This window comes from Shewanella sp. A32, from assembly GCF_029167175.1.
GTDB lineage: Bacteria > Pseudomonadota > Gammaproteobacteria > Enterobacterales > Shewanellaceae > Shewanella > Shewanella yunxiaonensis.
Map to the genome: position 1 here is coordinate 114,359 of NZ_JARFTS010000001.1, position 115,343 is coordinate 229,701.

The window sequence follows — 115,343 nt, forward strand, 5'->3', positions numbered from 1 at the left end:
TGGTTTCGCCCTCCTTGCCGCTCTTCATGGAACCAAGTCGTGAGCCTGCGAGTTGGTGAATAAAAAGGCCGACGCCAGGGAAACCGTTTTTCGGCAGAACTGAAGCAACGGAACAGATAAGGTTATTTTCGGAGAGCTTACCCATGACTGATTTGAAACAGGCGGCCCGTCAGGCGATTCGACTGATGGATCTCACCACGCTAAATGACGATGACACCGATGAGAAAGTGATTGCGTTGTGCCATAAAGCTAAGACCCCGGCAGGCAATACCGCCGCGGTATGTGTTTATCCACGCTTTGTTCCCATTGCGCGTAAAACACTCAATAGCATTGGTGCCAGTGATGTCAAAGTGGCTACTGTAACCAATTTCCCCCATGGCAATGATGATGTGAATATTGCCTTGTTAGAAACCAAAGCTGCAGTGGCTTATGGCGCGGATGAGGTGGATGTGGTGTTTCCATATCGGGCGTTGATGGCCGGCAATGAGTCTATCGGTTATGAGTTGGTGCAAGCCTGTAAGCAGGCTTGTGGTGATAAAGCCTTGCTGAAAGTCATCATTGAAACCGGTGAATTGAAAGATCCTGCATTGATCCGTAAAGCATCAGAAATTGCGATTGACGCAGGGGCTGACTTTATCAAGACCTCAACCGGTAAAGTGCCAGTCAATGCTACCATTGAGGCTGCTGAGATCATGCTGACAGTCATCAGTGAGAAAAATCCCAAGGTAGGTTTTAAGCCCGCTGGCGGTGTGCGGGATGCGGCGCAGGCGGCAGAATTTCTCGGTGTGGCGGAGCGTATTCTGGGGGCTGATTGGATTAGCGCTAGGACTTTCCGTTTCGGCGCTTCCAGCCTGCTGGCTAATCTGCTGCATACGCTGGAGCTGGGTCAGGCCACTGGCGAAATCAAAGGTTACTGAGTTTATTAAGCATTGTGGCGGGGGCGTTGAGTCCGCAGTTGTCATCGCGAAATTGACACACGATGCAGGAGCAACTGATGTATTTGGCACAGGAAATCATCCGCAAAAAACGTAATGGTCAGGTGTTAACTGCGCCTGAGATCTGCTTTTTCGTCAAGGGCATCACAGATAACAGCATCTCCGAAGGACAGATTGCCGCGCTGGGCATGGCAGTGTATTTCAACGGTATGAATATGGATGAACGTGTGGCGCTGACACTGGCTATGCGTGATTCCGGCCGTGTGATGAACTGGGATAGCCTGCATCTCTCGGGGCCGGTGCTGGATAAACACAGCACCGGTGGTGTTGGTGACTGCACCAGCTTGATGCTCGGGCCGATAATTGCTGCCTGTGGCGGCTATGTGCCAATGATTTCTGGTCGTGGCCTCGGGCATACCGGTGGGACGCTGGATAAACTGGATGCGATTCCCGGTTATCAGACAGCGCCTGATAGTCAGCGTTTTCGCAATACGGTTCAGCAGGTTGGGGTCGCCATTATTGGTCAGACCGGCGATCTGGTGCCTGCTGACAAACGTTTTTATGCCATTCGTGATAATACTGCGACAGTAGAGTCTATTGCGTTGATTACGGCATCCATTCTTTCTAAGAAACTCGCATGCAATCTTGATGCACTGGTGATGGATGTCAAAGTGGGAAGTGGTGCCTTCATGCCCTCAATGGCCGAATCGCAAGCCCTGGCAGCATCGATTGTTAGTGTGGCAAACGATGCCGGGACTCGTACCTCAGCGTTGTTAACCGATATGAATCAAGTGTTGGCTTCCTCGGCCGGCAATGCGCTGGAAGTCGCTGAGGCGGTGCGTTTCCTTACCGGTGAACAGCGCAATCCCCGGTTGTTTGCGGTGACTATGGCGTTATGCCGCGAATTATTGCTGCTCGGTGGTTTAGCTGAAAACGAAGTCGATGCCCAAAAACAGCTGCAACAGGTACTGGATAATGGTCTCGCCGCTGAACGCTTTGGCAAAATGGTGGCGGCGCTTGATGGTCCCCACGATTTTATTGAGCGGTATCAAGCGTATTTACCGCAGGCCACAGTGATTAAACCGGTTTATGCCAGCAGAGCGGGTGTGGTGCAGTCGATGGATACCCGACAGTTGGGGATGGCGGTGGTAGCGCTCGGTGGTGGCCGTTGCCAACCGGGTGATGCGCTGGATTACAGCGTTGGCCTCAGTGACATTTGTACTTTGGGGCAACGTCTTGAGCGACAGCAGCCATTGGCGCTGCTGCATGCCCGTAATGAAGCCGAATGGCAACAAGCGGCGGATATCGTCCGTGCGGCGATACAACTGGGTGAGGTTGAAACAGACCGTCAGCAAGAGATTTATGGCTGTATCCGTGCAGCGGATATTGCCGTGGAGAGTAAATGAAACGCTGTATTATTTTAATGCTGGATTCTTTTGGCATCGGGGCGAGTGCCGACGCCGATAAATTCGGCGATGTGGGGGCCGACACCTTTGGGCACATTGCCGAGTTGTGTGCCAACGGCCAGGCGGATATTGCGCGACAAGGACCACTGTCACTGCCCAATTTGGCGGGCTTAGGTCTGGCGCAAGCAGCTAAAGAGAGTACTGGCAAGATGCCAGCCGGGTTCAGCGATACTGTCGTTGTGCGCGGTGCTTATGGGCATGCAGCAGAGCTGAGTTCTGGCAAAGATACTCCTAGTGGTCATTGGGAAATGGCCGGGGTGCCGGTGTTGTTTGATTGGGGCTATTTCAGCGATAAACAGCAATCATTTCCAGCGGTACTCACCGATAAGATCCTCGCCCGCGCGGGTCTCAGTGGCTTCCTGGGGAATTGTCATGCATCCGGTACCGTCATTCTTGATGAGCTCGGTGAGCAGCATCTGCAGACGGGGTTGCCAATTTTTTATACTTCGGCAGATTCGGTGTTTCAGATTGCTTGTCATGAACAGACTTTCGGACTGGATAACTTATACCACTTGTGTGAGATCGCCCGTGAAGAGCTGGAACCGTATAACATCGGACGGGTGATTGCTCGGCCGTTTGTTGGCAATGAAAAAGGCGCGTTCAATCGCACTGGCAATCGCCGCGATTACGCCGTTGAACCACCCGCCGCTACCGTGTTGGATAAGTTGAAAGATGCCGGTGGTAGTGTGATTAGTGTGGGTAAAATTGCCGATATTTATGCCCATTGTGGCATCACTGACAAAGTGAAAGCCTCTGGACTGGAAGCGCTATTCGACGCCACATTGGCACAGGTAAAATGCGCCACTGACAACACCATAGTGTTTACCAATTTTGTCGATTTTGATTCCCAATACGGCCATCGCCGTGACGTCGTGGGCTACGCCCGTGCGCTGGAATATTTTGACCGGCGACTGCCAGAGTTACTGGCGTTGTTGCAACCGGACGATCTGCTGTTGCTGACGGCGGATCATGGTTGCGATCCCACCTGGCGGGGCACTGATCACACCCGTGAACATGTGCCCGTGCTGGCGTTGGGTGCCGGATTGCGTCCTGGATCGCTGGGGCGCCGTAACAGTTTTGCTGATATCGGGCAGAGCATTGCCTGTTATTTTGGGCTGACGCCTATGGCTTATGGTGAATCTTTTCTGCCGTAATGCTGAAACTCCGCTATGTTTGAGCGGGGGATGACAAATTTATTTTTGAACCAAAGGGGTTATTTTTTCATGGCAACACCACACATCAACGCAGTAGACGGTGCTTTTGCGGAAACCGTGCTATTTCCAGGCGATCCGCTGCGTGCCAAATATATTGCCGAGACTTTTCTGGAGAACGTAGAGCAAGTCACTAATGTGCGTAATATGCTAGGTTTTACAGGAACTTACAAAGGTAAGAAAATCTCAGTGATGGGGTCTGGCATGGGCATTCCTTCCTGCTCTATCTATGCGACCGAGCTGATCAAGGATTACGGGGTTAAGAACCTGATCCGCGTGGGAACCTGTGGTGCTATCAGTCGCGATATCAAAGTGCGTGATGTGGTGATTGGCATGGGGGCCTGCACCGATTCGCGGGTAAACCGTATGCGTTTTAAAGACAAAGATTTTGCGGCAATCGCAGATTATGAACTGCTGACCGCCGTCGTAAACGCAGCCAAGGCGCAGAACATCAAAGTCCGGGTAGGGAACGTGTTCTCAGCCGACCTGTTCTATTCTCCTGAGCCGGATATGTTTGACGTGATGGAAAAAATGGGCGTGCTCGGGGTTGAGATGGAAGCTGCTGGTTTGTATGGCGTTGCCAAAGAGTTCGGTGCCCGCGCTTTGTGTGTCGTGACCGTATCTGATCATATTCGTACTGGGGAAGTAACGACCTCTGAAGAGCGTCAAACGACCTTTAACGACATGATCTCCATGACGCTGGAAGCTGCGCTGACCCTATAGCGTTGTCCGCTGGATCGCCAAAGGAGCCGCATGGCTCCTTTTTCGCTATTTGAGGGGGACTGATGTCTCCGGCTCACTCGCCGCATTATCTGCAGCTAACTTTGCCTGTTGCTTTAACGCCTTTCTACGATGTTTGACCCGAGTCCGGCGGCGGTCAAAATCCGCACGCTTAAATGACAGTGCCCGCGATAACAGCATGCCAATGACTCCGGCCACCAACAGCATGATCTGCTGTTGTTTCATATTCTGTTCATGCGCGGCTTTAATTTCGTTGAAGAACAGTTTCGGGTCGAGTCGTACCTCAATAAAACCGAGATTTTTACCATCCTGCACCACACTCTCCACATATGGCGGATAGGGTGCCAGCAGATTCTCTAACTCGTCACTGTCTGGATCGACATCTTCTTCGGTGATGTCCTGCGCAAATGATAGGCGTTGGCCTTCTTCACTGTAAATGGTGGCAGCCATGACTTTCGGATCCTGCACTAACGCCGTTGTCAGCCACTGTAATTGTTCATCATTCTGCAATTGCAAGGCCGGTGCAGCACCATAAGCAGTTTGTTGCACCAATAATCTGGCCATCTTTTCCGTTTGGGACTTCAGCAATAGCTGACCTTGTAGTAGGCTGGTCTGCCACAGTTGCACCAGGCCGACGATCAGCGTTACTGCCAGGGCAATCTGTAACAGCCTGATAAAGGTGTGGGTGGTTTTCAGCCCTTTGAACAATAACACTTTGTACCTTAATACACAGAGGTTTAGCGTTAATCATAATTGATTATCGCCGACCCCGATAGCCGGAGAAATATACAGCATGGTTCCAGAGTTCAGCCAATTGACCCTTAAGTCAGCCAGTGATCGAGACGTTTTTGGCTTCGGGCAACACTTCTGGCCGCTATATTCCGAAGGTGAACATCTGCAACAGTTACGGCTGCGTTTGGTATTTACACCGGAAGCGGAAAGTGCGGTAGTGTCAGTTTTGCCAACCTTACCCATTAGCGCCATATCCCGGTTGCATCGTCAGCAACCCCTGTTAGGGATGGAATTATTGTTAGGTAGCATGCCATCAGCGTCGGTCATTGGAGCGCTGCAGGCACTGCCGGGGCTGGAACAATTGTTGCTCGCTCCATCGACTCAGTTACCGCAGTTAACCACCCCAGGGTTACTGGTAATGGATATGGACTCTACTGCGATCCAGATTGAATGTATTGACGAATTGGCCGCAGCGGCCGGCGTGGGCGCTGAAGTCGCCGCGGTAACTGAACGGGCAATGCTGGGCGAATTGGATTTTGAACAAAGTTTACGGGCGCGTGTTGCGAAACTCAAAGGCGCCGATACGGCTATTATTGGACAATTATGTGAACGGCTGCCATTAAGCCCTGGATTGCCGTCAATGATTGCTGAGTTACAGCAGCATGGTTGGCGCACGGTAGTGGCCTCGGGTGGTTTTACCCCGTTTGTGAATCATCTGAAGCAGTTGCTGTCGCTGGATGCCGCATTTGCCAATGAACTGGTGCTGCAAGATGGCAAATTTGTCGGCGAAGTGACCGGCAAAGTGGTCGATGCAGCATTCAAGGCCGCAGTGGTGACGGATTGTGCGGTGCAGTGGCAGATAGCCAGCGGTCAGCGAGTGGCGATTGGCGACGGTGCCAATGATATCCCAATGGTTACTGCGGCTGATTTTGGCTTGGCTTATCATGCAAAGCCTAAGTTGGCAGCAGCGGCGGATGCGCAAATTCGTCAGTTAGGGCTACAGGTAATCCCGTTTTTCTTGCAGTATCACTCTTGTTAATCTTGTGCTGGCGGCGGCAGTCTCATTCTGACTTCCGCCGTAATATCCACCAATTCGCCAACTCCCACAATGCGCCACAACAGCTGCTCTAGTTGCTGTGCGCGGTGTTTGGCGTGGAGTTTGACGTAATCCAGTTCGCGTTGCAGATAAGATAGATCCGGTTTTCCAACCGCGCCGCGGTAGACCTTTAACGCCATAAATCGGCCAATGCGATCAGCCTGCTGGATAAAGTCAGACAATGCCGTCGGTGTGGGCATCTCTTCCGCCCGCTTACAAGTGATAATCTGGGGCCGTTCGCCAGTACTGACAATCGCAAACAGTTCAAAACTGTCAGCGCTGTGTTCTGGTTTCATCCGGCGTATCGGTTCGATGAAGTCCAGCTTCAGCCGCCCCTCAGCCAGCAATGGTGCCAAATCAAATAGCAGCCGGTTTCCTTGCTCACGGGCAAACAGATCACTGATCGCGTCCCGTTGCATCCCAATGCCTATGCAAGCCATTCGGAACGATTTCGTCGTTTTCTCCAGCATAAACGGTACCGCATGGAGGTGGCGCATTAACTGATTCTTCAGGCCGTCCGCTAATTCTTTTGTCTGCTGATGGTTGTCTGTCAATTGCTGCAGTTTCTCACGATTACGGATGATCAGCTGATTGAGAAACTCCACACCGGTATGCGGTATGTGACCCACTATGGCCGCCAAATGCAAGGTGACACCGTTCTTACGACTATGAACCAGACGATAGGGAAGATCCTGCAACTTAATTTTAGGGGCCAGCTGCTGCAATTTCGAAAAACTCAGCAATAGCTCTTTGCTATTGTCCAGCACAACCGGATTGTCCAGGTGCAGTTGCAGTCCTCTACTGGAGATGTCATGGGTCATCGCTTGTAATTGCTTGCCGTCCTGAGTAATGGAAACCAAGGTTTTAAAGGCAAAGCGGGCTTCACGGCGGCGCTCACTAAAATTAAGGGCAACCAGATGAATTTGACTTTGTGGGCCTTTTTCTATGCCAAACCGTTTCAGGTCATTGATATTCTGAGGAGATTGCCAGCATTGATATTGTTCAGCCGCCGCTTCATCGGTGAGATCCATCAGTTGTACTAAATGCTGATACTGCGCTAGTTGCTGTTCTGTCATGCTGCTGTAACTGGGATCATCGCCAGGCAGTGCCGAAGATTTATAAGGCTGCCGATGATCTATATCGTCCAGGTGCAATCGGCAAACTTTCCAGCTGGCCTTACCTGCGCCATAGTGAAAAAACAGCGGTAATAGGGCAGTTTCTTGCAGCTCGGCTAACGTTGCCGCATAAAAGAACAGGCGCCCTTTGGCGTTATAGGTAAAGCAGTACAGCAGACTATAAGCACTGTCATTCGGGTGCGCCAATAATGCCTGGAGTCGCTGACGGCTCAGAATCGCCGGTAGTTGGTTGACGTCGTTTTCATCAAGAAAATAGTGCAGCAGCTCCTGATTATCGCTGCTCAGTAAAATTGTGCCAATTTGCGGTTGCTGTTGTTGATCGTAGCTGATGAACAATGGCAGATGCGGATAATGTGGCAGATAATGGCGCTCAAAGCCCAGTCCGCTGGCATTGACCATCACATCATTCACATCCACCTTATAGCGTAGTTTGTAGCCACGGATCAGATCTGACAGCATTTGCGATAACTGCTCACTGCCACTGACCCGCTTGAGTCGCAGGCGACAGTCATCATCGACCACATCGGCATCTACGACTTGATAATCCACACCTTGCTGCAGATCGGCAAAGTAGAATTCATCACCCAGTTCCTGCAGTTTTACCGTTAAAGGGCGTTGTAGATTAAAACCGTGTTTGGCAGGCAAGCGGATCCTTGCGCCACTGACAGAAAGATCCAAGGTATTACCGGTGACTTCCCGTTGTCCCGGCTGAGACACCAGTATTTTGATACTGTAGTTCATCCGTTCTTCAGTCCGACGGATGTAATTGCCGAGAATAATCCCCGGAACCAGGCTGGGCGCAGGCTCTATCTTGTTGCTTTCTTTTTGGTGACGGCGTTGTTGATGACTTCGCATCACCTCTTCATATACCCCCATCGTGTATTGTTGACGGTACAAGGCTAATGCGCGCTGAAATATTTCTTTGGCAGGTTCGTCCAGATAATGATGCTGCTCAGCAAAAATCACTTCACTGCAAGGCAGTTCAGACTTATCTCGTAAATCGATGATCCGCAGGCAGGGACTGGCGAGACGATTGATTTCCATTTTTAACAGAAAACGACTGGAGTTAGATTCTCCCTGCGTCATCTTGTCAAACAGGTCATCAAAATTGGGCTCCATCATGATTGGTTTTAATTGTTCAATCAGGAGACTGTGGGCGTCTGCACTCATCTATTCACTCTAAAAAGATGCTAAACTGCGTGATTGGTTAACTTTATGTCGGCTGCTGCGGCGAGAACTGAATGCTTAAATGCCAGTTATCGTCTTGAAAGGGCAGTTATTTTATATTCTGTCAAAAGTGTCCCAACATTCCAATTTTTATGGCAAAAAACAAAACAGCATATGTCTGCACAGAGTGCGGACAAGATTTTCCTCGTTGGCAAGGGCAGTGCAGCGCCTGTAACGAATGGAACACCATCACTGAAGTTCGGCTGGGTGCCGCTACCGCGGGCCGTAGCGGCAGTTTTAGTGGTTACGCTGGTGCGGGCAGTAGCGAGGTGAAAACTCTGGATCAGATTGATCTGAACGAGGTGCCACGCATTCCCAGCGGTTTTGCTGAACTGGATCGAGTGTTGGGCGGCGGTATTGTCGCTGGCAGTGCCATTCTGATTGGTGGGCACCCTGGTGCCGGCAAAAGTACCTTGTTATTGCAGACCTTATGTCAATTGGCAGAAACATTACCGGCGTTATATGTGACAGGTGAAGAGTCGTTACAGCAAGTTGCCATGCGTGCGGTACGTTTAGGACTGCCTACCGGCAAACTAAAAATGCTGTCGGAAACCAATGTCGATACCATCTGTGATGTGGCATTAAAAGAACAACCCAAAATTATTGTTATCGATTCGATTCAGGTGATGCACATCAGTGATGTGCAGTCATCTCCGGGAAGTGTGGCGCAAGTGCGCGAATCGGCAGCATTTCTAACCCGTTTTGCCAAGCAAAATAACATTGCCATCATCATGGTGGGACATGTCACCAAAGATGGCAGTCTCGCCGGACCTAAAGTGCTGGAGCACTGCATCGACTGCTCGGTGATGTTTGAAGGGGACAGTGATAGCCGCTATCGTACATTGCGTTCCCATAAAAACCGCTTTGGCGCTATCAATGAACTCGGTGTGTTTGCTATGACCGAACGTGGCTTACGTGAAGTGGCCAATCCCTCGGCAATTTTTTTGTCGCGTGCCGATGAAGCTGCGTCTGGCTCGCTGGTGATGGTGGTATGGGAAGGGACTCGACCGTTGCTGGTGGAATTACAGGTGTTGGTGGACCATTCAGCGTTATCCAATCCGCGTCGCATTGCAGTAGGGATGGATAGCAACCGTCTAGCCATGTTGCTGGCGGTGATGCATCGTCATGGTGGGTTGCAGATGGCCGATCAGGATGTTTTTGTTAACGTGGTGGGCGGCGTTAAAGTGACTGAAACCAGCGCCGATCTGACGCTGTTGCTGGCCATGTTGTCGAGTTTTCGGGGGGAAGTGTTACCGCGTGATTTGGTGGTGTTCGGCGAGGTTGGGTTGTCTGGTGAAATTCGTCCGGTGCCCAATGGTCAGGAACGCCTGGTGGAGGCAGCCAAACATGGTTTTCGTCGTGCGGTAGTGCCTATCGCCAATGTCCCGAAAAAAGCGCCGCCGGGAATGGAAGTCATTGGCGTGCGTAAACTCAGTGAAGCATTGGCGGCGCTGTAACGGAAAGGGTTATACCGAGTCGTGTTCGGATATGAACTGATCCAGCTCACGATTAAGTTGTGAAGTATCACCGGTATTGAGTTCCAATAAGCGGCGCAGATGGGTAATGCTATCCACATCGATGAACGCGCACTTCAATCCCAGATAGTTACGCTTGTGGTAGACGGGTTCAGCCAGCATGCTCACCTCGATCTCTGATGCTGGCAAGCGGAAACTGAGGATCAGTGATGGCGCCAGTTCAAAATCATCCGGCAATTGTACCATCGCGCCATTAAGACACAGGTCCACTAATCGGGTGTTCCAGGTTCTCGTTTCGGTGCGCAGTTGTGCCGGTGTTTCAAACAGCACGCGCGAGAATTTACGCTTGTCTTCCATCTGATGTCCGCTTCATCCTGTAAATTGCCTAAATTGTAGACAGATTTTTGCCAATTGACACCTGTCTTTTTCGCAAAGTGATTGATTCAAATAATTGCTGGATAATTTTGGCTGTGGCGACAACAGAACCAAAGCATGTTTTTTGAACAGTGCTAGCCACCACACAGTTCTTGAATAGGCTATCGCCCTGACATCAGAATTGTTTTATGATCGCGCGTCCGACGCAGTCTGTCTCTTTCTTGTACTGTGTTTTGTACCCTCTTTTGAGATCAACAAGGTAACGTCCTATGCATTCATCTAACTCCGATAGTGCCGTGAATTCTTCATGGCTGGAGCGATATTTCAAGATTCAGGAACGCGGTAGCAGTGTGCGCCGTGAATTGATCGCTGGTTTGACGACATTTTTGGCGATGGTGTATTCCGTCATCGTGGTGCCATCCATGTTAGGAAAGGCGGGCTTTGATGCTGGCTCAGTGTTTATTGCCACCTGTTTAATCGCGGCTTTTGGGTCACTATTGATGGGGTTATGGGCCAATTTGCCTATGGCTATCGGCTGCGCCATCTCTCTGACAGCCTTTACTGCATTTAGCCTGGTACTTGGGCAGCACATGTCTATCCCAGTAACCCTTGGGGCAATTTTTCTGATGGGGGTAGTGTTCACGCTGGTGACTGTTACCGGTATCCGTCAGTGGGTGCTAACGAATCTGCCTCGGGGCATCGCTCACGGAACAGGCATTGGTATCGGTTTGTTTCTGTTACTGATTGCCGCTAATAATGTCAGCTTGATTGTTGGCAACACTGGCGGCGGTTTGCCGGTAAAATTAGGCGATGTGAGCAGCTTGCCTGTGGTGGCTACTATCATTGGTCTGGCGGCAACCATTGGTCTGGAAAAACGTCGGGTTCCGGGTGGCATTCTGTTAGTTATCATTGTGTTGTCAGTATTCGGTCTGGTGTTTGATCCATCGGTGAAATTTAGCGGGATATTTGCGCTGCCGGATCTGACATCTGAGCACAGCCTGTTTGGTAAACTGGATATCTTGGGGGCACTGAATCCAGTAGTCTTACCAATTGTGTTGGCACTGGTGATGACGGCGATTTTTGATGCCACCGGGACGATTCGCGCCGTGGCAGGTCAGGCCAATTTGCTGGACAAGGAAGACAATATTATCAATGGTGGCAAAGCGCTGACAGCAGACTCGGTCAGCAGTATGTTTGCCGGTCTGGTGGGTGGGGCTCCAGCCGCCGTTTATATTGAATCCGCTGCAGGTACTGCCGCAGGCGGTAAAACCGGTTTGACTGCCACCCTGGTCGGCGTGTTGTTTTTGCTGTTGATCTTCCTGGCACCATTGTCTTACTTGGTACCAGCTTATGCTACCGCTCCGGCACTGATGTACGTCGGACTGTTGATGTTGTCAAATGTCACCAAGCTGGATTTTAATGACAAAGTCGATGCCATGGCTGGCCTGACATGTGCGGTATTCATTGTGCTTTCTTGTAATATCGTTACCGGTATTATGTTGGGGTTTGCGACCTTAGTGATTGGCCGTATTTGCAGCGGCGAGTGGCGTAAGATCAAACCAGGCGTGCTGTTGATCACCATTGGCCTAGTTGTATTCTATGTCGGTGGCTGGGCAATTTAACGTAGCCGCATGTAATAAAAAATCGCGGCAATTGCCGCGATTTTTTATGGTAACGTACAGCGTATTTGGCAATGGTTAGCTATCGGTGTACCTGATCATACCTGAGCTACTCACTTTGACGCCTTTGCAGTCACTGCTGTTGTTACAGTAGGTAAAGGTAGCCTCGCCACTACTCAAACCGTCAGCTTGAAATGTTACATCGGCACCGGTTACCACATCATGGCTGCTAAAACCATCTACAACTTTTAACGTTTTATCACTACTGGTGACAAACACTCGGAGACCATCGCTCCAGTTAGCACCATTTTTTGCAACAGACACGCCCATGCCATAACTGATAGCCTGGTTACGGGCAAAAGCCAGCGTTTGTTCGATACGACTGATTTCTGATTTTACGCGATAACCATCATATAACGACTTCAGCGATGGCACCCCGACCGACAGCAGAATGGCTGCCACGGCAATGGTGACCATTAACTCCACTAGTGTGAAACCGCGATAGTGACCAGACATGTGACACCCTGTTACCAAAACGTGAAATTCAAGTATAGGGGGTTCAGTCGGCGAATGGGAGCAGAAATTGACTAAAATCAGCTAACTGCGGTTTATGTCCCACAATTGATATTATCGTCGCTACGACGGGTTCGCCCCGCCTGATTCACAATAATGGTCTGTGCATTGTCGCTGACTTTTTCCGGACAGTAACTCAGCGTGCCATTACTGCCACTGGCTAATCCGTCCGGATGAAAGCGCACAGCTTTACGATTGTAGAAGATGCTGTCGTTAGCGTGGAACTCACCGGATTGCTGCAATAATTTATCCTCCGTATCCAGGAGCAGATTACCGTTGTGATCGATAAAGACACTGACACCTTGTTGCCAGTCGCTGTCGATGCAGCTATTGCCGTTTAGCCGACAGACGGTAACTCGTGAGCGATAACTGATGGCCTGGTTACGGGCGAAGGACAGCAATTGTTGTAATTGGCGTAAGGCGGAATCAGTACGATATTGACGGTGTAAGTCTGCTAAAGACGGTACTGCGATACCTAACAAAATGGTCAAAATCAGCAAGGTGATAGCCAGCTCCACTAGCGTGAAGCCCCGTTGTGGCATATGTTTCATAAGCAAGTCCTTGGCGTGTTAAGTGCAGCGTCCTGCGCACCGGTTACCGTTCAAAGTGTAGTTGTACAAGAAGTAAGCTGCATAATCGTCCTTTAGACAATTAGCTAATAAACAGCGGTTTTTTTTAGGGGTAATTTTACGATAGGAGGCTTCGCCCAACGGCTTAGCGTGGTAAGCTAAACGGAGAAGCTAGAATTAAGGTGATGAAGGAGTGCCTGATGAAAAAAGTGGAAGCCATTATCAAGCCTTTCAAACTTGACGATGTCCGTGAAGCATTAGCGGAAATTGGCATTACAGGGATGACAGTGCTGGAGGTCAAAGGGTTTGGTCGTCAGAAGGGGCACACAGAGCTTTATCGTGGTGCTGAGTATATGGTGGACTTTCTGCCCAAAGTAAAAATCGAATTGGTGATCCAGGACGATTTGCTGGAGCAAGCACTGGATGTCATCGTAGATATTGCCCGCACTGGTAAGATCGGTGATGGTAAGATTTTTGTTACCGATGTTGAACGGGTCATCCGAATTCGTACCGGTGAAGAAAACGAAGAAGCGGTATAGTCTGCTAGCCAAGCTCAACAACAGAAAGGGTGGTCAGTGACCACCCTTTTTCGAATTCGCTAGCCACTGATGTCGGCTAAGTAACAAAAACAGCGGATTAACGCAGCGTTATTTCCACTTGTCTTCCTTAAATGCGTCCATTTCTGGACCTTCGTCGTAGTAACGACGCTTGGTATCACGGCGGCGTTGTTTTACGCGCTTGCTGTTGCGTTGCTTGTTACGCTGATGCTCTCCCCATGAAGAGTCATCATCATCAAATTCATATGGGTTTGACATGATCCTGTTCCAGAAATGTGCATATACGGCGCACCCTCTCTTTTTACCTAAAGGATCTGTCAAGCTAAAGCGAAAAATTTAACGTCTGTTGGTAAAAAATATTTAACAACAGCAAATCTGCCGATGAGGATGACATTTACTGCTATTGGCGAAGCATACGCACTACAAACATCCCATCGGTATCGGCCTGATAGGGCCACACGGTCAAATATTCTGTCCTTTCACCCGTAAAAGGATGTTCTAACGATTGCAGCGTAAACTGTGGGTTGGCGGCCAAAAATGCGTCGACGACGCCGCGATTTTCAGCGTCAGCCAGAGAGCAGGTGGCGTACACCAGAACCCCGCCGGATTTTACCGCGTTGCTGGCTCGTTGCAGGATATCCAGTTGCAATGGTGGTTTTTCAGTGACGGCGGTTTCGTGGTCTAGCCAACGCATATCCGGATTCCGACGCCAGGTGCCGGTACAACTGCACGGTGCATCAACCAGCACACCGTCAAATGCCTGAGTCGCAACCGGTGCGGTTTCGCTTTGCCAAAGGACGGATTTAATGATGTTGCACTGGCTGCGGGCAGCCCTTTTTTCAAGTTCCAGTAACGCGCTTTGCCGAATATCAGACGCAACGATCTGGCCCTGGTTCTTCATCAATGACGCGAGTTGCAGACTCTTACCTCCCGCACCGCTGCAGGCGTCCCACCATTGTTCTCCCGCTTGGGGGTTGCAGATATGGCCAATGACTTGTGAGGCCAAATCCTGTACTTCTAGCTGACCATCTTTATACAGTGTCAGTTCGTTGAGGTTGATGCTTTGATGACCCAGACTGATGGCATCCTCAAAATAGGCAGATTCAGTTGCGCTGAATCCCGCTGTTGCCAGCGCCTGCTTCGCATTGGTGGTAGATAATTGTTGTACTCTTAACCACAGCGGCGGCCGACTGCAGAAACTCTGTAATAACGTTAGTTTCTGTGTATCGTTCATTGCGGATAGTTGCTGCCAGAACCATTGAGGCACCAGTGCCTCGGCAGGAAAATCGGTACCCGCAAACCACAGTTGCAGCTGTTCTGCCGCTTGTGTCAGCGACTGCCAAGGGGTACCCGAATGCGGTAGCAATCCTCCGCGTAATTGCCACGCTTCCAGTGTCGGTTGCCAGCTATGTTGTTCGAGCAGTCCACAAGCCGCCAGCTGTCGGAACCATAACTGCTCATCATTAGCGGCCGGTAATAACTTCAGCCAGCCATACCAGCGAAACAGGGCAAACAGGGTTTCTCGGATAATACGGCGATCGCGTCCACCATGTTTTTTATTGAGACGAAAATAAGCGGCCAAGACCCGATCCGCACTTTGGCGGGACTGCAAAATCTCGGTAAAAAGTTGGTGAATGGTCTTGGCGTAACTGTCGGCGTATTTTTCAGCAGGAGTCATGGTGCGCTAGCGTTAGATAAAACTGGCACCAAGTTTAACAGAAGCCAAGCGCCAGGTCGTCAGTGTCAGTAATCGAGTTCAAGTGCAAAGCACAAATAGCCCATGAGCTTCTGGCAATGTTGAAACTGCTGCGCACAATATTCGGCGAAATCGGCTTGGGTTACCGTGCTCTGAGAAATCTCTTTAACCGCAATAAAATCCTTCCGTTTGAGTTCATCAATCAATGGATGTTGTTTGTCATAACCTTTGGGGGGGCGTTGCAGACTATCACCATCCATATAAAAGCCGGCGTTGTTTAATGCGGCTAACGCTTTCTGATAGCCATTGGGATTATCATCAATACATTGGCGAATGTTATTCAGCACTGGTGATTCTGGATGCCAGATCCCGGCAGCAATAAAACAGCCATCGTTAGCAAGATGTACATACAGCCCCGGCGCGTGGACATCTTTCCCCTGAAAGTGCCGAAACTGGATCCCTACATTGGATTTATAGGGGGCTTTATCATGACTAAAACGCGTATCACGTTGTGGCCGCATCAGACTGCCGCCGACTTTTTTGGCGACCGCCGTAAGGCGGGGCGACAAGGCCAGAATGTGCGGCTGCATCTGTTCAATAAACTGTAATGCTGGGGTGCGCACCACCGTTTCATATTGATGTTGATTGGCTTTAAACCAGTCACGGTCATTGTTGAGCTGCAGTGCCGCAAGAAAATCAAAACAACTTTGAGTAAACATAGCTTCCCTTCCATACATCCTAGGGGATTAGTTGTGATAACGACTCAGCGTAGTGGCAATGATGCCTCTAACTCGATATCGGTACAGCCTTTGGCACAGCGAATGTAACCAGCGTTTTCACTACCAGCGACGGGCAGTTGCGCCTGCAGTGGCTGACCACAGTGACGGCACGGAACTGTACGACCGGCCAGCAGATTTTTTATCAGATGTTTATGCTCAATGTAGGACTGAGCACTGCGACGATTAATAGTGCTGAAATCGGGATTGTTCATCGTTGTTAACTGGCTGGATGTTGTGTCGCGATTATAGTCTGCTTCGCGGCCGGGCTTCAATCCGAGAAAAAGAACCACAAAAAAGGCCCTGTCGTCAAACAGGGCCTTGAAAGTAAAACGCTAATTTACATCGCGTTTTTGAAGATTTGGCAAATTTCTTCGTGTGATGCCTGTTTCGGATTGGTAATACCGCAGGCGTCTTTGAGCGCATTAGTTGCCAGTACTGGGATGTCTTCCTCTTTAACCCCGATGGATGCGAGGTTCGCTGGAATACCCACGTCTGCTGCTAATTGTTTAATGGTATCAATCGCAGCTTGGGCACCCTGAGCATCGGTCATCGCACTAACATCAACCCCCAGTGCTTTTGCGACGTCTTTCAGGCGTGGTGCAGCAACCTGAGCATTGTATTCCTGTACAAATGGCAACAGTAGCGCGTTACATACCCCGTGTGGCAGGTCATAGAAACCCCCTAGCTGATGCGCCATAGCGTGCACATAACCGAGGCTCGCATTGTTAAAGGCCATACCGGCCAGAAACTCTGCATAAGCCATCTGTTCACGAGCTTCCAGGTTGTCACCGTGAGCCACAGCAGTGCGCAAGTTATCACGGATAAGTTCCATAGCTTTTACGGCACAGGCATCAGTAATAGGTGTTGCGGCAGTAGACACATAAGCTTCAACGGCGTGAGTCAGTGCATCCATGCCGGTAGCTGCAGTCAAGCCTTTTGGCTTTTTCAGCATCAATTCTGGGTCATTTACCGACAGCAATGGTGTGACATGCTTATCGACAATGGCCATTTTGATATGGCGAACTTCATCCGTGATGATACAGAAGCGGGTCATTTCGCTTGCGGTACCGGCTGTGGTGTTGATAGCAATCAGTGGTAACTGAGGTTTAGCTGAACGATCCAAACCTTCATAGTCACCTATTGTGCCACCGTTGGCAGCTACCAGCGCTATCCCCTTAGCGCAGTCGTGTGGTGAACCTCCCCCCAAAGAGATCACACAATCACAGTGATTATCGCGCAGAAGCTTCAGACCTGCTTCTACGTTGGATACGGTAGGATTTGGGTGCACGCCGTCATAAACGGTGACTGACAGACCCACTTGTCCAAGTTTTTCGGCGATAGAGCCAACGATACCAATACTGACTAAGGGTTTGTCTGTCACAATCAGTGCATGTTTGAAACCGAGAGTTTTAATATCGTTGATGGCGTCATCCACGGCGCCTTGCCCTAGTACGTTGACTGACGGGATAAAAAATTTCGCAGCCATGAGTACACCTCCTAGTGTTGTTTGGGCGATTGGATGTATTAGCTGATTTAACACAAGAAAAGTCTAATGTAAATAAAAAATGCTTATCTGTCATATAATTAATTCAAAAAATGCGATAAAAGTAACTTGAATTAAATCCATGTTTTTGATAGGAGAATTTGCGTAAATTGTCTGAAAATTGACCATTATTGTCATTTGCCAGATTTAGGTTGCTGATTAGCCGGGATTTCTCTGTTGCCAGTTGGGCGATTTGTTATCATATCCATATCGTCCAGTGGCAAGGTTCTGCCATTTACCGATTCAGATGGGACCATACATGGAAAAATATGAGCAGTTACTGATTTCGTTGCGTAAGGTCATCCGGGCAATTGATCTGCATTCAAAGCAGTTAAGTAAACATTCAGGACTGACCGGCCCCCAGCTGATCGTGATGCAGAAGATCGCTAACCTAGGTACACCATTAGCCAAGCAAGTTGCCGCCGAGATTAATCTGAGTCCGGCGACGGTGACGACTATTCTGGATCGCCTAGAAGCCAAAGGCTTGGTGATCCGACAACGCAGTTCAGAAGATAAACGCAAAGTGCATCTGTTGCTTAGTGATGCTGGCCAATCGTTATTACTGTCAGCACCCAAACCGCTGCAGGAGCACTTTATCAAGCGGTATCAGATGCTGGAAGAATGGGAACAGAGTCAGCTGCTGTCTTCAGTCGAGCGCATTGCGAATATGATGGATGCGGAAAAGCTCGATGCTGCACCGATGCTGTTGGTCGGACAAATCCTGTCTCACGAAGACGACAATTAGATTGGCTAAATTTAGGTGCTGGGTAATGACTTGCTGAGACAACGGAGGTTGTTACCAACAGACTGAATTGCTGATAAAAATTCCATCCCCATAATTGTGCGTGTGGTCACGACTGATTGCACTTATTTGGTGATCTGCTGCACATTTTTGCGCCAAAATGATGCCTGTCAAACCAGTCATATTGGTCAGATGTTTATCGAACAACTGTCATTAGACTGTAATAGCTATTTGATTTTGAACATGTTAAATCATATTGCAGATGTTGATTAATCGGTTGTGTGCCGTTGATTTGCTTCTGGCATGGTAACTGCTCAATAATTGACTACTAGCCGACCGACAAACAGGGAGTGCGTCGATGGATCTGGAGAAGTTGCTGTACTTGCAGGGAGTAGGTAATGGCTTTGTTGATTGTGACGGCCATCATCACACGACTCCTGCCACTGATCGTGAAGCAATTCTGCGGGCCATGTGCCATGCAGAACTGGCTGATGTTGGTGAACAGGCATTTGCGGCCTGGGTATCGCAACGGATAGCGTCTCTTGATGCCAGACCATGGCAAGATTTTCTACCTCCCTTCCAATGGTGTTACGCAGACGCACTGGTGATTCGTGTGCGAGTTCCTGAAGTCTATTCCGGGCAATTGACGCTGAATATTGATACTGAAGACGGTACTCACCTCAGCACAGTTTGTTCTGTGGCCGATACGCCGGTAACGGGCGATTATTACACTGAAAATCAACTGTATCTCGAAAGAGAGTTGGTTCTTTCTGAGCTTGTCGCTGAGCATGCTTTGTTGTCGATAGGTGAAGGTTATCATCAGCTTACGATAACAGCAGCGAGTGCGATGCCTGCGGGAATGAACACTGCCCTCAGTCGTGGTCTGTGGATGGTGGCGCCTCGTCGCAGTTATGCCGCAGACCTGCCGCAACAGCTGAGCTATAAGCCGTGGGGCGTCAGTGTCCAACTATTTTCGCTGTGGTCATCGGTCGCGAGTGAGCCTCGCCATTCGGGCATTCCAACCCAGATCGGTGATTTTCGCGCATTGGCCGAGTTTATCCGTATCATGGCGGCTCAAGGCGCTGACTTTATTCAGCTTAATCCGTTACATGCATTACCCTTGCAGGATGCCGAAGCTGCCAGTCCTTACAGCCCCTATGACCGGCGACGCATACACCCGTTGTATATCAGTACGTCCCTGTGCCCAGAGGCATGTCAAGCCGACTGGCAGAAGACACTACCTAAAAGAATGCCCGTCAATAATAACGGCACTCTGTGGATCGATTACCCTGCAGCATTCAAGATTAAAGTAACTAAGTTAAAAGCACTTTTTAAAGTGTTTAGTGGTTATCCCAGCGAACATCCCCGCCGTAAAGCGTTGGCAGCATTCGTGCGTGATGCTGGCGAAGACTTACAGTTTTATGCCAAGACGCAAGCTCAAGAGGTGACCGCCCCCTGGCTGAAAAATCCAGAGTTTTATCTTTATCTGCAATTTGTCGCGGAGGAGCAGTTAGCTTTCTGTCAGGAACTGGCCAAAGATAGCGGTATGCATATTGGTCTGGTTCGGGACCTGGCGGTGGGCGCTATCGGGACGGGTGCTGAAGTGCGTCAGCATCCCCGGCAATTTTGTACCCAGGCGAGTATCGGCGCGCCACCGGATCCGTTTGCGCCTCAAGGGCAGAACTGGGGGCTGACGCCACTCGATCCCATCGGTCTACGCCAAGCCAATTTCGGGCACTTTATTACATTATTGCGCCGCAATATGCATCACTGCGGCGCACTGCGAATCGACCACATGATGGGCTTGTTTCGTCTATGGTGGTGGCCGGTAACCGCCGATGCTGATCAGCATGGCGGCACTTATGTCTATTACCCTTTTGATTGCATGATGGCCATTTTGTTGCTGGAGAGTCAGCGAGCTGGCTGCATGTTGATTGGCGAGGATCTCGGCTTAGTGCCGACAGAGATTATTGAGCCGATGCGCCGCGCGGGTATTTTCTCCAACGAATTATTTTATTTTTGTGTCGATGAATCCCGCTTACCACAATATGCCGGTTTTAAACCGCCTTCAGAATATAAACCTCATGCGCTGATGATGCTGGCTAACCATGATGTGCCAACTATGGCGGCCTGGTGGCAAGGTAAGGATTTACTGGCGCGCCATCGTTTAGGGTTGTACTCCGATAACGAGTTACAGCAAGCACAACTGCGTCGCAGCCACAAACGTAAAGGGTTGTTGCAATGGTTGCGGGATATGACCGGACAAGATTTTGCAGTAGATGTGGAATTTTGTACGTTACTTCCGCACTGGGCGGGCGCGGTCGCCGCGGGAGCCAGCGAACTCTATAGTGTGGCTTTGGCCGATCTGCTGGCCGAAGCGGATGCAGTCAATATTCCCGGAACCAGCACTGAATATCCTAACTGGCGTCGTCGATATTCCATACCATTGGAACATTTATCAAAAAATTCTATTTTTACTCATACGCTTACAGCAGTACGTAATGCAAGACACCATACTTCCGATTAACTGACAGGAGGAACCGCAGATGCAACAGCAATCATCCGCGCAGTCTGAAACACGTCCCATCGCTGATATCGAGCCGGAGACGGACACTGTCGCTTGTTGCGGAGATATTGCCGTCTGTCAGGCGCTGGCGGAAGGTCGTCATGGCGATGTTTTCAATTGGTTGGGAATGCATCAGCTCACCCTGGATGGCAAAAAGTCACTGGTGGTGCGTGCAGTATTACCAGGAGCCCTTGAGGTCACGGTGCTTGACACTAAGACTGGTAAAAAAGTGGCGTCGCTGTCGCCCGTTGCCGATGCTGAGCCCTTGTTTGCGGGAACACTTGGGCGCCGCACTAAGCCTTTTGCCTACCAGCTCCAAGTGCGTTATCCCGACGCCGAACTATTGCTGGATGATCCCTACCGCTACCCGTCCTTGTTGGATGAAAAAGATACCTACTTGTTCTGTGAGGGGCGACAGCAGCAGGCATGGCGTTTTCTCGGTGCTAACTGGCAAGAATGTAACGGTAGTAAAGGCGTGTTATTTGCTGTGTGGGCACCCAATGCTCAAACAGTGTCTGTAATTGGTGATTTTAACTGCTGGGACCATCGTCGCCACAGCATGCGGTTTCATCAGGGTTCGGGGATTTGGGAGATATTTATTCCAGGTCTTGTGGGGGGGGAACATTATAAATATGCGATTCAAACTCACAATGGATACTGGCAACAGAAGGCAGATCCGTTTGCCAGAAGCATGGAACCTTCACCGCATAATGCGTCGCGGGTGCCGTTCGACGAATGTTGGGACTGGTGTGATGCTAGTTGGATGACTGGTCGCAGCCAGATTGCCTGGCATAAAGCGCCCATCAGTATTTACGAGGTGCATCTTGGATCCTGGCGTCGCAAAGGCCACGATGGTCGCGACTATCTCGACTATGAAGAGTTAATTGCGCAATTGGTGCCTTATGTGGTGGCAATGGGTTTCACCCATGTGGAATTTATGCCACTGAGTGAGTATCCGTTCGACGGGTCTTGGGGCTACCAGCCCGTAGGCATGTATGCTCCGACCTATCGGTTTGGTAGTGCTGCCGCGTTAAAAGCCTTAGTTGATGCCTTTCATCAGGTTGGCATCGGTGTACTGCTGGACTGGGTGCCGGCTCATTTCCCGAAAGATCCGCATGGACTGGCGCGCTTTGATGGTACCTGTCTGTATGAACATGAAGATCCACGGCGTGGCAGCCATCCTGATTGGGACACGCTGATTTATAACTATGGCCGCAAAGAAGTACAGAGTTTCCTGTTAAGTAATGCCTGCTACTGGTTGCAGGAATTCCATATCGATGGCTTGCGGTTGGATGCCGTATCTTCAATGTTGTATCTGGATTACAGCCGTAAGCCTGGCGAGTGGGCACCTAATCAATACGGTGGCCGTGAAAATCTCGATGCCATTGCGTTGCTGCAAGATCTCAATACCCGTCTGTATACCAGTTATCCGGGCATTATGATGATCGCCGAAGAATCCACTGCCTGGGGCGGCGTCAGCCGCGATGTGGGCGGCGGCGGCTTAGGCTTTGGCTTCAAATGGAACATGGGCTGGATGCACGATACGTTAAGCTATATCAGCCGCGATCCGATACACCGCAGCTATCACCATCACGAGATGACCTTTTCGCTGGTTTATGCTTACACCGAACAATTTATTTTGTCGCTCAGTCACGACGAAGTTGTGCATGGCAAACGCTCCTTAATTGAGAAAATTCCCGGTGATGACTGGCAGAAATTTGCCACGTTGCGTGCGTACTATGGCTTTATGTGGGCCCATCCCGGTAAGCAATTGCTGTTCATGGGCAACGAGTTCGGACAACGACATGAATGGCAACACGATTACAGTCTGGACTGGCATCTGTTGCAATTTGAACCGCATCAACAGTTACAACGTTGGGTGACCGATCTTAACCGCTGTTATCGTCAGTTACCGGCATTGTGGCAGCGCGATGGCGATGGTGCTGGTTTTGCCTGGCTCGATTGTACCGATGCTGCTGACAGTGTATTGGCATTCTGCCGTTTTGATGATCACGGCAATGCGCTGGTGGCTGTATGTAACTTTACCCCTACCGTACGCCTTGGCTATCGTATCGGCTTACCCAAAGCTGGCCATTATGCAGAACTACTCAACAGTGACAGTCATTTTTACGGTGGCAGTGATGTTGGTAATGGTGGCGGCGTCACCACTGAACATCAACCCTGGCAGGGGATGCAATACAGCGCACTGATCAGCCTGCCGCCATTAGCGACCGTGTATTTTCAATGGCAGGAGCAAGACTGATGCAGATGCTTCCTGGACAGCCTTATCCCTTAGGTAGCCGGGTCGTCAGAGGTGCCGATGGCCGGGTGCTCGGGGTTAATTTTGCGCTGTTTTCAGCTCATGCGAGCGCAGTGGAACTGTGCCTATACAGCGCGGAAACTGGGGGACATTGGCGACAGATAGGGCGCTTTAGCTTACCGCAACAGCGGCAGCAAATCTGGTGTGGATTGTTGCTGGGGGCCGAACCGGGGATGTGTTACGGCTATCGGGTTGATGGGGCTTATCAACCACATCTGGGACATCGATTTAATCCCAATAAACTACTGCTAGATCCCTACAGTCGTTGGATGGCTGGCACTTTGCAGCCCGGCCCCTGGCATTTGGGATATGCCCGTGTCGATAGCGCCGGGCGACCATTAGATGACGAATGCCAGCTTGAGTTACCAGAAATGGAACGCGAGGGTGCCAAGCGAGTCAGTGCTGATGGTGGTATCGGTGACGATAGCCGGCCCAATAGCTGCGATAACGCCTGGGCCTTGCCGCGGTCTGTAGTCGTGGAAGATCAGCCGTTTAATGGTCAACGCTTGCCATCGCGGCCCCTGAGTTATGAAGTGATTTACGAGATGCATCTCAAAGGATTTAGCGCGCACTTGCCGGAACTGGATGAATCGCTGCGTGGCACATTCGCCGGTCTGGGGAGTGAAGTTGCCATCCATTACCTCAAATCCTTAGGTGTCACCTGTGTAGAACTGCTACCCGTGCAAAGTTTCTTTTCGGAACCGTTCTTAACCGACAAAGGCATGAGCAACTACTGGGGCTATAACAGCATAGGCTTCTTTGCGCCACACCCGGCCTATTGCGCCACTGCCGATGGTATAGCGGAATTTAAGCAGATGGTCGAGGCACTGCATCGGCATGATATTCGGGTCATTCTCGACGTCGTTTATAACCACACCGCTGAGGGCAGTCGGCTGGGGCCGCAGTACAGTTTTCGCGGTATTGATAATGCCAGTTACTACCGCCTGCATCCCAACGATAAACGCTTTTATATCAATGACACTGGCTGTGGCAATTGCCTGAATATGAGCCATCCACGAGTGGTGCAGTTGGTCATGGATTCCTTACGCTACTGGGTCGCGGTGATGGGGGTTGATGGCTTCCGGTTCGATCTGGCGACCTGTCTTGGGCGAGAGCCTCAGGGTTTTGATCGCGGTAGCGGTTTCTTTGATGCATTAATGCAGGATCCGGTATTGAGCGGCGTGATTTTAATAGCTGAGCCTTGGGACATTGGCCCTGGCGGTTATCAGTTGGGCCAATTTCCACTGGTGTTCTCTGAATGGAACGACCGATATCGCGACACGGTGCGGCGCTTCTGGCGCGGCGATCATGGCATGTTACCTGAGCTGGCCAAACGGCTGCATGGTTCCGGCGATTTGTTTGAACATTCTGGTCGCGGCCCCTGTAGTTCTATCAACTTTATCAGTAGTCACGACGGCTTTACGCTGCGGGATTTGGTGAGTTATGAACTGCGCCATAACGACGCCAACGGTGAAGAAAACCGTGATGGCCACCATGAGAATTTCAGCTGTAATTACGGCGAAGAAGGGGACTCGGAAGATCCCAAAATTGTGGAACTCCGTGCTCGTCAAAGTCGCAATATGCTGGCAACTCTGCTGTTATCGCAGGGGGTGCCAATGTTATTGGCCGGCGATGAACAGGGTAACAGTCAGCAGGGCAACAATAATGCCTACTGTCAGGATAATCTGCTCGGTTGGGTCGACTGGCGTGATGACGAGCAGAGTCGGACGTTGATGCAATTTTGTCAGCGGTTAATCGCTATTCGCCGCCAATCGGCAGTGTTCTGTTGTCCGCGCTATATTCATACCGATGATCCTAATGAAGCCCAGGCGCTAGCCTGGTTTGATGCCCACGGCGAAATCATGAGTCGTATTCACTGGGCCGAGGGCCATTGCCGTAGTCTGCAGATGCTATTGAAAGGTGAAGATGAGAACGGACAACCGGAGATGCTGCTGTTGCTGATGCATGCTGGTAACACCGAGCATACCTTTACCGTGCCTAACATTGATGTGGATTGTCATTGGCAGTTAATCCTGACCACGATTACCGCAGATGGTGAACCGGGTAATCATCCACTATTGCAAGCGGGAGAGGCGTTTCTGTTACTGCCCTGCAGCTTGTTGCTGTTTAAGGCACAGCTGGATGTTTAAGCCAATCATTCGATAATTTTTGAAAATAGCAATCCGCGAAGGAGGAAGCATGAGTGATACCCCGAAAACTCCCGCTCGCCGCAGCAGTAAAGCTACGGTGGCAAAAGGGAAAAGCACCGCTGCTTCCAACGTTGCGAAACTGCCGGTCCATGAGCCTTGTGAACCCTGTGATTCACTCAAGGCCGCGTTCGCCAGACAGTTGCGCTACGACTTGTGTTGGGATCAACAGAATGCCGATGCGATGTTTCATGCGCTGGCGCTGAGTGTCAAAGAGCAACTGCTGGATAACTGGCGTGACACCCGCAAGCAGGATGTGTTGCAGCATAAAAAACATGTGTCCTATCTGTCTCTGGAGTTTCTGATGGGGCGCGCACTCGGCAATGCGTTACTCAATCTTGAACTCACCGACGAATGCCGTGCTGTGCTGCAGGAATATGCCGTCAATCTCGAAACGCTGGAGCAGCAGGAGCATGATGCCGGTCTGGGGAACGGTGGCCTAGGGCGTCTGGCTGCCTGTTTTCTCGATAGCTGCTCAACGCTGGGGCTTAATGTGACCGGCTATGGTATTCGTTATGAATACGGCATGTTTGTGCAAAAAATTATCGATGGTTATCAGATTGAACAGCCTGATCGCTGGTTACGTGATGGCAATCCCTGGGAAGTTCGGGTCCCGGAACACAATGTCACGGTGCATTTCTTTGGTCATACCCAGAGTTATGTCGATCTCAAGGGCCGCCGACACATGTTGTGGCTGGATACGCAGGATGTCATGGCTGTCGCTTATGATGTGCCAGTGCCCGGCTACCGCAATGGCCGGGTTAACACCTTGCGGTTGTGGAAAGCGGAAGCCACCAACGAATTCGATCTGGCAGAGTTCAACCAAGGGGATTACACCGAGGCTGTTGCGGCTAAAAACCAGGCTGAACAGATCACTATGGTGTTATATCCCAATGACAGCAGCGAAAACGGTAAGGAATTACGTTTGCGCCAGCAATATTTCCTGTCATCTGCCAGTTTGCAGGATCTGCTGCGAAATTGGGTACAGCTGCATGGCATGGATTTCACCGAGTTTCCGAAATACAACGCGATTCAATTGAATGACACGCATCCAGCCATTGCTGTACCTGAATTGATGCGGCTGTTGGTTGATGTTTATGAACTGGAGTGGAACCCAGCCTGGAATATCGTCAGCCGCTGTATCGCTTATACCAACCACACCCTGCTACCTGAAGCGCTGGAGCGCTGGCCGGTGCGCATGTTCGCGCACATGTTGCCGCGTATTTTGGAAATCGTCTACGAAATCAATGCGCGTTATCTTGATGAAGTCGCACACCGTTGGCCTGGTGATGTGAGCAAGTTGCGTGACATGTCCATTATCGAAGAGGGACCTGAACCCAATATTCGGATGGCCTATCTGGCGATCGTCGCAAGCTTTTCAGTTAATGGTGTTGCAGCACTGCATACGCAATTACTGACTTCCGGCCTGTTCCGTAATTTTCACGATTTATGGCCGCATAAATTTAATAACCGTACCAATGGTGTAACGCCTAGACGCTGGCTGGCCTATTGCAATCCGGGGCTGAACCAGCTTATCAGCAGCCGCCTTGGTCATGACTGGGTAACCGATCTCAGCAAACTGTCGGCACTCAATGCGTTTACAGCAGACAGCAGCTTTGTCAATGACTGGCGCAAGGTCAAACAAGAGAACAAGCAAGCGCTGGCTGAGCTGGTGGCCGAACGCTGTCATGTCGAATTTGATACCACCATGCTGTTCGATGTGCAGGTTAAAAGGATCCACGAATACAAACGGCAATTGCTGAATATTCTGCATGTCATTCATCTGTATCAACGAGTTATCAGTGGCGATACCCTGGGGATGCAGCCGCGCTGCGTGTTAATTGGCGGGAAAGCTGCACCGGGCTATGCGATAGCTAAACTTATTATCAAGCTGGCCAATAACGTGGCGCACATGATCAATGGCGATCATCGGGCTAAACCCTGGCTAAGGTTTGCTTTTTTGCCAGACTATAACGTGAGTGCCATGGAAACTATCTGTCCCGGGACTGATTTATCGGAACAGATTTCCACTGCGGGCAAGGAAGCCTCTGGCACGGGGAATATGAAATTTATGATGAATGGTGCCTTAACGCTCGGAACTCTGGATGGCGCCAATATTGAAATGCTCGAAGAAGTCGGTGAGGACAACTTTTTCCTGTTTGGGTTGAATGCCCAATCGGTTGAAGAACTACGTGGGCATTACCGTCCTTGGGAATATGTCGCTGCATCTGAAGCGTTAAGCGGCGTGATGTCGTTGTTGAAAAGTGGTCATTTCAACCTACAGGAGCCGGGCATTTTTACACCGATTATTGATGCTATTGAATCGCCCACCGATCCATGGATGCTGGCCGCAGATTTTGAATCACTGCGCTTGGCACAGTTGGAGGTGGCCAAAGCCTATCAGGATTGGCAACGTTGGACCGCAATGAGCATACGTAATACCGCCGCCAGTGGCCGTTTTTCCAGTGATGTCACCATTGCTGGCTACCGGGATCATATTTGGAAGGCACGATAAGCAGCCATTTAATCAGTTGGGGAGACACAGGATATGTCAAATTCCAGTCTGCGTTTTATCAGCAACTTAACCCGCGACACCTATGCGTTGATCCTTGCCGGCGGTAGAGGAAGCCGCTTACATGAATTGACGGATTGGCGTGCTAAACCTGCGCTGTATTTTGGTGGTAAGTTCCGCATCATCGATTTTCCGTTATCGAACTGCATCAATTCCGGTATCCGCCGGGTTGGGGTCGTGACGCAATACAAGTCTCATTCCCTGATCCGGCATATCATGCGGGGCTGGGGGCATTTCAAGAAAGAGCTGGGCGAGTCGGTGGAAATTCTGCCAGCATCGCAGCGCTATTCCGATAACTGGTATCAGGGCACTGCCGATGCAGTGTTCCAAAATATCGACATTATCCGCCATGAATTACCGCGTTACGTCATGGTGCTGTCCGGTGATCATGTTTATCGCATGGACTATGCGGGGTTGCTGGCAGCTCACGCGGAATCCGGTGCCGATATGACGGTGTCTTGCATGGAAGTCCCGGTTGCTGAAGCTGCCAATGCCTTCGGGGTGATGGAAGTGGACACCAGTAATCGCATCCTCGGGTTTGAAGAAAAACCGGCTCACCCTAAATCACTGCCAGATAATCCCGAGTTGTGTCTCGCGTCTATGGGCAACTATGTCTTTAATACCGACTTTCTTTTTGAGCAACTTAAACGTGATGCGCAAAATGCTGAATCACAAAGAGATTTTGGTAAAGATATCATTCCTTCTATTATCGAAAATCATCAGGTTTACGCCTATCCGTTCCGCAGTTCATTCCCTAATGAACCCGCTTATTGGCGTGATGTGGGAACGCTGGACTCATTCTGGACGGCCAATATGGAATTGCTGTCACCGACACCCGCACTGAATCTGTATGACGCCAAATGGCCTATCTGGACCTATCAGGAACAGCTGCCGCCTGCCAAATTTGTGTTTGATGACGATGGGCGCCGCGGTATGGCCGTGGATTCTGTGGTCTCCAGTGGCTGCATTATTTCCGGGGCTAGCGTCAGGCGCTGTGTGCTGTTTAACGAGGTTCGTGTCTGTTCGTACTCGGTAGTCGAAGATACTGTGATCTTGCCCGATGTGGTGGTATTGCGTAACTGCCGTATTCGCAAGGCGATTATTGATCGTGGCTGTATTATTCCGGAAGGGATGGAGATAGGCTATAACCACGAACATGACCGTGCTAAGGGCTTTCGCGTATCAGAAGGCGGTGTGGTGTTGGTAACCCGTGATATGTTAGGGCTGCCAGTGGGTTACGAATAATAATTACAGGAAAACCAATAGTCGATGCGGGTATTGATGCTGGCTGCAGAAAATGCAGCGCTTAAGGGTGCCAAAGTCGGTGGAATGGCGGATGTCTTGCGCGATCTGGCGCCTGCATTGCAGCCCCATGGGGTTGCGGTAGACATGATTATGCCGGATTACGGTTTCCTCGCCAGGGAACAACAAGCGGCGTTTGTCTGTGACTTTGTGGTGCCTTTCGATAGTGGTCATTATCCGCTGAAACTCTATCGTCTCGCCAATCCATTACAACCCGAGGTGTGGATCTATCTGCTGGCACACGAGATGTTTGTCGCGCCCGGTCACGCCATCTATACCCAAGATAGTCCGGGGCGGCCGTTTGCATCAGATGCCAGTAAATTTGCGTTATTTTGTACCGCGGTGGCTACCTTGCTCTGTAGTGGCTTAATCGCCTTGCCGGATCGCTTGCATCTGCATGACTGGCATTGTGGCTTTTTCGCGATGCTGCGCGCATTTGAACCGGCCTACACCCAACTGCAACAAATCCCCACTATTCTGAGCATTCACAATCTGGCGATGCAGGGCATTCGCCCATTGGAAGGGGATATTTCCTCGTTACGCGCCTGGTTTCCTGGCATGGCGAATCTCAGTCACAAACGTCTTGCTGCGGCACTAGATCCGCGTTATCCGGATTGTGTTAATCCGTTGCGAGCGGCAATTAATCTTTGTGATGCGGTGCATCTGGTATCTCCTGGCTATGCCGAGGAAGTATTACAACCCTCTCGGCCAGAGGAAGGCTTTTTTGGTGGTGAAGGATTAGAGCTGGATCTGCAACGGATACGGCGTGAAGGAAAGCTTTTTGGCATTCTGAACGGTTGTGATTATTGCGCTCCTGCACCGACAATTTCGCGCCAGCAGATACGCGATCAACTGAAAGATCTCGCGTATTTAGCACTACTGAGCAAACTTGGATACAGCGAATTTGTGCAGCCGTCGGAAATTATTGCGCAGATCCGCTTATCACAAAAAGGGTTACCGCCAGGATTCTTACTGACCTCTGTCGGACGACTCACCGATCAGAAAATGCTGCTGCTGCGCCAACCGTGGCAGGGGGGATTAGTGCTGGATGCCATCTTACAGCGACTGTCAGCCTGGAATGAAAATGCCCGCTTCTGGTTGCTGGGCAGTGGCGATGCAAGTTTGGCGCGAGAATTTAGTGAAGTGGCCGCACGTCACGATAATTTCTTGTTTATCAATGGCTATCATGAACAGCTTTCTGAAGCCTTGTATTACAGTGGCGATCTGTTCCTGATGCCCAGTTCCTTTGAACCCTGTGGCATCAGTCAAATGTTGGCGCTGAAAGCCGGACAGCCTTGTCTGGTACACGGAGTCGGTGGCCTGAAGGATACGGTAGCCGATGGTCACAACGGCTTTGTGTTTCACGGGCGCGATCTGGCGCAACAGAGTGCCGCATTGCTACAGACATTAGAGCGAGCGTTGACACTTTTTGGCACACCACATTGGCAGACATTGGTGAAGGCTGCCAGTGCCAGCCGGTTTGATTGGCATGCCCGCGCCGCTGAATATGTGGACAAACTCTACAGTTCAGTCAATTAATCGAAGAAATTCAAAGGATTCTGCTAGACTGTGATCGGTTAAGCAGGGGTTTTTCTTTGGGGGCTATTGACGCTGTTATGTTTCTTCCATTAGTGCAAAATGCCGCATTGTTGCTGGCATTGATCCTGATCTACGATGCGATCCCTCTGTATCGTAATGACAGCCGTTATCGGTTGTTATGGCAACTGCTGTCAGGTGCGCTGATCGGCGGGATCTGTATTGCCGTCATGTTAACGCCCTGGACCTTTAGTCCCGGTTTGATCATTGACTGCCGCAGTGTGCTGTTGTGTGTGACCGGGTTATTCTTTGGCGGCGTCCCTACCTTCATCGCCTGCGTTATCGCTTCCGCATTCCGGTTATATCTAGGGGGGGATGGTGCCGTTATCGGTATTGGTGTGATATGTACCAGTGGCTTGTTGGGGATTGCGTGGCGTAAATGGCGGAACTGGAATCGTCAGTCTCTGACACACGTCAGTTATGTTGAGCTGATTATCTTCTCGCTGATAGTGCATGTGTCGATGCTGCTGTGGATGCTGTTGTTACCGGCCACAATGGCAGTTGATGTCATTACCCGTATTGCGCCACCGGTGCTGACGTTGTATCCACTGGTGACGGTGCTAATGGGCAAACTGTTATCTAACCGTTTAGAGCGGGAGCTTGCTCAGCAGCTGAAATTGCAGGATCAGTTTCTGTTCCGCTCGCAGTTCAACGTAGGCAACTATGGTATCTCGATCAGTTCGCCCGACCGCCGCTTCCTTAAAGTGAATCCTTATTTTTGTCAGATGCTCGGTTACTCTGAAGCGGAGTTGCTGCATAAAACCTGGGATAGCCTGACGCACCGTGGCGATATAGATGAAAGTAATAAATATTTCAGAAGGATGCTGCAGGGCGAAATAGAACGTTACGAGCTGGAAAAGCGCTTTATCAAGAAAAATGGTCAGCTGCTGTATACCCATATAACGGTGTCTTGCCAGCGCAGTTTTCATCAGGTGCAGTTGGTCATTGCCGGTTATATCGACATTACGGCAGCCAAAGAAGCGCAGCAGGCGCTGTCAGTCAGCCATGCTGAACTGGAGTTAGTGTTGGTCAGCAGTCGCCTCGGCTATTGGATGTGGGATTTGAGCCGCGACCAGGTCACTCATGACCAACAGACCGCTAATCTGCTGGGGTGTACCTTCGAGGAATTGAGCAAAGGCAAACATATCTGGCTCAATGCGATTGTTGACGAGGATCGTATTCAGACATTACGCGCGCTGGAACAACATATTGCCGGTAATACCACCGATTATCGTAACGAATACCGCATACGCCGCACCGATGGTCAGCTCCGGTGGATCCGCGATGTCGGTAAAGTGATGGAATGGCGTGAAGGAGTGCCGCTAAAAGTCTGTGGCATCCACCAAGATATTACCGAGGATAAGCAGCGTGAAGCGTCGTTGAAACTGGCGGCATCCGTCTACGACAACAGCAGTGAGGCGATGAGTGTACTTAATCGTCATGGCGAAATTATCAATATTAATCCAGCCTTTTGCGCGCTGACGGGCTACCGTGATGCAGATATTATCGGCAAAAAAATCAATCAGTTGAAAAGTGATCGTTACTCAGCCACAGATTTTCATGCGATTAAAAAGGATCTGGGTAAGCAGCGGCGCTGGCAAGGCGAACTCTGGATAAAATGCCGTGACGGTAAGGAGATCATCACCTGGCTCACCATCAACACTATCGGTGGTAAAAAAGGCGAGCCACAACAATGGGTGGTGCTGTTCTCTGATATCACCGAGAAGAAACATTCCGAGCAGGTGATCTGGCACCAGGCCAATTACGATCCGCTGACCAGTCTACCGAACCGTCGGATGTTGCTAGAACAGCTGTATCATGAAATACAACGGGCACATCGCCGCGGCAGTAAGCTGGCACTGTTGTTTCTCGATCTTGATTTCTTTAAAGAGGTCAACGATACCCTCGGTCATGATATGGGCGATCAATTGTTGATCCAGACAGCGGAACGATTGCGTACTTGTGTACGCGAATCAGATTTTGTCGCACGTCTTGGCGGTGATGAATTCACCATCATTCTCACCGATGCAGAAAGTTCACAGGGTATCGAACGTGTGGCAGCACAGATCCTCAGTAGTATCGCCGAACCCTATAAGTTGGGTGATGAAACGGCTTACATCAGTGTCAGTATTGGCATTACCTTGTATCCCGATGATGGTGAAGCTGAAGATGTGCTGTTAAAACATGCCGATCAGGCAATGTATGCCGCCAAGAACCAGGGACGCAATCGTTACCATTACTTCACTGAATCAATGCAGCAGCAGGCACATTACCGTATGCGGTTGATCCAGGACCTACGTCAGGCGGTGGAGAGCAGTGCCTTTGAACTTAACTACCAACCTATCGTTGAACTTAGCAGCGGTAAAATCACTAAAGCTGAAGCACTGATCCGTTGGTACCACCCGCAACGAGGTCAGGTGCCACCCGCGCAATTCATCCCGATAGCAGAGGATACCGGTTTGATTTTTCCGATTGGAAACTGGGTATTTCAGCAGGCAGTGAAGCAGAGCGCCGATTGGCGCGAGCGCCTGGGTGTGGAAATCCAGATCAGTGTCAACAAGTCGCCGGTGCAGTTTCGCGATGAAGGTGTGCGTTTTCAGGAGTGGCTACAAACCCTGCAGCAGCTTCCCGGGGGGGGCATCTGTATTGAAATCACTGAAGGGCTGTTGCTGGATACCAATATAGCGGTATCTGAGAAGCTACTTTCATACCGTGATGCTGGGGTGCAGGTGTCGTTGGATGATTTTGGGACCGGCTACTCCTCTCTGGCCTATCTGAAAAAATTTGATATTGATTATCTAAAAATAGATCAATCATTTACCAAAAATATCGATGTTGATGCCAGCAATCAGACCCTGTGCGAAGCGATTATCGTTATGGCGCATAAATTGGGTATGAAAGTGATTGCCGAAGGGGTGGAAACTCAGCAGCAAGCCGAGATCCTAAAACGGATCCATTGTGACTATGCCCAAGGCTATTTTTACTCAAGACCGGTATCTAGCAGCGAATTCGAGCAACGCTTCCTGAACGCCAAACGCCCGTCAACAGACTGAGCGCGCCAGCCATTAACCCTGTATACTGCGTTTTTTGACAACGAGCCTGACTATGCTGTTTTCTGAAACTTCTCTGCCTTCTCAAATACTCAAAGCGGTCGCTGACTATGGCTATGAGCACTTAACACCGGTGCAGCAACAAGTGTTGCCAGCGGCTTTGGCCGGGAAGGATCTGCTGGTGTCAGCACAAACCGGCAGTGGTAAAACCGCTGCCTTTGGTTTGCCAATCGTTGCCAGGCTCAGTACCAATCCGCAACCACATAGTTCTGCTGCCCCTCAAGCATTAATTCTTACGCCAACACGTGAGTTAGCGCAGCAACTGGCGACTCATATTACCGCCTTTGCGGCCGGTAGCGAGTTACGGATTGTGGCGGTATATGGTGGCGCGAACTTCCGGCCGCAGCGGCAACGGTTACAACAGGGCGTTGATGTGTTGGTCGCCACTCCGGGACGGCTGTTTGACCATCTCAGTCAGGATTATCTCAATCTGAGTCAGCTACAGTTTCTGGTGCTGGACGAAGCTGATCGCATGCTGGATCTGGGATTTATCAAAGATATCCAGCGGTTGCAGAAATGGTTACCCAGCAAGCGCCAGACTATGCTGTTTTCGGCAACCTTTCCAGACTCCGTGCGTAACTTAGGGCAGCAACTCACCCAACAGGCATTGTGGGTTGAATTGCCGCATAGTGCCGAACAGGGAAACATTCAGCAGCAGGTATTGTTGGTCGCCAAGCAGCGCAAAGCGGAATTGTTAGCGGAGTTAGTCGGCAAAAACAATTGGCAGCAAACCTTGGTGTTTGTTAATACCAAGGACGCTGCCAGCCGTTTGGGCGAAGAGCTCACCCTCGATGGTATTAGCAACGCCGTGTTTCACGGTGATAAAACCCAGGGCGCACGCAACCGCGCCTTAGCGGATTTTGCTGAAGGCCGTATTCGGGTGCTGGTGGCGACCGATGTTGCCGCCCGTGGCTTGGATATTCCGGCGCTGCCAAGAGTGATCAATTTTGAATTGCCCCCAGAGTCTGAGGATTATGTGCATCGTATCGGGCGAACTGGGCGTGCGGGCCTGGATGGTGAAGCCTATACCCTCATAAGTCCGCAGGAATTATCGCAACTACAAGCCCTTCAGCAGGAACTTAAGCTTTCAATCCCGCAACTAACCCCTGCCGGATACGAAACCACCGCCGCATTGCCAGAGCGTTATCGCAGTGCAGTGACAACTCCGAAAGCTGCCACAAAAAGCCGCTCCCGCTTCCAGGCCGCTGCGCGCAGCAATAAAGCCAATCACCGTCGACGTTGATAACAGGTGTGGCTGAACCGAGATTTGGGTACACTTGGCGCTCAGATTTCTGTCCTGCTGAATGTTGCTATGATTGTTGCCGCTGTTCCGACCCATGTGATTACCGGTTTTCTTGGTTCAGGTAAAACGACCTTTATCAAAGCGCTGTTACAGGCGAAACCCGTCGCTGAAACCTGGGCGGTGCTGGTGAATGAGTTCGGTGAAATTGGTATCGATGCCAGCCTGATGGGAAGCCGCCAAGATGTAGTGATCCGCGAAGTTGCTGGGGGCTGTATCTGCTGCGCCGCTGGCGTGCCGCTGCAAGTCGCAGTGACGCAGTTATTGGCGAAGGCAAAACCGCAGCGACTGTTGATTGAACCGACCGGCCTCGGTCATCCGCTGCAAATCATCCGCACCTTACAGTCGCAAGTCTTCGCGCAATCCATTCGCCTGCTGTCTTCTGTATGCCTGTTGGACCCGCGTAAACTGGCAGATAACCGCTATCTCACGAATGACACATTCGTATCGCAGTTAGCCAGTGCCGATATTTTGCTGGCATCCAAGGCCGATCTTTGGCAGCAACAGGTCGAAGTACAACAGCAATTACAGCAATTTGTTACCGACCGAGATCTCAATCAGCCACTGCTGCAATGGTCGCAGCAGCAAACGCTTCCGCGGGCGTTGTGGTCATTACTGCAGCATCCAGCAGGCGTTAAAACCGCTAACCGAAAAGTAAATGCGCTACTGCAACCAACGCCTGATTACACCTCTGCTGACAATGCAGCGGTGCCATTTAATGCGCAAGGCTTTGTGTTTAAGGCTCATCAGGATGCCCACGCCTACAGCTACGGTTGGAAATTCAGCCCACAATGGGTATTCGATTTAGCGCCATTGGTGCAATGGATTAGCAGCCAGCAACTGCTAAGACTCAAGGCGGTGATGATCACCTCTGACGGTATTGCCGCGTTCAACATGCTGGATGGTGAGCTCAGTTTCGAAGAGCTGGATGAGGCGATGGACTCGCGCCTAGAGCTGATTAGTCAGCAGCCTTTGGATGCGCTTGCCATTGAACAACAGTTATTGTCTTTGGGTCGCATGGAGCTTTAATGACAACCAGCATTCAAAGCGGAACGGCGGCGGATCTGGCACTGATGGAGATGCCGATCCCGCGCTTGTTCTGGCGCTATGCGGTGCCAACTATTGCGGCAATGCTGGCAACCGGCATTTATGTAACCATTGATGGCATGTTTATCGGTCATTACCTTGGGGCTGATGGCCTTGCCGGTATCACCCTCGCATATCCGGTCGGCGCCATCCTCTACGCATTGGGAACCCTAATTGGCATGGGCGGTGCCGCTCAGGTGTCGTTATTATTGGGACAAGGTAAAGTCACTGATGCCCGCCAGGTCGTGGGTAACAGTTTTACGCTGGCACTGATTTGTGGTGTCACGCTGGCAATTGCAGGCACCTTGTTGAGTGAACCGATACTGCAATTGTTAGGCGCCAACGGACAAGTGCTGGCTTACGCCCGTAATTATCTGTTCTGGTATTTTGCCTTGGGGACGCTGCCCATATTGGCGACAACCTTCGCCGCCATGCTGCGTAATGACGGACATCCCGGGACCGTTACGCTGATTTTAATTTTCGGCGGTATCCTCAATACTTTCCTCGATTGGTTGTTCATCGTGGTGTTGCCGTTCGGGTTAGCCGGAGCTGCCATCGCCACCATGTTGTCTCACGGTATGACTGCAGCGTTTTGCTTACGGCATTTCTTCTGCTCGCGCACCCGCTTGCAACTAAATCTACAGCAGATGCGCTTGCACTGGCACCATGTAAAAGGCATTTGTCGTCTGGGTCTATCCAGCATGCTGATGAGTCTTTACTTGTCGGTGGTCCTGACGCTGCATAACATCGCTATCTTATGGCAAGGCACCGAACTGCACCTCGCTGCCTATGGTGTCATCGGCTATACCGAAGCGATGTTCTATCTCATTTTTGAAGGCATTGCGCTTGGTACCCAACCTATCCTCAGCTTCAACACCGGCGCCCGGCAGCCACAGCGAGTACGGCAGGCGGCTAAGTTAGCCTTCACTGTCACCCTTGTTACAGCGCTGATTGGCTGGCTGATTGTCTACGGCAAACCACAGTGGATGTTATGGTTATTTGCTGGCGATAACCCGCAATTAGCGCCAGTGGCAATTGCGGGTATGCATCTGTATTTCTGGGGGTTACCCTTTGAAGGCATGGTGCTGGTGGGCGCGAGTCTGTTCCAGGCCATCAATCGCCCTAAAGAAGCAGCAATGCTGACCGGCAGTAAAATTTTACTGGTGGCCTCGTTGTTGTGGTTATTAGGTGCATTGCTGGGCATCACTGGGGTGTGGATTTCATTATCCTGCTGCAGTTCATTATTGTGCGTGTGGATGTTTCGCACGTTAAAGCGGCTGGATAAAGCCAGTAACTAACACTATCTGTTTGTTTTAATAAAAATTAATAAAAGCTTTGCTAAAGAAGCAATTATCAAATTAGCGGTTTTATGATATGTATAAGGCCGCTTTGGCTGATGTCGGAGGGTGATGTGGCCACAAAAAGAATCGTGATCGTTGGCGGTGGTGCTGGTGGATTAGCGCTGGCGTCTAAGTTGGGTCGTAAATTGGGCCTGAGCGGCAAAGCCGAGATCTGTCTGGTGGATAAGAGTCCGGTTCATATCTGGAAACCCAAGTTACATGAAGTGGCGGTTGGCGTCATCGATCAATCCATTGAAGGATTGCTCTACCGTGACCACGGACTCAAAAACGGTTACCGTTTCCTACGTGGAGAAATCATCGGCTGCGATCCGCAACAGAAAGAGATCACCTTATCGAAAGTCGCCAATAAACAGGGCGAGGAACTGCTCGGCGAACGGCACGTAAAATATGACTGTCTGGTGCTGGCGATTGGCAGTGTTTCCAATAGCTTTAATACCCCAGGGGCGGAACAGCACTGTATTTTCCTCGACAATCTGGAAAGCGCTAATCTGTTCCACCAAAAGCTGCTCGACAATCTGTTACTGCTGGATGAAACCAATGAGAAGCTCAGTATTGGTATTGTTGGCGCGGGTGCCACCGGTGTCGAATTGGCGGCCGAGCTCTATCATGTCTTGGAATCGGTAAAAGATTTTGGCTACCTCAATATCGATAAGTCCCATTTGGAAATTCACCTCATTGAAGCCGCGCAACGTATTTTGCCTGCCTTACCGGACAAAGTGAGCGGTGGTGCGCAGTCGGTTCTGGATCATATTGGTGTGCGACTGCACATTGGTGTACAGGTAAAAGAAGTAACTAAAGAGGGCTTTGTGACTCAGGATGGGATAATCCCCGCCGGGCTGAAAGTCTGGGCCGCAGGTGTTAAAGGGCCAGATTTATTGAAGCAGTTCACCGATTTGCCAATCAATAAGCGTAACCAGGTAGAAGTTGACGCCTGTATGCGAGTCAAAGGTCAGGAATACATTTACGCCCTAGGTGATTGTGCAGCAATGGTTACGGATAATGGCAGAGCCGTGCCCCCAAGAGCGCAGGCCGCAGCGCAGATGGCCGATACCCTCTACAAAAATCTGGTTAACCGTTTAGAGGGTAAAGCGGAATTGCCATTCCGTTACCATGACTATGGTTCGTTGGTGTCATTGAGCCGTTTTTCTGCGGTGGGCAACCTCATGGGCAATCTGCGTTCGCGTTCGTTGTTCATCGAAGGTTATATCGCGCGCATCATGTATATGTCGTTATATCAGCGCCATCTGGCAAGCCTGTATGGCTGGTTTTCTGCATTGGTTTACCGATTCGCCCAGCGATTGCTTAAATGGCATCGGCCAAAACTTAAACTTCACTAAGCAACTGGTGAAAATCCCGGCAGTTGTGTCACGTTTGCGATGGTTACGGTTTTTTATCAGATAGTAAACAGGGTATAACTAGTACAAGGGAAGCAGTTTCCTTTCAATTTTTTAACATAATTTTAAAGTAAGAGCCCTCAAGGAGCTTTCGATGAGCGAACCATTTGTGCTGCTTGATAACCAAAAGCATGCAGACGTTAAGTTTTCAGCACCGAAATATGCCCACGTAGCTGATCAGCACCTGTTACCTGTTTCTCTGCACGAGCTGCTGTATGCGGCCGTTGATGTACCGGTTGTCTTTATCAAAAATAACGAAACTGGCGAATTCCAGGCGGTGATGATGTTAGGTCTGAAGCCTAACCAGAACCTGCTGGTCAAAGGCGAAGAATGGTTGGGTAACTACATTCCTAATGTACTGCGTGACTTCCCTCTGACAGTTGTGTTGAACCCAGAGCAGAAAGATAAAGTCTGGATTGGCGTGCGTGAAAGCAGCGACCAGGTCAATAAAGCAGAAGGCGAAGCACTGTTTGCTGATGGCGAAGAAACTGAATTCCTGAAAAATCGCCGGGAAGCTTTGCTGAAACACTTTGAACAGGATCAACAGAGCCGTGCCATTCTTGGTTATCTGGCAAGCAAGAATCTGTTGATTGCCCAGACACTAACAGTTGAAGTGAAAGGCGAGCAACGTAACATCAACGGTATCTATCTGATCGATGAGCGTAAGCTGGCAGAAATGTCTGATGAAGACTTCCTGGATCTGCGTAAGCGCGGTTTGCTCGGCCCGATCTACAGCCACCTGACATCTCTGAACCAGATCCCACGTTTGGTACAGTTTGAAGCTGCACTGTAATCGCTGATGTCTGAAAGAGGGCGCTGCGGCGCTCTTTTTTATGTCAGAAATACGACGAATCAATTCTGACGCTGGAAAAGCGAAAAGCCACTCAATTGAGTGGCTTTTCTAAATTCATGGTGCCGGCACCAAGAGTCGAACTCGGGACCTACTGATTACAAGTCAGTTGCTCTACCAACTGAGCTATGCCGGCATAAAAATGGTGCCCGAACCCGGAATCGAACCAGGGACACGCGGATTTTCAATCCGCTGCTCTACCGACTGAGCTATTCGGGCAACTGAGTTGAGCGCCAGTACGCTACTTCAAAGACAATTAACAACGGCTGTTTTTAAAGTGGGCGTATGATAAAGCAGGTTATTTTACTACTGCAAGCGCTTTTTGGCAGGAGCGCCGCTGTTCGCTCAGTTAATGGGCAAATTTGCGGATGAACCACTAATAGTGGCATCAACTATGCCACAGTGACCGTTGTGTTGGGAGGTGTTGCTACTGTCCTCTGTATCAGTTGCAGACGAAATACCGTCAAGCTAAATCCGTAATGAGTTGTTATGATATGCCTCCCGCTGGCGATATGGCGTCTGCGATCTCTCCATGTTTAAGGATTCAACCATGGCTTCCACTGAAACGCGTATGCTGTCTCCATTACTGGTGTTGTTAATGGCGGTTGCCACTGGTGTTGCTGTAGCGAACAACTATTATGTGCAGCCGCTGCTGGATACTATAGCCAATTATTTTAAGGTGTCGCACACTGCCGCCGGTATGTTGGTCACTACCGCTCAGCTGTTTTACGGTGCCGGATTACTATTATTGGTGCCGTTGGCCGATATGGTGGAACGTCGTCGTTTAATCATCGTGATGATGCTACTGGCAACAGTCGGACTCTTTATCAGCGCCATGGCACCCAATTTATATTGGTTATTGCTGGGAACCGCTGTGGCCGGCGCCTGTTCTGTAGTCGCGCAGGTTTTGGTGCCACTGGCAGCAACCTTGGCCGATCCTTCACAGCGTGGCCGGGTAGTCGGAACGGTGATGGGAGGCTTGTTGCTGGGGATTTTGCTGGCGCGAGTGGTGGCCGGGATGATCTCGACGCTGGTTTCCTGGCAGGCGGTGTACTGGCTGGCAGCGATGGCGATGCTGCTCATTACTTTGTTGCTGGCGCGAACCTTGCCCGTTTATCGGACTGAAACTGCCATCGGTTATCGTGAGCTGATGCGGTCATTATTGAGCTTATTCGGCTCCGAACCCAAGCTCAGATCACGTTCATTTCTCGGCGGACTGTCATTTGCCATGTTCACCATGTTCTGGACCCCGCTGGCGTTCTTGTTGGCCAATCCACCCTATGAATATTCCGATGCCACCATCGGCTTGTTTGGCTTAGCGGGCGTTGCCGGGGTAGCCGCAGCGCGTTGGGCAGGTAAACTGGCTGATGCCGGTAAAGGTAATACCGGTACCTGGCTGGGGCTCGGCTGCTCGCTTGTCAGCTGGATGCTACTGTTTTTTGCAGGCAACTCGCTGCTATTACTGTTGGCTGGTGTGGTATTGCTGGATCTGGCGGTGCAGATGACACATGTCAGCAATCAGAATGTGATTTATAGCCTGCAACAGCAACTGCGTAATCGCCTCAATGCAGGCTATATGACCTGTTACTTTATTGGTGGTGCACTGGGGTCCTGGGTATCGGTCAACCTTTATCAGTTCGGTGGCTGGACTGCTGTATGTGCTGGTGGAACTGTATTGGCGCTTACTGGTCTGGCCTATACCTGGTTTAAGAGTCATGCCGTGCAGTCTCTATAAGCTGTATTTGGACACAAAAGCCAGATTTCCCTAAAAGGTTATACCTTTGGCTACTTTTCGCCATGACCCGTGTTAGCCGAAAATTTGAAGAATAGCTTATTTAGGTTAAGCTGGATTCAATGAATGGTAGACAGGAGGTCAGATGAATTTGCAGCAAAAATGTGCCGCTACAGACGTCAATCCGGCAGCGGTCTGTGGCCGTCAATGGCAAATTATGATGGCCGACGATGCCTCTGGTGTTTCCTCACCCGAAACGAAAATCCTTACAAATAAAACGCTTAGTGAGCAGTCTACAGCCATTCAACAGCAACAACCTGTTCCTCAAAAACATGGCATGACGCTAACTCAGGGCTTGGTGATCGCCGTGGTGATCCTGATTGCACTAATTGCGGTAAAACCCAAGAAACCGAAAGGTTAGACGTGGATGACTGGCAACCTTATTAATCAGTGAGTCTGAAGCAGATAGCGTATTCCAGACAGAAAAGCCAAGGCTGTCGCCCTGGCTTTTCTGTTGGCTAGCTTATATCGAAACAAAGGTTAAATAAGGGCGTTTGGTTGTGGCACTAGTGTCCGAGCTGAAACCATAAACCGCAATTGCCTTTTCGCCGACCGTTAGCCCCTTGGTGAACTGAGAGTCTCAGTCATAAACCTCTATAAATAGATTTAAACGAGATTTAATTAGCTATTGATATTTATATTTTGTAGAAGAGCCTCAAAATGTTACAGCTCTTCTTCTTTTGGTGGTACGTAGCCTTCAACGTGGACATCACCGCCTTCAAACAGGAAGTGCACCATCTGTTCTTCAAGAAACTTACGATGTTCAGCATTCATCATGTTAAGTTTTTTTTCGTTAATCAACATGGTTTGCTTATGCTGCCATGCCGCCCAGGCTTCTTTACTGATGTTGTCGAAAATGCGTTTGCCGATTTCACCCGGATAGAGTTGAAAATCCAGCCCGTCAGCTTCTTTGTTGAAATAGACGCAGTGAACTGTGCGTGCCATAAGACTGTTACTCCTCAATTGCACTAGGTTTTAAGCCGGCCAGAACCCGCTCGGTAGCGGCGGCCAGTCCGACCCGTGATGGTTGGCCTAAGTTATACCAGAGACTGGGGGCAGCTTCCATGACCGCATCCTGCGATTCGGCAGTTTGCTGTAATTTCGCGGCAATCGTGTCGGCATCACTCTGTAATGTGAGCAGCAGTGGCTGTGCATCCAGATGGAAGTGACTGAAGGTATGGCGAAATCCTGGCAGTTCTTCGAGTTGGTCGGGTGCATAACCCAGCGTGGTTACCGCTTGTTGTAACGCCGCTTTAGTGGCGTATTGCGGAAAACACCAGAGTCCGCCCCAGATGCCGGCAGGTGGCCGTTTCTGCAGCAAGATATCGTCGTTATGTCTGATCACCAGCAGCCAGGCATCTTTGGCAGGAATGGCTTTCTTCGGTTTTTTCCCTGGATAGTCGCGCTGTTTGCCCATCTGTTGCGCTTGACAGTCAAGTGCTACCGGACATTGCGCACAGGCAGGCCGTGAGCGGGTGCAGATGCCAGCTCCCATATCCATCATCGCCTGATTGTATTGGGCAATCTCGGTGGTCGGTGACCGTTCCGTTGCCAGTTGCCACAGTGCTTGCTCGACTTTGGGCTGTCCAGGCCAGCCGTCAATCGCGGCGTGGCGGGCCAGTACGCGTTTTACGTTACCGTCCAGAATTGGATGATACTGGCCGAGCGACAGTGACAGAATGGCTCCTGCAGTGGAGCGGCCTACGCCTGGCAGTGCCATCACTGCATCAAACTGTTCGGGGAATTCTCCGTTGTGTTTGTCGCGGATTAACTGCGCCGCCTTATGCAGATTGCGGGCGCGGGCATAGTAGCCCAGTCCGGTCCACAGATGCAGCACTTCATCAGTATCAGCGTCTGCCAGTGCTACCACATTGGGAAAGCGCTCCATAAAACGGTTGAAGTAGGGGATGACCGTTGCTACCTGTGTTTGTTGCAACATAATTTCTGAAACCCATACTTTATAAGGGGTTTTATTGAGTTGCCAGGGCAGGGTTTTACGGCCGTGCTGACCGTACCAGGTGATAATGCGTTGCGAAAAAGACGGTGTTTTCATGGGCCGCAGTGTAGCTTTAGCCGGATCTCTGTACAAGGTATATTGCTGTGGTTGATAGCGAACTAATCGCTTATTGATATACTTTTCCACAAGCGGGGCTTGCACTCACCGATGAACTTTGCATAATGCCCTTCTTTTTATGATGTCTGGCCAGGTCAGGGGCAATAATGAGCGAAGTCACCACTGCTGAATATAATGAAGAAGGCAAGTATCTGCGCAAAGTCAAAAGCTTTGTGTTGCGAGAAGGGCGCCTGACCAAAGGCCAGGAACAGGCTATTGAGCAACATTGGGATAGCATGGGGTTGGAATACTCGGCTGAAGCGATGGATTTGCAGCAGATATTTGGTCGTAATGCCGATGTGGTGCTGGAGATTGGTTTCGGCATGGGCGCATCGCTGGTGGCAATGGCACAAGCGGCACCAGAAAAAGATTTCATCGGTATTGAAGTCCATAAGCCTGGCGTTGGTGCCTGTCTGGCAGCGGCCGCTGAAGCAGGTGTGAAAAATCTACGGGTGTTTCATCATGATGCCGTGGAAGTGTTGCAGCACACTATTCCAGAATCTTCATTGGCGCGCGTGCAGCTGTTTTTCCCTGACCCTTGGCATAAAAAACGTCACCATAAGCGCCGTATTGTGCAGCCAGAATTTGTGCAGTTATTGCGTTCCCGGTTAAAAATCGGTGGTGTATTTCATATGGCAACGGACTGGGAAAACTACAGCGAACACATGCTGGAAGTGATGAACCAGGCTCCAGGCTATAAAAATCAGTCAGTTGATGGTACTGTGGTGGCTCGGCCTGACTATCGGCCACTGACCAAATTTGAAGCCCGCGGCCAACGCCTTGGGCATGGTGTTTGGGATTTGATGTTCGAACGTACCGAATAACGAAAGTAACAGAGAGGTTGCCATGGCCATTCGTAGTCGCCGTTTGCGCAAAAAGTTGCGGGTTGATGAGTTTCAGGAGTTAGGTTTCGATGTGAGCTGGCGCTTTGCTGACAGCCTGAGCGAAGACGCTATTGATGAGCACGTAGAACGCTTTATCAATGAAGTGATTGAGCCGCGTGAGTTAGGTTTCCATGGCGGTGGCCATCGCTTATGGGATGGCGTTGTCGCCACTCAGCGTCTTGGTAAATGTACTGATGATGACCGTCAGGCCGTTGAGCGTTTTCTGAAAAGCCTCAATGTCGAAGAGATAGAGATCAGCGAACTCTACGATATCTGGTGGGGTTAATCGTCCCTGAGTTATTGAAAGGCAGTGCTATGGCACTGCTTTTTTTATGTTTGTTCCAACCTTTTCACCTTTCTTTATCGTCATATTCACCAAAAGCTGGTGTGTTTCGCTACCACATAGCTAGATATCGATTCATGTTGTAAAAATTTATATAAAATACAATAAGATAAAATTTGGCATGGTGTGTGCTTTACTGCTTTCAGTTTGATGAATAATTTGAAAAGGATAACTCGAATGAAAACTCTGATGCTGGGCATGACTCTGGGATGCGCATTATTGATACCGGCAATGTCTGCCGCCGCGATGGAAATTGGCCATCACCACGATAGCTGCAATGTGTCGCTGAATTACGATGTCACCCTCACACCACAGCAGATGGTCGTCGGCGAGAAAGGGAAAGAACATTACCGTATTGAGATGGACCACTTGTATGTGGATGGTAAGGAAGTGCCGCTCAATGCTGAACAGAAACAATTGCTGAATCAATATCATCAGGGTATGGCTCAACAGGTACCGGAAGTTGTCGGTGTGGTAAGTGACGCCTTGAGTATGGCTAATGAGGCGGTAACTACTGCATTAACGCCGCTGCTCGGTGATGAAACCGGTGCCAAGCTCAACGATATGATGGGTAAGCTGCATGAGCGTATCAGTAAAGTGGTGTACCACAATGGCGATACCTATTTTATTGGCGCAACTGACGACACCATAGATAAAGCATTCGATGAAGAGTTTTCCAAGCAGGTTGAAGATCTGGTGATGCAGTCTATGGGTTCCATCATGGTCAATATCGGTAAGAGCATGATGGATGGTGAAGGTGACTTTAGTGAACGCATGGACGCTTTTGGCGAGAAGATGGACAAGCTTGGCGAAGCGATCGATCAGAAGATGGATGCCCGTTCTGATGCGATAGATAAGCGTGCCGATGCGCTTTGTGAAAATTTCCAGCAATTGCAGGAGATTGAAGGGCAATTGCGTAAAAGTGTCCCTGCGTTAGCCGCATATCCACTGATTTCTGGTCGGCCCTAATCGCGTTAATTAATAACTTCCTTGTACGTAGACCTTTCCCCGCACTTCATCCTTCCTGTGCGGGGTTTTTTATTTGATTGATCCGGTCTTTTTTGCGAATACAGAACGATGGGGTTAGAGTAGCGAACAAAGACTTGATATACTTTTCCACGCTAACCTGCCACCGTTGCTAGAGATGGCTTGGCAACACATTCATCAATGATGTGTGATTCGCAGGTTTTCTGTTGATTGCTCCCAAGGTCGGAGTGATGACTTTGTCGTTAAAAACTTAAAGAAGTTAAAGGCTTAAGGCGACTTTCATGTTAGAACTATTAGAACCCATTGCGATTTTTACCCATGTTGCCCGTGCTGGCAGTTTCAGTGCTGCAGCGCGTCGTCTGGGGATCTCAAAGTCCAAGGTCAGTACCCAGGTAGCTGATCTGGAACACAAGCTTGGTGTTCAACTTATTCAGCGAACTACTCGTAGTCTTAGCCTGACTGAAGCAGGTAATCTGCTTTATACCCAAGGTGAAGAATTGTTACGCGGTGCCGACCAGGCTGTCGCCAGTGTGCATAATCTGAATGATGCCACGCGTGGCGTACTGAAACTTGGTATCTCTCAATCCTTCGGCACTGCCCATATTATTCCGGCATTGCCCGAATTTATGTCGCGCCATCCAGAGCTGGAATTGCAAGTCAGTTTGCTGGATCACAAGGTTGATGTGGTAAGTGAAGGTTTGGATCTGTTACTGACCATGTCAGAACAGCTGCCGCTGGGTATGGTGGCTCGACCGTTAATGAAATGCCAATTCATGCTGTTAGCTTCACCTGCCTATATTGCTAATCACGGTAAGCCGAGCCGTCCGGAACAGTTGGTAGAACATAACTGTCTGGTCTATCACGGTGAGTGGCACGAGCACAGCGTCTGGCAGTTCAAGCGCGGCGACGACTACTGCGAGATCGGCGTGAATGGTAACTTCCGCGTTGATAACGCGCCAGCGCTAAAATCCGCCGCAGTTAGTGGCCTGGGTATTGTATATATGGCGACTTACCTGCTGGAAAATGAAATCGAAGAAGGTAAGTTGGTGCCATTATTACCGGAGTGGCACTTGGTACACCACTTGCCATTACAGGCCGTATATCCGCGCCGTAAACACTTGGCACCAAAGGTGAGTGCCTTTATTGATTTCATTAAAAATCATATCGGTACCCCACCTATTTGGGATGAAAAATACGCCGACATTTTTGCCAAACGCCAGTAAACCCTGGGTGTCTGAGTTAAAAAAATCCTCCGTTAGTGGAGGATTTTTTTATTGTGGAGCAGTCATCAATCGTTCAGCAAAATTCGCCTAGCAGCTCGTTGACAAAAAAGTGGCCTTTTTCGGTAAGTTCCCAGCTATCGGGATGTGTGATAACCAGCCCCTTGTCTATGCCGCGCTGCATACCCTCATCCAATAATGATGCAGCCAGGCCGGTGCGACTTTCAAATTCAGCTTTGGGGATTGGCACCATCAACCGCAGACGATTCATCAGATATTCCAGTGGCAGGTCGTCGGTAGCGATATCATTGACTTCATAAAGGTAATTCCCCGCCAGATAACCTTTAGGATGCTTAACTTTGACGGTGCGAAAGAGTTGCTGCTGCGGTAACAAGGTAATTTTGCCGTGAGCGCCACAGCCAATGCCAAGATAATCGCCAAACTCCCAATAGTTGCGGTTATGGCGACATTCGAAGCCGGGTTTGGCATAGGCGGAAATCTCATACTGGCGATAGCCCAGTTCTGCCAGCCGTTGTTGGCCGCTGCGGTAAATCTGCCATAACGCTTCATCATCCGGTAGCTGTGGTGGTCTGGAATGGAACAGGGTATTGGGCTCAATGGTGAGCTGATACCAGGATAAATGTGGTGGATTCAGCGCAGCTGCGGTTTCAATATCACTCAGTGCTTGTTGTAGATCCTGTCCCGGCAGGCCGTGCATCAGATCCAGATTAAAGCTCTGATAACCTGCGCTAGCCAAAGCCTTGGCTGCCTTTTTGGCTTCGTCACTGCCGTGAATGCGGCCCAGAATATTGAGTTTGTCGGTGGCAAAACTCTGTACGCCCATCGATACGCGGGTAACCCCGGCCTTCCGATAGGCGGCAAAATCATCATGTTCCAGTGTGCCGGGATTGGCTTCCATAGTGATTTCAATGTCATCACTAAAGGGAATGCGTTGTCTTACGCCTTGCAGTAGCCGGGCTATCTGACTGGCATCAAACAGTGACGGAGTGCCACCACCAATAAAAATGCTGTGCAACGAGCGCTGCTGCACATAAGGTAAATCTGCTGTTAAGTCTGCTAGCAGTGCATCCACATACTGTTGCTGCGGTAACTCTCCTTGCTGGGCATGAGAATTAAAATCACAGTAGGGGCATTTACGCACGCACCAGGGAATATGGATATAGAGACTTAATGGCGGCAACGTCAGCATCAATCGATAATCCCTTGCTGATGAAAGGCTTCCAGCAGCAGTTTTAACGCTTTTCCGCGATGGCTCAGTTGGTTCTTTTCATCACTGCTGAGTTCGGCGGCAGTCTGGCGAAATCCCCGCGGGATAAACACCGGATCGTAGCCATGACCATGTTCGCCTTTGGCTTCATCACCAATCTCACCTTCCCAGGATGCTTGGCAGATGATCGGGGTGGGATCATTTTCATGGCGCATATATACCAATACACACTGAAAGCGCGCTGTACGTGGTGCGGGTTGTTGTTGTAATGCCATTAACAGCTTTTGGTAATTTGATACCGCGGTGGCGTGTTCGCCACTGTAGCGGGCGGAGTAAATGCCCGGCGCGCCATGGAGTGCGTCAACTTCCAACCCTGAATCATCGGCAATGGCAGGCAGGCCGGTCGCTTTTGCGGCATGACGGGCTTTGATGATGGCATTTTCCACAAAGCTCAAGCCGTCTTCGACAGCTTCTGTGACCTTAAAGGTGCTCTGCGGCACAACTTCGATATTGAAGTCTGCCAGCATGTCAGCAAATTCGGTCAGTTTGCCTTTGTTGCCGCTGGCTAACACAATTTTTTTCATGGATATTTCCTGCGTTGAGTTGGCGCAATGATAGCCAAACTCTGGCGATGATGGCAAAACATCAGGCTAGTCGTTAAAGAATTTTTGGCTAAAATCCAGAGTAGTATTCAGGTCATTATCTTTGCGGATCACTAGCTGAAAGCGGATCTCTTCGGTATCCCGATAAGGGCATTCTGCCAGGTAATATATCGAGCTGCCCTCGCGAATTTCGCGAAACTTCAGTTTAAAGCGGGCATCAAGAATGTTGGTGGCAATTCCGCTGATCGCTACCGGTACCATAGGTTTCTCGGGTTGGTTGAGGTCTTGCACGACGATATTGAGAAACCCGGTATAAGCCGTGCGTTCTATTCCGTAGTTATGGGCAATTGCTGGCGTCAGAAACGTGCTGGGTAATGCCATGTAGTGAATGTTGTAATGCCCAACCTGCAGATTCTGCTCTGCATAGGCAATGCTGACTGTAGCCAGCCATAACACAACTAACAGTAGAATTCGGCGCACTGAGATTCTGAGGGTTACTGCAACATGGCGGGGATTATAACTGTAATGACGACAGAAGCCTATGCCGGTCACAGATAAGCTCAGAGTAATTGTTGGATCACATCCGGGATCTCATTAGGCGACACGATACGAATCTGCTTGTGACGTCCTAATTCACCTTTCACTATCTGTACTTGGCTTTTGGGCACTCGAAAGGCTTTCGCCAGCCATTTTTCCAGATGGGCATTCGCTTTTCCATCAACTGGCGGGGCGGTGATGGCGACTTTTAGCTCGTCACCATGAATGCCAACCCACTGATCGCGGCTGGCTTTGGGTTGAATGTAGAGACAGAGCAGCAGGTCCTGCTGCTCTTGCACTACTGCGGCCATCAGGCCACAGCCCAGTATGGAATATACTGGCTTAACAGCATGTTCAGAAAATTGAGACCAATCATCAGTATCAGGACTGACAGATCTAATCCTCCCATAGGCGGAATGATACGGCGGATAGGGCTCAGTAATGGTTCGGTCAATTGCACCAACACATATTCAAATGGATTGCTCCCCTGGCTTACCCAACTGAGGATGGCGCGGATAATCAGGATCCAGAACAACAGAACTCCGGCTTCCTTAATGACAGACACAAGCGCAAATAATAGGGTGGTGGCAAAATCGAATTGTGCTCCCGCTATCAGTGACAGCAGCAAAATTTTTATTATGACGACTGCCAGCGCCAGCACGACTGATGCGGTATCAATGCCGCCAACGGCAGGCAGAATACGGCGCATAGGTGCCACAATCGGATGGGTCGCCTTCACGATAAACTGGCTGAAAGGGTTATAGAAATCTGCCCGAGCCAGTTGTAACCAGATACGCAGAATTACCACCATCAGATATAGATCAAACAGCGTGTTGACTAGATAAGCGAATGCATTCATGGATGTCGTAGTTCTCTATGGTTGATCAGAATTGTTTAGCCATTGCTTCAGCTCTGGCAATACAGTTGTTCATAGCTTGTTTTACTAGCCCTGGTAGATCGCCCTGTTTGAAGGTTTCTACAGCTTCGTGCGTTGTGCCGCCTTTCGAGGTGACATTTTTACGCAATTGTTCCGGCGAAAGCTGTGGATTTTCCTGCAGCATCTTCGCCGCCCCCAGTGCTGCCTGCTGTGCCAGGGTTCTGGCTTTCTCTTCATCCATGCCAAGATCGGCAGCCGCCTTTATCATAGCCTCGACAAACAGGAAAAAGTAGGCTGGAGAGCTACCCGCAAGTGCGATTACCAGATTGAGATCGGATTCCTTATCAACCCATACTGCCTGACCGCCACTGGACATGATCCGGTTACAGATCGCTTTGTCTTCATCGCTGATAGTGACGGGGGCGTACATACCACTCATGCCTGCGCCAATTTGCATCGGTGTGTTGGGCATGGTGCGGATCAGTTTTACTGGCTGCGCGAAATAATCACTGTAGCGTGCAGCATTAATGCCGGCGGCAATGGTAATCAGCAATTTATCGTTAAGATCCAGCGATTTTAAAGCTTCACAGACTTGCTGCATCAGCTGTGGTTTTACCGCCAGCACAATCACATCTGCGGCTTTGGCTGCGGCCAGATTGTCGGTGGTAACATTAATGCCAAAATCAGCCTGTAGCGCCTCCAGTTTACCGGTACTCGGGTTGCTGGCTTCAATTAATGCGGCATTATAACCACTGCTGACCAATCCACTGATAATGCTACGGCTCATGTTGCCGGCGCCGATAAAACAGATGCGCTTGTCTGACATAAAATCCTCTGTCTTTAGCAAAAGCTGTGCGGCAATGCCGCGAATTCCAATAGTATTTGGGCGTAGGGTACCAAAAACAAGGGTCCTTCGGCCAATCAGGCTGGTTTTTGGCTGTAGTCTCGCGCGCCGAAGATAGCACTACCAATGCGCACCATCGTGGCACCATGTTCAACTGCCAGTTCCAGATCGTGGCTCATTCCCATTGAGAGGGTGTCAATAGGGGGAAATTCCTGTTGCAGTCGGGCATATAGCTGTTGCATCTGCTGAAACTCCGCTATGAGCTTCTCACCTTCCTCTGCGCTGGGAATAGTCATTAGGCCGCGCAGCGTCAGCCGTGGCAGTTGGCTAATTTCATGCGCGAGACTCAGCATTTCCGCTTCACTGGTGATCCCGGATTTAGAGGTTTCACCACTGACATTAATCTGAATGCAGACATTCAATGGCGGTATTGCGGCGGGTCGTTGTTCGTTCAAACGCTGCGCAATTTTGCTGCGATCTATGGTATGCATCCATTGGAACAGTTCCGCGACTGGCCGACTTTTATTTGATTGCAGTGGTCCGATGAAGTGCCATTCAATGTCTGGATAGCGCGGCGCCAAATCTAGAATTTTTTGCTGGCCTTCCTGCACATAATTTTCGCCGAAACAGCGCTGGCCTGCGGCGTAAGCTGCTTCGATATCGGTGGCCGGTTTGGTTTTGCTAACTGCCAGCAATGTGATGTCAGCCGCTTGTCTTGAGCATTTCCCCGCCGCCTGTGCAATCCGGTGCTGGGCTAGCGCTAGTCTCTCTGCTATTGTTGTCATGATGTTAATCTTTCGCTTGTAAGGGATATCCCGTTCTATGGAAATCACTGAATTATTGGCTTTTAGTGTAAAGCATAACGCTTCGGACCTGCATCTGTCTTCCGGGGTGCCGCCATTGATCCGCGTTGATGGGGAAGTAAGAAAACTTAACGTACCAGAATTGAAGCATCAGGATGTGCATCGTCTGGTTTACGATATTATGAATGACAAACAGCGCAAGGATTATGAAGAGCATTTGGAAATTGACTTTTCCTTTGAAGTGCCCAATCTGGCGCGTTTCAGGGTTAACGCCTTTAACCAGGCCCGTGGCGCGGCTGCTGTATTTCGTACGATTCCCAGTGATATTCTGACACTGGAGCAACTGGGTGCTCCAGAAATCTTCAAAAAGATTTCCTCCTATCCGCGCGGTTTGGTTCTGGTAACCGGACCAACCGGCTCCGGTAAAAGTACCACGCTGGCGGCAATGATTGACTATGTGAACAATAATCGTCATGACCATATTCTGACTATTGAAGACCCCATCGAATTTGTCCATCAAACCAAGAACTGTCTGATTAACCAACGTGAAGTTCATCGCCATACATTGAGTTTTGCGGCGGCGCTGCGTAGCGCATTGCGTGAAGACCCTGACGTGATCCTGGTGGGTGAAATGCGTGACCTGGAAACCATTCGCCTGGCGCTAACAGCCGCTGAAACCGGTCACTTAGTGTTTGGCACCTTGCATACGACTTCTGCTGCCAAAACTATCGACCGTGTGGTTGACGTATTCCCTGCGGGTGAAAAAGATATGGTGCGTACCATGTTGTCTGAATCATTGCAGGCCGTTATCTCGCAAACATTGATTAAGAAAATTGGTGGTGGTCGTGTCGCTGCCCACGAAATTATGATTGGTACTCCGGCGATCCGTAACCTTATCCGTGAGGATAAAGTGGCGCAGATGTATTCCGCAATTCAAACCGGTATGGCACATGGGATGCAGACGCTGGAGCAAAGCTTGCAGCAGCTGGTTGCCCGTAGTGTCATCACGCGTGAAGATGCACTGTCTAAGAGTTCCAACAAACAACTGAACCTGTAAGGAGTCGTGATGGACGTCAGACCTTTTCTTGAGGAAATGGTAGCGCGCAAGGCCTCTGACCTATTTGTGACCGCTGGTTTTCCACCCAGTGCCAAGATTGATGGTGAGTTGCGACCATTGGCAGAAAACCCGTTCACAGCGGCACAAGCCCTGGAGTTTGTTGAGTCAATCATGTCGCCAGATAACAAAAAGGCGTTCCACGAAAGTAAAGAATGTAACTTTGCTATTGGCGTGAAAGGCTTGGGGCGTTTCAGGGTTAGTGCCTTTTGGCAGCGTGAAGCCGCAGGCTGCGTTATGCGGCGTATTGAAATCCGCATTCCCACCATGGAAGAACTGAGTTTGCCACCAATTCTGAAAGATTTGGTGATGAGCAAACGCGGTCTGGTCATCATGGTTGGGGGGACCGGTACCGGTAAGTCAACCTCGCTGGCCGCCCTGATTGGCTATCGTAACGGCAACTCTAAAGGGCACATCCTGACCATCGAAGATCCGGTGGAATTTGTGCATCAGCATCGCAAGAGCATTATTACTCAGCGTGAGGTTGGTATCGACACCGAATCGTTTGATGCGGCGCTGAAAAGTTCGCTGCGTCAGGCCCCAGATGTCATTCTGATCGGTGAGATCCGTAGTCAGGAAACCATGGAATTTGCGCTGTCGTTTGCTGAAACCGGTCACTTGTGTATGGCAACCTTGCACGCCAACAACGCTAACCAGGCATTGGACCGTATTATGCACCTGGTGCCAGAAACTAAGCATCGGCAGTTGCTGTTTGACCTGTCGTTAAACCTGCGTGGCATTGTGGCGCAGCAATTGGTGCCTAAAGCCGATGGCAGTGGTCGTCGCGCTGCAATTGAGATTCTGATCAATACGCCACGTGTTGCCAGTATCATTCAGAACAACGAACTGCACCTGCTGAAAGAAACCATGGCTAAGTCGAATGAACAGGGCATGCAGACCTTCGACCAGGCGCTGTTTAAACTCTATAACGAAGGCGAGATCTCCTATGCGGACGCGCTGCGTCATGCCGATTCTCCAAACGATCTGCGCCTGATGATCAAACTGCAAAGTGGCACGACTGGGTCGCAGGGGTCGATGGAAGGCGTTACGCTGGATATGGATTAAGCAAGTTTTTGTATGACTATGATAAAGGCGCCGTATGGCGCCTTTTGCTTTTAATCGGCAAATTCGATCTAAATATGACTTTTTGATAAAATATTGCACCGTTTTTTATTGAAAACGGAGAAAAATGATGAAAATCAGGAAAAAGGTGCTTGTTGCAGTGGCAGTGCTGGATGTTGCCTTTCCGGTTTTGGCGGTACCTGTTTCTGATGATTTAGATATTGGTGGTGCCGTGCGTCTCAACTATGGCTGGAAAGATTATGATAATGACGCCAAGTTGGAATTTGAACTGTTCAGAGCTGATATTAACTATGATGATGGTCAGTTGTTCGCATCTGCGCAGTATCGTTGGTATCAAGATCAGAGTGTGATCCACCATGCCTGGATGGGTTACAAATTCTCAGACAATGCCTCTGTAAAAGTGGGGGTAACCCAAGTGCCATTCGGGTTATTACCCTACGCCTCTCATTCATTCTGGTTCGGCGTTACTTATTATCTAGGATTGGAAGATGATTATGATGCAGGTGTTCACTGGCAATATGAACAGGATGGCTGGCGCTACGATGTGGCGTATTTCGCCAATGATGAATACGGTGATGGTAGCCGCTTTAAGCGTTATTCCTTTGATACAGCAACTACGGCGGCAAGGCCTTATGAGGAAGCCGGTCAGCTCAATGGCCGCATTGAGCATAGCTTCAGCAGCGGTGACATCCACCACACACTTGGCGCCTCATTACAGCTAAATCGGTTTGATTACCAGCCGGTAGCGGGCGGGGCGACTGGTAGTGACACTGACGGATATGCCGCGGCCATTCATTGGCAACTGGATTGGGATAGTTGGCAAACTCAATTGCAATACATTCACTACGATTACAACATGCCGGATGAGCGCATGGCCATGTCGGCATTTGCATACCCGTTTGAAATCGCTGCCAAAGCAGACGTTGTTACTACTAACCTGTCACGCAGCATGGAGGTTAGTTGGGGCGCTATCTCCAACATCACCTGCTATAACGATTTCACCCATACTGTGGTTTCTGGCACCGGATTAAAAACTCTCTCCAAAATGTCACTGGATGCGCAGTGACGGCAGGTAAGTTCTATACCTATGTCGACTGGATTGCCGGGAAAAATATGTGGTTTGATGGCGGTTCAGGGATAGGAATTGATGAGGGTGTCGATGGGTGGCACTCACGTCTGAATATCAATATCGGATGGTATTTCTGACGCTGGCAGCGATGTTTTGTGCTAGTTTGATGAGGTGACGGGTTCTGTCAGTACAAAAGCGTAAAGGAACTGAAGATGAAGGGAAAAATCGCCTTGTTGTTATCACTGATGCTGCTGTCTGTATCTGCCGCGGCGGCTCAGTGTCCGAGTTATCTTAATCTTAAATTACGTAAACTCCACTCACAGGAAATGGTGGATTTGTGTGCATTGACTGACGGGAAGCCGGTGTTGATCGTTAATACGGCCAGTCATTGTGGCTTTACTCCGCAGTTTAAAGGATTGGAGGCACTACATGAGAAATATCGAGATAAAGGTCTGGTGGTGATAGGTTTCCCATCCAATGACTTTTTTCAGGAAGAAAAGCAGGAACAGGACACCGCCAAGATCTGCTATATCAACTATGGTGTAAAGTTCACCATGTTGGCGACCTCATCAGTTAAGGGCCGCCAGGTGAATCCGGTTTTTGCCTATCTGAATAGTCAGACAGGCGAACCTAAGTGGAATTTTTTCAAGTATTTGGTGAGTGCTGATGGCAAATCTGTGCAGCGATTCAGCTCGCGTGTTACGCCAGACAGCCCTGAGTTGACTGATGCTATCGACAAGCTATTGGCGACACCGGCATCTAACTGAAAGCGTGGCGAATAAAAAAGCGGTTAATTGACCGCTTTTTTCATGGAAGCGTTGTCATCAGTACTGATTTTCAAAAAAGCTTTCAATTATCAGCACGGCAGAAACGGCATCAACTTTACTTTTCCCCAATGCCTTAAAGCCGCCTAATTCGAACAGTCTGGCTTTGGCATCAGTGGTGGTCAGCCGCTCATCCTGGGTTGCCACTGCCACACCGAAACGACCATGGATGCGATTGGCAAATTTGCGCGCTCGCTGCGTCATCTCCTGTTCAGTGCCGTCCATATTTAGCGGCAAACCAACCACTACCATGTCAGGTTGCCACTCCTGTAACAGTGCCTCAATCAGGTTCCAGTCCGGGACACCATCATTTGCTTTTAGCGATAACAAGGGTTGAGCACTGCCAGTAATTTCCTGACCAACGGCGACCCCAATACTTTTGGTCCCAAAATCAAAACCGAGAATTGTTTTGCTCATCAAGCATGACCTACATCGCCGGACATCTGCCAGGCATTAAATCCCAAAGTATTGGTGGCTTTTTCCCAGCGCTCTTCAAAGGGAGTGTTGAATAGAATTTCTTCTGTGGCCGGGATGGTTAACCAGGAGTTTTCAGCCAATTCCTGTTCAAGTTGGTCTCGACTCCAGCCGGCATAGCCTAATACCACTAAAAAATGCTGCGGGGCTTTGGGCGTGCCCAAGGCTGCCAGAATATCCCGAGACGTGGTCAGCATCAGCTCATCAGAGACATTACTACTGTTCGCCCAGTGTGGTTGGGCACTATGCAGGACAAAGCCGCGCTCGGGATTCACTGGGCCACCCACCAGTACCTGATTTTCCAGCGTGGGCAATAAATGCGGAGAATCTTTCAGATCCAGTTGCGCCAGCAGTTCCTGAACATCGAGGCCGATAGGACGATTGACCATCAGCCCCATGGCGCCTTTGGCGTCATGTTCACAAATATAAATCAGTGAACGTTCAAAAAATGTGTCGTTCAGTGAGGGCATGGCAATAAGAAAATGGTTTTGCAAACTGTCCATTCAACGACTCCTGGTTTGATGTTTGTTAGCCACCGGCCAGCTTCACTTGATAACCGATTTTTTCCAGCAGAGATTTAAGTTGCTCACGGTTATCTGTCTGAATTTCGATAGTAAACTCCTTTACCGTACCACCACAACCACATTGCTTCTTAAGTTTTTGTGCCAGAGCTTTCAAGGCTTCAGCATCTAAAGCTAATCCGGTAATCACCGAAACCCCTTTACCTTTTCGGCCTTTACTGTCGCGATGGATGCGTACGATGCCATCTCCCTGAGGGAGCTCCTGCGTCGGTGTGGCCTCTTTTATGCGGCCCTTATCTGTACTGTAGACCAACGTTACATTAGGGTCAGTTTTCATGACGATATTCCTAGCGCTATCATGCTGACAGTCTAACAGATTTGAATAGCGCTCCCATAGTTAACAGTATGGTGCACTGGGATAAAAAAGGACCACCAGTAGTTGGTGGTCCTAAAACTGATTTTATGTGCAGGGATATAAAATCAGTGTTAGCGGTCTCACTTATCAAGAGCTGGCTAAAGTGATGGCGGTTATCCCCAGATGGTGCCAAGTAACACCGAAATCATAGATAGCAGTGCGCTAGGTAATACCCAATAACGCCAGCGGGGAATGAGCATGGTCAAGGGCGTTGCGACAAAGCCAATGGCGGCCAGACTAAAGAAGGAGAAGTTAGTGGTAAACAGATGCCATGATAACCAGCACAGTATCGCTAATGGTAACAGTAACCATGCTTTATGCGGATTAAGGGACGCTAATCCCGGCATACGAATGCCGTCAGCTTCAGGGGTTAGGCGCGTTTCTACGGTAACTAATAGCAAGCATGCTACGATCAAACTACAAACGAACCAGATCATCATAACTTTCCCCTGTTTTGTGGTAATGATAACTATTATCATTTAAATGTGGTGCAAGGTCAACTCAGACAAAATTATTGGTGATTTTTAAAAGGTTGTTGTTTAGTGCACTGAAATGTAAGCTGTTTAATACATAACGAGCGTTGTTAAAACGCGGGAAACAGGTGATATCCCATGAAAAAACTCATTTTTGCAGCATTAGTCTTATTGATAGGCGGCTGTAGTTCCCTGAATACCGGCTGGGACTATAACCCTGAAGTTAATTTTACCCAGTACAAACATTACGCTTGGGTACCTGCGACGAAAGAGGCCAGTGCTCAGTATCAATTGAATGGATTGTTGGATCAGCGGGTACGTGAAGCGGTAGACGCTGATCTGGCGCGTAAAGGCTACATTAAGGTGGATGCAAAAGATGCAGATGTCTTAGTAAACTATCTGACTAAGCTGGATAAGCGTTATAAAGTGGACAGTATCAATACCAGTTTGGGCTACAGTCCGTTTTGGGGGCCTCATTGGTATTTTGGTGGCTCGTTGCAGAACAATACTCAGGTAAAAGAATATGACGTTGGTACATTGATTATCGATATGGTCGATGCCAAAACGAATAAACTGGTTTGGCGTGGCTCTGCTAACGGTGTGATCCGCGATTACAAAACGCCGCAACAGCGCATCGCCAAGATGAATGAAGCGGTAGTCGGTGTACTGAATAACTTCCCGCCTAAACCTGAAAAATAACGCGGTTATAGCTTAAATTTGAAAGGTGACCTTTGCGTCACCTTTTTTGTGGGGGTTATTGACTGCATTTGTAGCACGTCAGAATACGAATTCTGGATGCAAGCTACTGCACAAAAGGGTATCTTGTTGTGTGATGAATCAAGGATGAATGGTTTACAGGGACGCCGCTGGCTGCAGTGCTGGGTCAACACACATTAGTAATACTAAAAGGGAGTATGTGAATGGACAACATCGAAGAGTTAATGAAGCAAGTGCCAGAGTTGGTGGCAGTTTACGGCCTCAAAATTCTTTTGGCGCTGGTGATTTTCTTCGTTGGTAAGTATTTTTCCGGCGTTGCCAAAAAAATCACTGAGAGACTGCTGACAAGCCGCAAAGTCGATAAGACTGTTTCCTCCTTTGTGGCAAATATGGCCTGGGCGGTAGTCTTTACTTTTACTATCATTGCCACTCTCGGACAGGTTGGCATTCAAACCGCGTCTTTAGTGGCGGTATTAGGTGCCGCCGGTTTAGCTGTCGGTTTGGCGTTGCAGGGGTCGCTGTCTAATTTCGCTGCTGGGGTGTTATTGGTGATGTTTCGTCCCTGTCGTGTCGGTGATTATATTGAAGCGGGCGGCGTTGCCGGTATTGTTGATGAAATTACTATTTTTGCGACCCGATTGAAGAGTCCCGATAACAAGGTGATTACCGTCCCGAACTCTGCAATTATGAATGGCAGCATCGTTAACTATTCTATGATGGATAGGCGCCGTCTGGATTTGACCATTGGCGTGTCATACGATGCAGATATCCGTAAAACCAAGCAGTTACTGTGCGACATTCTTGAAGGTAATGCTAAGGTCCTGAAAGATCCTGCTTATACCGTTGGTTTAGTGGCACTCGGTGATTCCTCCGTTAATTTTGTTGTACGTCCCTGGGTGAATGCTGCCGATTACTGGCCAGCCCACTTCGAGTTGATGGAACAGATCAAACTCGCATTGGATGAGAATGGTATCGGTATTCCTTATCCGCAAATGGATGTGCATATCAAAGAGATGCCAGTCAAAGAATAAAACTGCCAGAAGGCCGGCTTAATGTCGGCCTTTTTGCTTGTAAATGAAGGGAGAGCGTTATGTATAAGTATGCCGCGTTATTTGCATTAGCACTGACTGCCAGCAGCATGTCGCTGCAAGCGGCAGAAGTGACCATGGGCGGGAAGCCGGTATCTTTACTTGGTAAATTGCCGCAGCTCGGTCAGGTTGCCCCGAGTTTCAGAGTGGTCGATGATAAGTTTCAAGCCGTTAGTCTGAGCGATTTTAAGGGCAAAACTGTCCTGATCAGTGCGGTTCCCAGTCTGGATACCGGGGTTTGCGCACTACAAACCAAACGTTTCAATACCGAGGTGGCAAATTTCGATCCATCCTCGGTTGTGATGCTGAGTATCAGTGAAGACTTACCCTTTGCCCAGAAACGATTTTGTAAGGTAGAAAATGTGGAGAGCATCAAAGTGCTGTCAGATTCAGTCTGGCGCGACTTTGGTGAAAAATACGGGTTGATCATCAAAGACATGGGGATCCTGGCACGCTCGATCTTCATTATCGACCCGCAGGGAAAGTTGCAGTACGTTGAACTGGTACCTGAAATCGGTCACCATCCCGATTATGACAAGGCGCTGGCAGCATTGACTGAAATCAGTAAGCAGTCATGAATCTGACTTATAAAAACGCCAGCAATATCTCGCTGGCGTTTTCATGAAATTGCTTAGCGCCGCTCCCCAATAGAATAGTGAAATGTTGGCACTGACCAGCTGAAGCGAATGGCTAACATCCGCAAGCTAAACCCTAACCACAGACTAACGCTAAGATTAAGCCAGGGTTCAGTGCCAGCGAGCTGTAATGTCACATAACAACTCGCCGTCACAATAGCGACAATACCGTAGAGTTCTTTGCGAAATATCAGTGGAACCTGATTGCACAGAATATCGCGGATCACCCCGCCGAATACGCCAGTAATCACTCCCATCACAATCGCTACCGCGGGGCTTAATCCCAGCATCAATGTTTTTTGAGCACCAATAACAGAAAATACTGCAAGCCCAAGGGCATCAATGGTCAGAAACAGTTTGGTCAAATACTGCATGACGGGTGCGATGACAACAGTGAGGAGGGATGCTAAAACGATCGCCAGCAAATAATGCCAGTTCTCAATCCAAATCAACGGATAATTGCCTAACATCATGTCACGTAGCGTACCGCCTCCGACAGCAGTAGCACTGCCGACGATCACTACCCCGAACAGATCCATTCGCTGTTTACCCGCGGCCAGGGCTCCCGTCATTGCTTCGGCAACTATCCCAATAAACCATAACATCAGGACAAATTGAGTTTCCTGCATCTTGAAATCCCCACTACTCACATTAACACGCATTTTGACCGAAAATCGGGTTCAACAAAAATGAGATATTTTATAAATATACGTTAAATATATTAATGGATAAAATTTATAACTAATTGATATTATGTTATTAATTAATATTTAATCGGAAATGTACATTTAATATTCTCAGTATAATTCTGACCTCGGAAGGTCTGGGCGTAACTGTACAGCTATCACCGGGCGGAGTAGAGTAAACTTTTCCTGTAATGTTCGGATAACCTGATGATTGATTTACGAAGTGATACGGTAACGCAGCCAACGGCCGCGATGCGCAAAGCGATGGCAGCCGCTGTGGTGGGGGATGATGTTTATGGTGACGACCCGACAGTGAACCATCTGGAGCAGATGGCCGCTGAAATGTTTGGTTTTGAAGAGGCGTTGTTTACAACCTCTGGCACTCAGGCCAATTTATTAGCGTTGATGTCACATTGTAATCGCGGTGATGAATATATCTGTGGTCAACAGGCCCACAACTACAAGTATGAAGCCGGCGGTGCCGCCGTACTTGGCAGCATTCAGCCACAGCCAATAGCGAATCTGGCAGATGGAACTTTACCGCTCAACGACGTGACTGCGGCTATTAAGCCTGATGACTTTCATTTTGCCCGCACTAAGCTTATCAGTCTGGAAAATACCATTGGGGGTAAAGTACTCCCTCAGCAATATCTGGCAGAAGCACAGCAACTGGCATTCTCCAAAGGGTTAAAAATCCATCTTGATGGTGCGCGCGTGGCAAATGCTGCGGTGGCGCAAAACATCGGTATTTCTGAGATTATGCAGTTTTTTGATTCGGCTACTGTTTGTTTGTCTAAGGGGTTGTGTGCCCCAGTCGGTTCTTTACTGTTAGGGGATGAACATTTTATTCACCGGGCACGCCGTTGGCGTAAGATGCTGGGTGGTGGTATGCGTCAGGCTGGGATCTTGGCTGCGGCAGGTGAGTTAGCACTGACTCAACAAGTAGCACGATTAGCGGACGACCATGCCAACGCCCGTATCTTGGCTGAAGGGTTGTCAGAACTGACTGAGTTAAATGTCGATCTGTCACTGGTTCAAACGAACATGGTATTTGCGGAGTTAGACAGCCAGATAAACCCATTGATGTTAGCGTCGCAGCTTGGCGAATGTGGGGTGCGTATCAGCGCTGGCAAGTCTTTGCGTCTGGTGACGCACAACGACATTTCGACAGCCGATATTCACACAACTATCGCCGCTTTTAAGCAGTGTCTGGCACACTAATTCGCTCAGTTCTGCGGGTTTGCACCGATGCGCCCGCTCCCTTTATCCTTGCCCACCGGAAACACCATTAACAGTGCAGACAGTGTCTGAAAATGGTGCATTTGAGCAGCATTTTTTTCCGCATTAATCAACTAACAATCTGAAAAATATTGAAAAATAAATATGGCGTTGTAATTGCTAAATTCGCTGTATCTACTCATTTACCGGAAGGGAGGCATCAGGATGAAATATTACAGCCGCCGCTTGGTTAAACATGAACATCTGAATCCTGCTGGATCGCTATTCGGCGGTCAATTACTCAGTTGGATAGATGATGAAGCTGCCATATTCGCAGGCTGTTAGATGAAAAGTCGTAGCCATGTCACCAAGTTGATTTCTGAAATCAACTTTATGACACCGGCAAAACTAGGAGATGTGATTGAATTCGGGCTGGAGCTGATCAGCACTGGTCATACATCGATAACTGTGCGCTGTGAGGTGCGTAATAAGCAGACTCTGGCTCCCATTGTCAGCATTGACAAGATGGTGTTCGTCAATGTTAACGAGGCAGGTCTGCCCGTTCCCCACGGTGCAACAGCCAACGCCGCCTAAGCCAGAACTGGTCAGTCTTTTTGGATATCTTGCTTCACTGAGTTGACGGCATCACGCGATGCATGACCGATATCCTTAGTCACATCTCGCGTGGTGTGGCCAATTTCTTTAGTGACATCCCGTGTGGCGTGACCAATATCTTTGCCGGTCTGTTTGAGTTCAGCGCAAGCCGAGAGTATTAGTAGTGCGCTTAACATCAGTATCATTCTCATAATTGACTCTCCTTGGTGTCAAAACTAACAGGATAAAGCGGCAAGATGTCAGTCGTTGAGTTTCCCTGTCAGATGGGCGTATTTCAGTAATAGCTCGTCTGGCGACTCTACATGGGCTGGGTCTACATCAATGCAATCAATGGGACACACCGAAATACAGGTGGGCTTATCGTAATGGCCGACGCACTCAGTACAGCGTTCGGGATCGATATAATAGACCTCTTCGCCCATGCTAATGGCCTGATTGGGGCATTCAGGCTCACACATATCGCAATTAATACAGGTATCGTCAATCAACAGTGCCATGGTACGTCTCGGTTATTCACCCTGATGGGGATTACGGGTATCCTGACCGTCTGGCAGATTGCGCAGCAATATACCGTGTTCCAGTACTACTTCCTGCGGTACCGGTAAGTAAACAGTATGGCCATTGCCTGGCCCACAATCAATCGCTTCACCTTTGCGATTCAGCAGTGATTCAATAGTTAGACTGATATTGCCTTGTGGTGTCATCAGTTCAACACTGTCACCCACACTGAATTTATTCTTCACTTCAATTTCGGCCAACCCGTCAGCGTTACGCTTGCCGGTGAGTTCTCCGACAAACTGTTGACTGTCGCTAACTGAATAGCCGTAATCGTAATTCTGATATTCATCGTGGACGTGCCGACGCAGAAAGCCTTCGGTATAGCCACGATGCGCCAGTCCTTCAAGTTGTTGCATGAGGCTGCGATCAAACGAGTTACCAGCGGCAGCATCGTTAATCGCTTTACGGTATAACTGGGCGGTACGTGCAACATAGTAGAAGGATTTGGTACGACCTTCGATTTTCAGGGAGTTGATGCCCATACGTGCCAGTCGTTCTACATGCTGGATGGCCCGTAAATCCTTAGAGTTCATGATATAAGTGCCATGTTCATCTTCGAACGCTGGCATGTACTCTCCAGGACGATTGCCTTCCTGCAGCAGAAATATCTTGTCAGTGGCTGGGCCGTCACCTAGCGTAGGCTTTTCAATCTGTACTGCGGTGTCATTGACTGGATTGATCGCAATGATATCACCTGCATCATTTTGCTTTGCTTCATGTACATCATACTTCCAGCGACAGGCATTGGTGCAGGTGCCCTGGTTAGGATCACGCTTGTTAATATAACCAGATAACAAACAACGTCCGGAGTAAGCCATACACAGTGCGCCATGCACAAAGACTTCCAGCTCAATGTCCGGACAATGTTGGCGGATTTCTTCGATTTCATCCAAAGAAAGCTCACGCGAAAGGATGACGCGTTTAATCCCCTGAGACTCCCAGAATTTTACTGAAGCCCAGTTGATGGCGTTGGCTTGTACGGATAAATGTACCACTTGCTCCGGAAACGCTTCGCGTACCATCATGATCAGACCTGGGTCAGACATGATCAGGGCATCGGGTTTCATCGAAACCACCGGCTCCATGTCCTTGATATAGGTTTTTAACTTGGAGTTATGTGGCGCAATATTGCTTACTACATAAAGTTTTTTACCAAGTTCATGGGCTTCATTAATTCCCGTCGCCAGATTTTCCATGTTGAAGTCGTTGTTGCGCACCCGCAAGCTATATCGCGGCTGGCCCGCGTAAACGGCATCCGCACCGTAGGCAAAGGCATAGCGCATATTTTTCAATGTCCCGGCAGGGGACAACAGCTCAGGTTTGAACATAACTCACTCTCGCTCATGGATGTCTGACGGCCACGAAAGTGTGGCTGGCGCGGCATTTTACTGAAAATCTGCCAATCGATGCAAATGAAAGACTGATTAATTTACTCTGGTTTATCTGCGCTGGCGTCACAACTGAAAAACGCGTTATTCTTGGTAACATTCTGATGATAATCTGCAACTGTGTAAAAGTTACGCAAATACTTGCCCATATCTCAGAGTGGCGGATATATCTGCTCCGGACAACATTCATAGCTGATATACTGAGTTACAGATTTTAAACAACAAAGTTACATTGGGGCGCGCATGTCAACAGAGCACCAGCTGTTGGTCAGTCTTCTGAAGAAATTAAAATTCGATACCCTGGTTTTACCGACGTTGCCGGAAGTGGCAATTAGGGTACAGGAAGTGATGGGGCGTCAGAATTCCAGTCTTAAGCAAGTGGCGGAAGTTATTGGCCAGGATGCGGCTATTTCAGCCCGACTGATTAAGGTTGCCAACAGTGCGTTTTACAGCCGTGGCGTCAAGGCAGAAAACATTAATCAAGCGGTGACCCGTATCGGTCTGACCCAGATTAAATCTATTGTGACCTCCATTGCGATGGAGCAGCTGTTCATTTCTACTAACGAGATGGTATGGGAAGTGATGGATGAAGTGTGGGGTACCTCTATTGAGGTAACCGCTGCCGCTGCATCTATGTTGCTGATGTATAAGCCGAAAAATCCAGAAAGTCAGCTAAATTACGACACGCTGACATTGGCCGGGTTGGTACATAATATTGGTGCCTTGCCGGTGCTGACGGAAGCAGAATCTCATCCGGAGCTGTTTACCAGTATTGGGCAGTTACGCGCCCTAGTGCGTAAGCTGCAAGGCCCGATTGGCCGAGCGGTACTGAATAGTTGGGATTTTACCCCTGAGGTCACGGAAGTGGTTGAGCGCTGGGCCGATCTGCATTATCTGCCGGAACAAGTGACTTACCTCGATTTTATTCGCGCGGCAGCTTTCTATGTCGGAGAGTTACGTGCTGGTCCTGAATTACAACAACGGTTAGATGTGTTTATTAAAAAAGGCTTGCCTGTGACGCCGGATGATTTGGCAAGTGACGAATTTTTAGAACATTTTCATTCAATAAAAGCAAGTTACGATTGATTTTAAATGCGGTATGCTGGAGCGTATACCGTAAACTAACGCTGATGCTGTCAGGCGATTGGCGACTTGGGGATATTCGATGATCTTTGGGCTGATAGCAGTGTTGACCTTAAGTGTGTTGGCTGGCGTTGTCCTAGGGATACGTTATTGGCGTTTAAAGCAATTTGTTGCCCTGCTGGCAGATGACCTGCGTTCTCAGGTAGAACATAAGCAGCCTTTAGACATCGCCGAAGTGCCCGAGCGTGGCGTTCCCCTTTACCTTGCTATCAAGTCATTAATACGACAGATCCCCACCAATATTGGTCGCGACGCTCTAACCGGTCTGCCTAATCGTCAATGGTTTAAGCGTGCCATCACGCCATTAATGCCGGTGACGAACGGCACTATGGTCATGTTGGATATTGACCGCTTCCGTTTTGTGAACGATCTGTTTGGCTTTAGTGCGGGTGATAAATTGTTACAGGGCTATGCTGCCCGGTTACGGCAAAGTACTCCGCAGCCGCGATTCGTCGCTCGCATGGATGGTGATGAATTTCTACTGTTTTACGAGCAGCAACTGACGCTGGCAGACCTCGAAGCCTTGCAACAGCAATTACAACTGCCTTATGAAATCGATAAGACACCCATTGGCATCAAGGTCAAAGTGGGATATCTGCAGTTACAGCAACACCATGCGGATACCAGCTTGATGTTAAAACGTGTCGATCTGGCGCTGAAGAAGGCGCGCGATGATCGGCGTGGGATTGCGGCTTATGAAAGCGGCGATGACAGTGTGCATCTGCGGGAAATGCAGATTATTCATAGTTTGCCCAAGGCGCTGCAGCATAACCAATTGTACGTGGTGTATCAGCCAAAAGAGAGCCTGCATACCGGTAAGTGCGAACAAGTGGAAGCTCTGATCCGCTGGGAACATCCGCAGCTTGGGGTGGTATCGCCGGCGGAGTTTATTCCGCTCGCTGAATGTGCCGGGATGATCCATTTGGTAACGCATTGGGTGATGGATAAAGTGCTGCAGCAACAGCAGCAGTGGCGTGCGCATGGCGTAAATATTCGTGTAGCAGTCAATCTGGCTGGCAGTGATTTCGAACAGGATGTGGTTGCCTGTATCAGCCATAAATTACAGCAATATCAGCTCACTGGTGATGCTATTGCGTTAGAGATTACTGAGGGTGTGCTGATTGCGAATATGAGCGGTACCTGCGAAAAATTGCAGCAACTGCGGCAGATGGGGATTGAAGTTGCCATTGATGACTTCGGTACCGGGCATTCATCGCTAGCTTATCTGAAAGACCTTCCGGTCGATGAAATTAAGATTGATAAAGCCTTTGTTGATGATTTGCTGGTGGATCGCCGGGCGCAGCGGATTGTCCTGACTACCATTGAAATGGCGCATCATCTGGGCTTTCGCGTGACGGTAGAAGGTGTTGAAAATAGCCGTCAACGGGAACTCCTCAAACGTATGGGGGCCGATTTGCTGCAAGGTATGCTGTTTTCCAATCCAATGCGCGGCGCTGAGCTGGCCTATCATGGCGATACCTTGCAGCTCAACTGCATGCCATTGGCCCAGTCGCTGTAACGGATGAATTAGCCAAAAGGGATGCATTTGCATCCCTTTTTCGTATGTCGCATTTGCATAACGACTGGCAACTTATGCCGCCAGTCGTTATCCGCGTGATTTACTTGATCATACGCTTGTACTTCAGGCGGTGTGGCTCAATCACATCGGTGCCAAAGTTCGCTTTCAGCCAGCTGGAATATTCGGTGTAGTTACCTTCGTAGAAGTTCACTTTCCCTTCGTCACGGTAATCCAGAATATGGGTACAGATACGGTCAAGGAACCAACGGTCATGCGAAATCACCATGGCGCAACCTGGGAACTCCAGTAATGCCTCTTCCAGTGCTCGTAAGGTTTCCACGTCCAGATCGTTAGTGGGTTCGTCGAGCAGCAAGACGTTACCACCGGCTTGCAGCAATTTTGCCAGATGCACACGGTTGCGTTCACCGCCAGACAGCGTCCCGATGATCTTTTGCTGATCGCCGCCACGGAAGTTAAAACGGCCAACATAGGCACGGCTAGGAATCTCCAGCCCATTGATGCGCATGATGTCCTGACCGCCGGAAATTTCCTGCCAGATGGTGTTTTTATCGTTCATCGAGTCACGGAACTGTTCAACCGATGCGATCTGCACTGTATCGCCGACTTCCACTTCCCCTTTGTCCGGTGTTTCGGCCCCAGTAATCATCTTAAACAGGGTGGATTTACCGGCACCGTTAGGGCCGATAATGCCGACAATTGCCCCTTTAGGGACGGTGAACGACAAATCATCAATCAGTACCCGATCGCCAAAGCTTTTGGTGAGGTGACGGACTTCAATCACCTTGTCACCCAAGCGTGGGCCTGGTGGAATAAACAGCTCGTTAGTCTCGTTACGGCGCTGGTATTCCTGACTATTGAGTTCCTCAAAGCGTGACAGACGGGCCTTACCTTTTGATTGGCGGCCTTTGGCTCCCTGACGCACCCATTCCAATTCCTTGGCAATGGTTTTCTGACGGGCACTTTCTGTCGAGGCTTCCTGTTGCAGACGTTGATCTTTCTGCTCCAGCCAAGAGGAATAGTTGCCTTGCCATGGGATACCTTCACCGCGGTCCAGTTCCAGGATCCAGCCGGCAGCATTATCTAGGAAATAACGGTCGTGGGTAATCGCCACAACGGTACCCGGATATTCGTGCAGGAACTGCTCCAGCCAAGCGACGGATTCGGCATCGAGATGGTTGGTAGGTTCGTCCATCAACAGCATTTCTGGCTTTTCCAACAGCAGTCGACAGATGGCAACGCGGCGACGCTCACCACCGGACAGCACCTCAATTTTGGCATCCCATTCGGGTAACCGTAGCGCATCGGCGGCACGTTCCAAAATGTTATCCAGATTGTGAGCGTCATGGGCTTGAATGATGGCTTCCAGTTCCCCTTGTTCTTTGGCTAGCGCATCAAAATCGGCATCCGGTTCAGCGTAAGCCGCATACACTTCATCGAGGCGAGCTAAGGCATTTTTGGCTTCGCTGACAGCCTCTTCGATGGCTTCGCGTACGGTTTTCTGCGGATCCAGTTGAGGTTCCTGCGGCAGATAGCCAATTTTTAACCCAGGCATCGGGCGGGCTTCACCGTCAAATTCCTTATCAACACCAGCCATAATACGCAACAGTGAAGATTTACCGGAGCCATTCAGACCGAGCACACCGATTTTGGCGCCAGGAAAGAAGCTCAAAGAGATGTCTTTGAGGATCTGCTTTTTAGGTGGCACCACTTTGCCTACCCTGAGCATGCTATAAACAAACTGAGCCATAGTTACTCTCTGTGTTTTTAATTGGCGGCAGTTTACTAAATTGTGGTGATTGCTGCCAATCCGTCGTGGCGGATAAAAAAGCCCGGCATGTCGCCGGGCTTCGGAGTTCACAAGTGCAGACCTAATTACAATGCCTTGAGAACTTCAGACAGGTAATCAGGTTTACCTTCAATGCGCACTAGGTGCGGATACATCAAACCAGCGTGATAATCGATTTTGATCGTTTTGTACTGATCAAACTCTTTCACTAACAGTTCAATCGGCGCTTTACTGGTTTTCGCAGCGGTAATGGCATCTTTTAGATATTCGGCTTTGTAGGCTTCACCATTGACGGCAACCAAGGTCATGCTTGGTGACAATCCGGCATTAAATGCTGGGCTATCCCATAACACATCGCTTAATTTACCTTCTTTATCGGCAGAAAATCCCAGCGAATAAGTGAAGTCGAAACGCTTATAGCGGTCTTCCATCCCTTTAACTGCCGCTGATGGTGTGTCGTTATACACCAGCTTCCAGCCTTGATCGTTAAAGGAATCGGATAGATTCACGTGACCTTTTAACCGTTCATTGATGAAACTGGCCCAATCATATTTCTCAATGCCATTGAGTGTGGCAATGACATCATCAAAGGTATAGGTGTTGATATCCCAGGCACCCGGGTGCACGCCGAAAAATGCTTTGGCAAAATCATTGAGCGACTTTTTATCAGCACTTAAGCTGCGTAACTTGGCATCAACAGCGTACCAAATCAGCTGACCGCCCTGATAATAGTCTTCACTCATCTGATAGTTACGGAACGCCTTTGGAGCACGTTGGGCGATGGTTGGATCATTGGTGGTGTCCAGAATGGTACGCCATTTCATGCCCGGACGGCCTTTATCATAGGTGGCACCCAGTAATGCCAGCATATCCATGGCGTTATCATGACTCCACAGACCGGAACGTGCGGCAACGATGTAGCCCCAGAACTGGGTCTGGCCTTCATATACCCATAATCCGTGATCTTTTTTCACTTGATTATAAGTAGGGGTCCACAACTCGGCTGGGCGGCGATATTTACCGTCCCAAGAGTGGTTGAATTCGTGTGCCAGCAGATCGCGACCCAGCCAGGATTTGTCCCATTTAGTGAAGTAATCCTGTTTGCCGCTGTTTTCACTGGAACGGTGATGTTCCAGACCAATACCGCCCAGCTTGTCAGTCAGCGCTAACAGAAAATCATAATGATTGTAATGGTGGGCACCGTAGAGCTTGTACATCTGCTGTACGAGTTCTTTATGGGCCTTCAGCCCTTCTTCGCTGACGTCCAAATCTTTGGCTTTATCAGCAAATACGTTCAGGTGAACTGGGGTATCTGCACCAGGGTTAAGATCGATCCGCTTGTAATACTTACCGGCAAACATTGGTGAGTCCACCAAGTTTTCAAAATCGATAGTTTTAAAGCAGTAGCTGCTACCTTTGTGATTGCTGTCTTCCAGTGCTGTGGCGTAGTGCCAGTCCTGTGGCAGGGTGACACAGGAATCAACCTTAATTTGACGGGTGTAATAACCGGCCGGATACAGTGCCACAGTATTCCATTGCAGGTTCAACATCTCCGGTGTCATCACTACGCGGCCCTGGCTGCGATCTTGTGGTGACAGAAATTTAAAACTGACTTCGACACTGTCGGCACCTTTGGGTACATCAATGTTGAACGCATAGACGTTACCTGGATCGCGTTCCCACTGCAGCACTTTGCCATTTGCTTTGAATTCAAAACCCGCAACTTTGTCAATTGGACCGGTCGGGGAGTGGTGGCCGGGGATCCATGACGGATAAAGCAGCGTCAATGGTCCAGGTTTGGCAGGTACCACTTCGGTCACGTTAAATATACGGTGAGACAGGTCGGTGGCGTCCACCTTGATTTTTAGGGTACCGGGGTAGGCTTGATCCACAGGTGCCGGAATATCGGCAAAAGCGGGCAAGGCTGTTCCCATCAGCGCGCTGAGGACAGCGGCCTTGGCAGCAGTGTTATTCACTGGGAGCTCCTTTCTTGTTGTTATCGGGCGTTGTGGTGAGCGCCTCTTTTCTTCACCGGATATCCGGCAGACATCATCAATAAGCGGAAAAGCTGACCATCAAGGCGAACAGCCTGATGTTCTCTTTCAGTATCGCGAAAACCTTAGGGTAGCGACCACTACAACATACACGGCACAATTTCGGTTTTAAAGGTTTTAGCACGGCTTAAAGCGGTGAGAAGTGTTGCTGTTTGTTTCAGAGTAAAGACAGAAACATGGGTAACTGAATCCCCCAGGTTTCTGTCATTGAAAGTTAAGTGCACGATAACTGGCTGACGCCATGTCAACAGCGCGGGCAAGATGATTACACCATGTTGCTCGGTTTGCCGTGCTAGCGGGGGCGTTACTGGTCAAAAATCACCCGATGACTGGCCGCTAATGCTTCGCTTTCAGCGTTATGGAAGTGACCATGGTCATTCTCAATAAAAAACACTTCCAGGTGCTGCTCTTTGGCAACCGTTTGCCCAGCTTGTGGCCCCAGGCACAGCATCGCAGTGGCCCAGGCGTCACTGACGCGTGAATCGCTGCCAAAAACTGAAGCAGATACCAGATTGTGGTTCACTGGCGCACCAGTACGCGGATCGAGAATATGGGAATACTCTTTGCCGTTTTCATCAAAGTGATGGCGATAGGTCCCGGAAGTATCGAGTGTCACGCCAGTTTCATCATTGATGGTGATGATGCTGTACGGCTGTCGTTCATCATCTTGTTTGTCAGGGCGGTCGATGGCAATTCGCCACTTTTTGCCATCGGGCTTATGCCCGCGAATTTTCATATCGCCGCCAAACTCCACCAGATAATTGCGGATATCATGGCTTTCCAGCACCGCTGCCAGTTTGCTGATGCTGTAGCCTTCGCCCATGGAGGAAAAATTCAGCTGCAATCCGGGTAAGGTTTTTCGAATGCGGGAGCCGGTAACGTCTACTTCGACTTTTTCCATGCCAATTTCTGCGGTGACGGCGGCAATTTCAGCGGCAGTGGGCAGATTGAATTTATCTTTCTGAAATCCCCATAAATTGAACAGTGGTCCGATGGTCGGGTCATAGCAACCACCGGTTTTATGATGGATATCCTTGGCAATCTCAATCAACTGAATAAAATCCGTTGATGCTGGCTGCCAGTCGGTAGAGCTGCTGTGATTGAGTTTTGAAATATAAGAGTCATCCCGATAGGTGGATAACTCCGCATCAATCTGGTTTAGCGTGGCATTAAACTGTTGTTCGATGTCTTTAGTCGGCACAGGATTCCCAGACCACCAACTGATATGGTAAGTGGTGCCTTGTGCAAAGCCTTCAACCTTTTGCAGTTGTGGCTGAGAAGTATAGTGTCGTAAACCATAGATAATGGCTGCACTAACCAGCAGATATAACAGCACTTTTAACGGAGAGTATTTGGGCTGGCTTGAGGCGGACACAGTTGTTTCCTATGGCTAACGAGTTTGGCCAAGTCTACCATCCGTATATTTCTGACTCCAGCGTCGGTAGTGTGGCTGTAATGATTGCGCGAGGTTGAGAATCTCACTTGAGAACATACGCGCCCCCGTTCATTTATGTTACCCTCTGACGCAAATCTCTTTCTTGGAACAACAATGATTTACTGGAACGTTAACCCGATATTAATACATCTGGGGCCAGTGGCAGTGCATTGGTATGGGCTGCTGTTTGTGGGGGGATTCCTGCTAGGTTATCGCCTGATGCAATGGATCTGTGTCCGGGAAGGGTTCGACACTGAGCCGCTTGATAACCTGCTGTTGTATATCTTTGCCGGCGCCATCATCGGTGCACGTCTGGGTCATGTGATCTTTTATGATCCGGCCTTCTATTTCTCGCATCCGATTGAAATTCTGAAAATCTGGCGCGGCGGCCTGGCCAGTCATGGTGGCACGGTTGGGGTCATTCTGGCGATTTGGTTATTTGTCCGTAAACATCCCAACATCGATTTGCTGTGGTTATTGGACCGCTTGGTGGTGCCAACGGCGCTCACCGCCTGTTTTATCCGCCTTGGCAATTTTATGAATTCAGAAATTGTGGGATTACCCACACATAGTGATTGGGGCGTGGTATTCGAGCGGATTGATAATTTGCCCAGACACCCGGTGCAGCTCTATGAAGCGGCTAGCTATCTGTTGATTTTCATTTTGTTACTGACACTGTACCGTCGTAATGGTTTTCCGAGACGGGGTTTCAGCTTCGGCGTGTTTATGGTGCTGGTTTTCGGTAGTCGCTTCTTATTGGAGTTTGTCAAAACCCCGCAAGCGGCCTATGCGGCTGATTTGATGAGTGTTGGTCAGTGGCTGAGCATTCCCTTTGTGCTGTTAGGTTGGGTATTTATCTGGCGTAGTTACCAGCAGAAATCACATTAATGTAGTTCGATTTATTTTATTAGAACGCGTTTAAATTATCGAAAATGTGCATTAATTGCTGCGATTAAATGGCATTTTAAATAATTTTAAAAGGACTATTATCATCACTAGTTGATAACTTTCAGGGATTTATTCATGGCAACTCAAAACAGATCATATACCGGAACTGCCAAGGCGCTGCATTGGGCAATGGCAATTGTAATTTTAACCGCGATGGCAATTGGCGCCTATTCAGGGCTGTTTTTGTCCTATGGTATCGATGCTGCGCACGACCTGCAGAAGAGCAATATCATCACTTTGCATAAATCGATTGCAACTATCAGTTTGTTCTTGATTGTGCTGCGTATCATCTGGCGTGTGACTCATCGGCCGCCAGCATTAACTGGCATGAGTCAGCTGATGATCAAAGCCGCTCATGCTGGTCATCATTTATTGTACCTGTTGATGGTGTTAGTCCCTGTGGCTGGCTGGGCATACAGTTCAGCAGCAGGATATCCGATTCCGGTCGCTGGCTTGTTCACTATCCCACCATTGCTACCAAAATCTCCGGATCTGGTGCCGTACATTTCGACCATTCACAGCGTATTGGCATACACCCTGTTGGCCGTAATTGTGGGTCACGTAGGTTTTGCGCTGAAACACTACTTTGTCGATAAAGATGATACCTTGCAGGCGATGCTGCCAGGTCATAAGAAATAATTCATCGCAACTGCTATCAAGGCCGCCTGTTAGGCGGCTTTGTTATTTATAGTCCCATACCAAAATTCTGTAGTGCTGATGATTTCGCTGGGCAGAATAGGGTAAAGTCAGCGCTGCAATCATAATTTATGGAACAATATGAAAATCTGGGTTGATGCTGACGCCTGTCCGGCAGTAATAAAAGAGGTGCTGTATCGCGCGGCCGAGCGTTGTCAGGTTACGCTGACACTGGTGGCAAATCAGCCGCTGCGAGTCCCTAAATCCTCGTTTATCAGCACATTACAGGTCATGAAGGGATTTGATGTGGCGGATAATGAAATTGTGGCGCGGGTGGCTGCAGGTGATCTGGTGATTACTTCGGATATTCCGTTGGCGGCTGATGTGTTGCAAAAAGGTGGCAGGGCTCTGAGTCCTCGCGGAGATGCTTTTACCCCCGATAACATCAGGGCACGGCTGACAATGCGCGATTTTATGGATACGTTACGTGCCAGTGGCATTGACTCTGGTGGCCCCGCGGCACTTAGTCAGGCAGATCGACAAGCATTTGCTAATGCGCTGGACAAAATCCTGGCCCAATATCAGAAATCCCAAGGTTAAATTGGTGGTTTGAGTTTTGTGCGGTTTCGCTCAATTCGGACAGTATTTATTGCTGTATCGGTAAGTTAAATCTCTATTTATATGAATTTAATAAAAATTTTATCAGACATGGTTCTTGACGGAATAGCGTGTGTTTTGTCTTTTTCGCACATTACATTGCGCACATCTCGGCGGGAATGATGACTGCAGCGGAATTGGAAGCGTTACGTAAAGAAGTCAAACGAGCAAAACGGATGGCCTCTGAGCGCGCCGGAGAGTTGCATGATCCGCTGGAACAGTGCTTACCTAAAGCCTATGAAGATATTCCGCTGATCGCCCATGCCTGTTACCAAGCGTGCCAGAACTGGGCAATTTTGAACGCAGAGTTGGCAGCACTGGAAAATTCCCAGGTCTGAACGGTTAGACCAACACCGATTCTTTATCGATACCCAAGCGCTTCATGCGTGACAGCAGGGTGGTGCGTTTTAGACCCAGTTTGTGGGCTGCCCCACGAGGGCCAGCAACGATGCCATTGGTTTCTTGCAGCACAGTAATGATCCGCTGGTATTCATCATCTTCCTCCGCACTCCGGTGCGGTGCCGGTTCCGGGCGGATTAACGGTGGTTCTTCTGGCTGTTGGTAACTTCCCAGTTCTGATGGAAGCTGCAATATGTTACCGCTGGACAATAAGACTGCTCGCTCAATCACATTCTGTAATTCGCGGATATTTCCCGGCCACTCCATCTCCTGCAACTGTCGCAGTACCCGCGATGGAATACTGTCGATATTTCGCCCCATGTGTTTACTGGCGCGAAAGACAAAGTATTTTGCCAAGTGCGGAATGTCATCGCGACGTTCACTCAGTGGTGGCAGTCGAATAGGAAATACATTCAGGCGATAGAACAGATCAGAGCGGAACTCTTTGTCAGCGACCATCTGTTTTAAGTCGCGGTTGGTGGCTGCAATCAACCGTACATCGACATTGATCAGACGGTTACCCCCCACGCGTTCAAATTCTTGCTCCTGCAGGACACGCAACAATTTTGGCTGTAATTCTAGCGGCATATCGCCGACTTCATCCAGAAACAGGCTGCTCTGATGCGCCATCTCAAAACGGCCCAGGCGTTCTTTACTGGCACCGGTAAAGGCACCTTTTTCATGACCAAACAGATCACTTTCTAGAAGCCCGGCCGGCATGGCGGCGCAGTTCATCTTGATCATGCGTTTGCCGCTGCGGGGGCTGAGGCGATGAATGGCACGAGCAAACACTTCTTTGCCGGTACCCGTTTCCCCCAGCAACAGTACGCTACAGTCAGTTTTAGCCACCAGTTCCACCTGTTTAAGTACTTGCGTAATGGCGTTACTACGGCCAATGATTTCATCAAATTGCTGGTGGCTTAGGCTTTCGACTTGTTCACTCAGATAATGGTTTTCCTGGACCAGATTATCTTTCAGACGATTGATCTCTTGATACGCCCGGGCGTTATCTACGGCAATTGCTGTGCGTTCAGCCACTTGTGCCAGCAGCTGCAAGCGCGAGCCTTTAAAGCAGTTTTCATCGGCCTGCGCCAGTTTGAGCACCCCTAACACCTGTCCGGCAAATTTAATCGGGATCAGGCAGAGTTGATGACTGGTGGCGGGCCATAAATTGAACAGTTGGTGTTCGTTAGAGGCCAGCGGATCGTCTGGTGTCAGTTGCCGGATCAGAATTTCCCCACTTTCCAGCACCTGTTGACAGATACTCGTCGCGGCACTGATGCGCATCTGGGTTTCTTGCGGTTTGCCGGGTTGCACGAAAAAGGCGTTATACAGCATCAGGTTATGAGGGTCGGTTTCTGGCAGACAGACACTGATGGCACTGATACCAAAATAGCAGTGAATTTCCCGGGCAATTTTATCGACCAGTGATTCAACGCTCCGCTCCGTGATCACCGCGTTGGTCACGTTCACCAACACATGAAAATCATCCCGTTCCTCACACAGTTGACCTTGTTCAAAACTTAACGCGAGTCGTGATTGCAGATGTTCGAGGGCGACACCGACCGCTTCGGCGACCAGTTCAAGCTGCGCAATCTCGTCGTCGTCAAAGCGGCCGGTATCGCTACGGGTGATCTCCAGCAGTCCCATTAATCGGCGGTGGTTAAGAATAGGAATTGCCAGGTAGTCCCCAAAAGGTTCGGGGCGGATACTGACGGTTAAACGTGGATAGCGCTGGCGATATTCTTCGCAATCCAGATGTAAGACCGTACGGGAAGTTTGGACGACACGAAGCGGGCCATTTTGCAGCAGGGATGGTTCTTCAAAACAACGAATGCTGCCATCTGCAGTCGGGATATAGAGGCAGGGGGCCGCCATTGGCCCGTCGACTAGCACCGAACAGTGATATGCCGCCGCAATATCGGAAAAATGCTGATTTAAGCTCTGTAGCATAGTTTCCACACTGGCTTGATCCAGCAGTTGGTGCGTCAGCCTCAGACAGCTTTTCTGTTCATTTAGGTATTGAAATCGCTGTGCCATGTTTCCCCATTTCTATCACGACATATAGGCACTGTGTCAGCGGTGGTTAGCTCGCAAGCAGTACCCGATAAGCAGCTCATCCATGCAGATTGCTAAGACAGACCATTTATTAAAACACATTATCATCTGACAAAATGCGACAAGCCCCCAACTCCTTGGCGGTGGTTAACGCAATTGCCATGTCTGTCCCGCGCACTCGCTATTTTTATTTTTAAAGCAGTAAGTTAGCTAAATTGTTGTTACTGGCATAATCCCCAATTTGCGTTGTTGTCGAAACCAATACTCTGGTGTGGTACGCCACGTGCCGACAGTGTTAACGGTTATTTGCCGTCTTTTTAACGCCCCCAAACTTTACGCATCTTTGGCTATCCATCATCCGATGACTCACTACTCGTGTTGTTAATTGCGAGCAAGAACAGTGCCAGCCAGACAAGCAGTGTTAATGCCGGGTTACGGCGATATGGCATTACTGTCGAATTACGCGGGTGTCGATACGGTTTATATCCATTATTTTAAGTAAAAATATTTTTAATTTATTGAATTTAAACGATTTAAAAATATTTTTAGAAATTGGCACAGAAAATGCTCTCTAGGGACATTGATCAGCCGTCTTGGGTGATCGCTTAACCGGAGTGTTAGGTGCTGGGGTTACAGGCAGATGGCTTGCCAAATACGCCAGACACAGTGTAACGCCCCGTTTCATGGGAAGTTGTCCCGGTTTTTGGCTCATGGTTACAGGTGTCGACAGATCTGCCACTGGCAGTGCCGTCGTCAAAAGTGACGAAATGGGCTCAAGGTGGGATCACGTGCTTAGAGAGAGTATATGAACCGTTTTGTCATTGCCGATCCGCAACTATGCATCGGCTGCAATACCTGCATGGCGGCGTGTTCAGAGGCACACCGGCAACAAGGGTTGCAGACCGAGCCAAGACTGGTGGTGATGCGGAGTACCGAGGAATCGGCGCCGCAAATGTGCCATCAGTGCGAGGATGCCCCCTGCGCCGCTGTGTGTCCCGTTAACGCTATCCGCCGTGAGGATGAAGCCATAGTACTCAATGAAAGCTTATGTATTGGCTGTAAATTGTGTGCCATTGCCTGTCCGTTCGGTGCCATTACCCTCAGTGGTTCCAAGCCACTGGATATTCCGGATGACGTCTGTACCCCGTTGGCTGCTGCAGCACCGCGTTCACCTTCTGCGGTCAGTCCGTTACTGGATTGGCGTACCGGGGTCCGTGCTGTGGCGGTGAAATGCGATCTGTGCAGTTTCCGTCCTGAAGGTCCCGCTTGTATTGAGACCTGTCTGACCGGCGCAATTGTGATGGTGAGCAGTGAGGCGCTCGATAAAGCCTCGGCGCGTAAACGGCAGTTAGCGGCGATGCCTAATCCCGGTGACTGGCATGAGCAAGCTGCCAATGGCGCTATTGTGGCCGCAACTGAAGGGGAACATAAATTATGATGACGCCTTTATGTTGGTTGGGTCTGTCGTTAGCGCTGTATATGATTGGCGCACTGTTGTCACTATTGCTTTGTCGTAACGAAGCCTTGGCGATTCGAGTCAGTGGTGGGCTGTCATTGGTAGGCGGCGTCTGTGGCGTGATTGCGGCGCTGCCGGTGTTGCTTGATGGTGGCGTTATTACCGCTGATTACGCCGGTCCATTTGCTGCTTTTGCTCATTTGACACTGCGACTGGATATGCTGGCAGCATTTATGGTGCTGGTGATCTCCCTCCTGGTGGTGGTGACTTCTCTCTATTCATTCTCTTATCTGCAGGAATACCGCGGTAAAGGTGCCTGGGCGATGGGATTCTTTATGAATCTGTTTATCGCGTCCATGGTCGCGCTAGTCGCGGTGGACAACGCCTTCTATTTCATCGTGTTGTTTGAAGCGATGTCGCTCAGTTCTTACTTCCTGGTGATCTCCGAGCAGGATGATGAAGCGGTGGGGGCCGGGTTGTTGTACTTCTTTATCGCCCATGCCGGTTCTGTGCTGATCATGCTTGGCTTCTTCCTGCTGTACCGTCATGCCGGTAGTCTGGATTTCTCCGCTTTCCGTGACGCGCATTTGCCGGTCGGTGAAGCCTCGGCGGTGTTCTTGCTGGCGTTCTTTGGCTTTGGTGCCAAGGCTGGGATGCTACCGCTGCACGGCTGGTTACCACGCGCTCACCCGGCGGCACCATCGCATGCATCGGCATTGATGTCCGGGGTGATGGTGAAGATCGGGATTTTTGGCATCATCAAGGTGGGCATCGATTTGCTCGGTGCAACCGAAATGTGGTGGGGCATCGTGGTGCTGGCATTCGGGGCCGTTTCTTCCGTGTTGGGGGTGCTGTATGCACTGGCAGAGCACGATATCAAACGCCTGCTGGCTTATCACACCGTTGAAAATATTGGCATTATCCTGATGGGCGTGGGGGCCGGGATGATCGGCATTGCAACCCACCACCCATTGCTAGCGCTGCTGGGATTGCTGGGTGGTCTGTATCACCTGATCAACCATGCGCTGTTTAAAGGCTTGTTATTCCTCGGTGCCGGGGCCGTTATCTACCGCACTCACACCAAGGATATGGAGCAGATGGGAGGACTTGCCAAACTGATGCCGCGCACTGCGGTGGCGTTCCTCATCGGCTGTATGGCGATTTCCGCACTGCCGCCACTGAACGGATTTGTCAGTGAGTGGTTCACATATCAGTCCCTGTTCACTATGAGCCACGACGGCAGTGTGGGCCTAAAATTGGCAGGGCCAGCCGCCATCGTGATGTTGGCGATTACCGGCGCGTTGGCTGCTATGTGCTTTGTCAAAGTGTATGGCATCTGCTTCTGTGGCGCACCGCGCAGCGAAAAAGCGGCGAATGCCCGCGAAGTGCCATTCAGCATGACCAGCGCCATGTGGTTGCTGGCGATCCTCTGTGTACTGTTGGGTGTCGGAGCCTCTGCTATCGCACCGGTGCTCACCAATATTGCCGCGCAATTAAGCCACGCCCCGGCTGTAACAATGGCCAGTGGCACCAGCGTATTCCCAGGTGATGCAGCACAAACCAGCCTCAATCCGCCATTGCTATTTATCCTGTTGCTGGCACTACCGTTGCTGCCGCTGATGATTTACAGCGTCAAGGGTGGCAGTGATCGGCTGCGCTTTACCCGCCGCGGGACACCTTGGGCTTGTGGCTATGGCTATGAGGCACCAATGGCCTTGTCTGCGGGGAGTTTTGCGCAGCCGTTGCGGGTGTTGTTCGCACCGCTTTATCGCCTGCGCAAAACGCTCGATCCAGCGCCCATGTTGCAACGTTCACTGGATGTTACCACTGACGCTGCCATCAAGGTGGAGCCGGTATGGGACGAACATCTGGTGTTGCCGGTAGTTAATGGTGTGCAGCGACTCAGTCGTTTGGTGCAGTGGATCCAGTATGGCGATTTCCGTGCCTACTGCTTGTATGTGGTCGCGGCACTGGTTGTGCTGCTGATCGTCACCATGGCCTAAGGAGTAGAGGATGATGATGCAAAATTCCTTGGTATTGGCACTGGTTGCGGGGCTGCTGCAAGCCGTGCTGTTAATGGCTGTGTCGCCACTGCTATCCGGTTTGTCGCGGGTGATCCGTGCCAAGATGCACTGTCGCAAAGGTCCTGGTGTGTTGCAGGAATACCGCGACATTCTGAAATTGCTGACCCGTCAGGAAGTGGCTCCCAGTCACTGTGGTGGGGTATTTCGGGTGATGCCATTCGTGCTGCTTGGCACCATGCTGCTGGTGGCCATGACGCTACCAGTGGCGACACAAGCATCGCCAATGGCGGCGGGGGGAGATGTGATCACTCTGCTGTATCTGTTTGCGATTTTCCGCTTTTTCTTCTCACTGGCAGGGCTCGACTCTGGCAGCACTTTTGCCGGTATTGGCGCCAGCCGCGAGCTGACGCTGGGTATTCTGGTGGAACCTATTTTGATGTTGGGGCTGCTGGTGGTGGCGCTGATAGTGGGTTCTACCAATATCAGCAATATCAGCAGCACCCTGGCGTCGCAGCCATGGGCCGCCCCCACCGCGACGGCGATGGCCTTGCTGGCGTGCGCCTTCGCGGTATTTATCGAGATGGGCAAAATCCCGTTCGATGTGGCCGAAGCCGAGCAGGAACTGCAAGAAGGTCCGCTATCTGAATACTCCGGTGCCGGTCTGGCGCTGGTGAAATGGGGCATCAGCCTCAAGCAGGTGGTGGTCGCCGGGCTGTTTCTCGCCATCTTTGTACCGTTTGGCAAAGCAGACTCTATCACGGTTGCCAGCATGTTGCTGGGGACCTTGGCCTTTGTGGTCAAACTGGTGCTGGTGTTTGTAGTTGCAGCGGTGATTGAAAACACGCTTGCCCGTGGTCGTTTCCTGTTGACCGGACGAGTGACCTGGATGGGCTTCGGCGTTGCAGCGCTGGCGTTCATGTTCTATCTGACCGGGCTATAAGGAGTCAGCATTCTTATGGAGAATATTGCGCTTGCGACCATGCTGCTGCCATTTATTGGCGCACTGTTGATCGCGCTGATGCCACAGCGACACGCCAAAGTGCTGTGCACGCTGTTCGCGCTGCTGGCCACTTTGGGTATGGCGGCTCTGGCCTATGCCTATCTGGACAGCGGTAAAACCGATGTGACGTTCACCCTGTACAGTTACGGGCATACCCAGCTGTTTGGTTTTGTGATGGATCGCGTCAGTCTGTTGATTGGTTTCGCTGTGGTGTCCCTCGGCTTCCTAATCAGCCTTTATTCCTGTGGTTATCTCACCACTGGCAACCGGGAACATCCCCATGAAGGCAGTAATCGCTATTATGCGTTTTTGTTGATCTTCATCGGCGCGATGGCTGGCCTGACCCTGTCGTCCACTATCCTCGGACAACTGCTGTTTTTCGAAATCACTGGCGGTTGTTCCTGGGGGCTGATTGGTTACTACCAGAGTCCCAAATCATTGCGTTCGGCCTTGAAAGCGTTATTGGTGACTCACATCGCATCTGTTGGCCTGTATCTGGCGGCGGCCTGGCTGTTCGCTAAAACTGGCACTTTCGAGTTGACTGCAATCAGTCAGCTCAGTGATGCCGACAAGCTGGTGGTATTCGGTGGCGTATTGTTTGCGGCCTGGGGTAAATCGGCGCAACTGCCACTGCATATGTGGTTGCCTGATGCAATGGAAGCGCCGACACCGGTCAGTGCTTATTTGCATGCGGCCTCGATGGTGAAAGTGGGCGTTTACATCTTTGCCCGCGCCATTATGTCTGCTGGCACTGTGCCTCACGAAATCGGCGTGGTCGGGGCGGTAATGGCGACCATCACGATGGTGTATGGCTTCCTGATGTATCTGCCGCAGAAAGATATGAAGCGTCTGCTGGCCTATTCCACTATCGCACAGCTGTCTTACATCTTCCTCGCGCTGTCACTGTCCATTTTCAATTCAAAAATGGCCTTCGATGCCGGTATTGCTTACATCTTTAACCATGCTTATGCCAAGAGTCTGTTCTTCCTGGTGGCCGGTGCCCTCAGTTATGCCTGTGGTACCCGTATGCTGCCACGGTTGAAAGGTCTGTTGCGCTGTATGCCACTGTTGGGCATTGGTTTCTGTGTTGCTGCAATGGCGATTGCCGGGGTGCCACCCTTTAATGGCTTCTTCAGCAAATTCCCGCTGTTTGCTGCGGGTTTCGAGTTGAGCCAGGCACATTGGTGGTTATTGCCGCTACTGATCATTGCGCTGATTGAATCAGTTGCCAGTTTTGCCTGGTTGTTACTGTGGTTCGGTCGCACGGTGCCCGGCGCACCATCCGAAGAAGTGGCCAATGCTTCAGCAGTGCCAATGTCGATGAAGATAGTGCTGGTGGTGTTGATTGTGATGTCGCTGATCTCCAGCGTTATTGCGGCAACCTGGCTGGCGTAAGGGAGGAAATCATATGACTGGAACCTTGCTTGTCAATAACCTCGCCGGACTGATGATTGTCACCTCCATGCTGGTGATTGCCGCGAAAAAGCCGACGCTATCTGCCGGTTTGTATGCACTGCAATCGCTGGTGCTGGTCGGCATCTTTATCACGTTGGCGAATATGTTTGGCGCTCATGAGTTGTATCTGTGGTCTATCAGCGCCTTTGTCACCAAGGTGGTGCTGGTGCCGCTGATCATGTATCGCGCCTTTTGCAAACTGGCCGATCCCAAAGCCGATGGCGGTGTTGTTGGTACCGCAGCACTGTTCATGATCGCCGCCGCGATTGTGCTGGTGAGCTATTTTGCGGTGCAGCCGGTGCAACTGCCAATGCTGACCGAACTGAAACCGGTGCTGGCGGTATCGCTGGGGCACTTTCTTATCGGGCTGCTGTGCATTGTCAGCCAGCGCAACATCCTCAAACAGGTGTTCGGTTATTGCCTGATGGAGAATGGCGCGCATCTGACACTGGCGCTGTTGGCTCATGGGGCTCCGGAACTGGTGGAAATCGGCATCGCCACTGACGCCATATTTGCGGTGATCATCATGGCGCTGATGGCACGACGTATTTACCGCACCATGAACACGCTTGATGTTCAGCAACTGATCTCATTGAAAGGGTGAACGACATGGATACATTGGAGCTTTTTATCACCCTGCTGGCGATTCCATTAGTGACATCGGTGCTGGCATTTGCCTGTCGGCTGTCAGGCGATGGTGCGCAAAAGCTGGTGACGCTATTGCATGTTATTGGGAGTAGCTTACTGCTGGTGACTGCATTGGCGGCGGTGTGGACGGTCTATCGTCAGGGTGAGCTACTCGCTGCCAATAACTGGTTGCATCTCGATGGTCTGAGTGCGCTATTTCTGGCGATCCTCGGTATCGTTGGCTTTATCACCGGTATTTACTCCGTCGGCTATATGAATCACGAAGTCGCTGATGGTGAAGTCAGTGTTGGCTCACTTTGCAGCTACTACGGCTTTTTCCAGCTGTTTCTGTTCACCATGCTGTTGGTGATCACCAGCAATAACCTGATTGTGATGTGGGCAGCGATTGAGGCTACCACGCTCAGTTCTGCATTTCTGGTGGGGCTTTATGGCCAGCAGTCGTCACTGGAAGCCGCCTGGAAATACATCATCATCTGTACCGTCGGCGTGGCGTTCGGCCTCTATGGTACGGTATTGGTGTACTCCAATGCGGCCAACGTGATGCCCCATCCCGGCGATGCGATTTTCTGGACCGAAGTGTTGAAACATGCGGGTGAACTGGATAGCACGTTGATGCATCTGGCGTTTATTTTCGTGCTGATCGGTTTTGGAACCAAAACCGGATTGTTCCCGATGCACGCCTGGTTACCGGATGCACACAGTGAAGCGCCAAGCCCTACCAGTGCGTTGCTGTCTGCGGTGTTGCTGAACTGTGCCTTACTGGTGATTGTGCGTTACTACATTCTGATTAGCGCCGCCATCGGTACTGAATTTCCGCAACGGCTGTTGCTGGTGTTTGGCTTCTTATCCGTCGCCGTCGCCGCCTTCCTCATTCTGGTACAGCGCGATATGAAACGGCTGTTGGCCTATTCCAGTGTGGAAAACATGGGGTTGATTGCCGTAGCGCTGGGCATCGGTGGCCCGCTGGGTATTCTGGCAGCCATGCTGCACACGCTTAACCATAGCTTGGCCAAAACCTTGTTGTTCTGTGGTTCTGGTAACGTGCTGTTGAAATATGGCACCCGCGATATGAACGCCGTCAAAGGGTTGCTGCGGGTGGCGCCATTCTCCGGGGCTTTATTGGCTGGTGGTGCACTGGCGCTCGGTGGCATGCCGCCATTCAACGTATTCCTCAGCGAGTTTATGACAGTGACTGCTGGGATCCATGCCGGTCATCTGTGGCTGGTATTGCTGCTGCTGGCCTTGCTGACGGTGGTGTTGGCCGGGCTGGTACGTATGGTGGTGATGTCGGTGTTGGGCAAACAGCCGGACAACGTCAGTAAAGGCGAACTCGGTTTGCTGACCACTGCGCCGCTGGCGGTGTTGTTGGCACTGATGCTACTGATGGGAACTCATATTCCACAGCCGGTGACACAGTTGTTGCAACAAGCTACCACGATTGTGCTGAACGGCGATGAAGCGGGTGAGGCTGAGCTGCGGGCGTTGTCACTGCCAGCCATGCCCAGCACTAACTCCATCAGCACTACTGCTTCTCAATCCACCCCTTCCCAGCAGGAGATGTACCGTGACTAATCAAAATACTGTTGCCAATGCCGCCCATAAGGCCGCCGGTTATCTGGCCCGGGTCAGAGCACAGTTTCCCCATGCCATTCTGGAAGAGGAAAGACAGACTCAGGACCAGGTCACCATTACCGTCAAAACCGGTTTTTTGCCTGAAATTGTAGAATTTCTGTATTACCGCCAGGGTGGCTGGCTGAGTGTGCTGTTCGGCAATGATGAACGCAGCTTGAATGGCCATTACGCCGTGTATTACGTGCTGTCGATGGAAGAGGGCGAGAAGTGCTGGATTGTGGTGAAAGTGCTGGTAGATGCCAACACTCTCGAATATCCCGCAGTGACCCCGCGTGTTCCTGCTGCCGTCTGGGGTGAACGTGAAGTCCGTGATATGTACGGTCTGCGGCCGGTAGGTTTACCGGATGAGCGACGCCTGGTGCTGCCGGATGACTGGCCGGAAGATCTGTTCCCGCTGCGTAAAGACAGCATGGATTATCGGCAGCGTCCTGCACCGACGACTGATCGTGAAACCTATCCGTTTATCAACGAACTGGGCAGCGATAAAAACCGCATCGTGCCGATTGGCCCGTTGCACGTCACCTCTGACGAACCGGGGCATTTCCGGCTGTTTGTCGATGGTGAACGTATCGTCGATGCAGACTACCGTTTGTTCTATGTGCATCGTGGCATGGAAAAACTGGCAGAAACCCGTATGGGCTATAACGAAGTGACCTTTCTGTCAGACCGTGTTTGCGGCATTTGCGGTTTCGCCCATAGCACCGCTTACACCACCTCGGTAGAAAACTCGCTGGGGATCCAGGTGCCTGCGCGGGCGCAGATGATCCGCGCTATTTTGCTGGAAGTTGAACGCTTGCACAGCCACTTGTTAAACCTCGGCTTGGCCTGTCATTTCACCGGTTTTGACTCCGGTTTTATGCAGTTCTTCCGCGTGCGTGAAGTGTCCATGAAAATGGCGGAGATCCTCACTGGCTCGCGCAAGACTTACGGCCTGAACCTGATTGGTGGGGTGCGCCGTGACCTGCTCAAAGATGACATGATCGCTACCCGTAAGCTGGCGCAGGAGATGCGCCGCGAAGTGAACGATCTGGTCGATGTGCTGCTGAGTACGCCCAATATGGAAGAACGCACCGTGGGTGTCGGCATCCTCGATCCACAGATCGCCCGTGATTTCAGTAATGTCGGCCCGATGGTCCGCGCCAGTGGCCATGCCCGTGATGCCCGCGCTGATCACCCGTTTGTAGGCTACGGTCTGTTGCCCATGGAAGTTCACAGCGAACAGGGCTGTGATGTGCTGTCCCGTCTTAAGGTGCGCATCAATGAAGTTTATACCAGCCTCAACATGATTGATTACGGTCTGGATAATCTGCCCGGTGGGCCGCTGCAGGTGGATGGTTTTACCTATCAACCTCATAAATTTGCCCTGGGCTTTACCGAAGCGCCACGCGGCGATGATATCCACTGGAGTATGACCGGCGATAACCAGAAGCTGTTCCGCTGGCGTTGCCGGGCAGCGACCTACGCCAACTGGACGACACTGCGCTACATGCTGCGGGGTAATACCGTGTCCGATGCCCCACTGATCATCGGCAGTCTCGACCCTTGCTACTCCTGCACTGACCGCGTCACTTTTGTCGACGTCAATAAGCGCTCTAGCAAGACCGTGTCCTACAAAGAGGTGGAACGTTACGCCATCGAGCGTACCAATTCCCCGCTGAAGTAGTCTGCCAAGGAGTCAATTATGCTGAAATATCTGAAAAAGGCGCTGCAAACCGGAGTGGTTACCGGCAGCGATCCGCTGACCCCGCCAGAGGTGGATAAGAATTTTCGCGGTAAACCGGAGCAAGATCCATCCCAGTGTATTGCCTGCTCGGCGTGCATGAATGCTTGTCCGGCCAATGCGCTGACCGTGCAGACTAATCTCGCCAGTGGCATGCAGGAATGGTCGTTGTTCCTTGGCCGCTGCATTTTCTGCGGACGTTGTGAAGAGGTCTGTCCGACCCATGCGATTGTACTGACACAAGAGGTACAGCTTGCGGTGTGGCGTAAAGAGGATCTGTACCAGAAATCGGCGTTTCCACTGGCCAATTGCCATGATTGCGGCAAGCCTTTTGCGGTCGCCAAAGAGCTGCAATATGCCGAAGATCTGCTGATGGCAACTGGTCAGTATGAAGATCGTGAGGCATTGCACCAACAGCTTAACACCTGCCCGCACTGCAAACGCACCCACAATATTACCCAGTCACAGCGGATCAATCTGAGTCGGTTATTACGGGAGCCAGTACTATGAGTTTAACTTTACCAGGCACACGTGATGCCAACGGTATGCCGGTACCACTGACTGTCGATGAAAGCATCGCCAAAATGAAAGCGTCACTGCTGAAAAACATCGGGCGTTCGGCCTATGTTTATCGTGTTGACTGCGGGGGGTGTAACGGCTGTGAAATTGAGATTTTTGCCAGTATTTCCCCCTTGTTTGATGCCGAGCGGTTTGGCATCAAAGTGGTGCCGTCGCCACGCCACGCCGACATTCTGTTGTACACCGGCGCGGTCACTCGCGCTATGCGCGTACCAGCTTTAAGAGCCTATGAATCTGCGCCGGATCCCAAAATCATCGTTTCCTACGGCGCTTGCGGCAATAGTGGTGGTATCTTCCATGATCTCTACTGCGTTTGGGGCGGTACCGACAAAATCGTACCTGTGGATGTATACATTCCCGGCTGTCCGCCAACACCGGCGGCGACCCTGTACGGTTTCGCCATGGCTCTGGGACTGTTGGAACAGAAAATTCACGCCCGTGAACCTTCTGCTGTCGACAGTCATCCAGCCCAGCTTCGCCATCCGCAAGTGGCACCACAACTCCGGGTTGCAGTAGAGCGCAAGGCGCGCGAACTGGCAGGTTACCGCTATGGTCGGCAGATTGCCGATCAATATCTGGAACTGCTGGTAACAGCCGACAGTGACACCGCCGTTGCTGAGTATCTGAAGATACAGAGCGATCCGCGGTTGAGCGAGATCATGGGTCAATTGCAACAGGTAACAGGAGCACTGCGGGCATGAGCGAATCGGTCACCTTTTTCATCCTCAATCAGAAGTTTGTCGATGACAAGGATGCCAAACCAGAGTCGCAACAACTGGTGTATTACGGTCTGGCCATCGGCCATCATCTGGGGGTGATTGACTGTTTTAAACCGGCGTTAACTTGTCCGATGGCGCGTTATCAGGAATGGCTGGATGCCATTCCTGACGAGCAAGCTCGTCAGAAACTGGCGGGCATTCCTAAGTACGGTGAAATTGTCATCAACAGTAGTCACGTGGTGATGCTGGCGGAAGGGCTGGCAGCTATGCGCGGTGATGTTGATAACGAAATTCTGCACTGGCGCGATCAACTTATGACCATGCTGGAAATGATCCAGAACGAACCTGCAATTCACCTGATCGTCAGGAGACTCAATGACTAACGCAAGCCAGGAAACCGACATCGCCACTGCAAAAGTGCTGCTGTGTGTTGGCAATAGCATGATGGGAGATGATGGTGCCGGTCCATTACTGGCGCAGCAGTTAGTCGACCGGCCGATTTATGGCTGGCAGGTGGTGGATGGCGGCAGTGCCCCAGAAACGGAAACGGTCCATATTCGCGATCTGGCTCCAGAACTGTTGGTGGTGGTTGATGCCACAGAGATGGGCCTCAATCCTGGTGAGATTCGTCAGGTTGACCCGGACTGCATTGGCGAAATGATGCTGATGAGCACTCACAGTATGCCACTCAATTATCTGATTGATGATTTGCGTGACGCAGTGGCAGAGGTGGTAATGATCGGCATCCAACCAGACATCGTCGGCTTCTGTTATCCAATGACCGCGGCGGTCAGTCAGGCGGTCTCTGCACTGCATCGACAACTGGCTGATGGCAGTTGGCGACAGATCCCGCGATTGGCTGCCGCGGATGAATGCTGCTGAAATTGTCGACAAATCTGTCGAAATGACATGACGACAGTGTCGTAAAACGGCAAATGCAACTTGCGATTTATAATTAACTATATGTTTTAAATTGGGAAAAATAGTTGGCTTGAAATATGTATTAGAGCCAAGAGTGTGTAGGTGCTTTGTAACAGCAGGCAACATAAGCCTGTGGAAAACCGGAGAGTATTATGAATCGTTTTATTCTCGCTGATGCCAACAAGTGTATCGGCTGCCGCACCTGTGAGGTAGCCTGCGCTGTTGCTCATCGCCCTGACGGGGATGTTACCGGCGTCAGCGCCGTAAACTTCAATCCCCGTATCCACGTTGTTAAAGGGGGCGACATCAGTACCGCGACAGCTTGTCGCCAGTGTGAGGATGCTCCCTGCGCTAACGTTTGTCCCAATAATGCTATCCGCCGCGAACATGGCTTTGTGCATGTACTGCAGGATCGCTGCATCGGTTGTAAAACCTGTGTGGTGGCTTGTCCTTACGGCGCTATGGAAGTGGTGACTCATCCGGTGGTGCGCAATACCGGCGCTGCCGTTAACGTCCTGGTCGAAAAAGCCCAGGCCAACAAGTGCGACCTTTGTTACACCCGCCCACAAGGGCCGGCTTGTATCGAAGTTTGTCCGACAGAAGCACTCAGATGTATTGACCGCAATGAACTTGAGGCCATGAGTGCAGAAAAACGCCGCCGCGCCGCACTGGACGCCGGGGCTCAGCTCTACTCTTAAGCTGGTAAAGGTAGATAACTATGGAAAAAGCAACCGTTGTATGCCCGTATTGCGGAGCGGGATGCAAGATGAATCTGGTGGTGGATAACGGCAAGATTATCCGCGCCGAGGCCGCAAATGGCTACACCAACCAGGGGGAATTGTGTCTCAAAGGCTATTATGGCTGGGACTTCCTCAATGACACCAAACTGCTGACACCACGTCTGCGCGAGCCGATGATCCGTCGCAGCAAAGGGGCGCCGTTTGAAACTGTGTCCTGGGACGAAGCGATTAAATTCGTCGCCAAACGTTTTTCAGAAATAAAAGAGAAGTATGGTCCGCGTTCCATCATGACTACAGGTTCTTCCCGTGGTACTGGTAACGAAACCAACTATGTCATGCAAAAATTTGCTCGCGCAGTGATCGGCACTAATAACGTCGATTGTTGCGCACGTGTCTGACACGGCCCATCCGTCGCAGGTCTGCGCGCTACATTGGGCAACGGCGCTATGAGCGTCTCGTTGGACGATATTGAAAATTCAAAATGTTTGTTTGTGTTCGGTTATAACGGTGCGGATTCTCATCCGATTGTGGCACGACGTATTGTCAAAGCCCGTCAGAAGGGCGCCAAAATCGTAGTGTGTGACCCACGCAAGATTGAAACCGCACGTATTGCTGATCAGTTCCTGCAGTTACATAACGGCAGCAACATGGCATTGATTAATGCCTTTATCTACACCCTGATTGACGAAGAACTGTACAACAAAGAGTTTGTCGCCAAATACACCGAAGGTTTTGAAGGCCTGTGGGATGTGGTGAAGGATTATGCGCCTGAAGCGGTAGAAGACGCTACCGGTGTGCCTGCGCAGCAAGTTCGCCAAGCCATGCGTACCTACGCCAGTGCAGAATCTGCAGTCATCATGTGGGGCATGGGCGTAACTCAGTTCGGTCAGGGCACTGAAACAGTGAAAAGTCTGGCGGCGTTGGCATTGCTGACAGGCAATCTTGGTCGCGAGGGGGCTGGCGTGGCACCTGTGCGTGGACAAAACAACGTTCAGGGCGCTTGTGATATGGGGGCTCTGCCGGATCTGTTCCCTGGCTATCAGTCAGTGGCTGACCCAACTATCCGCGAAAAATTCGCCAAAGCCTGGGGTATCGACCCGGCGACGATGGATCCACAGCCTGGGGTGCGTTTGTCACTGGTTCCACATTTGGCGATGGAAGGTAAAGTCAAAGCCTACTACATCATGGGTGAAGACCCGATGCAAACCGAAGCCGATAGCAGTTCGGTTCGCAAGGGCCTAGAAGCGCTCGACTTACTGGTGGTTCAGGACATCTTCATGACCAAGACCGCCGAAGTGGCCGATGTGATCCTGCCGGCGACCTCCTGGGGTGAGCATAGCGGTGTTTATACCTGCTGCGACCGTGGTTTCCAACGTTTCAACAAAGCGGTGGAACCGAAGTACAACGTCAAACGTGACTGGGAAATCATCTCCTTGATTGCCACCGAGATGGGCTACCCAATGCACTACGATAACGATCAGCAGATCTGGGACGAACTCAGAGGGCTGTGTCCGATGTACTACGGTGTGACCTACGAGAAGATGGGCGAACTGGGGCATATTCAGTGGCCATGTCCGACCTTGGATCACCCAGGTACTCCGATACTGTACACAGATCTGAAGTTCACCGCAGCGCCCTCTGGAAAAGGGCAACTGCTGACTCACGAGTGGCGTAAACCGGGCGAGCTGACAACGCCGGATTATCCGCTGGTACTGAGTACCGTGCGTGAGGTTGGTCATTACTCTTGCCGTTCTATGAGCGGTAACTGTGCGGCCCTGAAAGCGCTGGCGGATGAACCCGGTTTTGTACAGATCCATCCGGATAATGCACGGCAACTGGGGATTAAGGATCAGGCGCTGGTATGGGTTGAGTCACGTCGCGGCAAGGTCATTACCCGTGCTAACTTTAACGAACGCGTCAATCGTGGGGCAGTGTACATGACTTACCAATGGTGGGTCGGTGCTTGTAACGAACTGACACAGGAAAATATGGACCCGGTTACTAACACGCCTGAGACCAAGTACTGTGCGGTTACCCTGAGTTCGATTGGCGACCAGAGCTGGGCAGAGAACCATGCTGAACAGATCTATCAGGATCTGAAAGCGCGTCTGCGCAGTGCAGTAGAGAATGCCAAACCGGCATCCGTGGCAATTTAAGCGCCACACCATGTTGTTTGATATGCGTTAACACGTTAATACTCACACTTAACTTTTGGGGACAGTTCTCTGTCCCCTTTTTTCTAGCCTCGTGTCCACTCTAAATCTCTTTAGGCGACTCACTGCGTAGCTATGCTGCTGCGCCGATAGCGATCATATCAATGGTGCCTTTGCATCATGCTGTCCACTAACAAATCACTAAAAATGATTGAAAATCATTACCGAATAAACCTCATTGGTTGAAAAATACACATAAAAGTAATGTAATTTTTGTAGATAATTTACTTTTAATATTGAAAAAACTGTTAACGGTTAGTTAGCTATTTTCAACGAAAGGTTAATCAAAGTAGACTAACGGCCGTATTCCACACGGTCTGCCACGGGGGCTATTAACGGCAGGTAACCGGATTATGGCTGGAAGACGTTAACCATAAAAATATGCGTGAAATATAACGATAAAATTATTTTAACTATACATAACAACAACATTGATCGATGAATGCGATGGCTTAGGGTTACGCGCGTAACACGTACTACGTGGCGATATGGACATCAGCAACGCTGAGTCCCTTACCTTGCATCTAAATCTTAATTAGTTTGCTGTGTGTTTTATTCTTTTTAAGGTACCTGATGACTACTGCACCCCGACCAGACAAAAATGGTCTTCAGCCTTCGAGTAATTGTGTTACATCCCTGCTGTTTTCTCGGATAACTGTTTGTGTTCTATGTTTGTTGGCACAGTCGGTTGCGTATGCTGAGGAATCGACAACTGCCAGCAAGTCCACTGAAGATGCAACCAATCAAAGTTCACGTGAGCGTGACCGGATCTTATTGAAACGCAACCCGATCGCCTCTGAATACCAGACCATGGGGCCTCCGGGCGATTTTTATGGGGCGACTTCAGATGCTGAAGGTGTCGATTTTCGCTCGCAGTTCAGTTTGCCAACCGGGCCAAAAGAGGCATCCAGCATCAGAGTAGAAGGTAATCTTAACTATCAGGACATCGCTGAAGATGTGGTCCCCGGAGGCAGTCTGGATCTGGCGAAGAGTTTTGGCCCGTTAAGTCTGCAGTTTCAAGTCCAGCAAAATGCCTCTAAGCGCATCGTCGATTTATATCAGGCAAGATGGCTGGCGGTCAGTGAACCGGCATTATCCGACAAAGATACTATGCTGCTGGGTTTTCCGCGCTATAGCCGCGACACCTTCGACACTACCAGTTTAGATATGCGCTGGCGTGCTGATTACACACTACAAGACAATGTCCGATTAACCTATGAAGGCATGTCGACGAACTACGATGACACCTCGACACGCGACCGTCTGGAATTTCAAAATGGTGTCGGTAGTGTCAGTGATGCAGTCCTTGGCAGTGATGGCAGTACCATCAGTGAGGCATCTATCGCCTCTAGCCAATTACGTCGTTACTTCCATCAAACCCAAACCGCCCGTGACATCAATCGTCACCGCCTCGACTTATCTATCGATGGCGAAAACGGTTCTACTGAAGTGGGGATGTATTACAGTCACTGGGTGAACCGGGTGCTGTGGCAACCCTGGAACTTCATCGACAAAAATGTCTCGTCCAGCTATAACATCGACAACCGTTATTTGCCGGAATCGATAGCCGGTAATATCGATTTATATGACGTGAGCAATTCCGTCTTTGCCAATTATCGACCTTCGCTCACGACGACTACTGATACAGATTATGCGTTTATTGTCGATTGGGATCGTAAACTTACCTTGGCCGACAAGGTTGTCTGGGTAGGGGCTGGGGTTGACTGGCGCAATAAAAAGCGAAATAACGTAAACGAAACATTGGTTTATAATGCAACATCCGACAGCTTTAATTTGCAGGATGTGATTGGCAACAACGGCGCAATCTCTATTATGAATGGTGACTACCTGTTGCCGACAGCGCTGGATTACGCTCAGAGTCAGGCGTACTTTCAGGCAAACCAAAGTAGCCAGTTTGCACTGGATTTGGAACAATCATTTCTGCAGTCGATTCAGAATCTCTACACCAGCGAAGAAACGGTGGGTTCAGCCTATGTTAACGCTTATCAACAGCTGAATAATTGGTTTTGGCGTATGGGGTTACGCGTTGAACGCACTAAGACCAATACGCGCGGCGCTGTCAGTGGTCCTCCAGAAATGGACATCACCTCGGAAGGGGAAGCCATTACCAGTCTGACGTTAAATGGCGAAACCGTTGCAGAGACCTTTGACAGTTTTGATGCGGCATTTGTGGAGGGGGAAAACAGTTACCAACATGTATTGCCATCGCTGGAATTGCGCTACAAGGTTAATGCAGATCTGAAGCTAAAAATGGCGTACTTCGAGCAGCTGATGCGACCACAGTATTACGATACTGTACGCTATCGTCGTATCAACCAGCCAACACGTGAGATCAGCGAAGGGTCGCCTGATCTGGAAGCAACCTCCATTCGTAATGTGTATGCCGGGTTTGAATACCAATATGCCGATGAGGGTCAGTTAGTTGCTGGGGCTTATTACAATGAGGTCTCGAACTTCTTTTATGACTCTGTCACCACCGAAGCATTGGACGGTATCGTTTACGATGTCACGCGGGTCGAAAATGGTAAGGATGGTTATATCCGCGGGCTTCAAGCCTTTTGGTCATACGGCTTTGATTTCCCGGTCGTTGCATCTGCGGATGTTCAACTTTCCTACGTTTATTCAGATTCTGAGGCAAACCTCGGCGATCGCACGATTGTCATGCCTGAACGGGCTAAGCATCGGCTAGCGCTGAACCTGCTGCTGGCGGACGAAAAATGGCAGTACGCTTCGCAATTTTCCTGGCAGAGCAAGGCGGTAGATGATGTGGGGCAGTCGGCAGCGCAAGATACTATTCGTGAAGCCGTATTAGTATGGAATCAGTCATTTACCTGGCACTTTGACCAGCAATGGAGTACCCGCCTGGCGTTGAATAATGTGCTGAATACGCCTGACCGGTCGTATCAAGGTGAAGAAAGTCGGGTCGTGAATAATCTTTACAGCGGCACAACTGCCAGACTCAGTGTGATTTTCAACTACTAGTCATAGCAACAGGGAAACACCGAAATGATGTTTCCCTGTCTGCTGCGCACCGTAATTTTATAGCGTTATCGGCGTAAGCCGCAGCCGTGGAAAAGTCAAAGGCGTCGCTATTAGCTTGCGACGCCTTTTAGTTACTTATGTGCTTGTCCAACACGGTCGGTTTCTACTATCGCCTCAATGAATTTTTCCTTGGTTGGTTTGCCTGGGGCGTAGCGCCATTCAATCACTGATGCCGCTTTGTGAGCCACAACGGGTAAGTCAGCTTCGGTCAAACCAATATCTGCCATCGTGGTTGGCAGTCCCAACGCTTTATTGAAAGCGAGAACACGTTCAAATTCGTCAATATTGTTGTCGTATTTCAGCAGGCAAAGCACACCAAAGGCGACGATTTCGCCATGCAAATGGGACTCACAAGCCGGGATCAACGAGCTGCCGTAATACACACAATGTGCCAATGAGCTGTTGTAGTAATATTGATCGGCTGGCGCAATCTGATCGCTGATATGCACAGTGCAGTTGGACACAATGCCGGTGAGCATAATGATGTCCAGCACCACCTCTTCCAGTTCGGCCGACACCCGGTTATTGCGGCAGTCATCCAGCGCTTTTTCGCCATGTTGTAACAGCGGCGAAGTACAAGTTTTGGCGATCCCCAACCCCAACAGTGACAGGTGTGACAAGTTCTTTTCGCGGCAGCTATATTCAACTTCATATTCTTTACTGAGCGCGTCACCGATGCCTGCCCAAAATAGCGCTGCAGGCGATTCGGCAATAATCTTGGTATTGATAAACGTATGTAGTGGTGGATGATTTTGGTAAGAATAATCCTTAAATGAGCCATCCTCGTGATAGATCACGCTCAAAGAGGTGCAGGCCGCGCAGTTTGAGGCAAGGGTTGGAAAGGTAAAAACCGGTTTGTTCAGCAACGCACCTAATACTTTGACTGTATCACAAGCACGACCGCCACCCACGGCAAACAGCATGTCAGCTTCCTGCACCAAAGTTTCTGCTTGCAGACGATGAACATTTTCCATCGTTGCGTTACCACCATACCAGAGAAATCCCAACAAGGAGACTGGGGTGTTTACTACCCCATCAATAAGGGCGTGCTTGGCTTTTGACATCGCAATTTCACCGCCAATAACCACGGCCTTGTTGCCATAAGGTGCGGTGATATATGAAATTTTGTCGTAGGCATTTTCACCAACAGTATAGTTGGGAAGGTAAATGGTTTGGTTTGACATCTTCTGATCCTGCTTGCTATCTGTTACTTCCGATTTAAATAGCTGATTGTTGATTGAAATTAATAAGATTTTTATCAATTACTTGATAATCAAATGCACTACCATGAAAACAACCATCAGCCGAGAGGGGTGTTTGCGTCAAACTTCCTTCCTGTAGCGTTTCAGGAAGTACGCAGAGATGGGGTTCTGACTTGCCGTTTATGGGGCTAATTGAACTCAACTCTTCGCAGCGGTTGGTGCGGAGGAAACTACTGACACTCCTAAACTGCACCAAACCGTATAACAATCGCACGCAACTGACAATTTTTTTGTCACTGATTTTGGATAGATTCAGGAGGCGCGATTCATGCGAGCAAAGAGTCATCTCTTTAAGGAAGTTAATTGCCTATCATATGGAGCGCAGCAGCCGATGTTGATGAAATTCCTGATGACGTTGATACTTTTACTTTGGTGCATAACCGGTGTGCAGGCGCAGTCATGGGACTGCCAGATAGACTTTGAGAGCAGATGCACCCCAGCCGATGGCTGTTCGACGTTTGGTGCCAAAGGTGATGACAACACTAAGCCGGTTTCTGTCGCGTTTGACTCAGCCGGCAACTTTGATATCTGTATCTATTCAGGATGCTATCAAGGACAAGGTGCAGTCCTTTCGACATCGCCGTTTTTATCGATCACCGAAGCCGATGCCGAATGGGTTGGCGTTACACCCAGGCGAACCAATGTGTTTATTGTGTTGGATATCAAGGAAAATATCGGCATGTTTAAGGCGGATGTTTTTGCGCAACCGATGACATGTCAAACGGTTGAAAAATAATTAACCTATTGATATTAAATTATAAGGTTACCGCATTGTCGTTCATTATTGTGGATGTCTGGCATCCGCGGTGACAGCAGATAGCCTCGTTATGCCGTCATCATTGGCAAAGAAGTGGCGGCAAAAATAAGCAACGCCAAGCGCAGGAAGTTTTCCATTACAACATCTGGCCGCATGGCTAGCCTGAATCATTCAAGCACAAAGACTCAGCAGTTATCGCCATTTTTCCTTTTCACATAACCACTCTAGTTTTTAAACGGGAGCGTCATCTCTCAATTTCTAAAAGTTAGGCGCTGGCAGTGACTAAACTTAAGCTAGCGTTTTAATAGTGTTTACTGTGTGAAAAACTAGGTTAATCTGGTGCTTCCTCCGAGACTTCCGGCAGAAATATAAGCAGTGGTTATTGGGAGCATGGCACCCCACCTAATAAGGGAGAAAGCCGATGCTATCGTTTACATCGACTGTAGAAACCGTTGGCTTAGTGATCGACGCTGCCGGAGTGATCGTTATCGTGTTTGGGTTGTTAATTGCGGCATATAAATTTGTGCAATCTATCGGACAGTCCACTGATACGTATCGGCAATTAAGACAGGATATTGGCCGTGGTATCTTGCTGGGGTTGGAGCTGTTGGTCGCCGCTGACATCATACGTACCGTGGCTGTTAAACCCACGATGCAGGGCGTCCTCATTTTGGGCTTAATTGTGCTGATCCGAACCTTTCTTAGCATGGCATTACAAGTGGAACTGGAAGGTCGATTACCTTGGCGTCGCAGCGTGCAGGAACAGAATGTCAATAATCCACAAGCCGGTATTCATTGAGGCGTTAATGCTTGGATATCGTCATGTAATGCCTGAGATAAAGGAAAAAATATGAAACGGATAGTGCTGCTTATGATAGTGACCCTGTGGTTGACTGGGTGTGCCTCTTCTGGCAATCAGATGTCGGACAGTGACAAGGATAAGGCCTATCAGCAATATATCGTGACCCATAAATTGGAAAGTGTGCGCAGTATAAAGCGATTCAAACTAAGCGGTTGGAAGGAGCTTACTGAAACCCACCTGATCATCACCGGACAGTTCAATCGGGATTATCTGATCTCATTACGTAATGCCTGTACTGGGCTGCGTTATGCTAACTGGATCCAGTTGTATCAATTCGATTCATTGATGTTTGACTCACGCAGTGATTCGCTCAGTGGGGGGCCTCAGGCTTTACCTATTCGTTGCCGTATCGATGCGATTTACCCTCTGACAAAGGAACAGGTAACGCAGATCATGAATATTGGTCAGCTTCCGACAGCGGCAAGTAACGCTGAGCAAGTTGGGAAGTAACGGCGATAACAGATTGCTAAGGTACACGGATAAAACATCAGTTTAGTGGTCTGAATTCAAAATGAGCATTGATAGATGGCAATTCTTACGTCTTGTTAGGCAAGCAGTGATATCTGGAGGTAAATTTTGGTGAAAATGGCAGTGGCCTTTATCAGTCTGATATTGGTCGAAGGGTGTAGCTGGAATCCTCTAGAGGTTGGCGCAGAAGTGTCCCCTCACGGCACTTCAGTCACTGTGAAAGGAAAAGCTAAAGGCGGCGATATTGATGTGTCTGATATTCCCAAAACAGAGCATCCGATACAGCAAAACTAGTATCAGTTGTAGTCGTTCGTTGATGCCAACCAGTAGTCATCGCTTGGCTTAACAGATGTTAATGTTTTTATTGTATTTATTACTGGAATTGATGCTTATCTTTAGGCACTATCAAGGCTTATGTTTTTTGGGGAAAGTGTAGTTGTATGAAACGTCATCTTGTGTTGTTAGCCAGCTTGCTCTTGGCGGCAGTCAGTGTCAGCGCTATCGCCCGCGCTGAAGACCAGTCATTTAAAGAAGGGCAGGATTTCATTACAGTTAAACCGGCGGTAAAAGTTCCCGGTGTAAAACAACCTTATGTGATTGAGTATTTGTGGTTAGGTTGCCCACATTGTCAGGCAATGAATCCGATTATTGAACACTATGAACATGAGCACCCCAAGGTAAAGTTTGTGCGCCGTCCGGCCATTGGCAAGGACCGTTGGGTGTTTGATGCGCATGTGTTCTATGCGTTACAAGAGACAGGTAACGGTGAGCTGATTTATAAGATTATGGAGTTTTATCATAATCTTGCTGGTTCAGAACGGCGGCTTCCCGATAAGGAAGATCTTAAGCCTTTCCTGACGCAACACCATATTGATGCTGATAAGTTTTATAAAGCGATGGACAGTGACGCTACGCTTGAAAACTTGTCTGCGGCGTACCAAGATCAGGAAGCTTTGGGCATCAAAGGTGTCCCCACTTTTCTGGTCGGCGGTCAGTACATTATGACGTTGGCATCGATAACTCAGGCAAAAGATCCGCAAGCCCGCTTCGAAGCGTTAATGAATTATCTGGTGGAAAAAACACAGCACAACTAGGCGGTTTTGAACATAAAAAAGGGACAAACTCAGCTTATTACTAGCGGTTGTCCCTTTTTTGTTAGAACTGGCAATTGGTCAGCGGAAGAAATACCAAATCACACTGTTTTCTGAGCCCATACTCCACAGCATAACCACGACAGATAGCAGCACTTCTAACACCAGTACACCGATCCCTAAAGTCACACCTGACAGAATAAATCCCTTTTTATGGCTGATACTGAGAAAACTGGGTGTCCCGGTATACAGTAGATAAGCGGTGTACAATACCCCGACAATCAGGGCCAAAAGACATAACCAATAAATGGGGTAAATCGCAAAAATGCCACTGAGAAACATTGGTGTGGCCGTATATCCCGCAAAAATAATACATTCGCGGCGACTGGGGCGATTAGGGATTTTTCGCGCTAGCCAGTGGATAATACTGCCGACAACACCAACCGCTAACAAGATCAATGCATAGAAAGCGATGCCCAGTGCAAAGCCGTTTAGCAGTGAAACTTTATAAGATTCTTCTCCCCCAAACGTCCAGCCAAATTGGGTAGTACCGATTAAAGAACTCAATACTGGCACCGCCGCCATCCATAAAATATGGTGGGCATACATATGACTAACAGTCTCATGTTCGGCGTTGATGCTGCGCCATTCATGTTCCGGATGCAGCAAGAGTCCCCATACATGATTACTCATATCAGACCTCTCTGTTTTCAGGCAGCAGAAGGGTATCTGTTGCTCAAAAATTGATCTACATCAATAAGTGTAGTCAGAGAGGCCAAAGAAGGGCAATTTGCCAAGTTGCAATGGCACCACTCTAGATGGGTGCAGTTCAGGGGAGGCCGATAGTGCATCAAATCAGTTTCAACATCGATAAGGTACCAAAGGCTGCCGCTGTTACTGGCAATGAAACTAAAGTGGTCACGGCAATAATACTGGCGGCAAGGCGATGATCTCCGCCAAGGTACCGTACCATCACGTAACTGGCTGCAGCCGTGGGCGCAATAGACAGCAGTAAAACAATCCCGAGATTGGTTCCACGAAACCCCATAAGGAAGGCACAGAGCACCATAAACCCTGGATACAACAAGCACTTACATAACGTGCTGATACCTATATTAAACCAATCTGCGCTGAAAGAGCGAAATTGCAACGATGCGCCAGTACAGATCAACGCCAGTGGTAAGGTTAATTGAGAGAAATACTTGCCTGTTCTGAGTAATACTTCGGGTAAGTGCACTTGCCAATAAGAGATAGGTAAAGCCAGCAGAATGCCGATGATCAACGGATTAGTTATGATGCCTTTAATGTGTTGGATAAGTGAACGTTTGCCGTCCAGATAAAAATTCAATACAAAAACAGATAACACGTTAAACAGTATGGTAATACAGCCTAGGTACACCGCCGCTGCGGCTAAACCATTACTTCCGTAGGTATTGGCGCAGTAAGCAAGCCCAATAATGCCCATGTTTGCGCGAAAGCCGCCCTGAATGACCACTCCTCGGGCATTTGGCGGTGTGACGCTGAAGTGGCAGAACAGCATCAGCAATAAGAAAAATGTGGTCGTCGCTGCCGCGCCGGTGGCAATTAATTTGACATTAGCTGCATGGGAAAAATCAGCCTGACTGATCGAGAGAAACAGTAATGCGGGCAAAGCCACATTGAATACCAGTTTCGAACCCGCTTCGATAAACCCCTCATTGAGCATTTTAATGCGAAAAAATACCCACCCCATCAACAATAAAATAAGCACAGGCAACAAGGTGTTAGTAATAAAGCCGAACATTTGCGGTCCTTGTGTAGTGAGGGGAGTAGACCTTAATTTAGGGAATGCTTCATCATATCAGAGCAAATTAAAAATCATATACCGCGTATGTAGTTACATACGTATTGAACTCAAATGCGAGTGCGAAAAGGAATGGCGGGTGTCGAAAGGTGCGGTTGCCATCATTAATCAGGTGTCAAATTCACTACAGCATGATAGTGGTTAGTTTCTTTATTTTGTCATTAGCCGTACAGCATATATCACCATTTCAGTGCAATATGATCCCGTGAAATTCAATTTCAACTTTTCATAGGCAGTTTGGCACTATTCATCCTTACAACCTAGCCAGTTAGCGCATGACATAAACATCCTTGCAGTATTCCTTTGTTAATGGATCTCAAGTTTTCTACAGCATCTTCGTTAGGTAATTATTTTAGATGTGGATGTGAAGTAGAACCGTAGATACGCGGGTTGCATATTAAAAATAGAGAGTTACCTGTAATGGTTGTCATCAATATAAGATTTAAGATTGAATTAATATTTCATCCATTAAGGTAAATTTTGTCATAGAGTCACGGTGATGTCTGTCACATACAATGTATGCAATGTGATTTTTGGGGCACCTATTCTTCATTGGTTAACAGCGTATTTCTGATAAAACTAAGTAAAAATATCTTGATGGTAATAATTATGAAAAATTCTTATAAAGTACAAATATACTATATTAAAAATTTATCTATTTATAACTTCCCCATAATTTATCGTTAAAGCATTATAGTTATGCAATGTTTATTTTTTGTAATTCACTGAAAAATAACAATAAAAATTCAATTCATAATTCTTGTATTTTCATGTTTGGTTATAGCAAAGGCATCATTGCTTTTATCGTTTCTTGTCTCTTTGGTATGAAATCAAATTTACAAACATTGATATTGGTTGAACTTGTCAAAATTTAATTAATTATTGTTCGTTAAATACCTGTAATTAACATAATTTTTGGTTTGCTATTGATGAGTACACAGCCCTTGCTGTATAGTGCTTCGCGCTTCCTTGAGTCATTTTTGATATTTCTACTGTACCCATCTTTCACACATTAATTGCATTTTTTGAAAATAATACATCTGAAATTGAATATTTCAGATTACGTAATTTAGCCTTAAGTTCACAATTCGTTATCGCAAAATTAAATTAGTACTTACAAATGGGTATAGTGTATTTGCAACAGGAGTGTGTCTGTTGAAGATATGCTTATTAATACACATTTTGTAGACACCTTATAAGCAAACCTACATCTTATTTCAGGAATAACGCAGACATGTATGTTGGCGTACTTCGCTGGTATGAAGCAGGTATCTGATATGACACAGTTCCTCGTATGTAATAAATATACTTAACAAGGGACGCAATGATGAAAAATCATAAGAAGTCATTACTCGCGTTAGTCCTGCTGGGCGTGTTCGGGCTGTCTGCCTGTACATTTGATGGCAGCGATGGAAAAGACGGTGTAAATGGTACTAATGGTACTGACGGTACCAATGGCACTGATGGTAAAGACGGTCTGGATGCAGGTTCAGTCGTATCCACAATTTACAAGGCGGCTGACGTAACCTTCACCATTGAACCAGCAGACAATACGCTGGCTGGTGATGGTGCTTTTGCGCTTAAATTCAGTGTAACAGCTAAAAACCAGGCGGGGGTTGATAAGCCTTTGACTGGGTTAAGTCAAATAGCTATCTACTCAGCTACTGCCATGCCTAATGCGACAGGTGATGGCCCATCTACCGAATGGGTGAATAATGGTTGGGCTGCGGGCAATGGCTCATCTATGTACTGTACTCTGGATGGCACATATTCTTCTCGTGGAGTTACAGGTGAAGCTTGTACTCTGGTAGAAGACCCAGACAACCTGGGTACCTATACAGGTACCTGGACTTATACCGATACCGCCGCACCGATCATGAATGCTAGCGATGATCTCACTGCGCCTCACCGTGTATTCATGCGGTTGTACAATCTGACTGATGCTGATGGCAATGCTATTAGCGGAAAAGTGTTGTCACCCGTACTTGACTATATTCCATCTACTGGAGAAGTGGTTGAAAGTACAGGTAAAGATACCGTTCCAAATGCGGTTTGTATGAAGTGTCATGGTCAAAGTAGCGATACTGGCAACATTGCTAGTATGGGACCACACGGTAACTACCAGGGTGAGCAGTATTGCGTTGTTTGTCACAACCCTGGAAATCAGCCAGTTGCAGATACACCTGCTGGTGAAGTTTTTGACATGCCAGCGATGATCCACCGTGCGCATGCTGGTGAACATATTGCAGCAGATACAGAAGCTGGCGATACAACTATGGGAGCTTTGGGCTTTGTTCAGGCCGACAGATGGGCAGAAATTGCATATCCAGCACCATTAGATCAATGTACTGTATGTCACAGCACTAACGAAGGCATGACTACTTGGAAAGATGAGCCTACTCGTGCTGCATGTGGTGGCTGTCACTCCAATATCGACTTCGCAACTGGTGAAGGTCACTCTAGTTACACCCTTGCTCAGGCTGACGACACTCAATGTGCTGCTTGCCACGCAACAGGTGCACTGTCTCCAATGCAGGCGCACAAAGTTGGTAAGCGTGCAGACGTTTCTCCATTGCTGACAGTTGAATTTACACGTGCTACCAAAGCGGCTTCTACCACTGCCGGTATGCAAGATGTAACTATCAAAGCAAACGTTACCTTTAATGGCGCGAAATTGGCTGACGTAGCAGATCTCGATGTGCTGGCCAAAGCTTCTACTCTGATGGGTAACGTTGACAGCAATGGTGAAGTCACTGCTTGGACTTCCCGCCCAGCTCTTAATAGTACTAGCGCTACTCTAGCTGACGGAGTTCTGAGTCTGACTGCTACAGTCACAGATGCGCAAGCAACTGGTACTATCTATGTTGGTACAGAAGCTAACTTCTGCGTAAGCTCTGACGAAGCAATCGTGGCTTGTGGCGACAAAACCATTGACTACATGTTTGATGGGGATGATCCTGTTGGCGCTTCTTCAAATGTAGCCTTCTTCAATTTGGATGTCGGTGAACCAGTGTCAGCTCGCTTTGTCGATGCCGACCGTATCTCTGTATCTGAAGCTAAGTGTAATGCTTGCCACGACTCTCTGGACTACATCAAGGGCTACAGACATGGTGCCTATACCTTCGATCAATGTATGGACTGCCATAACAACAAGTTACCTGCAACACACCATCCAGAAGTTGTTTATCTAGGTGATGACGGTAACATTGTAACCACTGACGTAACCTTTGGTAACCGTGATTTAGTAACAGTAGCTCACCGTTTCCACAATGGTAACTTCGACGAAATTGGTGGAATCTATAAAGATGCTGACGGTAATGTTGTTGGTTATCCAGGTGTTCCAAATGACTGTACTGCATGTCACAAAGATGGTGCGACTTTCTTTGCTGCTGATGGTGGCCTGACTTCAGGCAAATCCTCTATCGCGGTATCGACTGATAGTAATGAGGATGGTACGTTTGATGCCTTTACTAAGGACGATACCACTTACTATATTTCGCCGGTAGCTGAATCATGCCGTAGCTGTCATACCAGCCAGTCTGCTGCTGCCCACTTCAGTTCAAATGGTGCGGTAATGGCTGTAGACGCTAATACCAATCCTGTCTTGCCGGTTGAATCCTGTGCAACTTGTCACGCTAAAGGTAAGCCCTTCGGTATCGACCAGTTCCATAAGATACAGTAAGTAATTTGCCAGGGACTATGTTCTGTTAAGGGCTCCCCTTTGGGGGCCCTTCAGAAAACTGTAAACACCCTGGTGACGTGACTCCAAAGCATTGTTTGTATTGACAGCGTCCCCTGTTCACTCGAATAAATGCTTAATGAGTATTTACTCAGGGGAAACGTAAATGAGGATGAATGTTACTGTCAGTAGTCCTTGGCTCCTTCCATAAAAAACAGCCTTTACAGGCTGTTTTTTTATGGATTGACATTACGCCATCACGTTCAAATGCAAATTGAAAAACTGCAGCGTGCGCCCCCAGGCCAGCTCCGCCATTGCTTCATTGTAACGAGCAGTAGAATCGTTATGAAATCCGTGATTTACCTTGGGATACAGATATGCCTGATAAGGTACTTGATGGGCCTGTAAAACTTTCTCGTAATCCGGCCAGGTGGCATTGACTCGACTATCCAGTTCCGCAAAATGTAATAGCAGTGGCCCTTTAACGTTTGCGCGTAGACTTTCAGCAGCAGGTGTCCCGTAAAAGGGCACTGCTGCAGCGAGTTCGTCAGGGATAGTGGCGGCTAACATGTTAACGATATAGCCACCGAAACAGAAACCGACAGCCCCCAGCTTTCCGTTACTCTGCGGGTGTTTTTTGATGAACTGGGCGGCAGCGATAAAGTCTTCTTCTATCTTGGCTTTATCCATACTGGCCTGCATCGTTCTGCCAGCGTCATCGTTACCCGGATAACCCCCAAGCGGAAATAATGCATCGGGGGCAAAGGCAATAAAGCCACTTTTCGCGAGCCGTCTTGCCACATCCTCGATATAAGGGTTAAGTCCTCGGTTTTCATGCACGACTAAAACTGTGGGTAACGGTGCGGTAATCTCGTTGGGGGTAACCAAATAACCTCGACCTTTACCGTAGCCTTTGGGCGAGTCAAAGAACTGATAACTGGCTTTGATCTGTGGATCATTAAAATTGACCTGTTCAGCCAAGGCATAATTGGGAAGAAGCGCAGACGTTAATGTGGTCATGCTAAATCCGAGCACAGTGAGACCCGCGAGTCGTCGCATGAATTCTCTGCGATCGATAATGCCATGGGCATATTCGTCATACCAATCGAATGCTTCTTGTGGGATATCCCGCACTGAAGCGTGCGTGATAGCCCGGTGTGAACTGGTGGACATAGTTTGGCTCCTTCCAATGATGGACAATCTCAATTGCAATGCTTCAGCTTAGGCGAAATTATCAGCAGTTAAAAATACTTGATGTGGCTTTTTTATTCTCCCATCAACGCTTCTCTGGCTTGTTTCTGCTGCCGAACGACGGCGGCAAAATTCAATGCCGGTTGTGATGGATGCTTTGTCGGATAGGCAACGGCCAGTTCCACTTGAGAGGCGGTGTCGTTGATGGTTCTAAACACTACGCCCTTTACACTTAACTGCCGCATCGATTCTGGGACCAGTGAAATTCCCAGTTCTGCCGATACCATAGATAAAATCGAGGCGATCTGTGGCGCCGGTTGTCCCTCAATTGGCTCAAAACCCGCGGCATGGCAAACGGCTACGACGGCATCATGTAAGCTGACGGCCAGTGAACGTGGCGTCATGATGAAAGGTTCTTGTTGTAACGCCAGCATGTTCAGCGCATTACCTTCACGCGCCAGTGGATGTGCTGAGGGCAGGGCGATGACCAACTGTTCTGTAAGAAAATGCTCTATCGTCAGTGTCTTGGGATCGGGATCCGATGGCCGCAGTATGGCTGCATCAAGGCGATCACTCAGCATTCCATCGGCCAAAGCCAGAGAGTTGGCTTCCTCAATGGTAAGTTCAACGTCAGGATACCGACGACGAAACTGCCGGATCACCGCGGGGATTGCTGGATGCAATGCGGCTGTACCGGTGACCCCCAAACGTAGTTTACCGGTCTCACCTTTGGCGGCTCTTTGGACGGCATCTTTTGCCTGACGGAGCTGGCTTGGCAACGTTTTAACGGCTTCCAGAAATACCTTTCCCGCATCGGTTAACTCCGCGCCATGCGGAGTACGGTGGAATAATGGCGTACCAAGTTCATATTCCAGATCTTTGATTTGCTGACTTAGCGGGGGCTGCGCAATATTCAGCTTTAATGCTGCCCGTGTGAAGTTTTTCTCTTCGGCAATCGCCAGAAAGTAACGAATATGGCGTAATTCCATGGCTATACATAAAACATATCAACATGTGATTTATTATATATTAGAACTATCAATCGGTGATGAATAAAATAGCGTTAATTTAACAGCCGTAACGTTTAATTTGCCGTCAATATTATGAACAGTAGTACCCCAATCGAAACACAAAGCACGAATGTTGCCCCCAGTTCAGTCGCTGAGCCCGTCGCCAGCGATGATGCCCATGCGTATATCAAAAAAGGCTCCAAAGCCTATACTCGCGCAGGAATAGCGTTATTCCTTGCCGGTTTTGCCAGCTTTTCGCTGATTTATTGTGTACAGCCTTTGCTGCCAGATTTTGCAACGAGCTTTGGTATCAGTCCGACCCAAAGTTCGCTGGCGCTATCTGTCACCACCGGCTTTTTATCCTTTGCCATTGTCCTTGCTGGCGCGTTTTCTCAGGCGATGGGGCGCAAAGGCTTAATGTTTTGCTCTATGGCATTGGCCGCCGTGCTGAACTGTGTCGTAGCGGTACTGCCTGAATGGCATGGTGTGTTATTGGCTAGGTCCCTGGAAGGGCTGGTGCTGGGGGGCGTACCCGCAGTGGCTATGGCCTGGTTAGCCGAAGAAATTGACCCGAAGGATTTGGGCAAGGCGATGGGGTTATATGTTGGCGGTGTGGCATTTGGGGCGATGATGGGTCGCGTCAGTATGGGGCTGTTAACTGAAATTGCTTCCTGGCGCGTAGCGATGGGCGTGCTCGGCGCACTCTGTTTGTTGTCTGCCATCGGCTTTTTGATGTTGTTGCCTGCGTCTCGCCATTTTGTCAGAAAGCCAGGTCTCAACCTGTCATTTCATCTGCAATCCTGGAAAACCCACCTGCAGAATATCAAACTGATTAAGCTCTATATTATCGGCTTTATGTTGATCAGTGTTTTCGTCACCCTGTTCAACTACTCCACCTTCCGACTGACCGGTGAGCCTTACGGCTTTAACCAGACTCAAGTAAGCTTTATCTTTTTGGCATTTGCGTTTGGTATTGTGTCTTCATCAATGGCCGGTAGCCTGGCGGATAAGTTTGGCAGAACACCATTGTTGATCGCGGCATTTGCGTTGATGTTGGCGGGCGCTTTATTAACGCTGATGACACCTATCATCGGTATTATTTGTGGCGTCGCGTTGGTCACCACTGGTTTCTTTGTCGGCCATTCCGTCGCAAGCAGTGCAGTTGGGGCGGCGGCTAAGACTGCCAAAGGTCACGCATCGTCACTTTACCTGCTGTTTTATTACATGGGCTCCAGTATTTCAGGCTCAGTTGGTGGTTGGTTCTGGCAGCACGGTGGCTGGCCAGCCGTGGTCATGTTTACCGGCAGTTATGCCATCGCAGGTCTGTTGTTGATATACGCCGGTGTCTGGCGTGAAAAGCACGCCGCTCATCAAGTGCTTTAATCGGTTTGTCACACCACAGCCTGTATAAGGCTGTGGTGAGTATTGCCACCTTCCATCCTGCTAATTTTTCGCAGCAATATTCCCACGACGCGCATTCCTTTCTCTCCTTGGGTGATAACTGACACTTTCGACAGTTTTGTCGAAATGACATGACGAATTAAGGCTTAATGTGTCTGTCATTTTAGAAGTAACTTTAATAACTAACTGTATTTAATGATAAATATTTTTGGCATGGATTATGGTTATCCCCTTTTGTATGACAAGACGCTTTGTGAGAACAGGGACTTCACGCTTGTATACAACTGGAGAGTACTATGAACAGCTTTATTGTTGCCGATGCTAACAAATGTATAGGATGCCGCACTTGCGAGGTGGCCTGTGCTGTTGCCCATCGTGCCGACGGAGACGTCACTACACTCAGTGCCGTAAATTTCACTCCTCGAATCCATGTTGTAAAAGGGGGCAACATCAGCACCGCGACCCAATGTCGTCAATGCGAAGATGCCCCTTGCGCCAATGTCTGCCCAAATAATGCTATCACCCGCGCCCACGGTTTTGTGCAAGTACAGCAGCAACGTTGTATCGGTTGCAAAACTTGTGTGGTGGCTTGTCCGTATGGCGTGATAGATGTGGTGACCTACCCGGTAGTGCGCAACACAGGCGCAGCCGTCAATGTCCTGCGGGAAAGAGCCCAGGCAAACAAATGCGACCTTTGCTACGACCGCCCAGAAGGCCCGGCCTGTATCGAGGTTTGTCCGACCGAGGCGCTCAGATGTGTCGATCGTGACGATTTGGCAATGCTGAGTGCAGATAAACGCAGACGAACCGCACTGGATAACGGTGCCCAGTTCTGTGTTTAGTACTTCTAAAGGTAGAGAAACAATGGAAAAAGTCACAACAGTGTGTCCGTACTGTGGTGCGGGCTGCAAAATGAAACTGGTCGTAGATAACGGCCGGATTATCCGCGCTGAAGCCGCAGAAGGCGCTACTAACCAGAGTGAATTATGCCTCAAGGGCTATTATGGCTGGGATTTTCTCAATGATACTAAGCTGCTAACCCCACGCCTTCGTGAACCGATGATCCGCCGTCATAAGGGCGGTCCCTTCGAAACGGTATCTTGGCATGAAGTGATCAAATATGTCGCTAAACGCCTGACGGAAATTAAACAGCAATACGGTGCTCGTGCCATCATGACAACTGGCTCATCACGCGGCACCGGTAATGAATCCAATTTTGTGATGCAAAAGTTTACCCGCGCGGTGCTTGGCAGCAATAACGTAGACTGCTGTGCCCGTGTCTGTCACGGTCCATCGGTGGCAGGGTTGCGGGAAACTTTGGGCAACGGTGCCATGAGCGTTTCCATTGAGGATCTGGAACAGGCTAAATGCCTGCTGATCTTTGGTTACAACAGTGCGGATTCTCACCCGATTGTGGCGCGGCGTATCGTTAAGGCGAAACAGAATGGTGCCAAGATCATCGTGTGTGATCCTCGGCGAATCGAAGCCGCGCGCATTGCCGATCAACATCTGCAGCTGAATAACGGTTGTAACGTCACCCTGGTCAATGCCTTCATCTACACCTTGCTGGAAGAAAATCTCTACGACAAGGACTACGTCGCCAAATATACCGAAGGTTTCGATAGCCTCTGGGATGTCGTGAAGGATTATGCGCCGGAAAAAGTCGAAGCTATTACCGGTGTGAGTGCCCAGGAAGTGCGACAGGCCATGCGTACTTATGCTGCATCTCCGGCATCGGTGATTTGCTGGGGCATGGGGGTGACGCAGTTTGGACAGGGAACAGAAACCGTTAAGAGCCTGTCAACCTTAGCATTGCTTACTGGCAATCTTGGTCGTAGCGGTGCCGGTGTTGCACCGGTCCGTGGTCAGAATAATGTGCAGGGCGGCTGTGATATGGGCGTGCTGCCTGACTTATTTCCGGGTTATCAGAAAGTCACCGATGCTGCAATCCGTGCCAAATTTGCCAAGGCTTGGGGCATAGATCCCGAATCCATGGATAAAGAAGTGGGGGTTCGCATCACTGACGTGCCACATTTAGCGCTGGAAGGTAAGGTCAAGGCTTACTACATCATGGGGGAAGATCCGTTACAGACCGAAGCTGATTTAAGCCTGGTACGTAAAGGGATCGATGCATTGGATTTTCTGGTGGTACAGGACATCTTCATGACCAAAACCGCCGAAGTCGCCGATGTCATTTTACCTGCCACCTCCTGGGGAGAGCATGGTGGCGTATTCACCTGTGCTGACCGCGGATTCCAACGTTTTGAGAAAGCCATTGAGCCTAAATACAACGTCAAACGTGATTGGGACATCATCTCGCTGATTGCGACGGAAATGGGCTACCCCATGCACTACGACACTAATCAGCAGATTTGGGATGAACTGCGTGAACTATGCCCACTCTATTACGGCGTGACTTACGAGAAGATGGGGGAATTCGGCCACGTACAGTGGCCATGTCCGACTCTTGACCATCCAGGTACTCCGCTGCTGTACACCGACAACAAATTTGCGACGCCATCTGGCAAAGGGCAACTGTTTGCCACCCAATGGCGCAAACCGGCAGAGCTGACCGACGAAGCGTTCCCGCTGGTACTGTGTACCGTACGTGAAGTTGGACACTATTCCTGCCGCTCCATGACAGGTAACTGTGCCGCCTTGAAAACATTGGCGGATGAACCCGGTTTGGTAAACATCAATCCAGCGGATGCCCAGGCACTTGGCATCAGAGATCAACAACTGGTGTGGGTTGCTTCACGGCGAGGCAAAGTTATCAGCCGTGCCAGCGTGAGCGATCGCATCAACCGCGGCGCTGTGTATATGACATATCAATGGTGGATTGGTGCCTGTAATGAGTTGACTCAGGATAACCTTGACCCTACGTCGAAAACACCAGAAACCAAGTACTGTGCGGTGAACGTCAGTGCTATCGAGGATCAGAACTGGGCCGAGAGCTATGCGGCACAGATTTACAGCGAGATGAAAGCTCGCTTACGCAATGCTGTGGAGGACGCCAGGCCAGCGGCCATCACTGCATAAAGTAGTATGCAAAACTACATCAACGTCAAAAGCCAAAGGGATCGGTAACGATCCCTTTTTTGTGAGCCGCCCATAGGGCTGATGGCTCTTCGCTGTATGCTGAAAATGGCAACACTCAGGCTTCACAGTTTTCTATCTTCGAAAGCCATTCCTGCTCGGCTATCACTATCTCGTACCCTCAAACTTAAGACCTTACCTGCATTTTCTGAGTATCAACCTTTTGCCCAAACTTTGTTACCTGCTCACCTGCGCTTGCGACAAAGTCGCTTCCAGTTGACCAAGTTTTTGTAATGCTACAAAGTGTTCACTTTAACGGTGGCGATTCACATCGCCTTTTATAGGATTAATGCTTGGTACAATTACCGTCGGTGTTTATGTAATGATTCTCTCTGGCAAATGGAGTGAAAAAAACACATAACAAGGCCGTCAAACAAAGGACACAAAACAGCAGGCCGTGCTCCTTCGTCGCAAATGTTAGCCTGCTATTTTTTGCCGTTTACGGCCAGCGTTATATTTTTTTGGATTGTATGAATGGAATCGAAATTACTTAAAGTCAAATTGAAGACAAATTCAAAACCGCACTTTTTTGAATTGTTGGAATTCATCAAAGCGAATCCTGAAGCTCCAAAAGAAGAGATGGTTCAAAAGGGTTACTTTTGGGACTCATTCTTCTTAGATAAAGATGAAAATTTATTCATGGTTCTCAAATCAAAAGACTTCTCGAAGATCATGATGGACGAATCAGAGTTGATACAAACAGCTTTTCGTCCAATCTACGAGCGGTTCAGAACGCAGTGCTGGATCGAAGGTAGCTATGAGGATATTGAAGAACTATTCTGCTTCAATGATTCGTTCTCATTTTTGGGCTTGGCGGTTGAAACATAACAAACAACTGTAGTTGTTCGCTGGCGCTCACTGGGACAATAACACGTAGGCTCAGTCGCTTCGCTCCAATTTAAGCCTACGTGTTATTGCCCCTAAGTTGGGCGTTAATCCATAGAAACTGTTATCCAAAATTCATCAATTAGAGCTAGAAATCTAACTCAAAAATGTCCAAAAGTGTTTTACCCTAATCCAATCAAGCGAAGCCTCATCATTCAAAGGTTGACAGCCATTGTTAACCTAACGATTGCATCACTGCTGCGCCAATGCTGAAGGAATGCATTCGTGCGGGCCTATCAACGATAGGCCCGTTAAACATCAGTTCGTCGGCTTGAGTTTCCGCCAGCAAGGCTTTGATTCCTAGGTGAATATCGTCGGCATCTCCCACCAGTGAACGACTGAGGGTACGCTGCATCGCATGGATTTCATGTGGCTCCCAATCACCTGAGAGTTTGGTGACTGGCAACGGAATTTTGTCGGCACTGCCTCGATAAAGATGCAGGAACTGTTGCTGCACTGAACTGAACAGATACTGTGCTTGCTGCCGCTCATCTGCTGCTACCAGATTGATGCATACCATGGCATAAGGTTTAGCCCAACGTGACGAAGGCTGGAATTGACTGCGATAAAGGGTTAATGCGCGTGTCATTAATTCCGGTGCAAAATGGGCGGCAAATGCGAAAGGTAATCCCATCTGCGCGGCCAGTTGCGCACTATAGAGACTGGAACCCAGCAGCCACAGTGGAACCTGTAACCCTTGACCTGGGATGGCATTAACTGCGCCACTGGCATTGCTGAAATAACGTTGAAGTTCGGCAACGTCATCCGGAAAGCTGTCTACGACGGCTTGGGGTTGACGTCGCAACGCGTGCATGGTGATTTGGTCGGTTCCCGGTGCTCGCCCCAACCCTAAATCGATGCGGTCGCCGAACAGCGTTGCCAGCGTGCCAAATTGCTCGGCAATGACCAAGGGAGAATGGTTGGGCAACATAATGCCACCAGAGCCAAGGCGGATACGAGAGGTGCCATGACCCAAGTGACATAATAGGACTGAGGTTGCGGCACTGGCGATGCCTGGCATGTTGTGGTGTTCGGCTAACCAGTAACGGGTATAGCCCAGCTTTTCAGTGTGTTGTGCTAGTTGCAGCGAATTTGAAAAGGCGGTTTTTACATTGCTGTTAACGGCAACGGGGGCTAGATCCAGCACTGAATAAGGGATCGTCATACAAACTCCGATGTATTCAATCGTATGCTGGCACTATAACACTGGCATCGCATAAATTAACCCGGCTCCTGCTAAGGTTGATCTGGGTAAAAAAAGCTGATGAACATCGCCATTTGTGTGAGTTAACTGTTTGCTGCTGTTGATTTTCTGGACAATAGCGGCATGATGGAACAGTCTCAGCAAGCAAGGAACGTCATCATGAAATTTGCCATAGTAGGGGCGGGCGGTATTGGTTGTTATTATGCTGCGCGATTAATTCATGCCGGGCATGAGTGTGTGTTGGTGGCGCGCGGTAAACATCTGCAAGCGTTACAGCAACATGGCTTACAACTGCAACATCCGCAATTTGTGTTTGATGCGCCGGTGATTGCGACCGATGTTGCTGGACTGTGTCAGGACTATGCCTGTGAAGATTTTGACCTGCTGATCCTGGCGGCAAAAAGCAGTGCCACCATCCCGCTGATGGAACAGCTGCAATCTTGGGTGGTAACGGCCAAAACGCCAATGCTATCGCTCCAGAATGGTGTCACCAATGAAAAGCATATTGCCGCCATTATGGGAAT

At 49.6% G+C, this 115,343-nt stretch carries 104 protein-coding genes, 2 tRNA genes and 1 pseudogene (1 of these 107 cut by a window edge); 68 read left to right on the top strand and 39 right to left on the bottom strand.

Annotation, left to right across the window (positions count from 1 at the left end):
* Positions 1-143 precede the first annotated feature (143 nt).
* The 4 genes from deoC to deoD all read left to right on the top strand — a co-directional run bounded on the left by deoC (position 144) and on the right by deoD (position 4,335).
* Positions 144-917 carry a deoxyribose-phosphate aldolase gene (gene deoC / locus PY479_RS00480; RefSeq protein ID WP_275482512.1) on the top strand — a complete coding sequence of 258 codons (774 nt, stop codon included), beginning with the start codon at positions 144-146 and terminating at the stop codon, positions 915-917.
* Between the two features lie 77 nt (positions 918-994).
* Positions 995-2,341, top strand: coding sequence for a thymidine phosphorylase (gene deoA, locus PY479_RS00485; RefSeq protein WP_275482513.1), 1,347 nt, complete (start codon positions 995-997; stop codon positions 2,339-2,341).
* The gene (locus PY479_RS00490) at positions 2,338-3,555 is read left to right on the top strand and encodes a phosphopentomutase (RefSeq protein ID WP_275482514.1); all 1,218 of its coding nucleotides are present in this window, start codon (positions 2,338-2,340) and stop codon (positions 3,553-3,555) included. The genes deoA and PY479_RS00490 overlap by 4 nt, the downstream gene beginning before the upstream one ends.
* 69 nt (positions 3,556-3,624) lie before the next feature.
* On the top strand, positions 3,625-4,335 hold the full coding sequence (deoD, locus tag PY479_RS00495) for a purine-nucleoside phosphorylase (RefSeq protein ID WP_275482515.1): 711 nt from the start codon (positions 3,625-3,627) through the stop codon (positions 4,333-4,335).
* Between the two features lie 45 nt (positions 4,336-4,380).
* Here the strand turns inward: deoD and PY479_RS00500 are convergent, their stop codons facing one another.
* Positions 4,381-5,067 (bottom strand): AhpA/YtjB family protein, encoded by a 687-nt coding sequence (locus PY479_RS00500; protein WP_212595654.1) that lies wholly within the window; start codon positions 5,065-5,067, stop codon positions 4,381-4,383.
* 79 nt (positions 5,068-5,146) lie between these two features.
* On the opposite strand from PY479_RS00500, the gene serB reads away from it, so the two are divergent.
* The gene (gene serB / locus PY479_RS00505) at positions 5,147-6,124 is read left to right on the top strand and encodes a phosphoserine phosphatase SerB (RefSeq protein WP_275482516.1); all 978 of its coding nucleotides are present in this window, start codon (positions 5,147-5,149) and stop codon (positions 6,122-6,124) included.
* Here the strand turns inward: serB and PY479_RS00510 are convergent.
* On the bottom strand, positions 6,121-8,487 hold the full coding sequence (locus PY479_RS00510; RefSeq protein ID WP_212595656.1) for a PilZ domain-containing protein: 2,367 nt from the start codon (positions 8,485-8,487) through the stop codon (positions 6,121-6,123). The two genes, serB and PY479_RS00510, sit on opposite strands and share 4 nt — an antisense overlap.
* 149 nt (positions 8,488-8,636) lie before the next feature.
* On the opposite strand from PY479_RS00510, the gene radA reads away from it, so the two are divergent.
* On the top strand, positions 8,637-10,001 hold the full coding sequence (gene radA / locus PY479_RS00515; protein WP_212595657.1) for a DNA repair protein RadA: 1,365 nt from the start codon (positions 8,637-8,639) through the stop codon (positions 9,999-10,001).
* Between the two features lie 9 nt (positions 10,002-10,010).
* On the opposite strand, the gene PY479_RS00520 is transcribed toward radA, so the two are convergent.
* A complete protein-coding gene (locus PY479_RS00520; RefSeq protein ID WP_212595658.1) occupies positions 10,011-10,376 on the bottom strand; it encodes a PilZ domain-containing protein in 366 nt (121 codons plus the stop codon).
* A 287-nt stretch (positions 10,377-10,663) separates the two neighbouring features.
* Here PY479_RS00520 and PY479_RS00525 point away from each other — a divergent pair, with 287 nt between their 5' ends.
* A complete protein-coding gene (locus tag PY479_RS00525) occupies positions 10,664-12,016 on the top strand; it encodes an NCS2 family permease (protein ID WP_212595659.1) in 1,353 nt (450 codons plus the stop codon).
* Positions 12,017-12,091: 75 nt separating this feature from the next.
* On the opposite strand, the gene PY479_RS00530 is transcribed toward PY479_RS00525, so the two are convergent.
* Together PY479_RS00530 and PY479_RS00535 are read right to left on the bottom strand one after the other, a co-directional pair.
* Complete coding sequence (locus PY479_RS00530) at positions 12,092-12,529, bottom strand: GspH/FimT family pseudopilin (RefSeq protein WP_212595660.1); 438 nt, start codon at positions 12,527-12,529, stop codon at positions 12,092-12,094.
* Positions 12,530-12,621: 92 nt separating this feature from the next.
* Positions 12,622-13,137: a GspH/FimT family protein gene (locus PY479_RS00535; protein ID WP_275482517.1), complete on the bottom strand. Its 516-nt coding sequence runs from the start codon at positions 13,135-13,137 to the stop codon at positions 12,622-12,624.
* Between the two features lie 218 nt (positions 13,138-13,355).
* On the opposite strand from PY479_RS00535, the gene glnB reads away from it, so the two are divergent.
* Entirely contained in the window at positions 13,356-13,694 is a 339-nt protein-coding gene (gene glnB / locus PY479_RS00540) for a nitrogen regulatory protein P-II (RefSeq protein ID WP_212595662.1), read from the top strand.
* A 108-nt stretch (positions 13,695-13,802) separates the two neighbouring features.
* Here the strand turns inward: glnB and PY479_RS00545 are convergent, their stop codons facing one another.
* The 5 genes from PY479_RS00545 to yiaY all read right to left on the bottom strand — a co-directional run bounded on the left by PY479_RS00545 (position 13,803) and on the right by yiaY (position 17,673).
* Positions 13,803-13,970 (bottom strand): small highly charged protein, encoded by a 168-nt coding sequence (locus PY479_RS00545; RefSeq protein WP_212595663.1) that lies wholly within the window; start codon positions 13,968-13,970, stop codon positions 13,803-13,805.
* Between the two features lie 142 nt (positions 13,971-14,112).
* A complete protein-coding gene (locus tag PY479_RS00550) occupies positions 14,113-15,390 on the bottom strand; it encodes an RsmB/NOP family class I SAM-dependent RNA methyltransferase (protein WP_275482518.1) in 1,278 nt (425 codons plus the stop codon).
* Between the two features lie 65 nt (positions 15,391-15,455).
* Positions 15,456-16,127, bottom strand: coding sequence for a DUF2461 domain-containing protein (locus tag PY479_RS00555; RefSeq protein ID WP_212595665.1), 672 nt, complete (start codon positions 16,125-16,127; stop codon positions 15,456-15,458).
* 44 nt (positions 16,128-16,171) lie between these two features.
* Complete coding sequence (locus PY479_RS00560; RefSeq protein ID WP_275482519.1) at positions 16,172-16,477, bottom strand: hypothetical protein; 306 nt, start codon at positions 16,475-16,477, stop codon at positions 16,172-16,174.
* Positions 16,478-16,524: 47 nt separating this feature from the next.
* On the bottom strand, positions 16,525-17,673 hold the full coding sequence (yiaY, locus tag PY479_RS00565) for an L-threonine dehydrogenase (protein ID WP_212595667.1): 1,149 nt from the start codon (positions 17,671-17,673) through the stop codon (positions 16,525-16,527).
* A gap of 316 nt (positions 17,674-17,989) precedes the next feature.
* Between yiaY and PY479_RS00570 the strand changes: the two genes are divergently transcribed.
* The 13 genes from PY479_RS00570 (at position 17,990) to PY479_RS00630 (ending at position 40,079) form a co-directional block, all read left to right on the top strand.
* A complete protein-coding gene (locus PY479_RS00570) occupies positions 17,990-18,475 on the top strand; it encodes a MarR family transcriptional regulator (RefSeq protein WP_212595668.1) in 486 nt (161 codons plus the stop codon).
* Positions 18,476-18,830: 355 nt separating this feature from the next.
* Entirely contained in the window at positions 18,831-20,999 is a 2,169-nt protein-coding gene (gene malQ / locus PY479_RS00575) for a 4-alpha-glucanotransferase (protein ID WP_275482520.1), read from the top strand.
* 19 nt (positions 21,000-21,018) lie between these two features.
* Entirely contained in the window at positions 21,019-23,301 is a 2,283-nt protein-coding gene (gene glgB / locus PY479_RS00580; protein WP_275482521.1) for a 1,4-alpha-glucan branching protein GlgB, read from the top strand.
* Positions 23,301-25,508 (top strand): glycogen debranching protein GlgX, encoded by a 2,208-nt coding sequence (gene glgX, locus PY479_RS00585; RefSeq protein WP_275482522.1) that lies wholly within the window; start codon positions 23,301-23,303, stop codon positions 25,506-25,508. Before glgB ends, glgX begins: the two co-directional genes overlap by 1 nt.
* A gap of 49 nt (positions 25,509-25,557) precedes the next feature.
* On the top strand, positions 25,558-28,080 hold the full coding sequence (locus PY479_RS00590; RefSeq protein ID WP_275482523.1) for a glycogen/starch/alpha-glucan phosphorylase: 2,523 nt from the start codon (positions 25,558-25,560) through the stop codon (positions 28,078-28,080).
* A 33-nt stretch (positions 28,081-28,113) separates the two neighbouring features.
* Positions 28,114-29,382: a glucose-1-phosphate adenylyltransferase gene (gene glgC, locus PY479_RS00595; RefSeq protein ID WP_275482524.1), complete on the top strand. Its 1,269-nt coding sequence runs from the start codon at positions 28,114-28,116 to the stop codon at positions 29,380-29,382.
* 24 nt (positions 29,383-29,406) lie between these two features.
* On the top strand, positions 29,407-30,978 hold the full coding sequence (locus tag PY479_RS00600; protein ID WP_275482525.1) for a glycogen/starch synthase: 1,572 nt from the start codon (positions 29,407-29,409) through the stop codon (positions 30,976-30,978).
* Positions 30,979-31,055: 77 nt separating this feature from the next.
* Positions 31,056-34,088: an EAL domain-containing protein gene (locus tag PY479_RS00605; RefSeq protein ID WP_275482526.1), complete on the top strand. Its 3,033-nt coding sequence runs from the start codon at positions 31,056-31,058 to the stop codon at positions 34,086-34,088.
* A gap of 52 nt (positions 34,089-34,140) precedes the next feature.
* Positions 34,141-35,388, top strand: coding sequence for a DEAD/DEAH box helicase (locus PY479_RS00610; RefSeq protein WP_275482527.1), 1,248 nt, complete (start codon positions 34,141-34,143; stop codon positions 35,386-35,388).
* A 69-nt stretch (positions 35,389-35,457) separates the two neighbouring features.
* Positions 35,458-36,474 carry a GTP-binding protein gene (locus PY479_RS00615; protein WP_275482528.1) on the top strand — a complete coding sequence of 339 codons (1,017 nt, stop codon included), beginning with the start codon at positions 35,458-35,460 and terminating at the stop codon, positions 36,472-36,474.
* Complete coding sequence (locus tag PY479_RS00620; RefSeq protein WP_275482529.1) at positions 36,474-37,829, top strand: MATE family efflux transporter; 1,356 nt, start codon at positions 36,474-36,476, stop codon at positions 37,827-37,829. Before PY479_RS00615 ends, PY479_RS00620 begins: the two co-directional genes overlap by 1 nt.
* A 113-nt stretch (positions 37,830-37,942) precedes the next feature.
* A complete protein-coding gene (locus PY479_RS00625; protein WP_275482530.1) occupies positions 37,943-39,229 on the top strand; it encodes an NAD(P)/FAD-dependent oxidoreductase in 1,287 nt (428 codons plus the stop codon).
* Positions 39,230-39,380: 151 nt separating this feature from the next.
* Positions 39,381-40,079 carry a SapC family protein gene (locus tag PY479_RS00630; RefSeq protein WP_212595679.1) on the top strand — a complete coding sequence of 233 codons (699 nt, stop codon included), beginning with the start codon at positions 39,381-39,383 and terminating at the stop codon, positions 40,077-40,079.
* Positions 40,080-40,196: 117 nt separating this feature from the next.
* Here PY479_RS00630 and PY479_RS00635 read toward each other — a convergent pair.
* Positions 40,197-40,272, bottom strand: a tRNA-Thr gene (locus PY479_RS00635).
* 7 nt (positions 40,273-40,279) lie between these two features.
* Positions 40,280-40,355 (bottom strand) — tRNA-Phe (locus PY479_RS00640).
* Between the two features lie 331 nt (positions 40,356-40,686).
* On the opposite strand from PY479_RS00640, the gene PY479_RS00645 reads away from it, so the two are divergent.
* Both PY479_RS00645 and PY479_RS00650 read left to right on the top strand, forming a co-directional pair.
* Positions 40,687-41,871, top strand: coding sequence for an MFS transporter (locus PY479_RS00645; RefSeq protein ID WP_275482531.1), 1,185 nt, complete (start codon positions 40,687-40,689; stop codon positions 41,869-41,871).
* 142 nt (positions 41,872-42,013) lie between these two features.
* Positions 42,014-42,289 carry a hypothetical protein gene (locus tag PY479_RS00650; RefSeq protein ID WP_275482532.1) on the top strand — a complete coding sequence of 92 codons (276 nt, stop codon included), beginning with the start codon at positions 42,014-42,016 and terminating at the stop codon, positions 42,287-42,289.
* Between the two features lie 302 nt (positions 42,290-42,591).
* On the opposite strand, the gene PY479_RS00655 is transcribed toward PY479_RS00650, so the two are convergent.
* Together PY479_RS00655 and mutY are read right to left on the bottom strand one after the other, a co-directional pair.
* Positions 42,592-42,873 (bottom strand): oxidative damage protection protein, encoded by a 282-nt coding sequence (locus PY479_RS00655; protein WP_212595681.1) that lies wholly within the window; start codon positions 42,871-42,873, stop codon positions 42,592-42,594.
* A gap of 7 nt (positions 42,874-42,880) precedes the next feature.
* Positions 42,881-43,981: an A/G-specific adenine glycosylase gene (mutY, locus tag PY479_RS00660; RefSeq protein WP_275482699.1), complete on the bottom strand. Its 1,101-nt coding sequence runs from the start codon at positions 43,979-43,981 to the stop codon at positions 42,881-42,883.
* Between the two features lie 167 nt (positions 43,982-44,148).
* On the opposite strand from mutY, the gene trmB reads away from it, so the two are divergent.
* The 4 genes from trmB (at position 44,149) to PY479_RS00680 (ending at position 47,478) form a co-directional block, all read left to right on the top strand.
* Entirely contained in the window at positions 44,149-44,865 is a 717-nt protein-coding gene (trmB, locus tag PY479_RS00665; RefSeq protein ID WP_212595682.1) for a tRNA (guanosine(46)-N7)-methyltransferase TrmB, read from the top strand.
* Positions 44,866-44,887: 22 nt separating this feature from the next.
* Positions 44,888-45,211 (top strand): 50S ribosome-binding protein YggL, encoded by a 324-nt coding sequence (locus tag PY479_RS00670; protein WP_212595683.1) that lies wholly within the window; start codon positions 44,888-44,890, stop codon positions 45,209-45,211.
* Between the two features lie 234 nt (positions 45,212-45,445).
* Entirely contained in the window at positions 45,446-46,237 is a 792-nt protein-coding gene (locus tag PY479_RS00675) for a YggN family protein (RefSeq protein ID WP_275482533.1), read from the top strand.
* 299 nt (positions 46,238-46,536) lie between these two features.
* Positions 46,537-47,478, top strand: coding sequence for a LysR family transcriptional regulator (locus PY479_RS00680; RefSeq protein ID WP_212595685.1), 942 nt, complete (start codon positions 46,537-46,539; stop codon positions 47,476-47,478).
* Between the two features lie 73 nt (positions 47,479-47,551).
* Here the strand turns inward: PY479_RS00680 and hemW are convergent, their stop codons facing one another.
* The 7 genes from hemW to PY479_RS00715 all read right to left on the bottom strand — a co-directional run bounded on the left by hemW (position 47,552) and on the right by PY479_RS00715 (position 52,348).
* Entirely contained in the window at positions 47,552-48,685 is a 1,134-nt protein-coding gene (hemW, locus tag PY479_RS00685) for a radical SAM family heme chaperone HemW (protein ID WP_275482534.1), read from the bottom strand.
* Positions 48,685-49,287, bottom strand: coding sequence for an RdgB/HAM1 family non-canonical purine NTP pyrophosphatase (rdgB, locus tag PY479_RS00690; protein WP_275482535.1), 603 nt, complete (start codon positions 49,285-49,287; stop codon positions 48,685-48,687). The genes hemW and rdgB overlap by 1 nt, the downstream gene beginning before the upstream one ends.
* Before the next feature lie 66 nt (positions 49,288-49,353).
* Entirely contained in the window at positions 49,354-49,785 is a 432-nt protein-coding gene (locus PY479_RS00695; protein WP_275482536.1) for a DUF4426 domain-containing protein, read from the bottom strand.
* An 80-nt stretch (positions 49,786-49,865) separates the two neighbouring features.
* Positions 49,866-50,153 (bottom strand): DUF167 family protein YggU, encoded by a 288-nt coding sequence (gene yggU / locus PY479_RS00700; RefSeq protein WP_212595688.1) that lies wholly within the window; start codon positions 50,151-50,153, stop codon positions 49,866-49,868.
* Positions 50,153-50,701 (bottom strand): YggT family protein, encoded by a 549-nt coding sequence (locus PY479_RS00705; protein WP_212595689.1) that lies wholly within the window; start codon positions 50,699-50,701, stop codon positions 50,153-50,155. The genes yggU and PY479_RS00705 overlap by 1 nt, the downstream gene beginning before the upstream one ends.
* Positions 50,702-50,726: 25 nt before the next feature.
* Positions 50,727-51,545, bottom strand: a complete 819-nt coding sequence (gene proC / locus PY479_RS00710; protein WP_275482537.1) for a pyrroline-5-carboxylate reductase — start codon at positions 51,543-51,545, stop codon at positions 50,727-50,729.
* 95 nt (positions 51,546-51,640) lie between these two features.
* Positions 51,641-52,348, bottom strand: coding sequence for a YggS family pyridoxal phosphate-dependent enzyme (locus PY479_RS00715; protein WP_212595691.1), 708 nt, complete (start codon positions 52,346-52,348; stop codon positions 51,641-51,643).
* A 37-nt stretch (positions 52,349-52,385) separates the two neighbouring features.
* Here PY479_RS00715 and PY479_RS00720 point away from each other — a divergent pair, with 37 nt between their 5' ends.
* The 5 genes from PY479_RS00720 (at position 52,386) to PY479_RS00740 (ending at position 56,399) form a co-directional block, all read left to right on the top strand.
* Positions 52,386-53,423 carry a type IV pilus twitching motility protein PilT gene (locus PY479_RS00720; protein WP_212595692.1) on the top strand — a complete coding sequence of 346 codons (1,038 nt, stop codon included), beginning with the start codon at positions 52,386-52,388 and terminating at the stop codon, positions 53,421-53,423.
* Positions 53,424-53,432: 9 nt separating this feature from the next.
* A complete protein-coding gene (locus PY479_RS00725; protein ID WP_212595693.1) occupies positions 53,433-54,545 on the top strand; it encodes a PilT/PilU family type 4a pilus ATPase in 1,113 nt (370 codons plus the stop codon).
* Between the two features lie 124 nt (positions 54,546-54,669).
* Entirely contained in the window at positions 54,670-55,629 is a 960-nt protein-coding gene (locus PY479_RS00730) for a hypothetical protein (RefSeq protein WP_275482538.1), read from the top strand.
* The gene (locus tag PY479_RS00735) at positions 55,626-55,769 is read left to right on the top strand and encodes a hypothetical protein (RefSeq protein ID WP_275482539.1); all 144 of its coding nucleotides are present in this window, start codon (positions 55,626-55,628) and stop codon (positions 55,767-55,769) included. The genes PY479_RS00730 and PY479_RS00735 overlap by 4 nt, the downstream gene beginning before the upstream one ends.
* A gap of 75 nt (positions 55,770-55,844) precedes the next feature.
* A complete protein-coding gene (locus PY479_RS00740; RefSeq protein WP_212595694.1) occupies positions 55,845-56,399 on the top strand; it encodes a glutathione peroxidase in 555 nt (184 codons plus the stop codon).
* Positions 56,400-56,456: 57 nt separating this feature from the next.
* On the opposite strand, the gene ruvX is transcribed toward PY479_RS00740, so the two are convergent.
* From ruvX to PY479_RS00760, 4 genes are all read right to left on the bottom strand, one after another.
* On the bottom strand, positions 56,457-56,876 hold the full coding sequence (gene ruvX / locus PY479_RS00745) for a Holliday junction resolvase RuvX (RefSeq protein WP_212595695.1): 420 nt from the start codon (positions 56,874-56,876) through the stop codon (positions 56,457-56,459).
* Positions 56,873-57,433 carry a YqgE/AlgH family protein gene (locus PY479_RS00750; RefSeq protein WP_275482540.1) on the bottom strand — a complete coding sequence of 187 codons (561 nt, stop codon included), beginning with the start codon at positions 57,431-57,433 and terminating at the stop codon, positions 56,873-56,875. The genes ruvX and PY479_RS00750 overlap by 4 nt, the downstream gene beginning before the upstream one ends.
* Positions 57,434-57,458: 25 nt before the next feature.
* Positions 57,459-57,788 (bottom strand): stress response translation initiation inhibitor YciH, encoded by a 330-nt coding sequence (gene yciH, locus PY479_RS00755; protein ID WP_275482541.1) that lies wholly within the window; start codon positions 57,786-57,788, stop codon positions 57,459-57,461.
* 191 nt (positions 57,789-57,979) lie between these two features.
* Positions 57,980-58,306, bottom strand: a complete 327-nt coding sequence (locus PY479_RS00760; protein ID WP_275482542.1) for a hypothetical protein — start codon at positions 58,304-58,306, stop codon at positions 57,980-57,982.
* Positions 58,307-58,477: 171 nt separating this feature from the next.
* Between PY479_RS00760 and PY479_RS00765 the strand changes: the two genes are divergently transcribed.
* The 3 genes from PY479_RS00765 (at position 58,478) to tpx (ending at position 60,722) form a co-directional block, all read left to right on the top strand.
* Complete coding sequence (locus tag PY479_RS00765; RefSeq protein ID WP_275482543.1) at positions 58,478-59,038, top strand: DUF4136 domain-containing protein; 561 nt, start codon at positions 58,478-58,480, stop codon at positions 59,036-59,038.
* Positions 59,039-59,259: 221 nt separating this feature from the next.
* Positions 59,260-60,087, top strand: coding sequence for a mechanosensitive ion channel domain-containing protein (locus PY479_RS00770; RefSeq protein ID WP_275482544.1), 828 nt, complete (start codon positions 59,260-59,262; stop codon positions 60,085-60,087).
* Between the two features lie 59 nt (positions 60,088-60,146).
* The gene (gene tpx, locus PY479_RS00775) at positions 60,147-60,722 is read left to right on the top strand and encodes a thiol peroxidase (RefSeq protein ID WP_212595701.1); all 576 of its coding nucleotides are present in this window, start codon (positions 60,147-60,149) and stop codon (positions 60,720-60,722) included.
* A 53-nt stretch (positions 60,723-60,775) separates the two neighbouring features.
* Here the strand turns inward: tpx and PY479_RS00780 are convergent, their stop codons facing one another.
* Entirely contained in the window at positions 60,776-61,408 is a 633-nt protein-coding gene (locus PY479_RS00780) for a trimeric intracellular cation channel family protein (protein ID WP_212595702.1), read from the bottom strand.
* 264 nt (positions 61,409-61,672) lie between these two features.
* Between PY479_RS00780 and ltaE the strand changes: the two genes are divergently transcribed.
* Positions 61,673-62,686: a low-specificity L-threonine aldolase gene (gene ltaE, locus PY479_RS00785; protein WP_212595703.1), complete on the top strand. Its 1,014-nt coding sequence runs from the start codon at positions 61,673-61,675 to the stop codon at positions 62,684-62,686.
* Between the two features lie 222 nt (positions 62,687-62,908).
* A pseudogene (locus PY479_RS00790) lies at positions 62,909-63,277 on the top strand (hotdog domain-containing protein).
* A gap of 11 nt (positions 63,278-63,288) precedes the next feature.
* Here the strand turns inward: PY479_RS00790 and PY479_RS00795 are convergent.
* From PY479_RS00795 to yegQ, 3 genes are read right to left on the bottom strand one after another with little or no spacing between them, the layout of a single operon-like run.
* Entirely contained in the window at positions 63,289-63,489 is a 201-nt protein-coding gene (locus tag PY479_RS00795; RefSeq protein WP_212595705.1) for a hypothetical protein, read from the bottom strand.
* 48 nt (positions 63,490-63,537) lie between these two features.
* Positions 63,538-63,795 (bottom strand): YfhL family 4Fe-4S dicluster ferredoxin, encoded by a 258-nt coding sequence (locus PY479_RS00800; protein WP_212595706.1) that lies wholly within the window; start codon positions 63,793-63,795, stop codon positions 63,538-63,540.
* Between the two features lie 12 nt (positions 63,796-63,807).
* On the bottom strand, positions 63,808-65,184 hold the full coding sequence (yegQ, locus tag PY479_RS00805; protein ID WP_275482545.1) for a tRNA 5-hydroxyuridine modification protein YegQ: 1,377 nt from the start codon (positions 65,182-65,184) through the stop codon (positions 63,808-63,810).
* Between the two features lie 303 nt (positions 65,185-65,487).
* Here yegQ and PY479_RS00810 point away from each other — a divergent pair, with 303 nt between their 5' ends.
* Both PY479_RS00810 and PY479_RS00815 read left to right on the top strand, forming a co-directional pair.
* Complete coding sequence (locus PY479_RS00810; protein WP_275482546.1) at positions 65,488-66,330, top strand: HDOD domain-containing protein; 843 nt, start codon at positions 65,488-65,490, stop codon at positions 66,328-66,330.
* Positions 66,331-66,409: 79 nt separating this feature from the next.
* Positions 66,410-67,906, top strand: coding sequence for a bifunctional diguanylate cyclase/phosphodiesterase (locus PY479_RS00815; protein WP_275482547.1), 1,497 nt, complete (start codon positions 66,410-66,412; stop codon positions 67,904-67,906).
* A 100-nt stretch (positions 67,907-68,006) separates the two neighbouring features.
* Here PY479_RS00815 and ettA read toward each other — a convergent pair whose 3' ends face one another.
* From ettA to PY479_RS00830, 3 genes are all read right to left on the bottom strand, one after another.
* Positions 68,007-69,674 (bottom strand): energy-dependent translational throttle protein EttA, encoded by a 1,668-nt coding sequence (ettA, locus tag PY479_RS00820; RefSeq protein ID WP_212595710.1) that lies wholly within the window; start codon positions 69,672-69,674, stop codon positions 68,007-68,009.
* A 125-nt stretch (positions 69,675-69,799) separates the two neighbouring features.
* Positions 69,800-71,689, bottom strand: coding sequence for a peptidase M61 (locus tag PY479_RS00825; RefSeq protein WP_275482548.1), 1,890 nt, complete (start codon positions 71,687-71,689; stop codon positions 69,800-69,802).
* Positions 71,690-72,071: 382 nt separating this feature from the next.
* Positions 72,072-73,142, bottom strand: coding sequence for an FAD:protein FMN transferase (locus tag PY479_RS00830; protein WP_275482549.1), 1,071 nt, complete (start codon positions 73,140-73,142; stop codon positions 72,072-72,074).
* Positions 73,143-73,316: 174 nt separating this feature from the next.
* Between PY479_RS00830 and lgt the strand changes: the two genes are divergently transcribed.
* The 4 genes from lgt (at position 73,317) to PY479_RS00850 (ending at position 75,781) form a co-directional block, all read left to right on the top strand.
* On the top strand, positions 73,317-74,090 hold the full coding sequence (lgt, locus tag PY479_RS00835; protein ID WP_212595712.1) for a prolipoprotein diacylglyceryl transferase: 774 nt from the start codon (positions 73,317-73,319) through the stop codon (positions 74,088-74,090).
* A gap of 135 nt (positions 74,091-74,225) precedes the next feature.
* Positions 74,226-74,789, top strand: coding sequence for a cytochrome b (locus tag PY479_RS00840; protein ID WP_212595713.1), 564 nt, complete (start codon positions 74,226-74,228; stop codon positions 74,787-74,789).
* Between the two features lie 138 nt (positions 74,790-74,927).
* Entirely contained in the window at positions 74,928-75,386 is a 459-nt protein-coding gene (locus tag PY479_RS00845) for a YaiI/YqxD family protein (RefSeq protein ID WP_212595714.1), read from the top strand.
* A gap of 176 nt (positions 75,387-75,562) precedes the next feature.
* Positions 75,563-75,781, top strand: coding sequence for a CCE_0567 family metalloprotein (locus tag PY479_RS00850; RefSeq protein WP_275482550.1), 219 nt, complete (start codon positions 75,563-75,565; stop codon positions 75,779-75,781).
* Between the two features lie 4 nt (positions 75,782-75,785).
* Here PY479_RS00850 and flhA read toward each other — a convergent pair whose 3' ends face one another.
* Positions 75,786-77,882 carry a formate hydrogenlyase transcriptional activator FlhA gene (gene flhA, locus PY479_RS00855; RefSeq protein WP_275482551.1) on the bottom strand — a complete coding sequence of 699 codons (2,097 nt, stop codon included), beginning with the start codon at positions 77,880-77,882 and terminating at the stop codon, positions 75,786-75,788.
* 823 nt (positions 77,883-78,705) lie between these two features.
* Between flhA and PY479_RS00860 the strand changes: the two genes are divergently transcribed.
* The 14 genes from PY479_RS00860 (at position 78,706) to PY479_RS00925 (ending at position 96,010) form a co-directional block, all read left to right on the top strand.
* Positions 78,706-79,338 carry a 4Fe-4S dicluster domain-containing protein gene (locus PY479_RS00860; protein ID WP_343377241.1) on the top strand — a complete coding sequence of 211 codons (633 nt, stop codon included), beginning with the start codon at positions 78,706-78,708 and terminating at the stop codon, positions 79,336-79,338.
* Entirely contained in the window at positions 79,335-81,359 is a 2,025-nt protein-coding gene (hyfB, locus tag PY479_RS00865) for a hydrogenase 4 subunit B (protein ID WP_275482552.1), read from the top strand. The genes PY479_RS00860 and hyfB overlap by 4 nt, the downstream gene beginning before the upstream one ends.
* 10 nt (positions 81,360-81,369) lie before the next feature.
* Complete coding sequence (locus PY479_RS00870; protein WP_275482553.1) at positions 81,370-82,320, top strand: respiratory chain complex I subunit 1 family protein; 951 nt, start codon at positions 81,370-81,372, stop codon at positions 82,318-82,320.
* 15 nt (positions 82,321-82,335) lie between these two features.
* Positions 82,336-83,775 (top strand): hydrogenase 4 subunit D, encoded by a 1,440-nt coding sequence (locus PY479_RS00875; RefSeq protein WP_275482554.1) that lies wholly within the window; start codon positions 82,336-82,338, stop codon positions 83,773-83,775.
* A 13-nt stretch (positions 83,776-83,788) separates the two neighbouring features.
* On the top strand, positions 83,789-84,439 hold the full coding sequence (gene hyfE / locus PY479_RS00880; RefSeq protein ID WP_275482555.1) for a hydrogenase 4 membrane subunit: 651 nt from the start codon (positions 83,789-83,791) through the stop codon (positions 84,437-84,439).
* 5 nt (positions 84,440-84,444) lie between these two features.
* A complete protein-coding gene (locus tag PY479_RS00885; protein ID WP_275482556.1) occupies positions 84,445-86,055 on the top strand; it encodes a hydrogenase 4 subunit F in 1,611 nt (536 codons plus the stop codon).
* Entirely contained in the window at positions 86,048-87,778 is a 1,731-nt protein-coding gene (locus tag PY479_RS00890) for a hydrogenase large subunit (RefSeq protein ID WP_275482557.1), read from the top strand. Before PY479_RS00885 ends, PY479_RS00890 begins: the two co-directional genes overlap by 8 nt.
* Before the next feature lie 18 nt (positions 87,779-87,796).
* Positions 87,797-88,345 carry a formate hydrogenlyase complex iron-sulfur subunit gene (locus tag PY479_RS00895; protein ID WP_212595722.1) on the top strand — a complete coding sequence of 183 codons (549 nt, stop codon included), beginning with the start codon at positions 87,797-87,799 and terminating at the stop codon, positions 88,343-88,345.
* A gap of 35 nt (positions 88,346-88,380) precedes the next feature.
* On the top strand, positions 88,381-89,115 hold the full coding sequence (locus PY479_RS00900) for an NADH-quinone oxidoreductase subunit B family protein (RefSeq protein ID WP_343377243.1): 735 nt from the start codon (positions 88,381-88,383) through the stop codon (positions 89,113-89,115).
* Positions 89,112-89,516, top strand: a complete 405-nt coding sequence (locus PY479_RS00905; RefSeq protein ID WP_212595724.1) for a formate hydrogenlyase maturation HycH family protein — start codon at positions 89,112-89,114, stop codon at positions 89,514-89,516. Before PY479_RS00900 ends, PY479_RS00905 begins: the two co-directional genes overlap by 4 nt.
* Positions 89,509-90,015, top strand: coding sequence for a hydrogenase maturation peptidase HycI (hycI, locus tag PY479_RS00910; RefSeq protein WP_275482559.1), 507 nt, complete (start codon positions 89,509-89,511; stop codon positions 90,013-90,015). Before PY479_RS00905 ends, hycI begins: the two co-directional genes overlap by 8 nt.
* A gap of 191 nt (positions 90,016-90,206) precedes the next feature.
* The gene (gene hydN, locus PY479_RS00915; RefSeq protein WP_133039426.1) at positions 90,207-90,752 is read left to right on the top strand and encodes an electron transport protein HydN; all 546 of its coding nucleotides are present in this window, start codon (positions 90,207-90,209) and stop codon (positions 90,750-90,752) included.
* Between the two features lie 20 nt (positions 90,753-90,772).
* The gene (fdhF, locus tag PY479_RS00920) at positions 90,773-92,950 is read left to right on the top strand and encodes a formate dehydrogenase subunit alpha (RefSeq protein ID WP_275482560.1); all 2,178 of its coding nucleotides are present in this window, start codon (positions 90,773-90,775) and stop codon (positions 92,948-92,950) included.
* Positions 92,951-93,682: 732 nt separating this feature from the next.
* A complete protein-coding gene (locus tag PY479_RS00925; protein WP_275482561.1) occupies positions 93,683-96,010 on the top strand; it encodes an outer membrane beta-barrel protein in 2,328 nt (775 codons plus the stop codon).
* 131 nt (positions 96,011-96,141) lie between these two features.
* On the opposite strand, the gene PY479_RS00930 is transcribed toward PY479_RS00925, so the two are convergent.
* Positions 96,142-97,254: an iron-containing alcohol dehydrogenase family protein gene (locus PY479_RS00930; RefSeq protein ID WP_212595728.1), complete on the bottom strand. Its 1,113-nt coding sequence runs from the start codon at positions 97,252-97,254 to the stop codon at positions 96,142-96,144.
* Between the two features lie 346 nt (positions 97,255-97,600).
* Here PY479_RS00930 and PY479_RS00935 point away from each other — a divergent pair, with 346 nt between their 5' ends.
* The 5 genes from PY479_RS00935 to PY479_RS00955 all read left to right on the top strand — a co-directional run bounded on the left by PY479_RS00935 (position 97,601) and on the right by PY479_RS00955 (position 100,513).
* Positions 97,601-98,068: a hypothetical protein gene (locus PY479_RS00935; protein ID WP_275482562.1), complete on the top strand. Its 468-nt coding sequence runs from the start codon at positions 97,601-97,603 to the stop codon at positions 98,066-98,068.
* A gap of 442 nt (positions 98,069-98,510) precedes the next feature.
* Positions 98,511-98,888: a DUF1622 domain-containing protein gene (locus PY479_RS00940; RefSeq protein ID WP_212595730.1), complete on the top strand. Its 378-nt coding sequence runs from the start codon at positions 98,511-98,513 to the stop codon at positions 98,886-98,888.
* A 51-nt stretch (positions 98,889-98,939) separates the two neighbouring features.
* On the top strand, positions 98,940-99,401 hold the full coding sequence (locus PY479_RS00945) for a DUF6491 family protein (RefSeq protein WP_212595731.1): 462 nt from the start codon (positions 98,940-98,942) through the stop codon (positions 99,399-99,401).
* 129 nt (positions 99,402-99,530) lie between these two features.
* Entirely contained in the window at positions 99,531-99,713 is a 183-nt protein-coding gene (locus PY479_RS00950) for a hypothetical protein (protein ID WP_212595732.1), read from the top strand.
* 146 nt (positions 99,714-99,859) lie between these two features.
* A complete protein-coding gene (locus PY479_RS00955) occupies positions 99,860-100,513 on the top strand; it encodes a DsbA family protein (RefSeq protein WP_275482563.1) in 654 nt (217 codons plus the stop codon).
* Positions 100,514-100,591: 78 nt separating this feature from the next.
* Here PY479_RS00955 and PY479_RS00960 read toward each other — a convergent pair whose 3' ends face one another.
* Together PY479_RS00960 and PY479_RS00965 are read right to left on the bottom strand one after the other, a co-directional pair.
* Entirely contained in the window at positions 100,592-101,203 is a 612-nt protein-coding gene (locus tag PY479_RS00960; protein ID WP_212595734.1) for a Yip1 family protein, read from the bottom strand.
* A gap of 157 nt (positions 101,204-101,360) precedes the next feature.
* On the bottom strand, positions 101,361-102,293 hold the full coding sequence (locus PY479_RS00965) for an AEC family transporter (protein WP_212595735.1): 933 nt from the start codon (positions 102,291-102,293) through the stop codon (positions 101,361-101,363).
* Positions 102,294-103,677: 1,384 nt separating this feature from the next.
* On the opposite strand from PY479_RS00965, the gene PY479_RS00970 reads away from it, so the two are divergent.
* On the top strand, positions 103,678-106,035 hold the full coding sequence (locus PY479_RS00970; RefSeq protein ID WP_275482564.1) for an OmcA/MtrC family decaheme c-type cytochrome: 2,358 nt from the start codon (positions 103,678-103,680) through the stop codon (positions 106,033-106,035).
* A gap of 246 nt (positions 106,036-106,281) precedes the next feature.
* On the opposite strand, the gene PY479_RS00975 is transcribed toward PY479_RS00970, so the two are convergent.
* Both PY479_RS00975 and PY479_RS00980 read right to left on the bottom strand, forming a co-directional pair.
* On the bottom strand, positions 106,282-107,205 hold the full coding sequence (locus tag PY479_RS00975) for a dienelactone hydrolase family protein (RefSeq protein ID WP_275482566.1): 924 nt from the start codon (positions 107,203-107,205) through the stop codon (positions 106,282-106,284).
* Between the two features lie 92 nt (positions 107,206-107,297).
* Entirely contained in the window at positions 107,298-108,212 is a 915-nt protein-coding gene (locus PY479_RS00980; RefSeq protein WP_275482567.1) for a LysR substrate-binding domain-containing protein, read from the bottom strand.
* A 114-nt stretch (positions 108,213-108,326) separates the two neighbouring features.
* Between PY479_RS00980 and PY479_RS00985 the strand changes: the two genes are divergently transcribed.
* The 4 genes from PY479_RS00985 to PY479_RS01000 all read left to right on the top strand — a co-directional run bounded on the left by PY479_RS00985 (position 108,327) and on the right by PY479_RS01000 (position 113,558).
* A complete protein-coding gene (locus PY479_RS00985) occupies positions 108,327-109,616 on the top strand; it encodes an MFS transporter (RefSeq protein WP_212595739.1) in 1,290 nt (429 codons plus the stop codon).
* Between the two features lie 314 nt (positions 109,617-109,930).
* Positions 109,931-110,476, top strand: a complete 546-nt coding sequence (gene hydN / locus PY479_RS00990) for an electron transport protein HydN (RefSeq protein WP_275482568.1) — start codon at positions 109,931-109,933, stop codon at positions 110,474-110,476.
* A 22-nt stretch (positions 110,477-110,498) separates the two neighbouring features.
* Positions 110,499-112,673 (top strand): formate dehydrogenase subunit alpha, encoded by a 2,175-nt coding sequence (gene fdhF / locus PY479_RS00995; RefSeq protein ID WP_275482569.1) that lies wholly within the window; start codon positions 110,499-110,501, stop codon positions 112,671-112,673.
* Between the two features lie 531 nt (positions 112,674-113,204).
* Positions 113,205-113,558: a hypothetical protein gene (locus PY479_RS01000; RefSeq protein WP_275482570.1), complete on the top strand. Its 354-nt coding sequence runs from the start codon at positions 113,205-113,207 to the stop codon at positions 113,556-113,558.
* A 232-nt stretch (positions 113,559-113,790) separates the two neighbouring features.
* On the opposite strand, the gene PY479_RS01005 is transcribed toward PY479_RS01000, so the two are convergent.
* Positions 113,791-114,780, bottom strand: a complete 990-nt coding sequence (locus PY479_RS01005; RefSeq protein WP_275482571.1) for an MsnO8 family LLM class oxidoreductase — start codon at positions 114,778-114,780, stop codon at positions 113,791-113,793.
* Between the two features lie 198 nt (positions 114,781-114,978).
* Here PY479_RS01005 and PY479_RS01010 point away from each other — a divergent pair, with 198 nt between their 5' ends.
* Positions 114,979-115,343: the 5' end (the start) of a 2-dehydropantoate 2-reductase gene (locus PY479_RS01010; RefSeq protein WP_275482572.1), read on the top strand. The gene runs 586 nt beyond the window's last position; the window shows 365 of its 951 coding nt (coding positions 1-365); the start codon lies at positions 114,979-114,981; its stop codon lies beyond the right edge, outside the window.

What these genes read in the sequence shown, in the direction of transcription:
- PY479_RS00885 (WP_275482556.1), top strand. Translation starts at nt 84,445, where the DNA reads ATGGATACATTGGAGCTTTTTATCACCCTGCTGGCGATTCCATTAGTG.
- glgB (WP_275482521.1), top strand. Translation starts at nt 21,019, where the DNA reads ATGCAACAGCAATCATCCGCGCAGTCTGAAACACGTCCCATCGCTGAT.
- PY479_RS00705 (WP_212595689.1), bottom strand. Translation starts at nt 50,701, where the DNA reads ATGAATGCATTCGCTTATCTAGTCAACACGCTGTTTGATCTATATCTG.
- PY479_RS00550 (WP_275482518.1), bottom strand. Translation starts at nt 15,390, where the DNA reads ATGACTCCTGCTGAAAAATACGCCGACAGTTACGCCAAGACCATTCAC.
- PY479_RS00610 (WP_275482527.1), top strand. Translation starts at nt 34,141, where the DNA reads ATGCTGTTTTCTGAAACTTCTCTGCCTTCTCAAATACTCAAAGCGGTC.
- deoC (WP_275482512.1), top strand. Translation starts at nt 144, where the DNA reads ATGACTGATTTGAAACAGGCGGCCCGTCAGGCGATTCGACTGATGGAT.
- lgt (WP_212595712.1), top strand. Translation starts at nt 73,317, where the DNA reads ATGATTTACTGGAACGTTAACCCGATATTAATACATCTGGGGCCAGTG.
- tpx (WP_212595701.1), top strand. Translation starts at nt 60,147, where the DNA reads ATGTATAAGTATGCCGCGTTATTTGCATTAGCACTGACTGCCAGCAGC.
- PY479_RS00955 (WP_275482563.1), top strand. Translation starts at nt 99,860, where the DNA reads ATGAAACGTCATCTTGTGTTGTTAGCCAGCTTGCTCTTGGCGGCAGTC.
- PY479_RS00840 (WP_212595713.1), top strand. Translation starts at nt 74,226, where the DNA reads ATGGCAACTCAAAACAGATCATATACCGGAACTGCCAAGGCGCTGCAT.
- yggU (WP_212595688.1), bottom strand. Translation starts at nt 50,153, where the DNA reads ATGGCCGCAGTAGTGCAAGAGCAGCAGGACCTGCTGCTCTGTCTCTAC.
- PY479_RS00680 (WP_212595685.1), top strand. Translation starts at nt 46,537, where the DNA reads ATGTTAGAACTATTAGAACCCATTGCGATTTTTACCCATGTTGCCCGT.
- malQ (WP_275482520.1), top strand. Translation starts at nt 18,831, where the DNA reads ATGGATCTGGAGAAGTTGCTGTACTTGCAGGGAGTAGGTAATGGCTTT.
- PY479_RS00875 (WP_275482554.1), top strand. Translation starts at nt 82,336, where the DNA reads ATGGAGAATATTGCGCTTGCGACCATGCTGCTGCCATTTATTGGCGCA.
- PY479_RS00510 (WP_212595656.1), bottom strand. Translation starts at nt 8,487, where the DNA reads ATGAGTGCAGACGCCCACAGTCTCCTGATTGAACAATTAAAACCAATC.
- PY479_RS00975 (WP_275482566.1), bottom strand. Translation starts at nt 107,205, where the DNA reads ATGTCCACCAGTTCACACCGGGCTATCACGCACGCTTCAGTGCGGGAT.
- PY479_RS00895 (WP_212595722.1), top strand. Translation starts at nt 87,797, where the DNA reads ATGCTGAAATATCTGAAAAAGGCGCTGCAAACCGGAGTGGTTACCGGC.
- PY479_RS00965 (WP_212595735.1), bottom strand. Translation starts at nt 102,293, where the DNA reads ATGTTCGGCTTTATTACTAACACCTTGTTGCCTGTGCTTATTTTATTG.
- deoD (WP_275482515.1), top strand. Translation starts at nt 3,625, where the DNA reads ATGGCAACACCACACATCAACGCAGTAGACGGTGCTTTTGCGGAAACC.
- ltaE (WP_212595703.1), top strand. Translation starts at nt 61,673, where the DNA reads ATGATTGATTTACGAAGTGATACGGTAACGCAGCCAACGGCCGCGATG.
- PY479_RS00870 (WP_275482553.1), top strand. Translation starts at nt 81,370, where the DNA reads ATGATGATGCAAAATTCCTTGGTATTGGCACTGGTTGCGGGGCTGCTG.
- PY479_RS00845 (WP_212595714.1), top strand. Translation starts at nt 74,928, where the DNA reads ATGAAAATCTGGGTTGATGCTGACGCCTGTCCGGCAGTAATAAAAGAG.
- PY479_RS00545 (WP_212595663.1), bottom strand. Translation starts at nt 13,970, where the DNA reads ATGTCAAACCCATATGAATTTGATGATGATGACTCTTCATGGGGAGAG.
- hycI (WP_275482559.1), top strand. Translation starts at nt 89,509, where the DNA reads ATGACTAACGCAAGCCAGGAAACCGACATCGCCACTGCAAAAGTGCTG.
- deoA (WP_275482513.1), top strand. Translation starts at nt 995, where the DNA reads ATGTATTTGGCACAGGAAATCATCCGCAAAAAACGTAATGGTCAGGTG.
- PY479_RS01000 (WP_275482570.1), top strand. Translation starts at nt 113,205, where the DNA reads ATGGAATCGAAATTACTTAAAGTCAAATTGAAGACAAATTCAAAACCG.
- PY479_RS00615 (WP_275482528.1), top strand. Translation starts at nt 35,458, where the DNA reads ATGATTGTTGCCGCTGTTCCGACCCATGTGATTACCGGTTTTCTTGGT.
- PY479_RS00535 (WP_275482517.1), bottom strand. Translation starts at nt 13,137, where the DNA reads ATGAAACATATGCCACAACGGGGCTTCACGCTAGTGGAGCTGGCTATC.
- proC (WP_275482537.1), bottom strand. Translation starts at nt 51,545, where the DNA reads ATGTCAGACAAGCGCATCTGTTTTATCGGCGCCGGCAACATGAGCCGT.
- PY479_RS00770 (WP_275482544.1), top strand. Translation starts at nt 59,260, where the DNA reads ATGGACAACATCGAAGAGTTAATGAAGCAAGTGCCAGAGTTGGTGGCA.
- PY479_RS00600 (WP_275482525.1), top strand. Translation starts at nt 29,407, where the DNA reads ATGCGGGTATTGATGCTGGCTGCAGAAAATGCAGCGCTTAAGGGTGCC.
- PY479_RS00620 (WP_275482529.1), top strand. Translation starts at nt 36,474, where the DNA reads ATGACAACCAGCATTCAAAGCGGAACGGCGGCGGATCTGGCACTGATG.
- mutY (WP_275482699.1), bottom strand. Translation starts at nt 43,981, where the DNA reads ATGAAAACACCGTCTTTTTCGCAACGCATTATCACCTGGTACGGTCAG.
- PY479_RS00945 (WP_212595731.1), top strand. Translation starts at nt 98,940, where the DNA reads ATGAAACGGATAGTGCTGCTTATGATAGTGACCCTGTGGTTGACTGGG.
- PY479_RS00970 (WP_275482564.1), top strand. Translation starts at nt 103,678, where the DNA reads ATGATGAAAAATCATAAGAAGTCATTACTCGCGTTAGTCCTGCTGGGC.
- PY479_RS01005 (WP_275482571.1), bottom strand. Translation starts at nt 114,780, where the DNA reads ATGACGATCCCTTATTCAGTGCTGGATCTAGCCCCCGTTGCCGTTAAC.
- glnB (WP_212595662.1), top strand. Translation starts at nt 13,356, where the DNA reads ATGAAAAAAGTGGAAGCCATTATCAAGCCTTTCAAACTTGACGATGTC.
- glgX (WP_275482522.1), top strand. Translation starts at nt 23,301, where the DNA reads ATGCAGATGCTTCCTGGACAGCCTTATCCCTTAGGTAGCCGGGTCGTC.
- hydN (WP_133039426.1), top strand. Translation starts at nt 90,207, where the DNA reads ATGAATCGTTTTATTCTCGCTGATGCCAACAAGTGTATCGGCTGCCGC.
- PY479_RS00800 (WP_212595706.1), bottom strand. Translation starts at nt 63,795, where the DNA reads ATGGCACTGTTGATTGACGATACCTGTATTAATTGCGATATGTGTGAG.
- PY479_RS00605 (WP_275482526.1), top strand. Translation starts at nt 31,056, where the DNA reads ATGTTTCTTCCATTAGTGCAAAATGCCGCATTGTTGCTGGCATTGATC.
- PY479_RS00590 (WP_275482523.1), top strand. Translation starts at nt 25,558, where the DNA reads ATGAGTGATACCCCGAAAACTCCCGCTCGCCGCAGCAGTAAAGCTACG.
- PY479_RS00900 (WP_343377243.1), top strand. Translation starts at nt 88,381, where the DNA reads ATGCCGGTACCACTGACTGTCGATGAAAGCATCGCCAAAATGAAAGCG.
- PY479_RS00520 (WP_212595658.1), bottom strand. Translation starts at nt 10,376, where the DNA reads ATGGAAGACAAGCGTAAATTCTCGCGCGTGCTGTTTGAAACACCGGCA.
- yciH (WP_275482541.1), bottom strand. Translation starts at nt 57,788, where the DNA reads ATGAAAACTGACCCTAATGTAACGTTGGTCTACAGTACAGATAAGGGC.
- PY479_RS00655 (WP_212595681.1), bottom strand. Translation starts at nt 42,873, where the DNA reads ATGGCACGCACAGTTCACTGCGTCTATTTCAACAAAGAAGCTGACGGG.
- PY479_RS00795 (WP_212595705.1), bottom strand. Translation starts at nt 63,489, where the DNA reads ATGAGAATGATACTGATGTTAAGCGCACTACTAATACTCTCGGCTTGC.
- rdgB (WP_275482535.1), bottom strand. Translation starts at nt 49,287, where the DNA reads ATGAAAAAAATTGTGTTAGCCAGCGGCAACAAAGGCAAACTGACCGAA.
- PY479_RS00765 (WP_275482543.1), top strand. Translation starts at nt 58,478, where the DNA reads ATGAAAAAACTCATTTTTGCAGCATTAGTCTTATTGATAGGCGGCTGT.
- hyfE (WP_275482555.1), top strand. Translation starts at nt 83,789, where the DNA reads ATGACTGGAACCTTGCTTGTCAATAACCTCGCCGGACTGATGATTGTC.
- flhA (WP_275482551.1), bottom strand. Translation starts at nt 77,882, where the DNA reads ATGGCACAGCGATTTCAATACCTAAATGAACAGAAAAGCTGTCTGAGG.
- PY479_RS00570 (WP_212595668.1), top strand. Translation starts at nt 17,990, where the DNA reads ATGGAAAAATATGAGCAGTTACTGATTTCGTTGCGTAAGGTCATCCGG.
- PY479_RS00860 (WP_343377241.1), top strand. Translation starts at nt 78,706, where the DNA reads ATGAACCGTTTTGTCATTGCCGATCCGCAACTATGCATCGGCTGCAAT.
- PY479_RS00905 (WP_212595724.1), top strand. Translation starts at nt 89,112, where the DNA reads ATGAGCGAATCGGTCACCTTTTTCATCCTCAATCAGAAGTTTGTCGAT.
- PY479_RS00930 (WP_212595728.1), bottom strand. Translation starts at nt 97,254, where the DNA reads ATGTCAAACCAAACCATTTACCTTCCCAACTATACTGTTGGTGAAAAT.
- PY479_RS00525 (WP_212595659.1), top strand. Translation starts at nt 10,664, where the DNA reads ATGCATTCATCTAACTCCGATAGTGCCGTGAATTCTTCATGGCTGGAG.
- ettA (WP_212595710.1), bottom strand. Translation starts at nt 69,674, where the DNA reads ATGGCTCAGTTTGTTTATAGCATGCTCAGGGTAGGCAAAGTGGTGCCA.
- PY479_RS00935 (WP_275482562.1), top strand. Translation starts at nt 97,601, where the DNA reads ATGCGAGCAAAGAGTCATCTCTTTAAGGAAGTTAATTGCCTATCATAT.
- yegQ (WP_275482545.1), bottom strand. Translation starts at nt 65,184, where the DNA reads ATGTTCAAACCTGAGCTGTTGTCCCCTGCCGGGACATTGAAAAATATG.
- PY479_RS00850 (WP_275482550.1), top strand. Translation starts at nt 75,563, where the DNA reads ATGATGACTGCAGCGGAATTGGAAGCGTTACGTAAAGAAGTCAAACGA.
- PY479_RS00555 (WP_212595665.1), bottom strand. Translation starts at nt 16,127, where the DNA reads ATGTTTACTCAAAGTTGTTTTGATTTTCTTGCGGCACTGCAGCTCAAC.
- serB (WP_275482516.1), top strand. Translation starts at nt 5,147, where the DNA reads ATGGTTCCAGAGTTCAGCCAATTGACCCTTAAGTCAGCCAGTGATCGA.
- PY479_RS00530 (WP_212595660.1), bottom strand. Translation starts at nt 12,529, where the DNA reads ATGTCTGGTCACTATCGCGGTTTCACACTAGTGGAGTTAATGGTCACC.
- PY479_RS00725 (WP_212595693.1), top strand. Translation starts at nt 53,433, where the DNA reads ATGGACGTCAGACCTTTTCTTGAGGAAATGGTAGCGCGCAAGGCCTCT.
- PY479_RS00675 (WP_275482533.1), top strand. Translation starts at nt 45,446, where the DNA reads ATGAAAACTCTGATGCTGGGCATGACTCTGGGATGCGCATTATTGATA.
- fdhF (WP_275482569.1), top strand. Translation starts at nt 110,499, where the DNA reads ATGGAAAAAGTCACAACAGTGTGTCCGTACTGTGGTGCGGGCTGCAAA.
- PY479_RS00940 (WP_212595730.1), top strand. Translation starts at nt 98,511, where the DNA reads ATGCTATCGTTTACATCGACTGTAGAAACCGTTGGCTTAGTGATCGAC.
- PY479_RS00490 (WP_275482514.1), top strand. Translation starts at nt 2,338, where the DNA reads ATGAAACGCTGTATTATTTTAATGCTGGATTCTTTTGGCATCGGGGCG.
- hyfB (WP_275482552.1), top strand. Translation starts at nt 79,335, where the DNA reads ATGATGACGCCTTTATGTTGGTTGGGTCTGTCGTTAGCGCTGTATATG.
- PY479_RS00980 (WP_275482567.1), bottom strand. Translation starts at nt 108,212, where the DNA reads ATGGAATTACGCCATATTCGTTACTTTCTGGCGATTGCCGAAGAGAAA.
- PY479_RS00750 (WP_275482540.1), bottom strand. Translation starts at nt 57,433, where the DNA reads ATGGACAGTTTGCAAAACCATTTTCTTATTGCCATGCCCTCACTGAAC.
- PY479_RS00760 (WP_275482542.1), bottom strand. Translation starts at nt 58,306, where the DNA reads ATGATGATCTGGTTCGTTTGTAGTTTGATCGTAGCATGCTTGCTATTA.
- PY479_RS00720 (WP_212595692.1), top strand. Translation starts at nt 52,386, where the DNA reads ATGGAAATCACTGAATTATTGGCTTTTAGTGTAAAGCATAACGCTTCG.
- PY479_RS00670 (WP_212595683.1), top strand. Translation starts at nt 44,888, where the DNA reads ATGGCCATTCGTAGTCGCCGTTTGCGCAAAAAGTTGCGGGTTGATGAG.
- PY479_RS00645 (WP_275482531.1), top strand. Translation starts at nt 40,687, where the DNA reads ATGGCTTCCACTGAAACGCGTATGCTGTCTCCATTACTGGTGTTGTTA.
- PY479_RS00630 (WP_212595679.1), top strand. Translation starts at nt 39,381, where the DNA reads ATGAGCGAACCATTTGTGCTGCTTGATAACCAAAAGCATGCAGACGTT.
- PY479_RS00810 (WP_275482546.1), top strand. Translation starts at nt 65,488, where the DNA reads ATGTCAACAGAGCACCAGCTGTTGGTCAGTCTTCTGAAGAAATTAAAA.
- PY479_RS00650 (WP_275482532.1), top strand. Translation starts at nt 42,014, where the DNA reads ATGAATTTGCAGCAAAAATGTGCCGCTACAGACGTCAATCCGGCAGCG.
- PY479_RS00715 (WP_212595691.1), bottom strand. Translation starts at nt 52,348, where the DNA reads ATGACAACAATAGCAGAGAGACTAGCGCTAGCCCAGCACCGGATTGCA.
- radA (WP_212595657.1), top strand. Translation starts at nt 8,637, where the DNA reads ATGGCAAAAAACAAAACAGCATATGTCTGCACAGAGTGCGGACAAGAT.
- PY479_RS00960 (WP_212595734.1), bottom strand. Translation starts at nt 101,203, where the DNA reads ATGAGTAATCATGTATGGGGACTCTTGCTGCATCCGGAACATGAATGG.
- glgC (WP_275482524.1), top strand. Translation starts at nt 28,114, where the DNA reads ATGTCAAATTCCAGTCTGCGTTTTATCAGCAACTTAACCCGCGACACC.
- PY479_RS00780 (WP_212595702.1), bottom strand. Translation starts at nt 61,408, where the DNA reads ATGCAGGAAACTCAATTTGTCCTGATGTTATGGTTTATTGGGATAGTT.
- hydN (WP_275482568.1), top strand. Translation starts at nt 109,931, where the DNA reads ATGAACAGCTTTATTGTTGCCGATGCTAACAAATGTATAGGATGCCGC.
- trmB (WP_212595682.1), top strand. Translation starts at nt 44,149, where the DNA reads ATGAGCGAAGTCACCACTGCTGAATATAATGAAGAAGGCAAGTATCTG.
- PY479_RS00740 (WP_212595694.1), top strand. Translation starts at nt 55,845, where the DNA reads ATGAAGGGAAAAATCGCCTTGTTGTTATCACTGATGCTGCTGTCTGTA.
- yiaY (WP_212595667.1), bottom strand. Translation starts at nt 17,673, where the DNA reads ATGGCTGCGAAATTTTTTATCCCGTCAGTCAACGTACTAGGGCAAGGC.
- PY479_RS00730 (WP_275482538.1), top strand. Translation starts at nt 54,670, where the DNA reads ATGATGAAAATCAGGAAAAAGGTGCTTGTTGCAGTGGCAGTGCTGGAT.
- hemW (WP_275482534.1), bottom strand. Translation starts at nt 48,685, where the DNA reads ATGCTGACGTTGCCGCCATTAAGTCTCTATATCCATATTCCCTGGTGC.
- PY479_RS00985 (WP_212595739.1), top strand. Translation starts at nt 108,327, where the DNA reads ATGAACAGTAGTACCCCAATCGAAACACAAAGCACGAATGTTGCCCCC.
- PY479_RS00815 (WP_275482547.1), top strand. Translation starts at nt 66,410, where the DNA reads ATGATCTTTGGGCTGATAGCAGTGTTGACCTTAAGTGTGTTGGCTGGC.